95 protein-coding genes and 4 tRNA genes (1 of these 99 running past the window's edge) are annotated in these 114,400 nt (G+C 63.4%); 34 read left to right on the top strand and 65 right to left on the bottom strand.

Features of this window, described 5'->3' with window-relative positions; translation table 11 throughout:
• Window positions 1-1,002, bottom strand: partial view of a hypothetical protein gene (locus MSG32_RS12395; protein ID WP_248379946.1) — the 5' portion only. The gene continues 6 nt to the left of window position 1, outside the view; the window shows 1,002 of its 1,008 coding nt (coding positions 1-1,002); it begins with the start codon at window positions 1,000-1,002; its stop codon lies beyond the left edge, outside the window.
• 441 nt (window positions 1,003-1,443) lie between these two features.
• On the opposite strand from MSG32_RS12395, the gene MSG32_RS12390 reads away from it, so the two are divergent.
• From MSG32_RS12390 to MSG32_RS12380, 3 genes are all read left to right on the top strand, one after another.
• A complete protein-coding gene (locus tag MSG32_RS12390; protein ID WP_248379944.1) occupies window positions 1,444-2,334 on the top strand; it encodes a pseudouridine synthase in 891 nt (296 codons plus the stop codon).
• A 142-nt stretch (window positions 2,335-2,476) separates the two neighbouring features.
• Entirely contained in the window at window positions 2,477-3,670 is a 1,194-nt protein-coding gene (locus tag MSG32_RS12385; RefSeq protein WP_248379942.1) for a DUF3500 domain-containing protein, read from the top strand.
• Entirely contained in the window at window positions 3,667-4,299 is a 633-nt protein-coding gene (locus MSG32_RS12380) for a hypothetical protein (RefSeq protein ID WP_248379940.1), read from the top strand. The genes MSG32_RS12385 and MSG32_RS12380 overlap by 4 nt, the downstream gene beginning before the upstream one ends.
• Window positions 4,300-4,496: 197 nt before the next feature.
• Here MSG32_RS12380 and MSG32_RS12375 read toward each other — a convergent pair whose 3' ends face one another.
• Together MSG32_RS12375 and MSG32_RS12370 are read right to left on the bottom strand one after the other, a co-directional pair.
• A complete protein-coding gene (locus MSG32_RS12375) occupies window positions 4,497-5,405 on the bottom strand; it encodes a haloalkane dehalogenase (protein ID WP_248379938.1) in 909 nt (302 codons plus the stop codon).
• Window positions 5,406-5,443: 38 nt separating this feature from the next.
• Window positions 5,444-6,349, bottom strand: a complete 906-nt coding sequence (locus tag MSG32_RS12370; RefSeq protein ID WP_248379936.1) for an SDR family oxidoreductase — start codon at window positions 6,347-6,349, stop codon at window positions 5,444-5,446.
• A gap of 424 nt (window positions 6,350-6,773) precedes the next feature.
• Here MSG32_RS12370 and MSG32_RS12365 point away from each other — a divergent pair, with 424 nt between their 5' ends.
• Window positions 6,774-7,379, top strand: coding sequence for a TetR/AcrR family transcriptional regulator (locus MSG32_RS12365; RefSeq protein WP_248379934.1), 606 nt, complete (start codon window positions 6,774-6,776; stop codon window positions 7,377-7,379).
• 217 nt (window positions 7,380-7,596) lie between these two features.
• On the opposite strand, the gene guaA is transcribed toward MSG32_RS12365, so the two are convergent.
• Both guaA and guaB read right to left on the bottom strand, forming a co-directional pair.
• Window positions 7,597-9,171 carry a glutamine-hydrolyzing GMP synthase gene (gene guaA, locus MSG32_RS12360; protein ID WP_248379932.1) on the bottom strand — a complete coding sequence of 525 codons (1,575 nt, stop codon included), beginning with the start codon at window positions 9,169-9,171 and terminating at the stop codon, window positions 7,597-7,599.
• A 165-nt stretch (window positions 9,172-9,336) separates the two neighbouring features.
• Complete coding sequence (guaB, locus tag MSG32_RS12355; RefSeq protein WP_131431234.1) at window positions 9,337-10,806, bottom strand: IMP dehydrogenase; 1,470 nt, start codon at window positions 10,804-10,806, stop codon at window positions 9,337-9,339.
• A 408-nt stretch (window positions 10,807-11,214) separates the two neighbouring features.
• On the opposite strand from guaB, the gene xseA reads away from it, so the two are divergent.
• Complete coding sequence (gene xseA, locus MSG32_RS12350) at window positions 11,215-12,585, top strand: exodeoxyribonuclease VII large subunit (protein ID WP_248379931.1); 1,371 nt, start codon at window positions 11,215-11,217, stop codon at window positions 12,583-12,585.
• 257 nt (window positions 12,586-12,842) lie between these two features.
• Here xseA and glrR read toward each other — a convergent pair whose 3' ends face one another.
• The 6 genes from glrR to MSG32_RS12320 all read right to left on the bottom strand — a co-directional run bounded on the left by glrR (window position 12,843) and on the right by MSG32_RS12320 (window position 21,044).
• Window positions 12,843-14,210: a two-component system response regulator GlrR gene (gene glrR, locus MSG32_RS12345; RefSeq protein WP_054555312.1), complete on the bottom strand. Its 1,368-nt coding sequence runs from the start codon at window positions 14,208-14,210 to the stop codon at window positions 12,843-12,845.
• A 120-nt stretch (window positions 14,211-14,330) separates the two neighbouring features.
• On the bottom strand, window positions 14,331-14,897 hold the full coding sequence (locus MSG32_RS12340; RefSeq protein WP_248379930.1) for a hypothetical protein: 567 nt from the start codon (window positions 14,895-14,897) through the stop codon (window positions 14,331-14,333).
• Between the two features lie 4 nt (window positions 14,898-14,901).
• Window positions 14,902-16,458 carry a HAMP domain-containing sensor histidine kinase gene (locus MSG32_RS12335; RefSeq protein WP_248379929.1) on the bottom strand — a complete coding sequence of 519 codons (1,557 nt, stop codon included), beginning with the start codon at window positions 16,456-16,458 and terminating at the stop codon, window positions 14,902-14,904.
• Between the two features lie 1,088 nt (window positions 16,459-17,546).
• Complete coding sequence (gene argA, locus MSG32_RS12330) at window positions 17,547-18,857, bottom strand: amino-acid N-acetyltransferase (protein WP_043333715.1); 1,311 nt, start codon at window positions 18,855-18,857, stop codon at window positions 17,547-17,549.
• Window positions 18,858-19,039: 182 nt separating this feature from the next.
• Window positions 19,040-20,323, bottom strand: a complete 1,284-nt coding sequence (locus tag MSG32_RS12325; RefSeq protein ID WP_043333714.1) for an inorganic phosphate transporter — start codon at window positions 20,321-20,323, stop codon at window positions 19,040-19,042.
• Between the two features lie 40 nt (window positions 20,324-20,363).
• The gene (locus MSG32_RS12320; RefSeq protein WP_043333713.1) at window positions 20,364-21,044 is read right to left on the bottom strand and encodes a TIGR00153 family protein; all 681 of its coding nucleotides are present in this window, start codon (window positions 21,042-21,044) and stop codon (window positions 20,364-20,366) included.
• A gap of 475 nt (window positions 21,045-21,519) precedes the next feature.
• Between MSG32_RS12320 and MSG32_RS12315 the strand changes: the two genes are divergently transcribed.
• Both MSG32_RS12315 and MSG32_RS12310 read left to right on the top strand, forming a co-directional pair.
• The gene (locus tag MSG32_RS12315; protein ID WP_192838613.1) at window positions 21,520-22,530 is read left to right on the top strand and encodes a CYTH domain-containing protein; all 1,011 of its coding nucleotides are present in this window, start codon (window positions 21,520-21,522) and stop codon (window positions 22,528-22,530) included.
• Between the two features lie 151 nt (window positions 22,531-22,681).
• Window positions 22,682-23,728 (top strand): ion transporter, encoded by a 1,047-nt coding sequence (locus tag MSG32_RS12310; RefSeq protein ID WP_248379927.1) that lies wholly within the window; start codon window positions 22,682-22,684, stop codon window positions 23,726-23,728.
• A 143-nt stretch (window positions 23,729-23,871) separates the two neighbouring features.
• Here MSG32_RS12310 and MSG32_RS12305 read toward each other — a convergent pair whose 3' ends face one another.
• Both MSG32_RS12305 and MSG32_RS12300 read right to left on the bottom strand, forming a co-directional pair.
• A complete protein-coding gene (locus MSG32_RS12305; RefSeq protein WP_054555307.1) occupies window positions 23,872-24,495 on the bottom strand; it encodes an L-threonylcarbamoyladenylate synthase in 624 nt (207 codons plus the stop codon).
• Window positions 24,496-24,560: 65 nt separating this feature from the next.
• Window positions 24,561-25,421, bottom strand: a complete 861-nt coding sequence (locus MSG32_RS12300) for a PHP domain-containing protein (protein ID WP_131432877.1) — start codon at window positions 25,419-25,421, stop codon at window positions 24,561-24,563.
• A gap of 368 nt (window positions 25,422-25,789) precedes the next feature.
• On the opposite strand from MSG32_RS12300, the gene MSG32_RS12295 reads away from it, so the two are divergent.
• The 3 genes from MSG32_RS12295 (at window position 25,790) to mnmC (ending at window position 29,178) form a co-directional block, all read left to right on the top strand.
• Window positions 25,790-26,371 (top strand): septation protein A, encoded by a 582-nt coding sequence (locus tag MSG32_RS12295; RefSeq protein WP_043333711.1) that lies wholly within the window; start codon window positions 25,790-25,792, stop codon window positions 26,369-26,371.
• The gene (locus tag MSG32_RS12290; protein ID WP_043333710.1) at window positions 26,371-26,670 is read left to right on the top strand and encodes a YciI family protein; all 300 of its coding nucleotides are present in this window, start codon (window positions 26,371-26,373) and stop codon (window positions 26,668-26,670) included. Before MSG32_RS12295 ends, MSG32_RS12290 begins: the two co-directional genes overlap by 1 nt.
• A 324-nt stretch (window positions 26,671-26,994) precedes the next feature.
• Window positions 26,995-29,178 (top strand): bifunctional tRNA (5-methylaminomethyl-2-thiouridine)(34)-methyltransferase MnmD/FAD-dependent 5-carboxymethylaminomethyl-2-thiouridine(34) oxidoreductase MnmC, encoded by a 2,184-nt coding sequence (mnmC, locus tag MSG32_RS12285; protein WP_348983983.1) that lies wholly within the window; start codon window positions 26,995-26,997, stop codon window positions 29,176-29,178.
• A 14-nt stretch (window positions 29,179-29,192) separates the two neighbouring features.
• On the opposite strand, the gene MSG32_RS12280 is transcribed toward mnmC, so the two are convergent.
• The gene (locus MSG32_RS12280) at window positions 29,193-29,930 is read right to left on the bottom strand and encodes a response regulator (protein ID WP_175089931.1); all 738 of its coding nucleotides are present in this window, start codon (window positions 29,928-29,930) and stop codon (window positions 29,193-29,195) included.
• 65 nt (window positions 29,931-29,995) lie between these two features.
• Window positions 29,996-31,813 carry a sensor histidine kinase gene (locus tag MSG32_RS12275; RefSeq protein ID WP_248380162.1) on the bottom strand — a complete coding sequence of 606 codons (1,818 nt, stop codon included), beginning with the start codon at window positions 31,811-31,813 and terminating at the stop codon, window positions 29,996-29,998.
• 192 nt (window positions 31,814-32,005) lie between these two features.
• Between MSG32_RS12275 and MSG32_RS12270 the strand changes: the two genes are divergently transcribed.
• On the top strand, window positions 32,006-33,316 hold the full coding sequence (locus MSG32_RS12270; RefSeq protein WP_054555304.1) for a 2-hydroxycarboxylate transporter family protein: 1,311 nt from the start codon (window positions 32,006-32,008) through the stop codon (window positions 33,314-33,316).
• Window positions 33,317-33,478: 162 nt separating this feature from the next.
• Here the strand turns inward: MSG32_RS12270 and MSG32_RS12265 are convergent, their stop codons facing one another.
• From MSG32_RS12265 to ccmA, 13 genes are all read right to left on the bottom strand, one after another.
• Window positions 33,479-33,781 carry a YheU family protein gene (locus MSG32_RS12265; RefSeq protein ID WP_248379925.1) on the bottom strand — a complete coding sequence of 101 codons (303 nt, stop codon included), beginning with the start codon at window positions 33,779-33,781 and terminating at the stop codon, window positions 33,479-33,481.
• A 68-nt stretch (window positions 33,782-33,849) separates the two neighbouring features.
• Entirely contained in the window at window positions 33,850-35,964 is a 2,115-nt protein-coding gene (gene ligA, locus MSG32_RS12260) for an NAD-dependent DNA ligase LigA (RefSeq protein ID WP_248380160.1), read from the bottom strand.
• Window positions 35,965-36,396: 432 nt separating this feature from the next.
• The gene (locus MSG32_RS12255; RefSeq protein WP_248379923.1) at window positions 36,397-37,509 is read right to left on the bottom strand and encodes a cell division protein ZipA C-terminal FtsZ-binding domain-containing protein; all 1,113 of its coding nucleotides are present in this window, start codon (window positions 37,507-37,509) and stop codon (window positions 36,397-36,399) included.
• A gap of 413 nt (window positions 37,510-37,922) precedes the next feature.
• The gene (gene smc, locus MSG32_RS12250) at window positions 37,923-41,444 is read right to left on the bottom strand and encodes a chromosome segregation protein SMC (protein WP_248379920.1); all 3,522 of its coding nucleotides are present in this window, start codon (window positions 41,442-41,444) and stop codon (window positions 37,923-37,925) included.
• Window positions 41,445-41,724: 280 nt separating this feature from the next.
• A complete protein-coding gene (ccmI, locus tag MSG32_RS12245; protein ID WP_248379917.1) occupies window positions 41,725-43,086 on the bottom strand; it encodes a c-type cytochrome biogenesis protein CcmI in 1,362 nt (453 codons plus the stop codon).
• Entirely contained in the window at window positions 43,083-43,574 is a 492-nt protein-coding gene (locus MSG32_RS12240) for a cytochrome c-type biogenesis protein (protein ID WP_248380158.1), read from the bottom strand. The genes ccmI and MSG32_RS12240 overlap by 4 nt, the downstream gene beginning before the upstream one ends.
• Window positions 43,575-43,627: 53 nt before the next feature.
• Window positions 43,628-44,206: a DsbE family thiol:disulfide interchange protein gene (locus MSG32_RS12235; protein WP_248379915.1), complete on the bottom strand. Its 579-nt coding sequence runs from the start codon at window positions 44,204-44,206 to the stop codon at window positions 43,628-43,630.
• Window positions 44,203-46,203: a heme lyase CcmF/NrfE family subunit gene (locus tag MSG32_RS12230; RefSeq protein ID WP_054555298.1), complete on the bottom strand. Its 2,001-nt coding sequence runs from the start codon at window positions 46,201-46,203 to the stop codon at window positions 44,203-44,205. Before MSG32_RS12230 ends, MSG32_RS12235 begins: the two co-directional genes overlap by 4 nt.
• The gene (ccmE, locus tag MSG32_RS12225; RefSeq protein ID WP_248379913.1) at window positions 46,203-46,709 is read right to left on the bottom strand and encodes a cytochrome c maturation protein CcmE; all 507 of its coding nucleotides are present in this window, start codon (window positions 46,707-46,709) and stop codon (window positions 46,203-46,205) included. Before ccmE ends, MSG32_RS12230 begins: the two co-directional genes overlap by 1 nt.
• Before the next feature lie 81 nt (window positions 46,710-46,790).
• Window positions 46,791-47,057, bottom strand: coding sequence for a heme exporter protein CcmD (gene ccmD, locus MSG32_RS12220; protein ID WP_248379911.1), 267 nt, complete (start codon window positions 47,055-47,057; stop codon window positions 46,791-46,793).
• Window positions 47,054-47,815 carry a heme ABC transporter permease gene (locus MSG32_RS12215; protein ID WP_248380156.1) on the bottom strand — a complete coding sequence of 254 codons (762 nt, stop codon included), beginning with the start codon at window positions 47,813-47,815 and terminating at the stop codon, window positions 47,054-47,056. Before MSG32_RS12215 ends, ccmD begins: the two co-directional genes overlap by 4 nt.
• Before the next feature lie 165 nt (window positions 47,816-47,980).
• The gene (gene ccmB / locus MSG32_RS12210) at window positions 47,981-48,703 is read right to left on the bottom strand and encodes a heme exporter protein CcmB (protein WP_043333704.1); all 723 of its coding nucleotides are present in this window, start codon (window positions 48,701-48,703) and stop codon (window positions 47,981-47,983) included.
• Window positions 48,700-49,491 (bottom strand): cytochrome c biogenesis heme-transporting ATPase CcmA, encoded by a 792-nt coding sequence (gene ccmA / locus MSG32_RS12205; protein ID WP_248379909.1) that lies wholly within the window; start codon window positions 49,489-49,491, stop codon window positions 48,700-48,702. Before ccmA ends, ccmB begins: the two co-directional genes overlap by 4 nt.
• 472 nt (window positions 49,492-49,963) lie before the next feature.
• Between ccmA and MSG32_RS12200 the strand changes: the two genes are divergently transcribed.
• Together MSG32_RS12200 and MSG32_RS12195 are read left to right on the top strand one after the other, a co-directional pair.
• Window positions 49,964-50,440, top strand: coding sequence for a LexA family transcriptional regulator (locus MSG32_RS12200; RefSeq protein ID WP_043333703.1), 477 nt, complete (start codon window positions 49,964-49,966; stop codon window positions 50,438-50,440).
• Between the two features lie 26 nt (window positions 50,441-50,466).
• Entirely contained in the window at window positions 50,467-51,093 is a 627-nt protein-coding gene (locus MSG32_RS12195; RefSeq protein ID WP_248379907.1) for a YigZ family protein, read from the top strand.
• Window positions 51,094-51,203: 110 nt separating this feature from the next.
• Here MSG32_RS12195 and MSG32_RS12190 read toward each other — a convergent pair whose 3' ends face one another.
• Window positions 51,204-51,833, bottom strand: a complete 630-nt coding sequence (locus MSG32_RS12190; protein WP_248379905.1) for an NAD(P)H-dependent oxidoreductase — start codon at window positions 51,831-51,833, stop codon at window positions 51,204-51,206.
• A gap of 154 nt (window positions 51,834-51,987) precedes the next feature.
• Window positions 51,988-52,968 carry an MliC family protein gene (locus MSG32_RS12185; protein ID WP_248379903.1) on the bottom strand — a complete coding sequence of 327 codons (981 nt, stop codon included), beginning with the start codon at window positions 52,966-52,968 and terminating at the stop codon, window positions 51,988-51,990.
• Window positions 52,969-53,568: 600 nt separating this feature from the next.
• Between MSG32_RS12185 and MSG32_RS12180 the strand changes: the two genes are divergently transcribed.
• Window positions 53,569-54,480 carry a LysR family transcriptional regulator gene (locus MSG32_RS12180; protein ID WP_192838628.1) on the top strand — a complete coding sequence of 304 codons (912 nt, stop codon included), beginning with the start codon at window positions 53,569-53,571 and terminating at the stop codon, window positions 54,478-54,480.
• A 237-nt stretch (window positions 54,481-54,717) separates the two neighbouring features.
• Here MSG32_RS12180 and MSG32_RS12175 read toward each other — a convergent pair whose 3' ends face one another.
• From MSG32_RS12175 to MSG32_RS12160, 4 genes are all read right to left on the bottom strand, one after another.
• Complete coding sequence (locus tag MSG32_RS12175; protein ID WP_043333698.1) at window positions 54,718-54,924, bottom strand: cold-shock protein; 207 nt, start codon at window positions 54,922-54,924, stop codon at window positions 54,718-54,720.
• Between the two features lie 214 nt (window positions 54,925-55,138).
• Window positions 55,139-55,588, bottom strand: coding sequence for a lipocalin-like domain-containing protein (locus tag MSG32_RS12170; RefSeq protein WP_216060139.1), 450 nt, complete (start codon window positions 55,586-55,588; stop codon window positions 55,139-55,141).
• A gap of 24 nt (window positions 55,589-55,612) precedes the next feature.
• A complete protein-coding gene (locus tag MSG32_RS12165; RefSeq protein ID WP_175089956.1) occupies window positions 55,613-57,274 on the bottom strand; it encodes an ATP-binding protein in 1,662 nt (553 codons plus the stop codon).
• 3 nt (window positions 57,275-57,277) lie between these two features.
• Entirely contained in the window at window positions 57,278-57,988 is a 711-nt protein-coding gene (locus MSG32_RS12160; protein WP_043334706.1) for a response regulator, read from the bottom strand.
• A gap of 599 nt (window positions 57,989-58,587) precedes the next feature.
• Here MSG32_RS12160 and MSG32_RS12155 point away from each other — a divergent pair.
• From MSG32_RS12155 to gnd, 3 genes are all read left to right on the top strand, one after another.
• Entirely contained in the window at window positions 58,588-61,488 is a 2,901-nt protein-coding gene (locus MSG32_RS12155) for a ribonucleoside-diphosphate reductase subunit alpha (RefSeq protein WP_054555290.1), read from the top strand.
• Window positions 61,489-61,765: 277 nt separating this feature from the next.
• Window positions 61,766-63,019 (top strand): ribonucleotide-diphosphate reductase subunit beta, encoded by a 1,254-nt coding sequence (locus MSG32_RS12150; protein WP_043334709.1) that lies wholly within the window; start codon window positions 61,766-61,768, stop codon window positions 63,017-63,019.
• Between the two features lie 168 nt (window positions 63,020-63,187).
• On the top strand, window positions 63,188-64,171 hold the full coding sequence (gene gnd, locus MSG32_RS12145; RefSeq protein ID WP_043334711.1) for a phosphogluconate dehydrogenase (NAD(+)-dependent, decarboxylating): 984 nt from the start codon (window positions 63,188-63,190) through the stop codon (window positions 64,169-64,171).
• A gap of 157 nt (window positions 64,172-64,328) precedes the next feature.
• On the opposite strand, the gene MSG32_RS12140 is transcribed toward gnd, so the two are convergent.
• The 6 genes from MSG32_RS12140 to MSG32_RS12115 all read right to left on the bottom strand — a co-directional run bounded on the left by MSG32_RS12140 (window position 64,329) and on the right by MSG32_RS12115 (window position 69,120).
• Window positions 64,329-64,871 carry a retropepsin-like aspartic protease gene (locus MSG32_RS12140; RefSeq protein ID WP_248379894.1) on the bottom strand — a complete coding sequence of 181 codons (543 nt, stop codon included), beginning with the start codon at window positions 64,869-64,871 and terminating at the stop codon, window positions 64,329-64,331.
• Window positions 64,868-65,365, bottom strand: a complete 498-nt coding sequence (locus tag MSG32_RS12135; protein WP_248379892.1) for a hypothetical protein — start codon at window positions 65,363-65,365, stop codon at window positions 64,868-64,870. Before MSG32_RS12135 ends, MSG32_RS12140 begins: the two co-directional genes overlap by 4 nt.
• A gap of 26 nt (window positions 65,366-65,391) precedes the next feature.
• Window positions 65,392-66,057, bottom strand: a complete 666-nt coding sequence (locus MSG32_RS12130; protein ID WP_052384714.1) for an ankyrin repeat domain-containing protein — start codon at window positions 66,055-66,057, stop codon at window positions 65,392-65,394.
• Window positions 66,058-66,399: 342 nt separating this feature from the next.
• Window positions 66,400-67,764, bottom strand: coding sequence for a HAMP domain-containing sensor histidine kinase (locus MSG32_RS12125; protein ID WP_131431216.1), 1,365 nt, complete (start codon window positions 67,762-67,764; stop codon window positions 66,400-66,402).
• Window positions 67,761-68,459 carry a response regulator transcription factor gene (locus MSG32_RS12120; protein WP_043334723.1) on the bottom strand — a complete coding sequence of 233 codons (699 nt, stop codon included), beginning with the start codon at window positions 68,457-68,459 and terminating at the stop codon, window positions 67,761-67,763. Before MSG32_RS12120 ends, MSG32_RS12125 begins: the two co-directional genes overlap by 4 nt.
• Before the next feature lie 151 nt (window positions 68,460-68,610).
• A complete protein-coding gene (locus MSG32_RS12115) occupies window positions 68,611-69,120 on the bottom strand; it encodes a hypothetical protein (protein WP_248379890.1) in 510 nt (169 codons plus the stop codon).
• Window positions 69,121-69,378: 258 nt separating this feature from the next.
• Between MSG32_RS12115 and MSG32_RS12110 the strand changes: the two genes are divergently transcribed.
• A complete protein-coding gene (locus tag MSG32_RS12110) occupies window positions 69,379-70,215 on the top strand; it encodes a hypothetical protein (RefSeq protein ID WP_248379888.1) in 837 nt (278 codons plus the stop codon).
• A 336-nt stretch (window positions 70,216-70,551) separates the two neighbouring features.
• The gene (locus MSG32_RS12105; protein WP_052384715.1) at window positions 70,552-70,905 is read left to right on the top strand and encodes a hypothetical protein; all 354 of its coding nucleotides are present in this window, start codon (window positions 70,552-70,554) and stop codon (window positions 70,903-70,905) included.
• Between the two features lie 180 nt (window positions 70,906-71,085).
• Here MSG32_RS12105 and coq7 read toward each other — a convergent pair whose 3' ends face one another.
• Both coq7 and MSG32_RS12095 read right to left on the bottom strand, forming a co-directional pair.
• Window positions 71,086-71,733: a 2-polyprenyl-3-methyl-6-methoxy-1,4-benzoquinone monooxygenase gene (gene coq7 / locus MSG32_RS12100; protein ID WP_043334772.1), complete on the bottom strand. Its 648-nt coding sequence runs from the start codon at window positions 71,731-71,733 to the stop codon at window positions 71,086-71,088.
• 260 nt (window positions 71,734-71,993) lie between these two features.
• Complete coding sequence (locus MSG32_RS12095) at window positions 71,994-72,335, bottom strand: histidine triad nucleotide-binding protein (protein ID WP_043334727.1); 342 nt, start codon at window positions 72,333-72,335, stop codon at window positions 71,994-71,996.
• A 221-nt stretch (window positions 72,336-72,556) separates the two neighbouring features.
• On the opposite strand from MSG32_RS12095, the gene MSG32_RS12090 reads away from it, so the two are divergent.
• Entirely contained in the window at window positions 72,557-73,387 is an 831-nt protein-coding gene (locus MSG32_RS12090; protein WP_248379886.1) for an RIO1 family regulatory kinase/ATPase, read from the top strand.
• 34 nt (window positions 73,388-73,421) lie between these two features.
• On the opposite strand, the gene MSG32_RS12085 is transcribed toward MSG32_RS12090, so the two are convergent.
• From MSG32_RS12085 to phaR, 4 genes are all read right to left on the bottom strand, one after another.
• Entirely contained in the window at window positions 73,422-74,294 is an 873-nt protein-coding gene (locus tag MSG32_RS12085; RefSeq protein WP_054555283.1) for a phosphoribulokinase, read from the bottom strand.
• A complete protein-coding gene (locus MSG32_RS12080) occupies window positions 74,294-74,749 on the bottom strand; it encodes an acyl-CoA thioesterase (RefSeq protein ID WP_248379884.1) in 456 nt (151 codons plus the stop codon). The genes MSG32_RS12085 and MSG32_RS12080 overlap by 1 nt, the downstream gene beginning before the upstream one ends.
• A gap of 259 nt (window positions 74,750-75,008) precedes the next feature.
• On the bottom strand, window positions 75,009-76,301 hold the full coding sequence (gene purD, locus MSG32_RS12075; protein ID WP_248379882.1) for a phosphoribosylamine--glycine ligase: 1,293 nt from the start codon (window positions 76,299-76,301) through the stop codon (window positions 75,009-75,011).
• Between the two features lie 165 nt (window positions 76,302-76,466).
• The gene (gene phaR / locus MSG32_RS12070) at window positions 76,467-76,985 is read right to left on the bottom strand and encodes a polyhydroxyalkanoate synthesis repressor PhaR (protein ID WP_248379881.1); all 519 of its coding nucleotides are present in this window, start codon (window positions 76,983-76,985) and stop codon (window positions 76,467-76,469) included.
• Window positions 76,986-77,182: 197 nt separating this feature from the next.
• Here phaR and MSG32_RS12065 point away from each other — a divergent pair, with 197 nt between their 5' ends.
• Window positions 77,183-77,908: a 16S rRNA (uracil(1498)-N(3))-methyltransferase gene (locus tag MSG32_RS12065; RefSeq protein ID WP_248379880.1), complete on the top strand. Its 726-nt coding sequence runs from the start codon at window positions 77,183-77,185 to the stop codon at window positions 77,906-77,908.
• Between the two features lie 126 nt (window positions 77,909-78,034).
• Here the strand turns inward: MSG32_RS12065 and MSG32_RS12060 are convergent, their stop codons facing one another.
• Complete coding sequence (locus MSG32_RS12060) at window positions 78,035-79,711, bottom strand: deoxyribodipyrimidine photo-lyase (RefSeq protein WP_248379879.1); 1,677 nt, start codon at window positions 79,709-79,711, stop codon at window positions 78,035-78,037.
• A 715-nt stretch (window positions 79,712-80,426) separates the two neighbouring features.
• Here MSG32_RS12060 and MSG32_RS12055 point away from each other — a divergent pair.
• Genes MSG32_RS12055 through MSG32_RS12030 form a run of 6 tightly spaced genes read left to right on the top strand, consistent with a single transcriptional unit; the run spans window position 80,427 to window position 86,296 of the window.
• A complete protein-coding gene (locus MSG32_RS12055) occupies window positions 80,427-83,219 on the top strand; it encodes a monovalent cation/H+ antiporter subunit A (RefSeq protein WP_054555277.1) in 2,793 nt (930 codons plus the stop codon).
• On the top strand, window positions 83,219-83,575 hold the full coding sequence (locus MSG32_RS12050) for a Na+/H+ antiporter subunit C (protein ID WP_043334740.1): 357 nt from the start codon (window positions 83,219-83,221) through the stop codon (window positions 83,573-83,575). The genes MSG32_RS12055 and MSG32_RS12050 overlap by 1 nt, the downstream gene beginning before the upstream one ends.
• A complete protein-coding gene (locus MSG32_RS12045; protein ID WP_248379878.1) occupies window positions 83,575-85,116 on the top strand; it encodes a monovalent cation/H+ antiporter subunit D in 1,542 nt (513 codons plus the stop codon). Before MSG32_RS12050 ends, MSG32_RS12045 begins: the two co-directional genes overlap by 1 nt.
• Entirely contained in the window at window positions 85,113-85,613 is a 501-nt protein-coding gene (locus MSG32_RS12040; RefSeq protein WP_043334742.1) for a Na+/H+ antiporter subunit E, read from the top strand. Before MSG32_RS12045 ends, MSG32_RS12040 begins: the two co-directional genes overlap by 4 nt.
• Window positions 85,607-85,876 carry a K+/H+ antiporter subunit F gene (locus tag MSG32_RS12035; protein ID WP_043334744.1) on the top strand — a complete coding sequence of 90 codons (270 nt, stop codon included), beginning with the start codon at window positions 85,607-85,609 and terminating at the stop codon, window positions 85,874-85,876. Before MSG32_RS12040 ends, MSG32_RS12035 begins: the two co-directional genes overlap by 7 nt.
• Before the next feature lie 18 nt (window positions 85,877-85,894).
• Window positions 85,895-86,296 (top strand): Na+/H+ antiporter subunit G, encoded by a 402-nt coding sequence (locus MSG32_RS12030; RefSeq protein WP_054555276.1) that lies wholly within the window; start codon window positions 85,895-85,897, stop codon window positions 86,294-86,296.
• Window positions 86,297-86,483: 187 nt separating this feature from the next.
• On the opposite strand, the gene hemH is transcribed toward MSG32_RS12030, so the two are convergent.
• On the bottom strand, window positions 86,484-87,473 hold the full coding sequence (gene hemH, locus MSG32_RS12025; protein ID WP_248379877.1) for a ferrochelatase: 990 nt from the start codon (window positions 87,471-87,473) through the stop codon (window positions 86,484-86,486).
• A gap of 195 nt (window positions 87,474-87,668) precedes the next feature.
• On the opposite strand from hemH, the gene MSG32_RS12020 reads away from it, so the two are divergent.
• A complete protein-coding gene (locus MSG32_RS12020; protein ID WP_248379870.1) occupies window positions 87,669-89,351 on the top strand; it encodes a cryptochrome/photolyase family protein in 1,683 nt (560 codons plus the stop codon).
• Window positions 89,348-89,734 carry a DUF393 domain-containing protein gene (locus tag MSG32_RS12015; RefSeq protein WP_248379868.1) on the top strand — a complete coding sequence of 129 codons (387 nt, stop codon included), beginning with the start codon at window positions 89,348-89,350 and terminating at the stop codon, window positions 89,732-89,734. Before MSG32_RS12020 ends, MSG32_RS12015 begins: the two co-directional genes overlap by 4 nt.
• 16 nt (window positions 89,735-89,750) lie before the next feature.
• On the opposite strand, the gene MSG32_RS12010 is transcribed toward MSG32_RS12015, so the two are convergent.
• The 10 genes from MSG32_RS12010 to rnr all read right to left on the bottom strand — a co-directional run bounded on the left by MSG32_RS12010 (window position 89,751) and on the right by rnr (window position 100,514).
• Window positions 89,751-90,107 carry a DUF6482 family protein gene (locus MSG32_RS12010; RefSeq protein ID WP_225347494.1) on the bottom strand — a complete coding sequence of 119 codons (357 nt, stop codon included), beginning with the start codon at window positions 90,105-90,107 and terminating at the stop codon, window positions 89,751-89,753.
• A 214-nt stretch (window positions 90,108-90,321) separates the two neighbouring features.
• Entirely contained in the window at window positions 90,322-92,202 is a 1,881-nt protein-coding gene (locus tag MSG32_RS12005) for a bifunctional diguanylate cyclase/phosphodiesterase (RefSeq protein ID WP_248379866.1), read from the bottom strand.
• Window positions 92,203-92,398: 196 nt separating this feature from the next.
• Window positions 92,399-92,686: a hypothetical protein gene (locus MSG32_RS12000; RefSeq protein ID WP_043334752.1), complete on the bottom strand. Its 288-nt coding sequence runs from the start codon at window positions 92,684-92,686 to the stop codon at window positions 92,399-92,401.
• 86 nt (window positions 92,687-92,772) lie between these two features.
• Window positions 92,773-94,161, bottom strand: a complete 1,389-nt coding sequence (gene dnaB, locus MSG32_RS11995) for a replicative DNA helicase (protein WP_165873876.1) — start codon at window positions 94,159-94,161, stop codon at window positions 92,773-92,775.
• Window positions 94,162-94,447: 286 nt separating this feature from the next.
• The gene (rplI, locus tag MSG32_RS11990; RefSeq protein WP_043334754.1) at window positions 94,448-94,894 is read right to left on the bottom strand and encodes a 50S ribosomal protein L9; all 447 of its coding nucleotides are present in this window, start codon (window positions 94,892-94,894) and stop codon (window positions 94,448-94,450) included.
• Window positions 94,895-94,906: 12 nt separating this feature from the next.
• Window positions 94,907-95,761, bottom strand: a complete 855-nt coding sequence (locus MSG32_RS11985; RefSeq protein ID WP_043334783.1) for a hypothetical protein — start codon at window positions 95,759-95,761, stop codon at window positions 94,907-94,909.
• 12 nt (window positions 95,762-95,773) lie between these two features.
• Window positions 95,774-96,001 carry a 30S ribosomal protein S18 gene (gene rpsR, locus MSG32_RS11980; protein ID WP_024952281.1) on the bottom strand — a complete coding sequence of 76 codons (228 nt, stop codon included), beginning with the start codon at window positions 95,999-96,001 and terminating at the stop codon, window positions 95,774-95,776.
• A gap of 26 nt (window positions 96,002-96,027) precedes the next feature.
• Window positions 96,028-96,408: a 30S ribosomal protein S6 gene (rpsF, locus tag MSG32_RS11975; RefSeq protein WP_043334756.1), complete on the bottom strand. Its 381-nt coding sequence runs from the start codon at window positions 96,406-96,408 to the stop codon at window positions 96,028-96,030.
• Between the two features lie 315 nt (window positions 96,409-96,723).
• A complete protein-coding gene (rlmB, locus tag MSG32_RS11970) occupies window positions 96,724-97,464 on the bottom strand; it encodes a 23S rRNA (guanosine(2251)-2'-O)-methyltransferase RlmB (protein ID WP_248380154.1) in 741 nt (246 codons plus the stop codon).
• Between the two features lie 335 nt (window positions 97,465-97,799).
• Window positions 97,800-100,514, bottom strand: a complete 2,715-nt coding sequence (gene rnr, locus MSG32_RS11965) for a ribonuclease R (protein WP_248379863.1) — start codon at window positions 100,512-100,514, stop codon at window positions 97,800-97,802.
• A gap of 351 nt (window positions 100,515-100,865) precedes the next feature.
• Between rnr and MSG32_RS11960 the strand changes: the two genes are divergently transcribed.
• From MSG32_RS11960 to MSG32_RS11945, 4 genes are all read left to right on the top strand, one after another.
• Window positions 100,866-100,952 (top strand) — tRNA-Leu (locus MSG32_RS11960).
• Between the two features lie 123 nt (window positions 100,953-101,075).
• A tRNA-Leu gene (locus tag MSG32_RS11955) sits at window positions 101,076-101,162 on the top strand.
• Between the two features lie 42 nt (window positions 101,163-101,204).
• Window positions 101,205-101,291, top strand: a tRNA-Leu gene (locus tag MSG32_RS11950).
• Between the two features lie 100 nt (window positions 101,292-101,391).
• Window positions 101,392-101,478 (top strand) — tRNA-Leu (locus tag MSG32_RS11945).
• 287 nt (window positions 101,479-101,765) lie between these two features.
• Here MSG32_RS11945 and MSG32_RS11940 read toward each other — a convergent pair.
• Window positions 101,766-102,632 (bottom strand): DNA/RNA non-specific endonuclease, encoded by an 867-nt coding sequence (locus MSG32_RS11940; RefSeq protein WP_248379861.1) that lies wholly within the window; start codon window positions 102,630-102,632, stop codon window positions 101,766-101,768.
• Window positions 102,633-103,080: 448 nt separating this feature from the next.
• Between MSG32_RS11940 and MSG32_RS11935 the strand changes: the two genes are divergently transcribed.
• Entirely contained in the window at window positions 103,081-103,398 is a 318-nt protein-coding gene (locus MSG32_RS11935) for a high-potential iron-sulfur protein (protein WP_248379859.1), read from the top strand.
• 189 nt (window positions 103,399-103,587) lie between these two features.
• Here the strand turns inward: MSG32_RS11935 and MSG32_RS11930 are convergent, their stop codons facing one another.
• The 6 genes from MSG32_RS11930 to MSG32_RS11905 form a co-directional block, all read right to left on the bottom strand.
• Window positions 103,588-105,153: a SpoVR family protein gene (locus MSG32_RS11930; protein WP_248380152.1), complete on the bottom strand. Its 1,566-nt coding sequence runs from the start codon at window positions 105,151-105,153 to the stop codon at window positions 103,588-103,590.
• An 83-nt stretch (window positions 105,154-105,236) separates the two neighbouring features.
• Window positions 105,237-106,520, bottom strand: coding sequence for a YeaH/YhbH family protein (locus MSG32_RS11925; RefSeq protein WP_043334759.1), 1,284 nt, complete (start codon window positions 106,518-106,520; stop codon window positions 105,237-105,239).
• Window positions 106,521-106,617: 97 nt separating this feature from the next.
• Window positions 106,618-108,540, bottom strand: a complete 1,923-nt coding sequence (locus tag MSG32_RS11920) for a PrkA family serine protein kinase (RefSeq protein WP_043334761.1) — start codon at window positions 108,538-108,540, stop codon at window positions 106,618-106,620.
• A gap of 703 nt (window positions 108,541-109,243) precedes the next feature.
• The gene (locus MSG32_RS11915; protein ID WP_248379857.1) at window positions 109,244-110,329 is read right to left on the bottom strand and encodes a low specificity L-threonine aldolase; all 1,086 of its coding nucleotides are present in this window, start codon (window positions 110,327-110,329) and stop codon (window positions 109,244-109,246) included.
• Between the two features lie 199 nt (window positions 110,330-110,528).
• Window positions 110,529-111,602: a pyridoxal-phosphate dependent enzyme gene (locus MSG32_RS11910; protein WP_248379855.1), complete on the bottom strand. Its 1,074-nt coding sequence runs from the start codon at window positions 111,600-111,602 to the stop codon at window positions 110,529-110,531.
• 203 nt (window positions 111,603-111,805) lie between these two features.
• On the bottom strand, window positions 111,806-113,833 hold the full coding sequence (locus MSG32_RS11905) for an NADPH-dependent 2,4-dienoyl-CoA reductase (RefSeq protein ID WP_248379853.1): 2,028 nt from the start codon (window positions 113,831-113,833) through the stop codon (window positions 111,806-111,808).
• Between the last annotated feature and the right edge of the window lie 567 nt (window positions 113,834-114,400).

Here is a 114,400-nt window from a genome sequence, read left to right as displayed (position 1 = left end):
AACTGATATAAAATACTTTATTAAATCATAAGCAGCACTAGACGCTACTGCCATACTAACCCCACCAAGCAAACCAACTACCGACCAAAATATAGATCGTGTATTCCTGTTTTTAAATGACTTAATTATCTTTGCATCTCCTTTATTTATTTTCAAATAAGATAATGAAAGATAGCTATCAATCGAAACTTCCAACTTTTTAAAACATAGGTCGGCCAACGAACTAACAACATAAAAAACAGACCCATACAACACAATGAATTTGAGAACTTCATTTCCTGAAACTGTCTCAACCTCGATTGCATTAGATACAAAAAAACCAAGAAGCGCTATAACTAGCAGATGACTAAACCTAGATATAAGATGAGAAATACGTTTAAGATGAACTATAAACTTAACCTCTGGAGATTCATCGCAACCTTTCACCCACTCATCAAACATTGCGACGAAATGCCTTGCTTTCACATAGTCACTATACTCAACATTAATTTTAGCAGTTCTAGTAACTATATTAGATAAAATTGCAGAAGATATAAATGGTGGCGCTTCCTTCTCGAACTGAGTAAGATCGGCTATTCTAGATCTAATGCTTATAGTGACCTTATATGCCTCTAAATCACCTGACACTGAGTCAGAGCTCGAGAACTTATAAGTAATCCTCACTTCAGTGGTTGGACTAGGACTGGTTAAGTTATGACACTTAAAATCTTCGAAAGATTTAAATCTTTCAGCCTCCCCTTCATGATGACTAACTACCAACTCCATAATAATAGAGTCTCTGTAAGGTCTAGCCGAGCGTATGCATTGTACTGCTTTATTATGCACTTCCTCTACATCTTCGATTTCAACCAGTATATTATTTTTATATGTCTTTGATATCTCCTGACTTCTTTCATTAACCTTCTTGTGCATTCTAAAGTATAAATCAAGTTCTGCGTCATTCAATACAGGCATATCACCATCTTCGTCATAACCACCTTGTACTTCTATGACATCGCTCATAACCCCGTCCTTGAGTAATTAACTTGGTCCATTATAATTTATCCCGCCTCCAACATGGTTAGAAAGCAAAGGCAGCAAGAGTCAAACAAACTTCTATATCGTCGACGAACATCTATAGCTAAAACCAACAAAAAAATCAATCAAACTTATACCCTTCTAGATCAATAAGTTTAGTCAAAAGCGCAAAGATGCTGTGCTTTTCGTGGACAAGAACAGTGTAGACTAAAAACTATCTCTACATTTGTTATCATCTATAGTAATTTTCGGTAAAAATGTATATTTGAATCTTACATTAGACTTAAACATTCCAGCAATCGCAACCACGGCGGAGTGTGCCATGTACCTACTTTGCCGCTTCCATGTCGAATAGAGCCAAAGGCTACTCTTCGCTCATCCTATACAATGCCCTCATCGACCCCTCCCCCCAACGTCAGGCCTTCCATGTCCATTTCCGCGCGTCCTTCCAAGCTGAGCTTGCCTCAAGTCAATCCCGGTGTGACGACGGTGCTGGAGTATCTGCTGCTCAAGTTTCCGGCGATTGCCGAGTCACGCTGGCGCGAGCGCATGGCCGAGGGCAAGGTGCATCGCGATGATGGCTCTCTGATTACGCCAGAGTCGCCCTACCAGCCACATCTGCGCGTGTTCTATTACCGCGAGGTGGCAAGCGAGCCGAGCATTCCCTTCGCGGAGCGGATTCTTTATCAGGATGAGCACATTCTGGTGGCCTACAAGCCGCACTTTCTGCCGGTGACACCCGGCGGCCTGTACGTGAATGAGTGCCTGCAGCAGCGACTGCGCAAGCGCACCGGGATAGAGGCGCTGCAGGCGGTGCATCGCCTGGATAGGGTCACGGCGGGGCTGGTGCTGTGCTCCGTCAATCCCGACACGCGCCCCCTCTACCATCAACTGTTCAAATCACGGAATATCCACAAGACCTATCAGGCCATCGCGGAGACCCACAGCGATGAGTCCCTGGTGGGCCAGCAATGGGAGGTGAAGAATCGTCTCGAGCAGAGCGAGCAACGCTTCCGCATTCATGTCACTGAAGGCGCAGCCAACAGCCACTCGGTGATTCGCTGCGTGCAGCAGACAGAGAGCCAGGCATTGTTCGAGCTGCACCCTGTCACCGGCAGAACCCACCAGCTACGCGTGCATATGCAGACGCTCGGTTGGCCAATTCTGAATGACCGCTACTACCCCGTGCTGCAACCGCTCTCGCCGGATGACTACGCGCGCCCCTTGCAGTTGCTCTCCAAGGGGCTCGAGTTCATTGATCCTGTCACCGGCGAGGAAAGACGCTTCGAATACGACGGTGACCTGACACTGGCGTGAGCCGTGACATGCCCCGCGGCTGTCGTCGCCAACCGACGCACAGCCCACCGCATGTGCACAAAGAAATCATCGGGTGAAGGCTTCATGCTCGACGTCAGGCGGGCTAAGGTTTTCCTCCTGTCCCCGGAAAATAGGCCCATCGATGTCCCGACGTCTCGCAGTGACCGGAGGAGCCGCGCTGGCCGCGCTCCTGTCCTTCCCCGTCCTCGCACAACAAGGGCACGACGGGCCGCCGCCTGATCACGATGGCCCGCCGCCGATGTCAGCGGAAGACCAGGCCCTGAGCGAGGCGCTGCGCGCGCGCATGGGCGATACCAGCACCCAGATGCAGAGCGTGCCCATCCCCGAGAGCGCCGCCGAGTGCGGCGACACACCCGGTTATGAGCGCATGCTGTGCCTGATTGATCTGCTCAAGGCGGATATCTCCGACGATGACATCCTGCAGAACCTCCAGCATGACTACTCCCTCGCTGAGGCCGAGAACTGGAGCAATCTGCCCGCTGGCGCCTTCCCGAAACGCCCCGGCGTGCTGCTGGGCGAGCTGAACATCAAGCAGCGCGGCCTCGTCAAAGCCATCATGCTGGAAGCCACCGGCCACGCGCCCGATGAAGGCTTCGACGAGATGCTCCAGACGCTCAACGCCGATGACTACATCAACACCGTCAGCACCGACTACAAGGCCGGTTACTCCTCCTACAACACCAAGTTCGCCTTCCTCGGCACGCCCGGCGAGACCGGCACCTGGGAGCTGTACTACGGTGGCCACCACATGGCCTTCGCCAACACCTACACCGACGGCAAGCTGGCCGGTGCCACGCCCTCCTTCCGTGGCGTGGAACCCTTCCCCTATTTCGAGATGAACGGCCGCGTGAACGAGCCGCTGACCCAGGAGCGCGATGCCTTCGCCACCCTGTTGAGCTCGCTCTCCGATGATCAGCAGGCCAAGGCCACGCTGGAAGGTACATACCGCGATATCCTCGCTGGCCCCCAGGCCGACGATGCCATCCCCGAAAGCTATGAAGGCCTGCCGGTCTCCGAGTTGGATGCTGACCAGCAAGCGCTGCTGCTGACGGCCATCGAGACCTACGTGGACGACATCTCCGCCCCCGAAGCTGCGGCCTACATGGAGAAGTACACCTCCGAGCTTCCCGAGACCTATCTCGGCTTCTCCGGCACGCCGCAGGTCAGCGCCGAAAACGATTATGTGCGCATACACGGCCCGTCGCTGTGGATCGAATTCTCGTTGCAGTCCAACAAGTCCACCGACAAGGTCGGCAACCATCCGCACTCGGTATGGCGTGACCGCACCGACGACTACGGCGGTCAGAGCGAATGATCCGCTGCTCGCCGTGGCGCGCGGCGCTGCTCACGCTCGCGGTGATGATCGGCGGGGCCACGCTTGGCGCCAATGGCATGAGAATCAGCGGCATGGGCATCATCCAGACGGCTCACGCCCATGCCCTGCCCGGTAGCACGCTCATCTTCCAGCAGCAGCCGCAGCATACGCTCAAGCTCACCCTCCAATTCCCGCGTGAAGATCTGCTGATCGCCGCGCCGGAACTGGCAGCGCTGGGTGACGCCAAGCCCGATGCCCCCTTGGCGCAGGCGCTGACAGATCAACTCGGCGACTATCTCAATCAGCATCTGGCACTCTCCAATGACGGCGACGCGCTACCGCTGACGCTCACCGAGGCGCATCTCACCTCCACCTATCAGCCACAACTCGGCGACTACCTGCTGGTCGTCACTCAATGGAACGTGAAGACCGAGCAAGCCGAACCGGACTCACTGCTGCTGAAATACGACGCCGTGATGCACGAAGTCCGCAATCACCGCGCCGAAGTCGAATGGCAAACTCCCGAAGGCGACACCCGCCTGATGGCCGACTTCGGCTTCTTCCACTCCGCCCACGGCATACGGCTCGACCTGCGCCAGACCAGGCAGGCGCCAGCCAAGCAGGAATGAGCCGAGCTGGAGTAAACAAGGCGGTTTGCGTTTCCTGAATCGCGCCCACAAAAAAGCCCTTCCGGCCAATGGCCGGAAGGGCTTTGTCGTGTCTCGTCGCGATAAGGCTTCCCGGATTGCGAGGCAACCCTGCACCTGAGCGTTCCTCTGACCATCAGGTCATTCGGTCAGCGTGAATTTCCTGCTTTAAAGCGCCATCAACGATCCAGGCCGAAACTGATCAGCGCCTGCTGGGCAACCTCAGCACCGTACTCTTGCACGAAATGGCCGGCATCAGCGAGTTTCATCGGCATCGGGCATCCTTGGATGACGTCTCTCAAGGCCATCATTGCCGGCTCTCCCAGCACCACATCTTTCATCCCGATCGCCATGAAGCTATCGCCCTTCCAGACATTCGACCAGTACTCGACTGCACGACGTCCGTACGCGACGGCAGGATCAGAGTCATCCGTGGGGATCATCTTCGGAAACTTCCTCACCCCGGCCTTGTAGCTGTTGTCAGGGAACGGAGCATCGTAAGCGACGACATCGAGGGGGCCGATGGCCGCGCCTGCATCCCAGGCCACCAACCCGCCAACGGGGATTTCAGGCACCCCGCCACTGAAGTTGACCCATTGCTCGGCGGCTTCCGTCAGCGGCTCTCCTGTCGGCAGCCCGGTATTCATCACGATGAGCTTGCTGAAACGCTCCTGCATGTCCAAGGGAAGAGTCAGCCCCAGGAAGCCTCCCCAATCCTGACATACCAGGACGATATTCTTAAGATCAAGGCGCTCGACAAGGCGCAACAAGCTGTTGCGATGAAACTCGAAGCTATACGTGGACTCATCCACGGGCTTGTCTGAACGACCGAATCCAAACAGGTCAGGCGCCACCACACGATGACCCGCACCCGTGAAGACAGGAATCATCTTGCGGTACAGGTAGCTCCATGTGGGCTCACCGTGCAGACACAGGAAAGTGTACTCGGCGTCCTTCTCACCCTCATCGATATACGCCATGCGTAGCCCGTCATATCCCTGAACATCCTCGAGATAAGCGGGTTGATAGGGGAATGCTGGCAGTACGGAAAAGCGTTCTTCGGGGGTGCGTAATACAGAGGTCATCATGTCGTTCTCCGGGGTAGCTGATGTTGAAAGTGCAGGAATCAATGGCTGATCTTCGTTTCCAGCATGAAATCAAGCTGGAAGTCGCTGATGACCTTGTCCTGGACAGGCTGGAATGACTTGTTGAGTTCATCCACACCATTGTCCAGCCCGATGGCTGTGCGTGTCGGTCTCTTTCCGTGGGGCATATCGACAAGTTCGAGATAGGCATCGACAACTTTCTGCGGATGCGTCTCCGGGTTTTGCAATACCTGATCAAAAGAGCCGACCATCGATTCCAGAACAGTCTTCAAGTGCTGATTTTCGGCTACCACCGCCGTATGGTGCTCTGGCTCGAAGGAGCCGGAGAGATTGGTACCGGATGGGCCTGGTTCGACCAGAATGACTTCTACACCGCTTGGTGCCAGTTCGTACTTCAGACTCTGGGAGTAGGCCTCCAGGGCCGCCTTGCTTGCACTGTACGTGCCCGTGAATGGCCACGACACCCGACCAATGACGGAACTGGTATTGATGATCAGGCCTTGCCCCATCTGTCGCATATGAGGCGCGACGGCCTGGATCACTCTGATCGCACCGAAATAGTTTGTCTCCATCAACTGCTTGGCCTGTTCGACGCTGAAGGCTTCCGTGACGCCCATATGCATGATGCCAGCGTTGTTGATCAGAACGTCGATGTGTCTTTCTCGCTGAAGGACGGACGCGATCGAGGCATTGACTGACGCTTCACTGCACACGTCCATCTCGATGACCACGATATTGCTTGAGTAGTCTTCCAGTTCCTGCTTGATGCCAACATTCCTGCCATGGGGGTTACGCATCGCCGCATAGACCCGGTGGCCCTTGTCGGAAAATGCCTTTGCCGCCATCTTTCCAAAGCCACTGCTACTGCCTGTAATCACGATGGACTTCGTGTTGCCATCTTGCTGCTTGGCCGTCTCGACAGTCATCTTCTTCCTCTGCTGATTCGTCCGGCTTCACGCGCGGTATCGTGGGCTATCCTGAATTCTATATCGATCAATACAGATTTGATGAGCCGATTCTGTATCGATCGATATAGAATGTCAACCAGCAGTTTCGAGGACGCGCCTGCCTGTGGCAGAGGCACGGGAATACTCGAGAGGTGCGAGACGACCATAAAACAGGCCGCTGGTGCGCAAGATGGCCGTCATGCCACGCGCTACAGAGGCACAAAGAGGATGCAATCCATGAAATCGAATCCTTGTTATAGCGCTTGCCAGGCGCCTTCTCACCCTTCTTCACCGGGTATTCAAGGTGTCGCGTCCTCGGTAAAAGACCGCTGAATTGAAAACCTATATCAATTGCCACAGAATCCCCCTGATGACAATGCATGAGTCCTGAGGTAACGCCTTTATGGCAGGAAGAAAACGAGCTTTTGATCGAGATGCCGTGCTGGATGACGCAATGCGTCTCTTCTGGCGCAATGGCTATACCGCGACCTCCCTGGCGACCTTGACCTCGGGGCTGGGCATCAATGCACCTAGCCTGTATGCAGCGTTTGGTAACAAGGAGCAGCTATTCAAGGAAGCCTTGATGCATTATTGGGGGGCTTATGCCAGGCCTCATTACCAGCATCTGACCAGTGATCGTGAAATGAATTTCAGGCAGAGGCTGGAAGCGTTCCTGCTGGGGTGGATCACGCTATTCACTGATGGCGATACCCCATTGGGTTGCCTGATGATCAAGAGCCTCAACGAGTCTGAAGGGATGGGATTCCCTGAAACAGTCACTGATTACATACGCGAGGCGGGTAGTGAGGCAAAGCGGGTATTGATCGATGTCTTCAATCGTGAGATTTCTTCGGACGACCTCCCGGAAGGCACCACAATCGAGATATTGGTTGATTACCTGCTCACGGTGCTTTACGGCTTGGCCATCCAAGCTCGGGCTGGCCAACCGGAAGACGCCCTGAAAGCCACAATGCAGCATGTCTTGAATTCAATACCTGATGGCAGGTAAGTCCTGCCCCTGACTGAATCATTCCCCTGGCCTCCATTGCCGGGCACGATTCCTCTTCACGAGCCCCGATGCCGTATCGGGTCCGTAGACACAAAAAAAGCCCTTCCGGCCAATGGCCAGAAGGGCTTTTTGCTTGCTGCGTTCTCGTCTCGATCAATTCAAGAGACCGTCTCGACAGAACGCTGCGTCAGCTCAGCGAGGGGTGATCGTCAGGCGATCATTCCCACTCGATGGTGGCCGGCGGCTTGCTGCTGACGTCATAGGTGACACGCGAGACGTGCTCCAGCTCGTTGATGATGCGGTTGGAGACCTTCTCCAGCAGCTCATACGGCAGGTGCGCCCAGCGGGCAGTCATGAAGTCGACGGTCTCGACGGCACGAATGGCGATGACCCACTCGTAACGACGGCCATCGCCGACGACGCCGACGGACTTGACCGGCAGGAAGACGGCGAACGCCTGGCTGGTCTTGTGGTACCAGTCGAAGTTGTGCAGTTCTTCGATGAAGATGGCGTCGGCTTCACGCAGGATATCCGCGTATTCCTTCTTCACTTCACCGAGGATACGCACGCCCAGACCCGGCCCCGGGAAGGGGTGACGGTAGACCATGTCGTAGGGCAGGCCGAGTTCGAGGCCAACCTTGCGGACTTCGTCCTTGAACAGTTCGCGCAGCGGCTCGACCAGTTCCATCTTCATGTCGTCCGGCAGGCCGCCGACATTGTGGTGGGACTTGATGACGTGGGACTTGCCGGTCTTGCTGGCAGCGGATTCGATCACGTCCGGGTAGATGGTGCCCTGGGCGAGGAAGTCGACATCCTTGAGCTTGGCGGCTTCGGCATCGAACACTTCGATGAAGGTGTTGCCGATGGCCTTGCGCTTGGCTTCCGGATCGCTGACGCCAGCCAGCTTGCCGAGGAAGAGGTCTTCAGCGTCAACACGGATGACCTTCACGCCCATGTGGCGAGAGAAGGTTTCCATGACCTGGTCGCCTTCATTCTTGCGCAGCAGGCCATTGTCGACGAAGACGCAGGTCAGCTGGTCGCCGATGGCCTTGTGCAGCAGCGCCGCGACCACGGAGGAGTCGACACCGCCGGACAGGCCGAGCAGCACCTTGCGGTCACCGACCTGAGCGCGAACGCGATCCGTGAGGTCTTCGATGATCTTGGCCGGGGTCCACAGACGCTCGGACTGGCAGATCTCGATCACGAAGTGCTCGAGGATGCGCTGGCCCTGCAGGGTGTGGGTGACTTCCGGGTGGAACTGCACGCCGTAGAACTGCTTCTCTTCCCACGCCATGGCGGCGATCGGGCAGCTCGGGGTGGAGGCGGTGACGGTAAAGGTCTCCGGGACTTTCGCGACCTTGTCACCGTGGCTCATCCAGACGTCGAGCAGCGGGCGGCCTTCGTCGTCCAGGTGGTCCTTGATGTCCTTGAACAGCGCGGACTCACCGTCGACACGAATCTGGGCATAGCCGAATTCGCGCACGTTGGAGCCTTCGACCTTGCCGCCGAGCTGCTCGGCCATGGTCTGCATGCCGTAACAGATGCCGAACACCGGCAGACCCATCTCGAACACGCACTCAGGCGCACGCGGCGAGTCCAGCTCGGTGACGGATTCCGGGCCACCGGCCAGGATGATGCCGTTGGGGTTGTACTCGCGGATCTCTTCTTCGGTGATGTCGAAGGCACGCACCTCGGAGAACACGCCCAGCTCACGCACGCGACGCGCGATCAGCTGTGTGTACTGGGAACCGAAATCGAGGATCAGGATCTTGTGGGAATGGATGTCTTGCATCTTCAGTCTCTCATTGGGGAGTCGTGAGACCCGCTTCGGAGCTGCGAGGGAGCGCAGGGCCGAAACAATCTGGCGTCGAGGGTAGCCGATACCGAAAGTTCGTTCGACCCAAGCAAAGCGGGAACCCGTGTTGGGCTCCCGCTTTGCGTCGCGCTTCGCTATGTATCAGTCGCGCCGATAGTTGGGCGCTTCCTTGGTGATCTGCACGTCGTGGACGTGGGATTCGGCGAAGCCGGCACCGGTGATCTGCACGAATTGCGGCACGGTGCGCATCTCTTCGATGGTCTGGCTACCGGTGTAGCCCATGGAGGCACGCAGGCCGCCCATCAGCTGGTGCACGATGGCGCTCATCATGCCCTTGTAGGGCACGCGGCCTTCGATGCCTTCCGGTACCAGCTTCTCGACGCCGGCATTCTTGTCCTGGAAGTAACGGTCGCTGGAACCCTGGGTCTGGGACATGGCGCCCATGGAACCCATGCCGCGATACGCCTTGTAGGTACGACCCTGGAACAGCTCGACTTCGCCCGGCGCTTCTTCCGTCCCGGCGAGCAGTCCGCCGATCATGACGATGCTGGCGCCTGCGGCGATGGCCTTGGCGATGTCACCGGAGAAGCGGATACCGCCATCGGCGATGACCGGCACGTCGTACTTGGCCATGGCGGCCGCGACGTTGGCGACGGCGCTCATCTGCGGCACACCGACACCGGCGACGATACGCGTGGTGCAGATGGAACCCGGGCCGATGCCGACCTTGACGCCGTCTGCGCCGGCTTCTGCCAGGGCGATGGCGGCTTCAGCGGTCGCGATGTTGCCACCGATGACCTGAATCTTCGGGTGATGCTCCTTGACCCAGGCGACGCGGTCGATCACGCCCTTGGAGTGACCGTGAGCGGTGTCGACGACGATGACGTCAACGCCGGCTTCAGCCAGCGCAGCGACGCGGTCCGGAGTTTCCGGGCCGGTGCCGACGGCGGCGCCGACCAGCAGGCTGCCGTTGCTGTCCTTCGCCGCGTTCGGGTAGGTCTTGACCTTCTCGATGTCGCGAACGGTGACGAGGCCGCGCAGGCGGAATTCGTCATCGACGATCGGCATCTTCTCGATGCGGCTTTCCTGCAGCTTGGCCTTGATCTGGTCCAGCGGCGTGCCTTCCAGCACGGTGACCAGCTTCTCGCGGCCGGTCATGATGCCGGCGACGGTATCGCTGAAGTCAGGCTGGAAGCGCATGTCGCGACCGGTCACGATGCCGACCAGGTATTCACCCTCGACCACCGGGAAGCCGGAGTAGCCATGCTCCTCGGACATTGCCAGCAGATCCTGGATCTTGGCCTTCGGGCTGACAGTGACCGGGTCACGCACGATGACGCTTTCGTGCTTCTTGACCTTGCGGACTTCCGCGGCCTGCTGGGCGATGCTCATGCTCTTGTGGATGATGCCGACACCACCTTCCTGCGCCATGGCGATGGCCAGGCGAGCTTCGGTGACGGTATCCATCGCAGAGGAGATAAGCGGGATATTGACGCTGATGTCGCGTGTGAGACGTGATCTCAGGCTGACGTCCTTGGGGAGGACCTCGGAGTAGCCGGGGACGAGAAGAACGTCATCAAACGTCAGAGCTTCTTGCGCTATACGTAGCATGTCGAACGCCCAGTAGCAGTTTATGAGGGATGCGCGAAAGCCGCAGTGCAGGGCCCGATGGACAGGCGCCATGACTACGGTTCTAGCGGTTGCTGCGAGGTAATCACCCATGATAACCCATTCGCCCCGCCCGAGACAAACGTCGCAGGCTATCAAACTCGCAACTTCACGTCCCGGCGACACTAACCATCTGGTCAACTAAAGCCACGGATGGCGCGGCCTGCGGGCTGGCGGGCGGTGAATCACCTTGCCAGAGCCGAGCCTTGCTGGGTGCCGGCCAGCGCATCCCGAGGATCGCTTTGGATCGTCTCTCGCTTCTCGCCTGTGGCATCATTGTCTTGTTCTCTTCACAACTTCAATAGTCGCCCTCACTCAAGCTTCCGTCAGCTCCAGCACAAGGAATGTCGCGTGTTCGAAACCTCGTCTGCCGCCAACGCCATCAGCGTGACCCAGCTCAACCGCGAGGCCAAGGGCCTGCTGGAGCGAGGCCTGGGGGAGCTCTGGATCGAGGGGGAGATCTCGGGCTTTTCGCAGCCGCGCTCCGGCCACTGCTACTTCACGCTTAAGGATGACAACGCCCAGGTACGCTGTGCGTTGTTCAAGAGCCGCGCCCAGTTTCTGCGCGAGAAGCCCAAGGATGGTGATCGGGTGCGGGTACGCGCCAAGGTGTCGCTGTTCGAGGCGCGTGGCGACTATCAGCTGATCGTCGAGGCGTTGCAGCAGGCGGGACTGGGGGAGTGGCTGGCGCGACTGGCACGCCTGAGAGAACAACTGGCGGCCGAGGGCGTGTTCGCCAATCAGCGCGCCCTGCCCCATCCGCCGCGCCATCTGGGCGTGATCACCTCCGCGACCGGCGCTGCGCTGCAGGATGTGATCGCGGTGACGCGCAAGCGTTGGCCGCAGGCGCATCTGAGCGTGTTGCCAGTCGCCGTGCAGGGGCCGCAGGCGGTGCCGCAGCTGATTCGCGCGGTGGCGATGGCCAATCGCGACAGCGACTGTGATGCGCTGCTGATCACACGTGGCGGCGGCAGCCTGGAAGACCTGTGGGCCTTCAATGATCAGCATCTGGCGCGTGCCATCTTCCACTCACGCCTGCCGGTGGTCGCCGCCATCGGCCACGAGACCGACACCACCCTGGCGGAGCTGGCCGCCGACCTGCGCGCGCCGACGCCCTCCGCCGCAGCCGAGGCGCTGTACCCGGACCAACGCGCCCAGGTGCAGCAACTGACCGCCCTCAAGCAGCGCCTGTGGCGCGCGCAGCGTGCCCGCCTCGACCAGGCGGCGCAGCGTCTGGATCATGCCCGCTCGCGCCTGCGTCATCCGGCCCGTGAGCTGGAAACCCAGCACCAGCGTGCCCGCGAGCTGGAACGCCGCCTGCACACCGCAGTGCGCATGCGCATGACCAGTGAGCAGCAGAAGGCCGACCAGCTGACCCGCCGCCTGCAGCAGGCCAGCCCCGCGCGCGACATCCAGCGCCATCGTCAGCAACTGGCGATGTTGACCCCGCGCCTCAACAACGCCCTGCCACGTCGCCTGGCCGCTGATCGTGAACGCCTGGAAGGCGCGATGCGCGCGCTGAATGCAGTCAGCCCGCTCAATGTGCTCAACCGTGGCTACGCCATCGTCGAGCGTGTCGGCAGCAGCCAGACGCAAGCCCCCGGCGACAGCAAGGTGATTCGCGCCGCCCACCAGACCCAGCCCGGCGAGATGCTCTCGATCCGCCTCGGTGAAGGCCGCCTGGCCGTCGAGGTCAAACGTCGCTACAAGCCGCGCCCCTGAGCCCTGTCTTGCCTCGGACTGACGAGGACAAGATGCAAAAAGCCCCGCTACCTGAACAGGTAACGGGGCTTTTTCTTGGGCGCTTCACGTCCGATACACCCAGCCGCTTGTGATCTCACGCTTTACGCGCATGAGCTTGCAAGAAGTGGTGCGCTGGATCGCTTTTGACCCTGGCCTCTCGCGCGTGTGCTTGCAAAAAGTGGCGTGTTGGATCGCTTCTGACCTTACGCCCTTCGCGCAGCTCCGGGCGCGCTAGATCAAAAGTCAGGCGGTCCCTGCTCGGCGCCCGGCTTGAACACGCCCGGCTCCAGATCATGACGTCCCAGCAGCTTGTAGAAGTCGGTGCGGTTACGCCCGGCGATACGCGCCGCCTGGGTCACGTTGCCTTCGGTGATCTTCAGCACCTTGATCAGGTAGCTGCGCTCGAAACCGGCACGCGCCTCGGAGAAGGACGGCAAGGCGTTCTCTTCCGCGGCCAGCGCCTGGGAGACCAGCGCTTCCGGAATCATCGAGGAGCTGGTCAGGGCGACACACTGCTCGACCACGTTGACCAGCTGACGCACGTTGCCCGGCCAGGCACTGGAGGCCAGCAGGTTGAGTGCTTCCGGCGAGAAGCCCTTCACGAACGGCTTGTGGCGCGCGGCGGCCTGGCTGATCAGGTACTTGGCCAGCAGCGGCACATCCTCGGCACGCTCGCGCAGGGCGGGCAGCTTCAGATTGACCACGTTGAGGCGGTAGTAGAGATCTTCGCGGAAGTCGCCGTCATGCATCGCCTTGTCGAGATTGCGGTGCGTGGCGGAGATGATGCGCACGTCAATGGGCACCGAGGTGGTGGAGCCCAGCGGGCGAATCTGACGTTCCTGCAGGGCACGCAGCAGCTTGACCTGCAGCGCCAGCGGCATGTCGCCGATCTCGTCGAGGAACAGGGTGCCGCCGTCCGCCGCCTGGAACAGGCCCTGGTGGGCACTGACCGCGCCAGTGAACGAGCCCTTGGCGTGACCGAACAGCTCGCTTTCCAGCAGCTGCTCCGGCAGCGCGCCACAGTTGATGGCGACGAAGGGACGCGAGGCGCGCGGGCTGGCGTTGTGGATGGCCTTGGCCATCAGCTCCTTGCCCGAACCGGACGGGCCGGTGACCAGCACGCTGACATCGGATGCCGCCACCATGCGCGCCTGCTCGAGAATCTGCTCCATCTGCGGGGAGCGAGTGATGATGCCAGCGCGCCAGGCATCGTCACCCTCCTTTACGGGCGGCGCCTGGGCCAGCGCCTCATCGATGGCGGCGAACAGCTCGTCCTTGTCGACCGGCTTGGTCAGGAAGCTGAACACGCCCTGACGGGTGGCACTGACGGCATCAGGGATGGAGCCGTGTGCGGTCAGCAGGATGACCGGCATGCCCGGCTGACGCTTCTGCAGCTCACCGAACAGGGCCATGCCATCCATTTCATCCATGCGCAGGTCGGACAGGACCAGGTCTGGACGTGCGGCTTCGAGACGGCTGAGCGCCTCGCGGCCACTGCTGGCCGTCGTGACCTTGAAGCCACGGCTTTCGAGACGCATGCCGAGCAGCTTGAGCAGGCTCGCATCATCATCGACGAGCAGAATATGCGCTTGTGCGTATTTCACACTAACTCTCCTTGCGACACCCGAGGGCCTGGGACATCGACGTCGGGGCCGCACAGTCTTGCGTCATGCAATCGCGGGGATTGAGTGACAGGGTCGTGGCCAGAGTCTGCCGCTGAGGGTTCAGGGCGTGCTCTGGCGGCGCGAATTGATTGATTCTTCGATGGCCGTCAAGGCTTCCAGCTTCTTGGTCAGCTGGGCGTTCTCGGCGCTGAGCTTGCGACGGGCACCGTCATTCTTGTCACGCTCGGCGATCAGACCGCGACGCTCCTCGAGGCCATTGAGCCACTGACGAAGCAGCGGCTGCAGGCGGCTCGGGGCGGTGGGCAGGTCCGCCTTGTAGAGGTCGGAGGCCAGCTCCCAGTCCGATTCATCGCCCCAGCTGAGCACGATGGCACGCGCGAGGCGACGGTCGTGGCGGTTGCCTTCCAGCTGCAACAGGGTGCTTTCACGCCAGCCGCTGTTGCCACGCTGGGCCTGCAACGCGAAGGCGACCCATTCATCCAGCAGGCAGTCCTCGCCGGTGAAGTCCGGCAGGTCGCCGGCGCCGTAGCAGCCCTCCCGCACACTCGGGCTGACCACTTCCGGCTCGCTGCCCGGCATGGTGATATTGGTCAGGGCGCCACAGGCGCTAAGCGTACTGAGCAACACGCCTGCAGCCAGGCGCATCAGTAGTCGTTGACCCTTCATCACTTCAGTTCCTTGCGTGCTTGATGGCATTCAATGACGCCATTTCATGTGGTGTGGACTGCTGATCCGCTCCGGCGGCATCCCTGTCTGCCTGCAGTTCATGCTCACTGCCTTCCCCTGACGTCAGCGAGCGACTCGGTGTCGGCAATGTCAGCCGGAAGCAGACATCCGCCTTGGGGTCATCCACCAGCGCCAATTGACCAAATTGGGCGCGGGCGCTGTCAGCGGCGACCGAGAGACCGATGCCCGAGCCCTTGAGCGGGCCCTTGCGCTTCACCGCGCCCTGATAGAAGGGCTTGAACAGGTGGTCACGGTCCTGGGCGGCGATGGGTTCACCGCTGTTGGCGACTTCGATGATCAGCTTGCGACGCTCCTTGCGGGCTCTCAACCACAGGTCACCGCTGTCTTCGCCGTAGGCGATGGCATTGGAGATCAGGTTGTCGAGAATACGCCCGGTACGCGGCCTGTCCGCCTCCCAACTGAGGCTGGCAGGCGGAAGATGCACGCGCATGCCCTTCTTTTCCAGTGCCAGGCGATGTTTTGCCAGCACTTCCTTGAACACTTCATGCACATCGAAGCGGCTCTGTTCGAGGCCCTGATTGTGCTGCAGCAGATTGTAGTCGAGGAGTTGCTCGATCAGCTTCTGCAATTCCTTGCTGGAGTCATCCAGCAGGCCAAGAATCTCGGTCTGGTGCGGACTCAGCGGCCCGGCGACCTCGTCGATCAGCAGGCCGGTGCCTTCGCGGATGCTGGCCAGCGGGGTCTTGAGCTCATGCGACATGTGACGCAGGAACTGCTGCTTCTGCTCCTCGAGCTCATCCAGACGGGTCGACAGCCAGTTGAGACGCTCGCCCAACTGCACCAGCTCCGCCGGCCCCTTGATGACGATGGGTCGCTCGCTGTCGGTACCGCTGCCCAGGCCATTGATGCGGCGCTCCAGCTGCCGGATGGGACGGATGATCAGCCAGGTGAAGAACAGCATCAACAGCAGACTGATGGAGACCAGCGCGGCGGTCTGCCACCACAGCTGATTCTTGACCTGGGAGGCGCGGGCGCGGATGCCTTCGATACGCGCATCGACGAGTTCACGTGTGGAGTTGAGCAGGCCGCTGGCCTGGATCGAGAAGGGCCCGAAGTCTTCCAGATGGCGACTGACCTGGTCGACGCTCATCTCGGGCATGCGCTCGAGCTGTGACAGCGTCGCCTTCAACTCGCTGACGCGGGGGTCCCCCTCGCCCAACAGGCGCGCCTGCTCATCCAGCAAGGTGCGGAAGCTGTTGGCCTTGTCGGCGTAGATCTTCATCAGATCGGGATTTTCCAGCACGGCGTACTGGCGGGCGCTACGCTCCATCTCGACGGCGAGATTGGTCAGCGTGCGGGCGCGGCGGGTCTGGTCGACGGCCTGGCGGGCACTGACATCCGCCAGTTCCGACAACTCCGACAGCGCCTGCCCTGCTTGAAACATGAGCACGGCAATCGGCAGCATCACCACCAGAAATGCCATCAGAACCAGCTGCGGCAGCGAGCGGGGACGCCAGCGTCGTGACACTGTGGAGGCCATGGAAAGAACTCTATGCAAGAAAGGGGTGGTCATCATCGAATCACGTCTTCCTAGAATACCAGAGTTCACCAGCGTCCATCGCGGTTGCCAGTTCGTTAATAAATATGACTCTTATTCAAATCATTACGCTGCCACGAGACAAACCGCCCCATTGGCAACGTTTCGCATGAAATTGTTGGCCATTCAGCGCTAGACGCACAAAAAAAGAGGGCCGGCATAGCCGGCCCCAAGTACGCAGGGAACTGAAGGGTCAGTCATCACGTGGTGCCTCTGGTACCTGGAGACCAGAGGCACTACGTGATTGGCGGGTCTGACAGGTGGTCTGCCTGTCAGTCCCGGGAGAAAAGAACGTCACCTGGTGGTCGTTCCAGGTCAGTTGACGTTCACGCCGGACAGCGTCCGCGCTCCCTATCGGATGTGAAGCAGGGGGCAACACATCGCAATGTGGATGATCGAGTCGGATGGCTTGCCGACTTGCCCGCCTCGATCGTCAATTCGGGGATGACGGCAGCCAATCTCTCCGGCTACCGCATCGGTTTCGGGCATCCTTGCCCGGGCGTCCTTGCCCTCAAGATACTGTCCATGCCCACCAGGGGCCGTACCTGTCTCATCGCAACCTGAAGTCACACATCGCGTGGAGCAGACGCTTGGCCTGTCAGCGATCACGGAGCGCACAGGGTAGTGAGTACCGTCATCGCTGGAAGGCCAGAGAAAGGGCCGGTGATGCACCGCATATCTCTTGCTCACGGTACCTATTGCCAAAGGCGTGCCATAAACGCGAAAACATATTACAAAACAATGCCTTGAAATAGCGATCACGACGACAGGCATGCCAATGTTGCCCAGGGCGGCACACAGAGTCGTGTTTTACTGGCCGATTCGTCGCGATTTGCCAACACATATACGGGGCATGCTATTTTTCCCTTTTGAATCAACATCTTGAAACGTCTCCTTTGCAAGACAATCCCGCAAGGGGTGGGGGAAAACTGCGACACCTACGCAAGAACACCCGCTGATCAGCCCTCATCGAGGGGGTCATCAGCGGGTGTTCTCTGGGCGATTCACACTGACAGGCAAGAGAGGTGTGACTAGAGCGACTTGAGCAATACCTTGGAGTTACGCGCCGAGTTGTAGGCCTCGCGACGCATGGGCGGCAGGTCTTGCAGGCCGGCCGACACGAAACCGTGCTCGATGAACCAGTGGACGGTATGGGTCGTCAGCGCATACAGACGCTCGACGCCGGCGCGACGCGCGCGCAGCTCGATCTCGGCCAGCAGCTGCTCTCCGCGCTGTCCGCGGCGATAGTCATCATGCACGGCCACGCAGGCCAGTTCGCCCATGGCGGCGTCACGGCTGAGGTGCAGCGCCGCACACCCGATGACCATGCCATCGCGCTCCAACACCACATAGTCGTCGATCTCATGTTCGAGACGCTCCCGCGAGCGGGCCACCAGGATGCCACGCTGCTCCAGCGGCCCCAGCAGCGCCAGCAGACCACCGACATCCTCGAGGCGCGCCTTGCGCAGCTGCTCGTAGCCCTGACGCGTGATCATGGTGCCGATGCCGTCACGGGTGAACAGCTCGCCCAGCAGGGCATCACGGTCGCGCCAGCTCAACAGGTGAGTGCGCCCGACGCCGCGCCGTGCGGCGCCACAGGCAGCGGCCAGATGGCGCGACAGCTCGCTGTCGTCATCGCGGGGCGGCGCCATCAGCGCGGCTTCCTCCGGATTGAGCTGACGCAGCAGCTCACCATCTTCGCCGAACAGGCCCTCCCCTTCGCCAAGCAGGATCAGCTTGTCAGCGGCCAGCGCCACGGCGGCGTGTTCGGCGACCTCAGCGGCGTCCAGATCGAACACCTCGCCGGTGCTGGAATAGCCCAGCGGCGGCAGCACGACGATGGCCTGCTGCGAGAGCAGCCCCTGGATCGCCTCACTGCGCACGCGGCGCACCTCGCCACCATGCAGGAAGTCGACGCCGTGACGCACACCCAGCGGCTTGGCCATCACCAGATTGCCGGAGACGGCGGAGAGCTCCACGCCATGCAGCGGCGTATTGGGCAGCCCCTGGGACAGACTGGCCTCAAGGCGCAGACGCAACGTGGCGACCTGCTGCTCCAGATGGCCGAGAATCTCGCGCGTCACCACCCAGCGGCCCTGATGACGGTCCGCCTCGATACCGGCAGCCTGCAACGCCTCGGCCACCTGCGGGCGCACCCCGAACACCACCACCAGCTTCACGCCGAGGGTATGCAGCAACGCCAGATCCTGTATCAACTGCGTTCGTCGTGACGAGGACAGGGCATCGCCCTCGATCAGAATGACGAAGGTGCGGCCGCGATGGGCATTGATATAGGGAGAGGAGTTGCGAAACCAGTCCGCGAAGGGGAAACGCGTGTTCAAGAGCCAGCTCCGGGCAGGAGAGAGGGAAAATGGCATGTCAGGCATGCCCATGAATCATCATATCAGCGCCGCAGCCTGCACGGCGAGCGGTGCCCCCTGACATCCATGTGTCAGACACGAGAAAGGCGACCCGAAGGTCGCCTTTCTCGTTTTTCCAATTCAGCTCTGGATCATGCGTCGGCTTAGCCGAACATGCCCTTGAACATGAAGAAGAACAGGATCGACAGGATCGCGCCGGCCGGCAGAGTGATCAGCCAGGACATCACGATGGTGCCGATCACGCGCAGGTTGAGCGCTGCCATGCCGCGTGCCAGACCCACCCCCAGCACCGCACCGACCAGGGTGTGGGTGGTGGAGATCGGCAGGCCGGTGCCGGAGGCCAGCACGACGGTCGAGGCGGCGGCCAGCGTGGCCGCGAAGCCGCGTGACGGCGTCAGCTCGGTAATGCCGGTGCCGACAGTGGCAATGACGCGACGACCATAGGTGACCAGGCCGACGACGATACCGCCGCCACCCAGCACGAGGACCCACCACGGCATGCTCGCCTTGGCGCCGATCTGACCGGCAGAGTCGACGACGCTGATGATGGCCGCCAGCGGACCGACCGCATTGGCCACGTCGTTGGAGCCGTGGGCGAAGGCCATCGCACAGGCGGTGAACATCATCAGCAGGCCGAATACCTTCTCGACGCCGCTGAAGTCGAAGTCGTCACCGGTGGCGCGATTCTTCTCCTTGAGGCGTGAACGCGCGACCTTGCGCTCCATCAGCACGCCGATACCCATCACGATGGCGCCGATGACGACGGCCAGCAGCAGGCTGGATTCGAAGCTCAGGTGCAGGCCGACATGCTTGAGGCCCTTGACCATGGTCACCATCGAGATGATGAAGCCGACCAGGAACATGTACATCGGCACGTAGCGCTTGGCGGCCGCGAACGGGTCTTCGTTGTCGAAGATCAGCGTCTGCACGGACTTGAACAGCACGAAGGCGATGGAGCCCGCCAGCAGCGGCGAGACCAGCCAGGAGGCCGCGATCTGACCGACCTTGGTCCATTCGACGGCATCCACGCCCAGACCCGCAGCGGAGAAGCCGACGATGGCGCCGACGATGGAGTGGGTGGTCGAGACCGGCCAGCCCTTCATGGAAGCGATCAGCAGCCAGATACCGGCGGCCAGCAGCGAGGCCAGCATGCCGTAGACCAGGAACTGTGGATTCTCGATCAGCAGTGACGGGTCGATGATGCCCTTGCGGATGGTGTCAGTCACCTCACCACCGGCAAGCCAGGCACCGAGGAATTCGAAGATCACGGCGATGATGATCGCCTGCTTGATGGTGATCGCCTTGGAACCTACCGAGGTTCCCATGGCATTGGCGACGTCATTCGCACCCACACCCCATGCCATGAAGAAACCGAACAGACAGGCAAGAATGACGAGCACATCGCCGTATTGAGCAATGATGGACATAGAAGACTCTTGGACAGATGGCAGGACGTCCTGATGGCGCTCAGCGCGCCATCAGGATCTGCAGTCGGGTACCGACCTTTTCCGCTTGGTCAGCCACATCGCCGACCCAATCGATGATCTTGTAGAGGAAGATCACATCGACGGGCGGGAGACTGGCTTCTAGCGAGAACAGGGTCTGGCGGATGGCGATCTGCTGTTCGTCGGACTGCTTCTCGAGCTCATGCAGCTCGTTGATCAGCTTGTCGACCAGCTCGCTCATGTTGCGCCCGAAACCGGACTCGACGAGGTCTTCCAGTTCACCCAACGCACGACGCGCCTGGCAGACCGATTCGACCGCAGTCTTGAGATACTCACGCATGGCGGGCACCAGTGCGGTGGGTATCTGCATATGACGACCCAGCATGATCCCGGCGATGTCCTTGGTGACATTCGCGATGGAATCCTGGACATGGATCAGCTCGAGAAGGTCGGAGCGCGAGACCGGCAGGAACAGCGAGTTGGGCAGGTTGAGACGCAGCTGCGTCTTCAACTCGTCCGCTTCACGCTCCAGACCACTGATGGTCTTGCGAATGCTGGCTGCCTGCTCCCAATCACCCTGCTCGCAGGCGTCGAAGAAGGTCAGCAAGTGCTGGGCGCACTCGTCGGTCTTGATGATGTGGGTGTGCAGCGCCTTGAAAGGCGAGCGCCCGAACATCGAAGAGAAAGGGTTGGTCGTTACCATAGTGGCCGTCGGCGTTAAGGATTGACGCGCGGAGTGTAGCAAAGCCTTTGTGACGATCACATAACTTTCATCGTAACGTCATGATACCGCCATGCTGTTGTCATTCACGCAACAACAGCGGCAGTTCGGGGGAACACGAAGGATTCCAGAAGAGAGATTGTCATGCAGCGGCAGGACCCGTGGTCGCTGGCTTTATCCACTGTTCGTAATATAACCAAGGACGTGACGACAGGCAATTGCTGTCACTTCAATGTCATCATGCTGTCATATAAGTGTGATTCTGCCGACAGGCCGATATCCCGCATGCCCTTCCGCCCTCCCCGTGCTTGCCTTGCCGCGGGCCAGGCGCGAGCATGAGACACACGAGCCTTCACCACCATGCACCACGCTTGCCGAAGGCTCTGCGGTCCTGGCGCCGCTGTCACCCTCATCCGTCAGCATCTGTCTTCTTTCATCCGTACAGGGAGTGCCCATCATGGCGCAGGAAATCGAACTCAAACTGGCACTGTCTCAACCCGTCATTGATCGCGATGCCATTCTGGAGACACTGGCGAGCATTGCAGAACTGGCAACGGTCGCCCCCAGGCGGCGCTGGCTGGCCAACACCTACTTCGACACCCCCGAGCATGCGCTGGAGCGCGCGCGCATGGCGCTGCGTCTGCGCCAGAGCGGTGAGGATGCCGACAGCACGGGCGCCCTGCGCCAGACGCTCAAGACCAGCGGCGAGAGCCATGGCGGACTGCATTCTCGCGGCGAATGGGAGTGGGAGCTGCCCGAGGGCCAGACCGGCCTCGACCTCGACGGCCTGCGTGGCCTGCCGCCCTTGCAGGCGCTGGAAGACGGCGCCCGCGAGCAGCTGCTGAGTGCACTCGCGCCCAGTTTCAGCACCGATTTCGAGCGTCATGCCTGGCAGATCGACGTCAAGGCGACACGCAGCGACGAGAATGTGAGCGACGAGCAGGTCACCGTCGGCGTCGAGATGGCGCTGGACCTGGGCGCGGTGAAGGCCAGTGGTCGCGAAGTGGCCATCCAGGAGATCGAGCTCGAGCTGACCGGCGGCGAAGAACTCGCCCCCGAGGTGAGAGAAGGCGTGCTCTGGCAGCTGGCGGATTCACTGGCCAGCCGCCTGGCACTGCGCCCGGCAGATGCCAGCAAGGCCAAGCGCGGTGCGGCGCTGCGGGATGGCGAATGGCATGAGAAGACGCTGGATACCGCTGACCCCGGCGCGCTGCTGTCCGCCGCCATCGATGCCCTCGATGCCCACGCCGACCGCCAGGCGAAAGACGACCTCAAGTGGCACGCGCATGCGCTGGCCGCCCTGTCGGCCCTCGCATCACGACTGGCCGCCAGCCAGCATCCCGGCCATATCCACGCGGTGGCGCTGGTCGAGGCGCTGGAAAGCAGCGACGGCGACGCCTCACAGGACTGGGCGACTCGCGACTTCGGCCAGCACAGCCTGTCACTGCTCGCGACGCTGCGCGGCTGAACCTCAAAACGACACTGACTGCCCAGCCGCCAGGCGCTAGACCACTGGCTGATGGACAACAGCCGGGCAGTCACTGAAGGTCACACACTGAGACATCCCCGATACGCCCTGACATTCATCCGGCGTCGTCACGCCCGTCAAGGAAGCCTGCATGCCTGAACGCCAGGGCCCTGCCAATGAATATGGCAGCACGCCGCAAAGCCCCCCAGCGACACCCTCGCACCCCAGCGACTACGAGCCCGCCACGGGCCGCCTGCGCGCGCGGCTGTTTCACTGGATCTTCGAATCCGATACCAAGGCGGCCAAGGCCTTCGATATCGGCCTGATCCTGATGATCTTCGCCAGTGTCGCCGTGGTGATGCTCGACAGCGTGCCCTCGCTCAATGCGCAATACGGCGAGCTGTTCCGCATCATGGAGTGGGGCTTCACGATCATCTTCACGCTGGAATACGCCGTCCGCCTCTACTGCCTGAAGCATCCCGGCACCTGGGCCAAGGGCTTCTACGGCGTGCTCGACCTGCTGTCGATTGCCCCCACCTGGCTGTCGCTGCTGATACCGGGCGCCCAGGCCCTGCTGGTGGTGCGCGTACTGCGTGTGCTGCGTCTGTTCCGCGTGTTGCGCCTGATGGCCTTCGTCGGCGAGGGCCGCATGCTGGTCGAGGCCATGACGCGCAGCCGGCGCAAGATCCTGCTGTTCTTCATCACCGTGCTCAGCATCGTCACGGTATTCGGCGCTCTGATCTATCTGATCGAGCCGCCCGAGGCCGGCTTCACCTCCATTCCCAAGGCGCTCTACTGGGGCGTGGTGACGCTGACGACGGTGGGCTATGGCGACATCGCGCCCATCACGCCGCTGGGGCAGTTCATCTCGGCGCTGATGATGATTCTCGGCTACTCGATTCTCGCCGTACCCACCGGGGTGTTCTCGGCCGAGGTTCTCAACGGCCTGCGCATGCAGCAGACCAGCGACGAAGCCTGCCCGGGCTGTGGTCGTGAAGGCCATGATCGCAACGCCAAGTACTGCAAGTTCTGCGGCACCTGGCTGGACGAGGATACCCGCGACCCGCGCGAGCCTGAACCTGAGACAGAGCCGGATCCCGAATCTGCGCCTGACGCAGAGACGCCATCGGACGATCAGCCAGAACCTCCCGATAGCGGGCCTCCCGAGAGCGGGCCTCCCGACCGCGACCGCAGCTGACGAAGCCGAGAATCACTCAGCACACGACAACGCCCGGAAATGACAATGCCTCAGAAATGACAACGCCCCCGCGACCGCAAGGTCCGGGGGCGTCTTCGTATGCCAAGGCGATGTCAGCGCCGTGAAGCGCTACGCTGTCGCGATCACTCCGTGAAGCTCGAGATATCGCCGCGCCCTTCGCGCACGATCACCGGCGGCAGCTCGCGCAGGTCCACCACACTGGTGGTCTCGAAGCTGCAGGCGCCGCCGTCGATGACCAGATCCAGCGCGTGTCCGAAGCGCTCGCGAATCTCTTCGGCGTCCGTCATCGGCAGTTCCTCGCCCGGCGGAATCAGCGTCACGCTCATCAGCGGTTCGCGATGGGTTTCCAGCAGGGCGTGGGTGATGGCGTGGTCCGGCACGCGCACGCCGATGGAGCGACGCTTGGGGTGCAGCAGCAGGCGCGGCACTTCGGAAGTCGCCTGCAGGATGAAGGTATAGGCGCCCGGCGTGTGACTCTTGAGCAGGCGGAAGATGGCGTTGTCGACCTTGGCGTAGGTGCCGATTTCCGACAGGTCAGAACACACCAGGGTGAAGTTGTGCTTGTCGTCCAGCTGACGCAGGCGCTTGATGCGCTCGATGGCCTTCTTCTCGCCCAGATGGCAACCCAGCGCGTAGCCGGAGTCGGTCGGATAGGCAATCACGCCACCCTGCTGGATGATGGCGACGGCCTGATCGATGAGGCGTTTCTGGGGATTTTCGGGATGAATCTGGAAGAACTGTCCCATGCGGTGCTCCTTGCGTCTGGGCGCCAGCCCGGCAGGCGGACTGGCGTCACGGTGATCTCTTGATATCACATGGAGGCAGCGTCGGCCGCAAAAAAGGGCGCGATGCGCGGATGACACCACACGGGCGGTACCTTGGTGCGGGGCGGCGGACTCATACTGCCGGGTGCCAGCGGGCCGCCGGGGAAGTGGAAATCACTGCCGACGGAGGCGTAGAGCCCCAGCTCATCGAGCTGACGCGCCAGGTCACGCGCGCGATCGATATTCTGGAAGCCGCTGACCAGTTCCGCGCCTTCGCCACCGGCGGCAATGAAGTCACGCAGCAGCTCGCCACGCTTGGTGCGGGTCAGCTTGTAGCGCATCGGGTGCGCCATCACGGCGATACCGCCATCGGCACGCACCCAGCCCACCGCCTCTTCCATCTCCGGCCAGTGCGCCTTGACGTCGCCTTTCTGGCCCGCGCCAAGGTGCCGTTTGAAGGCGTCCTGCAGGTTGCGTGCAATCCCGGCCTCGACCAGCGCGCGGGCGAAATCCGGGCGTGACAGCGGGCGGTCGCCTGAGCCACTCAGCGTGGCCTGTTCCCGGGCGCGCTCGAAGGCATTCTCGAGCCCGAGCTTTTCCATGCGCGTGGCGATCTCGTGGCTGCGTCGCTCACGCGCCTCGTGCTGCTGCTTGAGGCCGGCACTCAGTGCATCGCCGGCGCCCTCGGGCATCAACGCCACGATGTGGATGGTCTGGTTGCGCCAGCGGACCGACAGCTCACAGCCGGGCAGCAACGAGATTCCCTCGGCGCGGGCGGCCTGCTGGGCCTCGAAGATGCCTTCCATGCTGTCGTGATCAGTCAGTGACATGCGTGACAGACCGCGCCGCGCGGCCAGTGCCACCAGCTCTGTCGGTGCCATGCCGCCGTCGGAGGCGGTGGAATGCATGTGCAGGTCGATGTCCGGCACCTCGATATCGGAATCGAAGCGCTCCGGCAGCGGGCGAAACTCGATCGGCTTGCGGGATGCGGAAATCGGCGAAGAGTCGGACAGAACGTCGGACACGGGGAACCTCTCGGGATGAACGTCTGTGCCACGCGATGCCTGAGATGCAGGCGATCCAGCGGGCCAGACGTCGGGCAGTATTGGCTGCGATGCGCGCCCGGACACACAGGGGCTTTGTCAGCAGGCAGCAATGGCGGCAGAATGAGCACATGCAGGCAGGGGTGCGCCGCTGGTGTCAGACAGGATACCACTCGCACAGGCCCTTGCCTTCCCGACGGCTGCGTCGTCGTGTTCAGGAGTGCGCATTACCCATGAAGATGTTGCTCGACTTTCTGCCGATCGTGATCTTCTTCGCCGTCTACAAGATGACTGGCGACATGATCATGGCTACCGCCGTGTTGATTCCCGCGACCCTCGCGCAGGTGCTGTACATCTACTGGCGCCACAAGCGCGTCGAGAAGATGCAGCTGGTCACCCTGGCGCTGGTCGTCGTGCTGGGTGGCGCGACCGTGCTGTTCGGCAACAGCTCCTTCATCCAGTGGAAGCCCACCGTGGTCAACTGGCTGTTCGCCGTCGCCTTCCTGCTGTCGCCGCTGTTCGGTGGCAAGCCGCTGGTGGAGCGCATGATGGAAAAGGCGATTCAGCTGCCGCGCCCCATCTGGCACCGCCTCAATCTAGCCTGGGTGGTATTCTTCCTCGCCATGGGCGGCCTCAACATCTACGTCTTCAGTCACTATTCGGAAGACATCTGGGTCGACTTCAAGCTGTTCGGCATGCTCGGTCTGACACTGCTGTTCGTCATCGTTCAGGGCGTCTACCTGTCCCGTCACATGGTGCAGGCCCCTCAGGAAGAGAACGCTTCCTCGACCAATTCTCAAAAGGATGATTCGTGATGCTCTACTCCATTGTCTGTCAGGACGTCGAAGGTAGCCTCGAAGCACGCATGGCGGCGCGTCCGCCGCATCTGGCACGTCTGGAGGCGCTGCACGCCGCCGGTCGTCTGGTCATCGCCGGCCCCAACCCGGCCATCGACAGCGAAGCTCCGGGCGAAGCCGGCTTCAGCGGCAGCGTCATCATCGCCGAGTTCGATTCCCTCGAAGACGCCCAGAAGTGGGCCGATGCCGATCCCTTCGTCATCGCCGGTGTCTATGAAAGCGCCGAAGTGAAGCCCTTCAAGCAGACCCTGCCCTAGCCCGGCGCCCGGCCGGTCATCTGACCGGCGGTTTCTCACAGACGACGGACAGCCTGGCTGTCCGTCGTCTGCGTTGCAGGCCTTGCTCTGCCGCTGCCTCGCTGTGCTGCTCTCCCGCTCGACCTCCTGCCAGGAATGCCCGTGAACGATCACCCTTCCTCTCCTCGCCAGCCCGCCCCCGGCCAGTCAGCTCCTGATCAGTCAAATTCGAATCAGACCGCCTCGTCAGCCCGAAAGACTTCGCCGCAGGCAGCCTCGGGCACCGCGGCCCGCAAACCTGCCACGACGCCACCGAGCGCGATCGAGCCGGTCACGGCGCCCGGCGTGGTGCCTAACGTACCACTGGCGCCACTGGCGGCACTGGAGGAGGCGCAGCTCGAGTGGGACGACACCGCGCCACAGGCCACCGATTACGGCGATGTGTACTTCTCGATCCACGATGGCCGCGCCGAGACCGTGCACGTCTTCCTCGACAGCAATCGTCTGAGCGAGCGCTTCCGTGACTGGCGGGAAGCGCGCCCCTTCGTGATCGGCGAGACCGGCTTCGGCACCGGCCTCAACATCCTGTGCGCCGCGCAGCGCTTTCTGGCAACGGCGCCCGCCGAGGCGCGGCTGCATGTCGTCTCGGTGGAAAAGCACCCGATGCGCGCCGCGGACCTCGAGCGGGCGCTGTCCGCCTGGCCGGATCTCGCCTCACTGGCGAAGCCGTTGGTCGCTCAATGGCCCGCCGCCGTCCTCGGCGTGCACCGCCTGTGGCTGGATGAGCGCATCACCCTGGACCTGCACTTCGGCGATGCGGTGGAGCGCCTGTCGCGCCTGGAAGGTGGCGTGGATGCCTGGTTCCTCGATGGCTTCTCGCCGTCGAAGAATCCGCAGATGTGGTCACCTGAGCTGTTCGCGGCCATGGCGGGTGTCTCGCGCCCCACGGCGACCTTCGCCACCTTCACCGCCGCGGGCTTCGTGCGGCGTGGCCTGCGCGCGGCAGGCTTCGTGTGGCGCAAGGTGCCCGGCCACGGCATGAAGCGCGAGATGATCTGCGGCGAGCTGGACGAGCCGACCGCCGCCGCGCGCGCCGAACTGATGGGACTTGATGTCTCTCCCCCATCCGGTCATGCCCCCATGCAGGAGCACGCGGTGCGTGGCGCCCTTCATCCGCTGCGTCGTGAGCAGCCCTGGACCCAGCCCCCGCAGCCCGCGCCGATCGCTCGCGAGACGCATGTCGCGGTACTCGGCGCCGGTATCGCCGGCACCAGCTGCGCCGAGGCGCTGGCGCGGCGCGGCGTGCAGGTCACGCTGATCGATGCCGAAGCCCCCGGCGCACGTGCCTCCGGCAATCGCCAGGGTGCGCTCTACGTCAAGCTGGCCGCCGAGACCAATCCCGCCAGTCGCTTCCAGCTGGCCGCGCTGCAGTACAGCCGGCGCTGGCTGGCAAGCCTCGACCCTAAGCAGACCCTGTGGTCCGCCAGCGGCGTGCTGCAGCTGGCCACCAGCGAGCGTGAGCGCAAGCGCCAGCAACGCTTCCTCGACAACCACCCGCTGCCCGAGGCGCTGCTCACGCCGGTCAGCGCCAATGAGGCCAGCCGGATCGCCGGCAGCGAGATCGCCTTCGATGGCCTCTTCTATCCGGTCGCCGGCTGGGTGCGCCCCAGCGCGCTCTGCCAGCACCTCGCCGCCACCCCGGGCATCCGCTTTCTGCAGGCGCGCATCGAGGCCATTCAGTCGCTGGGGGCCGAGGAAGGCAGAGAGGAAGGCAGAGAGGAAGGCGGAAAGACAGGCAACGGCGCGCCACGCTGGCAGCTGCAGACCAGCGACGGCACCAGCATTGAAGTGGATCAGCTGATTGTCGCGCTGGGGGAGCAGACTAATCTGCCCGAGCCGCTCGCACACCTGCCGCTGCAGCCGATTCGCGGCCAGGTCAGCGAGATCACGGTAGCGCCGGAACACGCCGCGCACCTGCCCGCGCTCGACAGCGTGGTGTGCGCCGGTGGCTATGTCTCGCCCTATCAGCGCCACGCCGATGGCAGCGTGACACTCAGCTTCGGCGCGACCTTCGCCCCTCGCGATGAGGATGAGGCGGTCCGCGAGGCGGACCACGCCGCCAATGTCGCGGAGCTGCGCAGTGCCCTGCCCGCCTTCGTCGCCGCCTGGGAGCAGGCGCGTGGTGTCAGGCTGGAAGACGATGACTGGCAGGGACGCGTCGCCTGGCGCGCCGCCAGCCCGGACAAGAGCCCGCTGGCCGGCCCGGCACCGGACGCCGCGCAATGGCGTGAGGACTACGCCGCCATGGCCTTCGATGCGAAAAAGCGCGTGCCACAGTCGAGCGGCGCCCACCTGCCCGGCCTGTGGCTCTCCACCGCACACGGCTCACGCGGCTTCACCACCGCCCCGCTGTGCGCTGAATTGATCGCCTCGCAACTGTGTGGCGAGCCGCTGCCACTGGAACGCGAACTGGCCGAGCACCTGCATCCGGGGCGCCGCCTGATCCGCGATATCGTCCAGCGGCGCTGAGAGGTCGGTATCACTCAGGCCTGACGGCACTGTCTGGACAGGGCCTGACGGTCGATGACTTGGTAGGTAAAGGATGGCCGGCCGATCTGACCGTAGTGGAAGGCCTCGCTGAGCATGCCGCAGGCCGCGAGATGGCGCAGGTACTTGCGGATGGTCACTCGCGACATGCCGGTGGCAGGCAGCAACGCCTCACTGGTGAAGCTGCCTTCCTCACGCGGCAGCGCCTGGATGGCACTGGCCACCAAGGCTAGTGACGCCGCCGTCACGCCCTTGGGCAGGCGCCCCTCGGGTACCGCGCCCGCAGCGCCGCTGACCAGCCCTTGCACGCCGAAGAGCTGGTCCAGTTGTTGCTGGCTGACTTCACCCTCTAGGCTCTCCAGCTGCTGGCGGCCGCGACGCGCCAGTGCCAACGCCTGCTGAAAACGGGCGAAGCTGAAGGGTTTGACCAGGTAATCGCACACCCCGAGCGCATGTGCACTGCGCACCGTGTCCGCCTCACTGGCGGCGGTGATCAGGATCACCTGGATATCGGGGGCGGCGTGGCGCCTCAGCCATCGCAACACTTCCAGCCCGCTGCGGCTGCGCAGGTAGACATCCAGCAGCACCAGGTCCACCGCTTCCTGCGCCAGCACGTCGAGTGCCGTCGCGACATCCTCGCACTGGGCCACCAGGCGCATGCCGTCGATGCGACTGAGGTATTCGACATTGAGACGCATGACCATGGGGTCGTCTTCGACTATCAGCACACGCATGCGCTCTGGCTCCTTCGTTGTGCAAGTTCCGGCCGCAACGCCATCCCGTGATGCGCGGCCCCCTATCAGGGCGCCGCGCCAGTCAGCAGTCGGCAAGGCAGGGTCAGCTCGACCAGGGTACCGCCGCCCGAGGGCGCATAGAGGTGCCATTCGCCCTCGCGCGCGGTCACGATCTCCTGCACCAGCGACAGGCCCAGCCCGCGGCCTTCCCCATGACTGCTCACCCCCGCCATGCGTGCCGTCTGCCTCAGCTCCGTCGGCATGCCGGGGCCGTTGTCCGCCACGCTGATCGACAACTGCGCCTCTGCCGACGGGTCCAGTGATTCCAGCATCAACCCCAGGGTCACAGACGGGGCGTGAGCGTCAGCGCCCACCTCCTCCAGCGCTTCGAAGGCATTGTCGAGCAGATTGCCGATCACGCTGACCAGATCATGACTCAAGCTACGCTCCAGCACCGGAAACTCGGCCTGAGCGCCATCGTCCTGTGACATTCCCCACTCAGCGCAGCGGCCATGATGGCATTCGATCTCCAACTCGACCGTCAGCGTGATGCCACGCTCGCGAGCCTCGCTGTGCTTGCCGATCAGAAGGCCTGCCAGCAGAGGGTCCGCGATGCGCTCGGCGGCCGCGGCATCCGCCGGCAACTCCCGCTCCACCAGCAACGCAAGATAATCGCGCAGACCGGCGAGGTCCTGCATCTGTGTCAGGCCCGACAACACATGCAGCCGATTGCGGAACTCATGACGCGCGGCACGCAGTGACTCCGCCTGACGGCGCACGCCGGTCAGCTCCTCGGCGAGGCGCTGCATGCGGTCGTGCTCGCGCAGTACCAGCACGCCGCCCATCAGCAGCTCGCCATCATGCACTCGCTGGCAACGCACCAGCAATCGCCGCCCGCCGTGAGTCACCTGGCGCAAGCGGGTCTCCTCCTGCTCGCTCACTCGCTGGCGCGCAACAAGGCACTCACGCATGCCGGTGTCGGGCAACCAGTCATCAAGGCGCTCGCCCAGCGTCGGCAAGGCCCCCAACAACTCGCGCGCCGCGGCATTCACCAGCGTGATTCGCCCCTCGGGGTCGACCGCGATGATGCCCTCTTCCAGGCTGGCCAGCACCGCCTGATGCTCTTCCACCAGGCGCGCGATGGCCGCCGGCTCCAGTCCCTTGAGCTGTCTGCGCAGATAGCGCGCAAGTCCCAGTGCGCCCAGCGTGCCGAACAGCATCAACACACCCAGTCCGAGCAGCAGCTGGCGCTTCTCATCGGCCAGACGCCGCCCCAGGGAATCCAGCGTGATACCGATGGCCACCGCACCGACGACGGCGCGCTCACCGCCCCTGGACGCATTCGCCATGACCGGAACGAAGCTGCGCAGGCTTTCGCCGAGCGTGCCGCGGGATTCGGAGAGGTAGGAGGCACCGGCAAGCGCACGCTGTTCGTCGCCACCCTGGAAGGGCTGCCCGATGCGTGCGGGGTCCGGGTGACTGAGCCGCAGGCCATCCGGGCGCATCACCACGATGAAGTCGACGGCATTCTCCTGACGCAGTCGCTCGATGCGTGCCGCCAGGCGGCTGTCCGCGACAGGAGGCGCAGCCTGCGGTGAGCTGGCCTCGCTCAGGGCAGAACGCACCTCGGGCAGACGCGCGATACGCTGGGCAAGAGCGGCAATACGCTGGCCCTGAATCTCGCGCTGGGTCCGCTCCAGCTGGGCACTGAAGAGCCAGGCCGCGACCAGCAGGCTGACGATCACCATGCCGGCGGCGAGCAATGAGGTCAGCGCGCTCAGTCCGGGTTGAGAATGCCGCAACACGCCGGACAAGCCATGTGCCCCCTTGGTGGCATGGCCATTCGGCCCGGCGCATGGGCGAGCGGCAGCCGGCGCTTTCATAAGTTTCAAAAGGCTTTCTTTAATTCGCAAAACTTGGCCCTCGGGAGCCACACCGTAAGCTCCCTGTGACGCGCATCCAGTGCGCGAACATGATGTCCCTTCCCCGTCCCAAACGATCCCGCGATGCCACGCCAACGCGTCCGGGCATGACAACAGGTCCTGCAACGACAGAGTGCAGGACAAGGAGCATGCATGACACATTCCTCGCAGACCGCCACGGCCACGCCTGCCGCAGAGTCCCCCTGGCAGAAGACGCGCATCTTCGGCATGTCACTGCCGATCTTCGCCCTGTCCTTCCTGGTCCTGATTGCCGCCATCGCCACCGACACCCTGCCTGCCGGCATGATCGGCGCGCTGCTGGTCATGATGATTCTCGGGGAGCTGCTGGGCTTTCTGGGCGACCGCCTGCCGATCATCAACAGCTATCTGGGTGGCGGCGCCATTCTCGCCATCTTCGGTGCCGCAGCGCTGGTCTACAGCGGCTGGCTGCCGCAGGAGGTCACGGCGAATGTCAGTGAGTTCATGAAGGCCGGTGGCTTTCTGAACTTCTACATCGCGGCGCTGATCACCGGCAGCATTCTCGGCATGGACTCCCGCGTGCTGGTCAAGGTCGGGGCCCGCTTCGCGCTGCCGCTGCTGTGCTCGGTGCTGTTCGCGGCGCTCTTCGCGATGCTGGTCGGCTGGGTCATGGGCTTCTCGCCCAAGGATGCCGTCATGGTCATCGCCCTGCCCATCATGGGCGGCGGCATGGGCGCCGGCGCCGTGCCGATGAGCCAGATCTACGAGCAGCTGCTGGGGCAACCGGCCAGCTACTATATCTCGATCCTGGTGCCGGCACTGGCCCTGGGCAATGTCTTCGCCATCATCATTGCCGGGTTGCTCAACGGGCTTGGCAAGCGCTTCCCGTCACTGACCGGTGGCGGCCAGATGATGCCGGGCGTCAATGTCCGCGAAGAGAAGAGCACGCCTGACCTGTCCCAGCTGGGCATCGGCATGGTGATTGCCCTGAGCTTCTTCGTCGCCAGCCAGATTCTCGGCAAGGTCATTCCGCTGCACCCCTACGCGCTGATGATCATCGCGGTCGCCGTGCTCAAGTGCGCCAACCTGGTACCGGAGAACATCAATCAGGCCGCCGCCCAATGGTTCCGGTTCGTGGCAGGCAACTGGACCTTCGCGCTGCTGTTCGGCATCGGCGTGGCCTATACCGATCTGGGACAGGTGATCGATGCCATCACCATCACCTACGTGGTGATCGTGTTCGGTGTCGTCGCGGGCGCCGCCTTCGGTGCGGGTCTGGTGGGCAAGCTGGTCGGCTTCTATCCCATCGAGTCCGCCATCACCGCTGGCCTGTGCATGGCCAACATGGGCGGCACGGGTGACGTCGCCGTACTCTCGGCGGCCAATCGCATGCAGCTGATGCCCTTCGCGCAGATTTCCTCGCGCCTGGGCGGGGCCTTGATTCTGCTGATCTCGAGCCTGGTCGTGCCGATGTGGTTCGCATGATCCGGCGCATCGCCAGACGCCAATAGGCGCACCAAAGAGTGCAACAACAGGCGCTTCATGAACGACAACGCCCCTGGCCTGTGCCAGGGGCGTTGTCGTTTCCAACCCCGGGGTCAGGGCAGGGTCAGGGCATGCTCAACACAGCATGACCACTGGCCGGGCTCAGTCGCCCTCTTCCTCATCGTCCGCCAGCTGGCGACCGAAGGACTGCCACTGTTCCAGTGTCATCACCTCGGTGGATTCGGTGCCGATGTCATGGACGATCAACAGCTTGCCGCGTGACAGCTGGCCTTCCAGCTCCGCGACCCAACCGGCCATGCCTTCACCGACATCGGTGGTGTCGTAGCCCTGACGGGTGACGAAGGCTTCCAACAGGGCGCGCCGTGTATCGGCGGGCAGCATGGTCTGCGGTACCTCGATGAAGCGGTCCCGCGGGTCCATCTGATCAAGTGGCATCTGGCTCATGGGTAGCTCCTGTCCATCATCAGGGTGGCGTGACGCCGCCTGCGGTGCTTCGTTCAGCATATCCGTACTCATGCATCCTCTCCCGCGCTGTCCTGCGCACTGTCCTGCACATTGTCTTGCGCACTGTCTTGCGGATTGTCCTGCTGTGCATCAGCACCGGATTCCCATTCGGCCAGGCGCTTCACGAAGGTCTCTTCGTCCAGCACCGTGAGGCCCAGCTGCATGGCTTTCTCGAGCTTGCTGCCCGCTGCCTCGCCGGCGACCACACCGGCGGTCTTCTTCGAGACACTGCCCGCCACCTTGGCACCCAGCGCCTGCAGACGTGCCTTGCCTTCATCACGCGTCATGCTGTCGAGGCTGCCGGTCAGCACCCAGGTCTGGCCTGCCAGCGGCTGGGGGCGCTCACCGATCTCGACCTCTTCCCAGCTCAGACCACAGGCGAGCAACGCATCCAGCGTCTCGTTGTTGGTCGGCTGCTGGAAGAAGGTATGGATATGCGCGGCGACGATGGGGCCGACATCTTCCACTGCCTCCAGCGCGGCCTGATCCGCTGCACGCAGCGCTTCCAGGGTGCCGAAGTGCGTGGCCAGATTCGCGGCGGTGGCTTCACCGACTTCCCGAATGCCGAGGGCGTAGATGAAACGCGCCAGGGTGGTGTTGCGGCTCTTGTCCAGCGAGGCGACCAGATTGGCGGCGGACTTCTCGCCCATGCGCGGCAGCTCGGCCAGGGTGGCAGCTTCCAGGTGGAACAGGTCCGCCGGCGTCTTGACCAGCTCACGCTCGATCAGCTGCTCGATCAGCTTCTCGCCGAGGCCATCGACATCCAGCGCCTTGCGGCTGGAGAAGTGCTTGAGGGCTTCCTTGCGCTGCGCGGCGCAGATCAGTCCGCCCGCGCAGCGTGCCACCACCTCGCCTTCGAGGCGCTCGATCTCGGAGCCGCATACCGGGCAGCCGTCCGGCAGCACGATGGCTTCACGGCTGGCACCTTCACTGGCGACCCGCACCACCTGCGGGATGACGTCGCCGGCGCGCCGAATGATGACACTGTCACCGATCTGCACGCCGAGACGTTCCACCTCATCCATGTTGTGCAACGTGGCGTTGGAGACCACCACACCGGCGACCTGCACCGGCGCCAGCCGGGCGACCGGTGTCAGCGCGCCAGTGCGTCCGACCTGAAAATCGACGCCTTCCAGGGTGGTTTCCTGTTCCTGCGCCGGGTACTTGTAGGCGATGGCCCAGCGCGGCGCGCGCGCCACGAAGCCCAGTTCACGCTGCAGGCGCAGTGCATCGAGCTTGATGACCGCGCCATCGATGTCGTGATCGAGGCCATCACGCTGCTCGCCGAGGCGGCGGGTGTAGTCGATGATGCCCTGAGCACCGCGCACCACCTCAAGCTGCGGGCTGGTACGGAAGCCATAGTCGTTGAGCAGCGCCATCAGACCGGAATGATTCTGGCCGGCCTCGCTGGCGAGCAGCGCATCATCCACCCGCGCGACCTGATAGGCGCAGAATTCCAGCGGACGCGAGGCGGCGATGTTGGAATCCAGCTGGCGCAGGCTACCGGCGGCGGCATTGCGCGGATTGGCGAACACCTTGCCGTCCTCGTCGCGGCCGCGCGCGTTCAGCGCCTCGAAGCCAGCGTGGCTCATGTAGACCTCACCGCGCACTTCAAGCAGCTCCGGCAGATCATCACCCCGCAGCTTGAGCGGGATCGAGCGGATGGTGCGCAGATTGGTGGTGATGCCTTCGCCGGTGCGGCCATCGCCGCGCGTCACGCCTTGCACCAGCACGCCATTCTCGTAGATGAGCGACACGGCCAGGCCATCGAGCTTGGGCTCGCAGCAGAAGCTCAGCTCGTCACCCGCGTCCTGGGCGTCTCCCAGCTCCAGCGTTTTCGCCGCACGTTGCACGAAGGCACGCAGCTCATCGTCATCGAAGGCGTTGTTGAGCGACAGCATCGGTACCGCATGCTGCACTTCCTCGAAGCCGCTGGCCGGCGCGGCTCCGACGCGCTGGGTGGGCGATTCCGAGCTGATCAGCTGGGGATATTCGGCTTCCAGCGCCTCGAGACGGCGCAGGCGCGTGTCGTAGTCGGCATCGGTCAGCGTCGGGTCATCCAGCACGTAATAGCGGTGGCTGGCCTCAAGCAGCTCGCGATGCAGCTGCGCGACCTCCTCCATCACCTTGGCAGGCACGCCTTCCACCGCGGCCGGTGCAGCGGAGCGGGAAGCGCTCGAGGCGTTGGAATCATCGGCAGGCGCCGAAAACAGATCATCCTGGGCTGACATGACACTCACTCGAAACAGTGGCTCGCCAGCACTGCCAGAAGGCAGCGCTGAGCGACCTGAAAACGGGTGGCGACCCCTCCGACCTGACACACTAGCAAGAGCTTGCACAGGCTTGCAGGCAGAGGGGTCGCCTTGATGCTGCCATTGTACTCAATGTGAACGACGGGCCACACATTCAAGCACTCAGGGCGACAGTCGGGGGCTGGCAGGGGCCGTCAGAGGCTGCAAAAGGCCGGCAGGACACGCAAACGCCAACGGCGACCCGAAGGTCGCCGTTGGCGTTCTGGCATGACTGGTCGACTCAGAGAATGGCTGGGGAGTCGATCAGTTGGCCTGGTAGCGATGCAGACGATTGCGACGCTCGAACTCGTGCACCTGCTGGCGCTTGAACTCGATGGTCTGGGCCGTCATCACGCTGTGATTCTCATCTTTCAGCTCACCACCCAGACGACGCACCAGCAGCATGGCGATCTCGACCATGGTCTCGAAGGCGGCGGAGGTGTCATCCGCGCCCGGCAGCGGCATCAGGAAGGTGACGCCATCCAGCTGGCTGTCCACCATCTCGGCCGGCTTGAAGATGCCCGGCTTGACCACGTTGGCCATCGCGAACTGCAGCGGGCTGTCGTCGTCATCTTCCTCGTGGCGCAGGAACAGCCCCATCTCGGAATGACGCAGACCACAGGCCAGCGAGATACCCAGCACGTCTTCGCCGCTGAAGCCTTCATCGCCGCGCGCCATCACCGAGATGATGATGACTTCACTGGCATCGGCCAGGGTGTCACGTGCGAGCTGGTCATCGACCTGATTGCGTTCGGCACGCAGCACCAGCGGATGACGATCATCCTCGGGCGCTGTGGCATCGGCAGCAGGCGCGGCGGCCGCTTCCAGTGAAGGTTCCTGGCGCTGGGAAGCACTGCCGGCGACATCGGCCGGCTTGCCAGCGGAGGACGCCTCAGTCCTGGTATCCTGACCTTCCTCGATCTCGGCCATCGGCTCGAGATCATCGGCCTGGGTGGAGGAGACGCTGATGCTGTCGTCCTCGGCGGTGATCACCGGCTTCTCATGGAAGTCGTCTTCGCGCGCCGTCTCGGCCTGCTCACTGGAGGCGCTGCCGAGCACGGGCTCACGATGCGCATCGTCGTGCTCATGCTCGTCATCACGCCGTGCACCCAGACTGGCCGTCACGTCGCGCATTGACTGGCTGGCACGCGCACCGAAGGCAGCCGCACGCTCGCCGAAGCCCTTGCGCTCCGGCGCTTCACGACGCTCCATGGGCTGCGCCGGACGACTCGGTTGAGTCACCCGCGAGGCCTTGATGCCGTGCGCATTGTCGAGCACGACATCTTCCTCGTCCTCGGCATGCGTCTCGGAATCGCCAACCACCCGGTAGCCGCCGTTCGGCAGCTCCCAGTTGTCACGTTCTTCCTCTTCTTCCACCGCGGGATTGCCCGCATCGTCGGTGGAATCCTCTGTACCCGCTCGATCCAGTCGGGGTACTCGACGTTGACGTTGGAGCCTGCGCACACCGTCAACGACGATGATTGCGACCAGCACCAACCCCAACAAGATGAGCCACTCTCTCAATTCCATGGGTCATTAGCCTGTTTGCTTGGGCACCATGCACGTGAACAGCATAGCGCGATTGCAGAAAAAGGGGACATTTTTTCGAATGTCAATCCTGTGGTGGTGACCTGCGCAATCGCCCTTCAATTATCCCTGACTGACACTATGACGCAAACTCGTAGTGCTTTCGATCTCTAGATGCAACACGATCTTGCCAACTAGGCCGCCAAGGCGGCCACTGGCTACCGCGCCGGAGGATGACCTTGCCCTCCTGAACGGCTTTTCCCTCACGCTTCGGCAAGCACGGCAGCTTCTTCTATCCCTACAGAGACAAGGCGCGAGACGCCGGGTTCCTGCATGGTGACACCCATCAGCCGATCTGCCGCTTCCATGGCGATCTTGTTATGGGTGATATAGATGAACTGTACGCTTTCCGACATCTCCTTCACCAGCCTCGCATAGCGTCCGACGTTGGCATCATCCAGCGGTGCATCCACCTCATCGAGCATGCAGAACGGGGCCGGATTGAGCTGGAAGATGGCGAAGACCAGCGCCAGTGCCGTCAGTGCCTTCTCACCGCCTGACAACAGGTGAATGGTAGAGTTTTTCTTGCCCGGTGGCCGCGCCATGATCGCGACTCCCGTCTCCAGCAAATCATCACCAGTCAGCGTCAACCATGCGGTTCCGCCCCCGAAGATCTTGGGGAAAAGCGCCTGGATTCCGGCGTTGACCTTGTCGAAGGTGTCCTTGAAGCGCACCCGTGTTTCCTGGTCAATCTTGCGGATGGCGCGCTCGAGGGTCTCCAGCGCTTCGCTCAGCTCGGCATGCTGGGCTTCCAGATAGTTGCGACGCTCGGCCTGCTGGTCGTATTCCTCGATGGCCGCCAGGTTGATGGCCCCCAGCCGCTTGATGCGCTCGCCGACCTGCTCAAGGTTGTGACTCCAGGCCGATTCGGTGGCATTGGGGTCCAGCTCGTCCTCGAGCTGCGTGATCGCCGCCTCGTCATAGCCCAGTTCCGCCAGCTGCTCGTCCTGCGCATCGCCCTTGAGGGTCAGCGCCTGCACCTGCATGCGGCCTTCCTCGAGGCGCTGGCGAATCCCCTCGAGATTGCGCTCATGAGTCTGACGCGCCTGTTCCGCCTGACGCATCTGTTCGACCAATTCATGAGTCTTGTCACGACAGGCGTTGAGCTTGGTTTCCTGATACAGACGCGTCTCGAGCAGCATCTCGAGCTTTTCGCGTTCTTCTTCCTGCGGCAGTGAGGCCTCTTCGCGGCTGGCCTCGAGCATCTCGATACGCTCGGCGAGCTTCTCGCACTGCTCGACGGCTCGCATGCGCTGGCCCTGCATGCCGTCACGCTCGGTGGTCAGGCGCTGACGCTCCATGTCGAGACGGTTGACCTGCTCTCGTGCGGGCGCCAGCTGGGCACGCAGCCCGGCCAGCGCCTCCTGATGTTCGCGCCGTGAACGCTCCAGCGACTCGCGCGACTGGGCGTTGTTCTCGACCGCCTCCAATGCCTGCTGCCAGCGCTCACGCGCCTCCTCCAGCGTCAGGGCCTGAGTCTCACGCGTTTCCGCCAGCTGCTCGAGCTCCTCATCCAGCTCACGAGCGCGGCCATCGACATGCTCCAGGCGGCTGGCGATGCCGGCCTCCTTGAGACTGAGTTCACGCTGGCGCTCGCCAAGCTCGCGCTCTTCGACGCGCAGATGCTCAAGTTGCTGCTCGGCGCCGGCAATCTGTTCGGCGGCTGCGGCCAGACGCGTCTCGATCTCCTCGAGACGCTCATCCAGTGACTCGAGCTCCAGCACGACCTGCTCGAGGCGCGCCCGCTGGGCGATGACGCTATCGGCACGCTCGCCGGCCACCTGACGGCGGCTCCAGCCCTGCCCCAGCCACAGGCCATCCGGGGTCAGCACGCTCTCGTGCGCGGCCAGCGAATCACGCCTGGCCCAGGCGGCTGCCTGCGACTCGACACAGTGGATGCTGGCCAGCCAGCCGGCCAAGGCATCCGCGCCGCTCACCTGCGCCGCAAGTGTGCCGGCGGGGCGGGCTGCCGCGCTGGACGCCGGCGTGCCATCGACCAGCAACAGCTCGCCGCCGGGCAGCTCATCCATCAGCGTGGCCAGACGCGACGGCTCGCTCGCCGCCAGACGCGCCTTGAGGAAGGGGCCCAGCACCCAGGCACTGGCCGACTCCCAGCCCTCGGCGACCTCGAGCCCCTCGGCCAGAGCCGGGGTCTCGGCGAGCCCGTGCCGCTCCAGGTGGCTCGCCAGGCTGTCATCGTCGTCACGCAGCGCCGCGTCGATCAGTGCCTCAAGCGAGGCCTTCTCGCCCTGCAGGACGTTGCGACGCTGGCGCAGCTGATCGCGCTCTCCATCCAGCGCCAGACGATCGGCCTGGGCCTGCTCACGGGCTTCGCTGGCCTGCTCGCGGCGCGACTCCAGCGATTCACCGCTGAGCGACAATTCATCGAGCTGCTCGCGCAGCTCCTCGCGGGCTTCACGCAACTCGGCGACATCCGGCAGCTCCGCCAGCTGCTGACGACGGCGTTCGCGCTGGCGCTCGGCGTCGGCGATGGCATTCTCGAGCTGCTGGATCTCGCTCTGGGCCCGCTCGGCGCCACGCTGGGATTCGTTGTCGGCCTGACTGAAGCGCTCCCACTCGCTCTGGCTGTCCTGGCGGCGCTCCTCGGCCTCCTCCAATGACAGCTCGAGCCCTTCGAGGGTCTCGCGGGCCAGCTCGAGTTCCGGGGCGATGTCTTCCAGACGCGCATCGATCATCTCGAGGCGCTCGCCGTCCTCACCCTCGACGCGCTGGATGTCGCTCAGCTCACGGCGGGCCATCTCGAGATCCGCCGCCAGCTGCTGCTCACGGGTGCGGGCGTGCTCGAGGCTCTGCTCGAGGCGCGCGATCTGGGCGCCGGTCTCATAGAAGGCGGCCTGATGGGTTTCCAGCTCACCGGCCAGCTCGTCGTGCTGATAGCGCTGCTCTTCCAGTTGGCTCTCGCACTGACGCTGACCGAGAATCTCGCGCTCGACGCCGGTTTCCAGCTCCGCGACGCGTGACTGCTGCTCGCGCTGCTGCGCACGCAGGCCCCGCCGACGCAGCACGGCCAGCTCGCCCTTGAGGCGATATTCGTCCTGCTTGAGGGTCTGATAGCGCTTGGCGGCCTCGGCCTGACGCTTGAGGCGCTCGAGCTGCTTGTCGAGTTCCTCACGCAGGTCATCCAGGCGCTCCATGTTCTCCTGGGTGCGCTTCATGCGGTTCTCGGTCTCGCGGCGGCGCTCCTTGTACTTTGAGATGCCCGCGGCTTCCTCGAGGGTGCTGCGCAGGTCATCCGGGCGCGCCTCGATCAGCTGCGAGATCATGCCCTGACCGATGATGGAGTAGGAGCGCGGCCCGAGGCCGGTGCCGAGGAAGACGTCGGCGATATCACGCCGGCGACACTTCTGGCCATTGAGGAAGTAGCCGGACTGGCCATCGCGCGTCACCAGACGCTTGACGGCTATCTCGGCGTACTCGGACCAGGCGCCCCCGAGGCTACCGTCGGCATTGTCGAAGGTCAGCTCGATGGAGGCCTGCCCCACCGGCTTGCGCCCGGTGGAGCCATTGAAGATGACGTCCGTCATCGACTCGCCGCGCAGATTCTTGGCGCTGGACTCGCCCATCACCCAGCGCACAGCATCGATGACGTTCGATTTCCCGCAGCCGTTGGGGCCGAGAATCGCCGTCATGTTGCTGTCGAAGGGCACGGTGACCGGATCGACGAAGGATTTGAAGCCGACCAGCTTGATCGATTTGAGCCGCATTGCGCCTGGCGCGTCCTTGAGTCTGGAGAAAGAAGGTCTGAAGAAATAACTTCTGGAGAAAGAAGCTCTGACGCAGGAAAACCTGAAATACCGCGGCGTCGCAGGCCTTTCGATAAGAGCCCGCACCGCCGCAAGGTAAACATGTCCTTACGACGAGACAGCCGGTCATCGAGGGTATTTTCGAAAAACCAGCGCGCAGTCTACCCAAAAGCGGCGATGGCCCCAACCGGCGCAATGACAAACGAAGCCGTCATCGCGCGGGCTAGGGACCAATCGCAGCTTACTGAGTGACGCGGTGATCGATGCGCAGTGCCAGCGGCGCCTGTGTCGCATCAGTGCCCTTCTCGTCATCGGCACTGCGGGTGACGATGACATTCTCGAGCTTGCCTTCGAGATCCCCCGGCTGGGCCGTCGGCTGCCCGGAAGCGGAGATGCGCGCCACGAGCGTGACGCGCTCGGCCATCGAGAGTCGCGCCATCGGGGCCATGGCGTTGTCGTCCGACAGAGTGAGCGTCAGCGGCAGCTTGTCCGCTGTGGTGCGCACCACTGCCAGCGGCGGCAGCTTGCCTTCACCATCGCGCGCCACGATGAACAGGGTCGCCGCTTCGGCACTGACCGGCAGCGCCGCCAGCTGCGCCTCGAGCGCCGGGTCCAGTGACACCTTGAGCGTCAGACGTGCAGCGCCCTCCTTGCTGTCCTGATCAGCCGCAGTGCTCTGAGCCGCCGCGCCTTGATCTGGCGCGACCGAGTTGGCCAGGGCGACCGAGGCATCGACATCACCGGCACTGGCCATGCGCTGGCGTGCGGCCTTGATGCCTTCGCGCAGCGCCTTGGCGGCATCGGGATTCTCGAAGCCGGCAATCGCCTTGCGCCAGTAATCGATGGCCTCGGGATAGCGGGCATGATCGAAGGCCTCGATCCCGAGCAGGCCGAGTACCGTCGGCTGACGCGGATCGGCCGCCAGCACTTCATCGACCAGCGTCTGGACCTCATCGGTCAGGGTGCGCTGGGCGGCGAAGAACTTGAGCTGCGCCAGCTGCGCGATCAACGCAGGCACGCGGCCTTCGAGCGCGATCAACGCCTCGAGCGACTGCATGGCCTCATCGAGACGTCCGGCATCGCGGTAGAGCGGGAACAGCGCCATCCACACCTTGGCGTTGTCGGGCTGGGCCTCGGCCTCGGCGCGCAGTCGGGCGATGCGCGCCTCGAAGCTGGCAGCATCGTGGATCGGCGTGGCGGCAATCGCCTGCGCCAGCGCCAGGTCCCCGCTCGCGCCTTCGCGCTGATACCAGTAGAGCGAGCCCGCCACCATCGCCACCAGCAACACGGGCACCAGCACACGGCCACTGCTGGCCGCCTTGAGCGGGGAGCGCTTGAGGGATTCGGCGTCTTCCAGCAGGCTGCGTTCCAGCTCGACCCGCCCTTCCGCCAGCGCCGTGTCATCCAGCTCACCGCGCGCATGGCCGCGCTCCAGCGAGGCCAGTCGACGCCGATAGACACGCACGCTCTCGGCGCCGAGGCTGTCGTTGTCCTCGAACGCCTGCTGATCGGCATGCACACGACGCGCACGCCGCAACGGCAGCAACAGCAGCCAGCCGGCGGGAATCAACAGCACGGCAATTGCCAGCCATAACAGGATCATGAGCGCTCCTTGGCAGTGGGTTGCCCAGCGCCGGGCTGCTCATCGCCGGTCTGGCGGTGCGTGGCAAGCAGTGCCGACAGGCGCGCCTGCTCATCATCATCCAGCGCACGCACACGCGCACGCCGTCGGGCGCGCACGATCAGCGTCACGACCAGCAGGCCGAGCAGGATCAGGACAGCGGGACCGCCCCACAGCAGCCAGGTGCGCCCATCGAGGCGCGGGTTGTAGAGCACGTACTCGCCGAAGCGCGCGACCATGAAATTCTGGATCTCGCTGTCACTGCGGCCGTCCTTGAGCAGGTCCGCCACGTTCTGACGCATGTCACCGGCGATGGGGGAGTCCGAGTCGCCGATCGCCTGGTTCTGACACTTGGGGCAGCGCAGCGCGGCGGTCAGGCTGTCGTAGCGCTTCTGCAGCACCGGATTGTCGAACTGATGCATCTCGATGGCGGCATGCGCCTTGCCGGCTGACAGCCAGGCGAGAAACATCAGCACCACCAGCGCCTGCACCAGCGGGATGGCGAAACTCCTGAGCACGGATTTCATGAGCTGGCCTCCTCATCGGGCATGCTGGCAGCATCAGTCGCGGGCTCCGCGATGCGCTCCAGCGTCGGCAGGATGACGTCGCGGACATCTTCGGGCCGGATGTAGCCGGTGTGGTGATAGCGGATCACGCCCTCGGCATCGACCAGGAAGGTTTCCGGTGCCCCATAGACGCCGAGATCAAAGCCCAGCGTGCCCTCGGGGTCGAACAGATTGACGCTGAACGGGTTGCCGAATTCCTCCAGGAACTGGCGGCCCTTGGCGCGGGTGTCCTTGTAGTCGACGCCGACCATGTGCACGCCCCGCTCGGCGAGATCCAGCAGCTGCGGCATCTCGTGCTTGCAGGTCGGGCACCACTCGCCCCAGACATTGACGAGGCTGACCTGCCCCTTGAGCAGCGAGGCATCACGGCGCGCCTGCGGATCACTCAAGGTGCTGAGCGAGAATTCGGGGAAGGGCCGCGACAGCAGCGCGGAGTCCCGTGCATAGGGGTCATCATCGAGGCGCTGGTAGAGGAAGGCACCCAGCCCCACCACGACCACCAGCGGCACGAACAGCACCAGACGACGAACATTCATGGGCGAGCCTCCTGCGTGGCGAGGGAGCGGGTGTCAGACGCCGTGCTGGCCTCGACACGGCGGCGATAACGGCGATCCAGCACGGCGATCACGCCGCCCGCCCCCATCAGCAGGGCGCCCAGCCACAGCCAGCGCACGAAGGGTTTGACCTGGATGCGTACCGCCCAGCTGTCGTCATCCAGCTTCTCACCCATGGCGACGTAGAGGTCACGCGTGAAGCCGGCATCGAGCGCGGTCTCGGTCATCGGCATGCCGCTGGCCAGGAACAGACGCTTCTCGGGATGCAGTGTCGTCACGGGGTCACCATCTCGGCTGACTTCCACCGTGGCGCGGTCCGACAGGTAGTTGGGGCCGCGATATTCACCAAGCTCGGTCATGCGGAACTGATAGCCGCCCACGCTGACTTCCTTGCCCTGCACCATGCGCACGTTCTCGGCGACCTCGGTATTGGAGACCAGCGTCACGCCGACGATGGTCACCGCCAGCCCCAGATGCGCCAGCTGCATGCCCCAGTAGCTGGGCGTGAGGCGCTTGAGCCCCGCCCAGCGACCCGCCTTCGAGGCACTCTTGTCCCACAGGTCGCGCAGCAGCGGCAGCACCACCCACAGCGCGATGACCAATCCGAGCGCCACCGAGAAGCTCCACTCGATATCCAGCGTCAGCGGCAGCAGGCCGCCGATGACGAGTGCCGCGCTGCCGGCCAGCGCCAGACGACGCGTAAGCTCGCGGCCCGGCATCTGCTTCCAGCGCGAGGCCGGCCCGAGGCCCATGAAGGCACACAGCAGCGTGGTCAGCGGCACGAACAGCGCATTGAAGTACGGCGGGCCCACCGAGATCTTGCCCAGCCCCAGCGAATCCAGCACCAGCGGATAGAGGGTACCCAGCAGCACGGTGACCATCATCACCAACAGCACGAGATTGTTGACCAGCAGGAAGGCATCCCGCGACAGCCAGTGAAAGCCCAGCGTCGAACGCACGCGCGGTGCGCGCAGCGCGAACAGCAGCAGCGAGCCACCGACGGTGATGCCGAGCAGTACCAGAATGAACAGCCCGCGATCGGGGTCGCTGGCGAAGGCGTGCACCGAGGTCAGCACGCCGGAGCGCACCAGGAAGGTGCCCAGCAGTGACAGCGAGAAGGCGAAGATCGACAGCAGCACCGTCCAGCTCTTGAAGGCGCCGCGCTTCTCGGTGACCGCCAGCGAGTGGATCAGGGCGGTACCGGCCAGCCACGGCATCAGGGAGGCGTTCTCCACCGGGTCCCAGAACCACCAGCCGCCCCAGCCGAGCTCGTAGTAGGCCCACCAGCTGCCCAGCGCGATGCCGACGGTGAGGAAGGCCCAGGCGATATTGGTCCAGGGGCGCGCCCAGCGTGCCCAGGCGGCATCGAGACGCCCGCCCATCAGTGCCGCCATCGCGAACGCGAACGCCACCGAGAAGCCCACGTAGCCCATGTAGAGCATCGGCGGATGGATGATCAGCCCGATGTCCTGCAGCAGCGGATTGAGGTCCGCGCCGTCAGCCGGCATGTCCGGCAGCAGGCGCGCGAAGGGATTGGAGGTCAGCAGCACGAAGGCCATGAAGCCGGTGGAGATCAGCCCCATGATGCCCAGCACCCGTGCCAGCATGTCGCGCGGCAGATGGCGCGCGCCCAGCGAGACGGCAAAGCCCCAGCCAGCCAGTATCAGACTCCACAGCAGCACCGAGCCTTCATGGCTGCCCCACACGGCGCTGAACTTGAAGTACCACGGCAGCTGGCTGTTGGAGTTGTTGGCGATGTAGGCGACGCTGAAATCATCCAGCAGGAAGCTCGCGGTCAGGCAGGCATAGGCGATCAGCACGAACAGGAACTGCCCCCAGGCCATCGGCTGGGCGAAGCTCATCCACAGCGGACGGCGCGTACTGGCCCCCGCCAGCGGTACGACCGCCTGCACACAGGCCAGACAGGCACCCAGAATCAGCGCGAAGTGGCCGATTTCCGGCAACAGTTGCGTCACCATCACGGGGTCTCCTGCGGATCGAGCGCGGCCTTGGCTGCGCTGCTGTCGCTGGTCAGGTTGCCCGTCCTGTTACCAGACACATCTCGTCCGGAGGCCTTGAGTGCATCGGTCACCTCCGGCGGCATGTACTTCTCGTCATGCTTGGCCAGCACCTCGCTGGCCTCGAGATGCTCACCATCGAAGGTGCCCATCACCACCACGCCCTGCCCTTCACGGAACAGGTCCGGCAGGATGCCCTGATAATGCACCGTCACGTCGTGATCGAAATCCGTGACGATGAAGATGGCATCCAGCGTCTCGTTGTCGCGCCTGACACTGCCATCACGCACCATGCCGCCCGCACGGATCTGCCGCCCCTGGGGCGCTTCGCCACTGGCGATCTGCGTCGGGGTATAGAAGGCGTTGATGTTGGCGCGCAGGGCATAGAGGGTCAGGCCCACCGCGAGGGCGGCCAGCAGCACGATGGCCGTGACGATATACAGGCGCTGCTTGCGTTTGGGAGTCATGGTCAGGGCTCGGTCAGGGCAAGGGACGGTCAAGCCTCTCGCGGCCAGCGGGACAACCGCCGCGGGAGGGAGAAAACAGGTTCAATCACGAGAGGTATGGCGCGAAGCCTGATGTGACGAACGATGCGAAGCGCGGTGTGAAGCAGGGTGCGAAGAATGACGGGAAGCGTCACGGCGCAGGCGGCGACGGATATCCGTCTCCAGCGCGCGACGCGACAGCCGCGTGGCGATCACCAGCCCCACCAGGCACGCCGCCGTCAGCCCCCAGGCCGACCACACATACAGTGCATGGCCGCCCATGGCGAAGAACTCGCTGACACTCGTGAAGGCGATGCCCGGCAGGTTCATGGTTTATCTCCTTCTACCGCGACTACCGCAGCGTCGGGGCGCGAAGGCGGAGTCAGCAGATCACGCACCCACTGCTTGCGACTCTCGCGTCTCAGCACCTCGACCCGCGTGCGCATCAGCACCAGCGCGCCGAACAGGGCGTAGAAGCCGATCACCATCATCAGCAAGGGAATCCACATGCTGGCCGGCATCGGCGGCGCTTCGCTGAGCGTGAAGGTGGCCGGTTGATGCAGTGTGCTCCACCAGTCCACCGAATACTTGATGATCGGGATGTTGACCATGCCGACCAGCGCCAGGATCGAGGCCGCGCGCGAACCGCTGTCACGGCTGGCGAAGGAGCCACGCAGCACGATCACGCCTAGATACAGGAACAGCTGGATCAGCATCGAGGTCAGCCGGGCATCCCAGATCCACCAGGTGCCCCAGGTGGGAATGCCCCACACCGAGCCGGAAAACAGCGCCAGCGCCGTCATCAGGGCACCGACAGGCGCGGCGGCCGTGGCGACCATGTCCGCCAGCTTGATCTTCCACACCAGGAAGAGAAGCGCGCACACCGCCAGCAGCATGAAGCACGACTGGGCGAGAATCGCCGCCGGCACATGCACATAGATGATGCGGAAGCTGTTGCCCTGCTGGTAGTCGGCGGGCGCGAAGGCCAGCCCCCAGACACTGCCGGCCACCAGCGCGATGATGGCCAGGGCCCAGAGCCACGGCAGCCAGCGCTGGCTGGCCGCGAAGAAGGTCGCCGGTGCGCCCATGCGATGCAGCCACGGCCATAGCCCGCCCTTGCGGGGGCGAACCTTGCGGGCAGGCGCTTGAGGAGAGTCGGAGTCGGCGGTCACACGGGCCTCTTGTCAGGGGCAATGAAGAGCCTTGCGAATGCCCGAGAATGCCCGGGCAGCGTCATGCAGTTCTTGATCGGGCTAGCCATTGATGCTCAGCCTGAGTCCGGCGGCGATGGCGAGCGGTGCCAGCAGCAGGGCCAGCGCCAGCATCGCGCCCAGAATGGCCAGATGGGCCAGGCTGGGCATGCCATTGACGGCGCTCTGTACGGCGCCGGCACCGAAGATCAGCACCGGAATGTACAGCGGCAGAATGATCAGCGAGAGCAGCACCCCGCCGCGACGCAGCCCCACCGTGAGTGCCGCACCGATCGCACCGATCAATGACAGGCTCATGCTGCCCAGCGCCAGCGAGGCGATCAACACGCCAAAGGCGCCGCTCGGCAGCCCCAGCATCACGCCCAGCAAGGGTGCCATCAGCGCCAGCGGCAGGCCGGTCAGCAGCCAGTGGCCCGCCACCTTGGCCAGCACCAGCAACGGCAATGGCTGCGGCGTCAGCAACAGTTGCTCGAGGCTGCCGTCCTCCAGATCCTGCCGGAACAGACCGTCCAGTGACAGCAGCGTCGCCAGCAATGCCGCCACCCACAGCAGGCCCGGCGCCAGCGTCGCCAGCAGCGCCTTGTCCGGGGAGATGCCCAACGGAAACAGCGTGATCACCAGGGCGAAGAACACCAGCGGATTGATCAGCTCACTGCGTCGGCGCAGCGCCTGACGCAGGTCGCGCGCGAGGGTCGCCTTGAAGGCACCGGCCAGCGAGCTGGTGGGCGGGGCCTCGGGCAGTGCCGTCAGCAGCTCATGGTTCATGCCGAGGCGCCTTGTGTCGAGGCTGTGTCTTTCCCGCCCACGCCCTGCCCTGAACCCTGTTCTAGCCCCTGTTCCAGCCCCTGCTCTGATCCCTGTTCGGCCTTCTCCCCTTCCTTCGCGCCCAGGCACAGGCGGCGCAAGCGCGAGGCCTGTGAGAAGCGATGATGAGTCGTCATCACCACGCTGCCCCCACGCTGGGCGTGAGCCAGCAGCAGTGCCTCCAGCGCCTGAACGCCGTCACGATCGATGGCGGTAAAGGGCTCATCGAGCACCCACAGCCGGCGTGGCGTCAGATGCAGCCGCGCCAGCGCGATACGTCGCTGCTGACCGGCGGACAGCTGCTGGGCAGGCACATCCTCGAAACCGGCCAGCCCCACGGCGTCCAGCGCCGCCCAGGCGAGCTCGCGGCGGGCCTCTGACTTCGCCTGCGGTTGACCGCCCAGCGCCTGATACCAGGCAAGGTTTTCCAATGCGGTCAGGGTGCCCTTGATGCCGGGCTGGTGACCCAGATAGAGCAGTGAGCCCAGAAAGTCGTCACGCACCCGCGAGGTGGCCTGGCCGCGCCACAGCACCTCGCCCTCGTAGTCATGGAACTGACCGGACAGAATCTTGAGCAGGGTGGTCTTGCCACTGCCATTGGGGCCCTCGACCTGCAGGATCTCTCCCGCATGCAGCGAAAGATCCAGCCCCTCGAACAGCCAGCGCTCATCACGCTCACAGCCGAGCGCCACGACCGCCAACAGAGGCGGCGCGCTACAGACTTCATCGCTGGCAGGCTGGCTGGGCATCCGGATTCTCGCGGCTGAGCCGTCGCGAAGTGCGACATCAAAGGCAGACCCAAGGGTCACTGCGAGCCATTCTACGAGCTGAGGTCGACACTGACCACCGAGCAGCCGATCACCTGGCCTCGCAGCCCCGCCATGACGGGCAGTCAAGCACTCGAGAAATATATCAGCGACATGTGGTGCACATTCATACGACGCACTTTCGCTGGATTGGCGTTGGTCGATCCGCTCACCTCTTGCCACTTCGCGAGAGCTTGCTATGATGCAGGCACTGTATACAAAAACAGTATCCATACAGTACCTTCATCACACGCCTGCCGAGTGCAGGCACAGACTGATCGGGTCGGCTCAACGCGTTGTCAGCATGTTCGCGGAGCCTAGCAGGCGACAGATGAACTCAGCCTGACGACCCTCCACGCTGCACCGCAGGCCGACGCACCATCCGCGCCGACCGCACGGCATCAGGGGATAGCTCATGTCACGTCTTCACGCTCCGCACTACCTTCAGCGTCTTCACAACCTGCCGCTCAATGACCAGGCCTGGCAGGAAATCACCGCCAGCGACATGATGGATATCCCGCTGCTCGGCAACATCACCGCCGGCATGCCCATCGAAGCCATCGCCGACTGCGGTACGGTTGCCGTGCCGACGCGCATGGTGCGCCGCAATACCTACGCCCTGCGCGTGCGCGGCCATTCGATGATCAACTGCAATATCCATGATGGCGACATCATCATCATCGAACGCAGCGAAAGCGCCGAGAATGGCGAGACTGCCGTGGTGATGATCAATCAGCAGGAAGTGACGCTGAAGAAGCTGTATATCGAGAAGACCGGCGTGCGCCTGCAACCGGCCAACGACAGCATGGCCCCCATCTATCTCAAGAATGCCGATATCGAAGTGCTGGGCATGGTGATGGGCGTGGTGCGCGGCAATGCTGTCACTCACTGAGGGCGACGCTTTGGTAAGATGGTGCCATGACCTATCTGATACCGGCACTGGCGCCCGAGGCGCATCATGAACACAGCATCGAGATCGAGAAGAGCCGCTTCATCGCCTGGCTGGCCCATGCCCCGACGCCAGAAGGCATGACGCGGCTGCTGGCTCAGGCGCATCTCGCCCACCCCAACGCACGCCATCACTGCACGGCGTTCATCGCCGGGGCGCCCAATGAGCAGAACGCCATCGGCTTCTCCGATGATGGCGAGCCGGGCGGCACTGCTGGCAGGCCGATGTATCAGGTGCTCGAAGGCAGTGGCGTCGGCCAGGTGGCCTGCGTGGTGATCCGCTACTTCGGCGGTATCAAGCTGGGCACCGGTGGCCTGGCGCGCGCATACAGCCGCGCGGTGCTCGAGGCGCTCGAGAACCTGCCCACCACGACCTTCACGCCGCGCACGCCCAGGCGTCTGAAGGTCGGCTTCGCCCATGAAGCCGATGTTCGCCACTGGTTGAGCGGCTACGATGTGCCGGTGGATGCCAGCGACTATGGTGCCGATGGCGTGGTGTTGACGGCGGGCTGGCCGCAAGGTGGCGCCCAGCCGCCGCTGGAAGAACTGCATGCGCGCCTCAAGGGAGCGCTGGAAGTGCTCGACTCCCGCGACTGATCTGCACCAGCGACTGACCGGCGCCAGCGATTCCCTTTGGCTCTGCACAAACACGAACGCCATCGCCGCCCAGACAGGGGGCGGCGATGGCGTTCGTGTTTTCACTTCTCTCAGCGGAACTGCAGGGCTTCCACCTGATTGGCGATGGCTGCCTTGGCCTCGGCCAGCGAGGCAGCCCTGGGCTCATCGCCCATGTTGAGTCCTTCGGCATACACGAAGTGCTGATCCGTGATCCCCATCAGCCCGAGCATGGATTTCAGGTGCGGTGTCTGGGAATCCATTTCAGTGCCCGCGTACATGCCGCCACGCGCCGCCAGTACCAGCGCCTGCTTGCCTTCCAGCAGGCCCACCGGCCCTTTCTCGGTATAGCGGAAGGTCTCTCCGGCACGCAGCACCCGGTCGAACCACGCCTTCATCTGCGTCGGCAGGCCCAGATTGTAGAGCGGTGCCGCGACGACCAGCAGGTCTGCCGCTCTCAGCTCGGCCAGAAAACCATCGGACAGTGCGGCGAGCTTGCGTTGCTCGGCGCTACGCTCATCCGCCGGCGTCATCCAGGCCTGCATTTCCGCGCCATCGAGATGCGGCAGGTCACGCTCGACCAGATCATGATGCGTCAGCTGAAATGGCTGCCCGGAGGCCTCGAGCGCACTGACGAAGGATGAGGCCAGCGCACGTGAATTGCCCTTGTCGGCGAACAGGGAAGCAGACACCAGCAGGACATTGAGCGAAGCTTTTGACATGTGGAGGGTCTCCATGAAAGTGAGGCGCGATCCTGTCGACGGTGTTCGACCCGATCCGCATGCACAGCATGATAAATGAACCATTCCACACGAAAAGCGACTTAAATCGCCCATATCATTCGAAAAAAGCGAATATTAAATCCAGTCAGCCCTCTTATTCGACCGCCGACTGATAATGGAACGCCTCGCCACAGCCCTTCAATTCCTGCCCCGCAATCGTCAAGGTCGCCGTCAGCGGATAGGGCGCGCCCTGCATGGAATCGAAGCAGGCGCCCGGCGCGACCACCAGCTGCAATGGCTCGCCCTGCTTGCCGTCAGCCGGGAGCTGCGCCTTGAGCACACGACTATCATTTTCCTCGCGGGCGACCCGATAAGGCAGCTTGACCACCTGGACACCTGACGAGCGAGCGCCAGCCTCCGCCTCTGCAGTGCGCTCGGATGCCTGCGCCTCGTGCGGCGACTCGAGCAAGCCCTGCATGGCCGTCAGCGTCAGCAGGTTGTGCTGGCTGTCGAGACTGACCTGCCAGCCGGGCTCATTGCCCTGCGCCACCAACAGCGGCTTCTGCGTCGTCGGATGAATCACGCGCCGATCATCCTGCACACATTCCAGATTGCCACGGGCATTCTGCAGCATCGCCTCGGGCCCCTTGAACCACACCTCCAGTCCCTCTTCACCGGGCAACGCCTTCACATCACCAGACGCCTGCTCGGCCGACGATGCACCGGCATTGGCCTGATAGCGCTCGCCCGAGGCACTGACGACCCGCTCCAGGGTATAGGCATGCCGACGCGACCACAGCCGCAACCAGTCATGCGACGCCTCGGCGTCGCCTTCACTGAAGGCCATCAGCAGATCCTGCGCCGGAGTGCAGCGCCACACCTGATACTCACTCGCCCGGGGCGGTGGCAGAAAGCTGGAGGGCAAGGTCACGGCAGCGGCCTTGCCTAGCGATTCCGCACTGGGCGGCGCAGGCTTCTTCGCCACCTCATGCACCACGGGGCCCGGGTCCTGCGCGGGGGCCGGCACCTTCAGCGGCGGCTGGCCAGCATCCGCCTCTGAAATGGCATCCTGACTCCACGGCAGGGAGGTACATCCGGCCAGCAGCAGGGGCACCGCCAGAGGCGACAGGCGCAAGCCCGCTCGACCGGCAGCGATCATCCCTGGCGTGAGGCTCGCGGCCCACCTATGGGGCAACGCACGGGAAATGGCAAAAAGACGACAGCAATGACGTGACATGATGAACCCTCCCTGGGCATGTCGGACGACAAGATGCAGCGCAGGACTCTCGCGACGAGACACTGCGGCATGGCTGGACTTCAAGGCGGAGACGGCGGCCTTCCTGGCGCACCCTGCCAAAGTCTATCAAGCGCAGTGAGGCTTGTGGGGATGGGAATGCACTGAGGGTACAAGGCGCGTGCCCTGCCGGCCTTGCATGACACCCTCTGCACAGCTGACTCCGGCGCCCTTCGTGCTCCACTATCTCAGTGATACGCGAATCGCCATGAATATGAGACAGTGTCATGAGCGCCCTCGGGCAGCCGCGCGTTACGATGCTGGCCTGGCAGGGGGGAGATCCCGCTGCCACTCCGCCACTGATCCAGTCTCGCGGGAGTGATTGACTCGCTCGCGGCTTGCGCCAGGACTTTCAACTTATCGTTCTCAACTGGCCTGTCTCCACTTGCCGTTCACAACGCACCTTTCTCACTCAACCTCTCAACATGAGCACCATTCATCATGCTTGAATTGCGCCATCTGCGTACCCTGCTGGCCCTGCGTGATGCTGGCTCGCTGGTCGAAGCCGCGGAGCGTGTCCACCTTACCCAGTCCGCCCTGTCCCATCAGCTGAAGGACCTCGAGGAGCGCCTGGGCGCGCCGCTGTTCATCCGCAAGACGCGCCCCGTGGAGTTCACCCGCGCCGGACAGCGCCTGTTGTCGCTGGCAGAGCAGGTACTGCCTCAGTTCCGCATGGCTGAGCGCGACATTGCTCGCATGGCGGGTAGCGAGCAGGGCCGGCTGCACATGGCCATCGAGTGCCATAGCTGTTTTCAGTGGCTGATGCCGACGGTGGATCGCTTCCGCGATCACTGGCCGGAGATCGAAGTCGATATCCCCTCGGGCCACAGCTTCGCTCCCCTGCAGGCATTGGGCCGCGAGCAGCTGGACCTGGTCATCACCGCCAACCCGGTGGAGATGGCCGGTATCCAGTACATTCCGCTGTTCCGCTATGAGGTCATGCTGGCCGTGGCACGCCAGCATGCACTGGCCATCAAGGGCCATGTGGAGCCGCAGGACCTGTGCGACGAGACCTTGATCATCTATCCGGTCGAGCATGATCGCCTGGACGTCTTCACCCAGTTCCTCGAACCGGCCAACGTGAGCCCGCGCGAGATCCGCAGCGCCGAGATGACGGTGATGATGATGCAGCTGGTCGCCAGCGGCCGCGGCGTCACGGCGCTTCCTAACTGGGCGCTGGCCGAGTACCTGACGCGCGATTACGTGCGCGGCCTGTCGCTGGGCGACGGTGTCTGGGCGACACTCTACGCCGCCGTCAGAGAAGATCTGCTCGGCACGCCGTGGATGGACGACTTCCTGCGTACCGCCCGTGAGACATCATTCGAGGTGCTGAGTGGCGTGAAGCCTGCCTGATACCCGGGCCTCAGCGCTTACGAGGAATGGATACACGAAAGCCCCACCACTCGACAGGCCGCAAGGCATCGATTGGTGGGGCTTTCGCGTATCTGCTGATCACTGCTTGTTCGCGCCATATCACTACGGCTACGCAAAAGACTTTTCTTCAGCACAAACAGAACCGCCCCAGCATGAGCTGGGGCGGTTCTTGACATCTATCATCTCAAGCGGAAAGCATTCCGCAATGAGTGATGATCAGTCGATAGCCTTGACGTTGGCTGCCTGCAGGCCTTTCTGGCCCTGGGTCACGTCGAAGGAGACCTGCTGGCCGTCCTGCAGGGTCTTGAAGCCATCAGCCTGGACTTCGGAGAAGTGAACGAACAGATCGTCACCACCGTCAGCCGGAGCGATGAAACCAAAACCTTTAGCGTCGTTGAACCACTTAACTGTACCTGTAGCCATGAGAAATTCCTCTCTGATTAGCATGTTTGAAATAACGGGCATTACCCGAAGAGCGTGGGCAAAGCAAAACCATGCATCAAATCAGCGAGGCTTCTCGGGGCGCTCAAGGCGATTTACCGAGCAGCACAGGCGACTGAGTGGTGCGTCTTGCTATCCAACAGGGGCTACATTGCACGCTAACCCATGATCACGTCAAGCCTTTTCGACAATCACTTCACACAGTCGCCAAGCGATGCCACTCCAGCCAGGTCAGAAATCCCCCTTCCGGCAGTTGCAGATTCGGCGCATCGGTCCCCAGCAGCAGGCGGTCTCCCTCGAGCGTGACGCGCCGCACAAGCGTCACCTCATCCCAATCGGCGATCGTGGCCAGCGACAGATGATGGCAGACCTCCTCCCGCTCACTGTCCCACTGCCAGCGCCCACAGTAGGCAAAGCCCTCACGAAAGGCGGCGACCAGCTGATCATCCGTCGGCGCCATCCCCAGAGGCTGACGCTCACAGGACACCAGCTGCACGCTCATATAGCCATTGGCCATGTAATGCAGCTGGCCCTTGCACTCGCCCAGCGGCTCCAGCTCGCGTCCATCCGGCCAGGCATACCAGAAGCGCTCGAGCCGCCACGCGCCGATCAAGTCAGGATGCAGTGACAAGGGGGATTGCCGCATGGCCGATTCCTCAAACGGTCGTGATCAGGTGGCGTGCTCGTCCTGGAGTGACGGCGGCTTGACCGGCGGCAAGGGCACAGGCGCCTTGCGTTCCAGCTGGCTGGAGGTCAGTGGCAGCAACAGGCTGAAACGCGCGCCCTTGAGCGACCTGCCCTTGTCCACCACCACGCTGCCGCCGTGGGAATGCAGGATCTTCTGCACGATGGAGAGCCCCAGCCCGTAGCCGCCGGACGCACGCGTACGCGAATCGTCCAGGCGCGCGAAGGGCTTGAAGACCTTCTTGCGATCTTCCTCGTTGATGCCGGGGCCATCGTCCTCGACATCGAGCCTGACCACCTGCGGGTCACTGGTAATGCGCACCAGTACACGGGAGTCCGCGTGCCGGCAGGCATTGGAGACCAGATTCTGCAGCGCCCGCTGCAGATAGCGTGCCTCGGCCTCGACTTCCAGCGCCTCGCCTTCGATGCTCAGCAGCAACTCAGGATGCAGCGGCGCCAGCGTCTCGCAGACCTGCTCCGCGATCTCGCGGCAATCCACCATGCCGAGGTCCAGCTGGATACCGGCGGCATTGTTGAGGCGTGCGTAGGTCAGGATCTCGTCGATCAGCTTGTCGAGTTCCTCGATGTCGCCGTCTGCGCCCTTTATCTGACGCTGGACGAAATCATCATCGACCATGTCCTCGATCATCTGCAGCGCGAAGCGGATACGCGCCACCGGCGTGCGCAATTCATGCGAGACCGCCCGAATCATGTCCTGCTGCGCGCCCAGCAACCCCTGCACCCGCTCGGCCATGCCATTGAAGGCCATGCCGAGACGCCCGAGAAAGTCATTGGACTCGATGCGCACCCGCGTATCGAGATAGCCGCCCGCGATGCGTGTCGCGGCCTTTTCCAGACGCGTCAGGCGCGCCTCCAGTGAACGCACCACCAGATAGATGACGCCGCCCAGCAGACTGATGACCGCCAGTATCATGGCGATGATCAAGGCCGGCGGTGTCGTCTCGAAGCCGCGGATGGGCCCGACCTTGAGCATGGCGCGGTCCCCCAGACGAGTATAGAGCGCCATCGCCTGACCGTGACTGGCCACGTTGAGCACCACTCGACCGGCCTCCAGGCGACTGGCCTGCTGCGCATCGAGATTCTGCGGAATGTCCGGCAGCAGCGCGAAGGACAGACCGGAGGCCTGCTGCAGCTGGGCCAGCAAGTCGCTGCGTTGCTCGGCATTCATGGGCTGCAGGGTGTCATGCAGCGACACCATCAACCCGCGCAACTGCCGCTCCGCGAGATGCAGCAGCCGGAATTCCAGCACTCTCTCTTCGCCGGGCACCGCCATCAGCAGCTGCCAGCCGGCGTCATCATGCGGCCGCACCAGCGGCCGCCCGGCCTCAAGGCGGCGCTGCTCCCACCAGCTGAGGTCAAAGACCGCCGCCGGTGCCAGCAACAACCGCCCATCCAGCAGCCGGGCGGTCCGATTGAGGAAGGCCCCGCGCTCAGCCTCCGGCGTGGCCGCGATCTGGCTCACCAGCAGGCGCATCGGCGCCGCGCCCAGACGCGTCTGGTAGGCCTCCAGCCGGACCATGTTGGTCAGTTGAAAACCGCCCAGCGCGATGCCCAGCGTGAGCACCAATGCCACCAGCAAGGCGACATAGACACGCAGGAAGATGCTGTCGGAGAGAGCCCGGCGCATCGTCTAGAGGTCCTTGACGAACAGGTATCCCTTGCTGCGCACCGTCTTGATCCGCTCGGGATGATTGGGGTCATCGCCAATCTTGGGGCGGATGCGCGAGACACGCACGTCGATGGAGCGGTCCTGGCCGTCGTACTTGATGCCGCGCAGCGCAGAGAAGATCTCCTCGCGCGTCAGCACGCGTCCCGCATTCGAGGACAGCAGCCACAGCAGGTCGAACTCGGCACTGGTCAGCTCGATGCGCTCGCGCGCCAACCATGCCTCACGGGTGGCGTTGTCGATCTCGAGATCATTGAACACCAGGCGCGTCTCACCGGCAGCCACTTCGGGGCCATCGGCGCGACGCAGCAAGGCCCGCATGCGTGCCAGCAGGACACGCGGCTGCACCGGCTTGGGCACGTAATCGTCGGCGCCCATCTCCAGGCCCAGCACCTGATCCATGTCATCGGTACGCGCCGTCAGCATCAGGATCGGCCCGGCGAACTGAGGCCGCACGCGACGACAGATGGACAGGCCATCCTCGCCCGGCAGCATCAGGTCCAGAATCACGATGTCGGGGCGCAGACTGATGATCAGGTCCACCGCCCGCGCGCCGTCATTCTCGACGCTCACGCGGAAGTTGTTGGCTTCGAGGTATTCGCGCGTCAGTGTCGCCAGACGCTCGTCATCCTCAACAATCAATACATGTTCTTGCGCATTGGTATCCAAGGGCATTCCATCCGCATCGTTGGGTCAACGTGGCCAGCAGCTCACAAGCAGTTACTTTCCTGTGCCACGTCGTAACCTTTTCAGGGTGATTTGTCACGAATGATACGCCAATTTGGGCGTTTACGCGCCAGCAGCGCAGGCACCATCTGCATTGACGGAGCGCAGAAAATTTAACACCTGAACTCTTGACATCCCCCAGCGGCAAGGCCGGATTTTCAACCACACCTTACCCACAAGTTATCCACTTGCACGCCCCACCAAACAACACTATCTTGTGTCCAAAATCAGCTCACACCCCATATGTAGGGTTTTGGCGACGTCGACACCCATAGATCATGGCGACGATTGTCAAGCCCCGAAAGCATGAATCAGCGTATGGGAAGGCAGTCACGCAAGGCTGCTGGAACCGTGTCTCATGAACGCTATCAGGCTCAGCCCGGGCGCCGATTGCCCCGCCTGAGCCTGATCGAGTTTCTCGACGACAAGGCTGACGACGACAGAATATCCCCGGGCGCAGGCAGGAATTTCCAGCCTGCGCCCCGATACGAATTGCCCTCGAGCCCTAACGGGCAACGATTCACCTTCAGACGATTCAGGAAGGCGTCATGGATTCCACTTTCAGCACCGATCAGGCGACAGTCGACGTGACTGCCCCCCAGCGCCTGCGCGTCATCAAGCGCAATGGCGATGTTGCGGCCTTCGACGCCAGCAAGATCTCCGTCGCTCTCTCCAAGGCGTTCATCGCCGTGGAAGGCGATCAGGTCGAGTCCAGCTCGCGCATCCGCGACCTGGTTCAGCAGCTGACCAGCCAGATCACCGACGCCTTCCAGCGTCGCATGCCTGACGGTGGCACCCTGCACATCGAAGACATCCAGGATCAGGTCGAGCTGGCGCTGATGCGTTCCGGCGAGCACAAGGTCGCCCGTGCCTATGTGCTGTACCGCGATGAGCACGCTCGTGCCCGCAGCGCCCAGAGTGAAGGGATCGCCAAGCCGCACCCGACCATCAACGTCACGCACCTCGACGGCAGCGTGCGCCCGCTGGATCTGGGCCGTATCGAGACCCTCGTCTTCGATGCCTGCGCCGAGCTTTCCAACGTCGATGCCCAGAAGATCGTCGATGACTCCCTGAAGAATCTGTACGACGGCGTGCCGGTCGATGGCGTGTCCACCGCGCTGATGATGACCGCGCGTACGCTGGTCGAGAAGGACCCGAACTACACCTACGTCACCGCCCGCCTGTTGCAGGACAACCTGCGCCGCGAAGCCCTGAGCTTCCTCAAGGTCGCTGACGAGGCCACCTTCGGCGAGATGAAGGACCACTACCCGGTCGCCTTCAAGGCCTACATCGAGAGCGGTATCGCCTTCGAGCAGCTGGACGAGCAACTGGCCACCTTCGATCTGGAGCGTCTCGGCGCGGCCATCGATCACACGCGTGACAACCAGTTCACCTATCTCGGCCTGCAGACCCTGTACGACCGCTACTTCCTGCACCAGAACGACGTGCGCTATGAGCTGCCGCAGGTCATGTTCATGCGTGTCGCCATGGGCCTGTCCCTGAACGAGGAAGACCGCGAAGGTCGTGCCATCGAGTTCTACGAGCTGCTGTCCAGCTTCGACTACATGGCTTCCACGCCGACGCTGTTCAACGCCGGTACTCGTCGCAGCCAGCTGTCCAGCTGCTACCTGACTACCGTGCCGGACGCCCTCGACGGCATCTACGGCGCCATCCGCGACAACGCCATGCTCTCCAAGTGGGCGGGTGGTCTCGGCAATGACTGGACGCCGGTACGTGCGCTGGGCTCCTACATCAAGGGCACCAACGGCAAGTCCCAGGGCGTCGTGCCCTTCCTGAAGGTCGTCAACGACACCGCCGTTGCCGTCAATCAGGGTGGCAAGCGCAAGGGCGCCGTCTGTGCCTACCTGGAAACCTGGCACATGGATGTCGAGGAATTCCTCGACCTGCGCAAGAACACCGGTGATGACCGTCGTCGTACCCACGACATGAACACCGCCAACTGGGTGCCGGACCTGTTCATGAAGCGTGTCTTCGATGACACCGAGTGGACCCTGTTCTCGCCGTCCGACTGCCCGGACCTCCACGACCTGTACGGCGCGGCCTTCCAGGCGCGTTACGAGCAGTACGAGGAGATGACCCGTCAGGGCCAGCTGAAGCTGTTCAAGCGCGTCAAGGCGCGTGACCTGTGGCGCAAGATGCTCTCCATGCTGTTCGAGACCGGCCACCCGTGGATCACCTTCAAGGACCCGTGCAACCTGCGCAGCCCGCAGCAGCACGCCGGTGTCGTGCACTCGTCCAACCTGTGCACCGAGATCACCCTCAACACCTCCGAGGACGAGATCGCGGTCTGCAACCTGGGCTCGATCAACCTGGCGCAGCACGTCATCGACGGCAAGCTGGATGGCGACAAGCTCAAGAAGTCAGTGCGTACCGCCGTGCGCATGCTCGACAACGTCATCGACATCAACTACTACGCCGTACCGCAGGCGCGTCGCTCCAACATGCGTCACCGCCCGGTCGGCCTCGGTATCATGGGCTTCCAGGATGCGCTCTACGCGCAGTCCATCGCCTATGCCTCCGAAGAAGCCGTGACCTTCGCCGACGAATCCATGGAACTCGTCAGCTATCACGCCATCGAAGCTTCCAGTGATCTGGCCGCCGAGCGTGGTCGTTACGAAAGCTTCGACGGCTCTCTGTGGAGTCAGGGCATTCTGCCGATCGATTCCATCGAGAAGCTCAAGACCGAGCGTGGCGCCGACTACATCGAGATGGACGAAAGCCAGACTCAGGACTGGGACTACATCCGCGAGAAGGTCCGCACCCAGGGCATGCGCAACTCCAACGTGATGGCGATCGCGCCGACCGCGACGATCTCCAACATCTGTGGTGTCTCGCAGTCCATCGAACCGACCTACCAGAACCTGTTCGTCAAATCGAACCTGTCTGGCGAGTTCACCGTGGTCAACGCCTACATGGTCAACGACCTCAAGGCGCGCGGCCTGTGGGACGAGGTCATGATCAACGACCTCAAGTACTACGACGGCAGCGTGCAGCCGATCGAGCGCATTCCGGAAGACCTCAAGGCGCTGTACGCCAACGCCTTCGAAGTCGAGCCGAAGTGGATCGTCGAAGCCGCCTCGCGTCGTCAGAAGTGGATCGATCAGGCCCAGTCCCTGAACCTGTACATCCAGGGCGTGTCCGGCAAGAAGCTGGACGTGACCTACCGCATGGCATGGTTCCGTGGCCTCAAGACCACCTATTACCTCCGTGCTCTGGGTGCGACCGCCGTGGAGAAATCCACCGTCGATCGCAGCAAGCACAACGCCGTCGGCAATGCACCGACTCCGGCACCGGCTCCCGCGCCGACCCCGGCACCGGAAGCCAAGCCGGAACCGCGCGGCATCGAAGACTTCCTGCAGGGCAAGAGCGGCCAGCGCGCCCCCTCCGCCAGCAACATCGATGAGTTGGGCTGTGAGGCCTGTCAGTAAGCGATTGCGCCAGACCCGAGTCCGCTGACGCTGACTCACCTCCTGCCAGGACATGCTCCGCAGGCGGACTGCGGCAAATCCACAAGACCGAGCCCCGCTCGGTCTTGTGCCGCCACCAACAATCACTGCCTCCTGACATTCCCTCGAAACAAGCCCGGGCCTGACTCCCTGTGGGAGCCACGCCACTCGATGGCGCTCGCGTCGTAGAACGCACCGCCCCTGCCTTTTCGTCACGCTGACTGCCCGCGTGACCATCACCGAACACGAGGAACGCAACATGTTGAACTGGGACGATTTCCACGAAGACGAAGCCCCCGCTGCCGAGAAGCCGGCGACGGCCAAACCGGCGCCGCAGGCCGAAGCTCCCGCCGCTGCCCCGGCGGCTGACGCTGTCGTCGCGAGCGAGAACAGCGAAGGCTACGCGATCAGCGATGCCGAGCGCATCGCCCGCGCCCAGCAGGCGCTGGATGATCTCGACGTGGCCAAGGGTCTGGAAGAACTGGAAATGGGTGCCCAGCGCATTCAGGTCGACGAGAAGCGCATGATCAATGCGCGCGCCGACGTCAACCAGCTGGTGCCCTTCAAGTACGACTGGGCATGGCAGAAGTACCTCGACGGCTCCGCGAACCACTGGATGCCGCAGGAAGTGAACATGAACGCGGACATCGCGTTGTGGAAGAGCCAGGACGGCCTGACCGAGGACGAGCGCCTGATCGTGATGCGCTCGCTGGGTTACTTCTCCACTGCCGACTCGCTGGTCGCCAACAACCTGGTGCTGGCCGTCTACAAGAACATCACCAATCCGGAGTGCCGCCAGTACCTGCTGCGTCAGGCCTTCGAAGAGGCGATCCACACCCACGCCTACCAGTACTGCATCGAGTCACTGGGCATGGACGAAGGCGAAGTCTTCAACATGTACCGTGAAGTGGACTCCGTGGCGCGCAAGTCCGCCTGGAGCCTCAAGCACACCCAGGCGCTGGCGCGTGCCGACTTCCACACCGGTACACCGGAAGCGGACCAGGAATTCCTGCGCAACCTGATCGGCTTCTACGCCGTCACCGAAGGCATCTTCTTCTACTGCGGCTTCTCCCAGATCCTGTCCATGGGCCGTCGCAACAAGATGACCGGCGTCGCCGAGCAGTTCCAGTACATCCTGCGTGACGAGTCCATGCACCTGAACTTCGGCATCGACGTGATCAACCAGATCAAGGTCGAGAACCCGCATCTGTGGACCGCCGAATTCCAGGACGAAGTCACCCAGATGATTCTGGAAGGCACCCAGCTCGAGATCGAATACGCGCGTGACACCATGCCGCGCGGCGTGCTGGGCATGAACGCGGCCATCATGGAGGAATACCTCCACTTCATCTGCAACCGTCGCCTCGCGCAGCTGGGCCTCAAGGAGCAGTTCCCGGGCGCCAAGAACCCGTTCCCGTGGATGTCCGAGATCATCGACCTGCGCAAGGAGAAGAACTTCTTCGAGACGCGCGTCACCGAATATCAGGTCGGCGGTGCCCTGAGCTGGGATTGATCGCTGATCACTCCCTCTCCCAGAGACAGGCACGCGACTGACGCCTGCCTCTGCTGAGCACCCCAACGGGCCATGTCATTGATATGGCCCGTTTTTGCGTCCAGCGCCCGCACAGGGTAGGCTTCGCGCCGTCCCGACTCTCCCCGGCTTCACGTGAAAGGAACGAACATGCAACTCGGTATCATCGGACTCGGCCGCATGGGCGGCAATATCGCTCGTCGCTTGATGCGCAATGGCCACGAAGTGGTCGCCCATGATCGTGACGCGGCAATCGCCCAGTCACTGGTCGCCGACGGTGCGACGCACGTCGATAGCCTCGTGGAACTGGTTCAGCAGCTCGAGGCGCCGCGCGCCGTCTGGGTCATGCTGCCGGCTGGCGAGATCACCGAGCAGACCATCGCCACGCTTGCCGAGCTGATGGAAGCCGGCGACACCATCATCGATGGCGGCAACACCTTCTACAAGGACGACATCCGCCGTGCCACGGCCCTCAAGCTGAAGGGCCTGAACTACGTCGATGTGGGCACTTCCGGCGGCGTGTGGGGCCTGGAGCGCGGCTACTGCATGATGATCGGCGCCGAGAAGGCCGTGTTCGAGCATCTCGAGCCGCTGTTCGATACCCTCGCCCCGGGCTATGGCGATCTCGAGCGCACCAAGGGCCGCAACGCCCCGGATGAGCGCGCCGAGCGCGGCTACATCCACGCCGGTCCGGTCGGTGCCGGTCACTATGTGAAGATGGTCCACAACGGCATCGAGTACGGCCTGATGCAGGCCTACGCCGAGGGCTTCGAGCTGATGCAGAGCAAGGGCTCCGACGCCCTGCCGGAAGATCAGCGCTTCGACCTCAATCTGGCCGATATCGCCGAAGTGTGGCGTCGTGGCAGCGTGGTGTCTTCCTGGCTGCTCGACCTGACCGCCCAGGCACTGGCCGGTGATGAGCGTCTGGACCACTACAGCGGTGCCGTCTCCGACAGTGGCGAAGGCCGCTGGACCGTCGATGCCGCCGTCGAGCAGGGTGTCGCCGTGCCGGTGCTGGCCAATGCGCTGTTCTCGCGCTTCAGCTCGCGCAAGGAAAACACCTACGCCAACCGCCTGCTGTCGGCGATGCGCTTCGGCTTCGGTGGCCATGTCGAGCCGCCCAGAAAAGACTGAGCGCCTGCTCTGACACGCCAGACGTGAAACGCCCCGCTCATGGAGATCATGAGCGGGGCGTTGTCGTTTTCGGGCCTGCTGGCAGAGCGGTGGAGTGTCAGCCGCCCTTCTTGCCAGCCCTGTCAGCCCTGTCAGCCCTTGGTGTCAGCCACTGGCGTTATCGGCCGCCGCCAGCGCCATCCACCGGCGTCAGCGTCATCTGTTGACCGCGCATGTTGATATCGAACTCCCCCAGGAAACTCATTCCCAGCAGCACCACCTCATCGTGCATGCCCGGCACGATGGCCCCGCGCACCCCGCGCTGGCTGAGTCCCGCCAGACTGACGGTATCCAGTGTGGTCAGGGCGCCGTGACTGACGCCATTGGCGGTGGTGAAGCGCGCATCCCGCCCGCGTGGCAGCTGCAGGCGCTCGGCCAGCGCTTCGGACACCGAGACATAGGTGGCGCCGGTATCGAGCAGGAAGGCGACCGGCTGATCATTGATCGTACCGGGGGCCACGAAGTGACCTGAGCGATTGCGCGACAGCGTCAGTGGCTCGCCAGATGACAGCGACTGGCCAGCCAGCGAGGCATTGGGCCGGGTGCGCTCATCAAGCTGACCCTGAAACCACCACACCAGCATGGCGAGAATCAGCGCCCAGCACAGCACCAGCATGCCGACACCATAACGGCGGGTCGCGCCGCCCCCTGAATCACTCATCCACCACCACCCCGCAACAGCAGGCGCAGACCGACGGCGCACAGTGCGAAGCCGAGAATCAACGGCACCCCGATCAGCCAGCCGCGCGTTCCCGGCAGGCTGGCCTCATGCGGGGCGTCGAGGCGATATACCAGCGCCACGCTCTCCCCCACGGCGGGTGTCGGCGAGGGCACCGCCAGCGGCGAGATGATCTCGTGCCAGCCATCACGCTGATCCTGATAGCGCACCACGGGCGCATACTGGATCGACTCGATATTGAAGCGCCCGCCCGGCGGCAGGCCCGCCATCGCCAGGGCCTCATCCTCGCTGAGTTTTCCGCCCTTGGGCAGATGGATCGGGCCACGCCCTTCGACGTGCAGCGTGCGGTCGTGGTTGATGACCTCGCCCATTACCTGCGCGCTGTTGCGGGCGAAGGACTGCGCCTGCTGCCAGCGATAGCCGCCGAGCAGCAGCAAGGCGATGCCGATGATGATCAGTCCCCAGGTCAACGCCATGCGATGCCTCCTTGTGGTCGGCGCCATCATGCACGACGCGGTGTCGAGGTGCGGGCCTGGACGTCGTCGCTCACGTCATGGGCCACGCCCTGCTCGTGTCCGCCGGCCGCTTCCAGCCTCTCGCTCAGCGCCTCGAACTGGCGCCAGCGCGCATGCGCCAGCGGCGTGACACCTTCGGCGTCCGCCAGATTGACGTCGGCACCGTGGGCCAGCAGCTGCTCGACGACCCGTTGATAGTCAACGCCGCCATCCCCCAGCAACACGGCCTCGATCAGTGCCGTCCAGCCGAGCGTATTCTGGTGATTGACGTCGACATCGGTCTCCTCGAGCAGCTGACGGCAGATATCGGCATGACCACGCTCACTGGCCGACATCAGCGCAGTGGAAGAGAAGCGATTGAGCACCGTCGCCGAGGCGCCATGCGCCAGCAGCCGGCTCAGGCAGCGGCCATAGCCGAGCGCGGCCGCGGCCAGCAGGGGCGTGTCGTGCAGGGCATCGGTCTGCTCGCAGTCGGCGCCGGCGGCCAGCAGAGCCTCCACCGCCTCCGGCTGATTGGCCTGCACCGCGACCAGCAATGGCGAGCGCCCGCGATAATCCACGTCATTGACTCGCTCGTGCGCATCGGGAGCGGCCAATGCCTGTGCCAGGCCCTCCAGATCGCCATGCTGAGCACACATTGTCATGTCCTTCATCACCACCTCCTGACGCCCGGCAACGGATGCTTACTCTTTGACAGCCTATGCGATCCTGAGCGTGACCGTTAGCCCCGCCAGCGTTCAATCGGCGCCTTGAGCATTGCCGATCAGGCATGGCGTGGTGAATGACAGGCAAAAAAAAAGCGCTCCCGAAGGAGCGCCAGTTCGTCATCACCGCAGGGCGCGGCAGACGAGACTCAGAAACGAAGCCCGTCCGGCTGCCAGCCGGACACCGTCAGAATACGGTGTCGTCCTGGCCGCGCCCAATCATCTCTCGGGATGGCCGTGATAGCGCTGAACTATCAAGACAAGACCGCCAATAAACGAGGCGGCGCCCTGTCACTCCGTGGGCTGTGCCCCGACCAGCGGGGAGCTCGGCAGCCAGACGCGTGCCGCCAGGCCGCCCAGGCTGGAGCGCTCCAGTGCCAGCTCGCCCCCGTAGAGCGCCATCAGATCATCGACGATCGCCAGCCCCAGACCGGAACCGGAGCGCCCTTCATCAAGACGCGCCCCACGCCCCAGCGCGGCAGCGCCCTCTTCTTCATTCATGCCGGGGCCATCGTCCTCGATGATCAACAGCACGCCGCCATCGCGGGTCTCGCTGCTGACGCGCACCTGCTGGCGAGCCCACTGCAAGGCGTTCTCGAGCAGGTTACCGACCATTTCCTGCAGGTCCTGCGGGTCGACCCGCACGCTGGCGTCGTCCTCCAGCGCCAGACTGAGCGTGATGCCACGCCGACTCGCCAAGCGCCCGAGCCCCTCGAAGACCGGCCCCGCCGCCTCACGCAGGCTGATGCGCCCGCTGAGATGCGCGCCACCGGCGGCACTGGCACGCGCCAGGTGGTGGCGCACGGCTTCATCGATACGTTTGAGCTCGGCGTCGATCCGCGCACGGTCCTCGCCGTCGAAGCGCTCGGACTGCGCCTTGAGCACGCTGACCGGCGTCTTGAGCGCATGCGCCAGATTGCCGGCCGCCGCACGCCCACGCTCGATCAAGCGCTGATCACGCTCGAGCACGGCATTGATGGCGCGGGTCAGCTCGGTCAGTTCCGGCGGCAGGCGGGTCTCTTCCAGCCGTTCCGCCTCGCCGTCGGCGACCTTCTTGAGGCGAGCCCGCAGGCGCCGCAGAGGCGCCAGCCCCCAGCTGATCTGCGCGGCAGAGCCGCACACCAAAAGCGATGCCAGCGCGACCAGCGCACCCGCCAGCAGCCACTCGAAGCGCGCGACCTCGGCGTCGACCTCGCTACGACTGGCCGCCACCATCACGTGCAGTGGCTGGTTGCGGCCGGGCAGGCGGATATCGCGCTCGAGGGAGCGAAGCACCTGATGGCGCGGACCCTTGAGGTCACGGCTGATGATGACGCCCTTGTCCATGTCTTCCAGCGGCGGCAGGCGTTGGTCCCACAGCGAGCGCGACGTCAGCACATTGCCGTTGCGATCGGAAATCTGCCAGTACCAGCCCGAATAGGCCTGATCGAAGCGTGGGTCGCCCAGCGAGCGTGTCAAGCCGGGGCGGCCCTTCTCGCGGTCGAACTGGATGGCGGCGATCAGCACCTTCGACAGCGACAGCAGGCGCTGGTCGAAGGCAGTAGTCACGGCGTCACGGAAGCTCCAGGCCAGACCGAGTCCGGTCAGCGGCATGACGATCAAGGCAATGACCAGCGAGCCGCCCAGCAAACGGCGGCCGACGGACAGTGGCTTCATGCGTCGCTGCCATCCGCCGGCGTCTGTGTCTCGGCGTCCGGATCACGCAGGCGATAGCCACGCCCGCGCAGCGTCTCGATGCGCTCGGCCCCCAACTTGCGGCGCAGACGGCTGATCTGCACGTCGATGACGTTGGAATCGGGTTCGTGGTCGCGGTCATAGACATGCTCGACCAGTTCAGAACGGCTGACCACACCAGGCACGGCGTGCATCAGGTGCATCAGCAGGCGCGTTTCCTGGGCGGTCAGCGACACGGGGCGCCCCGCCAGACTGACGGTGCCGCCGTGGGTGTCGCAGGCCAGATCACCCAGCTTGAGCACGGGGTGGGCATGGCCGCGAGAGCGACGCACCAGGGCGCGCAGACGGAAGATGACCTCGGCGGTCTCGAAGGGCTTGGTGACGTAATCATCGGCGCCGGCGGAGAAGCCGGCGGCCTTGTCAGACCAGCGCTCGCGCGCGGTCAGCACCAGCACCGGCACCTCGATGCCGGCTTCCCGCCACTGGGCCAGCCAGCGCGTGCCATCACCGTCCGGCAGGCCGAGATCCAGCACTACGGCATCGTAGCTCTCGGTCTGGATCAAAAAGTCGGCGTCTCCCCCGGTGGTGGCATGCTCGACCAGTACATCGGCTTCCCCCAGGCGCGCCATCAGCGCTTCGGCCAACGGCATGTCATCTTCAACCAGCAATATCTTCATCGATTCTCGGGCTCCTGACGCAAGCGGCGTTCTACCGGTGGCGCAATGGACAATGGCACTAGCATACCGTTCCTCAGGGCCGCCAGGCACCCTCGCGCCCTAGTCACAGCCTGCGCTGGCACTGCCTGGCCTGGCGACTGCCTGCCTCGTCCTACTGACTCTCGACCTCGGCATTGGCGCCGTCAGTCACGAGCGGCGCGTCGTCCGTCTCGGGCAGGGGCCTGGTCAGGGGCCTGGTCAGGGGCTCGGACAAGGAACCGCTGCCAGCGCGACGCATGGCATCCAGATTGACGCCGCGCACCTCTCGCAGACTGCCATCCGAGGCACGCACGGTGAATCTGGCCATCTGGCCCTGCGGCCCGAGCATCTCGACCTCATAGATCAGCTCGCCATGCGTCTCTTCGAGTTCCACCTCGACCACCTGACCCAGCCAGTCGCGCTCGAGGCTATCGAGCAGCTCGGACAACGAGATGACACGTCCGGCGGCGACTTCATCGTGCAGGCTGCGCCAGCGCTCGCTGTCACACAGCGCATGCGGCGGCAGTGCCAGCGCACCGACCAGCAGGCTCCCGAGCCCGAGGCACAGCCAGACATAGCGTTGCCGCCATTGACTGCCACGCGCTGCACGGGCGTCTGGCTGAGCCTTGTGGGGAGTCTGCATGAAGAGGAACCTCGTGAATGACGGCGGGGCTGGTGTGCGCCCAAGGCGGGCGCATGCGCGTGGCGCTCAATCTAGCAACGGAATGTGCAATCAAACCTGCGTTGGAACAACGCGGATCAACGCGAGAGCAACCACTGACCCTGTGATGCAGAGACTGACAGGAGGCAATGAACCTCAGATGAATTCACGTCTCAGCGTCGCGCAAGGTCGCCTGGCCCACAGTGAGTGCCATGCCCAGCCATCCTTGAGGAGGGTGTCATGTCCCCATCAGCCGCGTCCCGTATTGCTCCCGCTCGTGAATCAGACTCCGCATCCCGGCAGCCGCCGTCCTCGGCCGCAGGCGCCGCCCCGTCGCGCTTCTGGCTCGCCAGCCGCGCAGTCCAGCACTGGCGACATGGCCTGGGCGTCAGCGCACTCGGCCTGATGCTGGGTTCGGCTCCCGCCTATGCCAATGGCATCGAGGACCTGCCGGTGCGCCATCAGCTGTCGGCGGCAGAACTCTCGACCGCCGGACTCTCTGCAAATGGGCCCTCGACCAGCGAGCACTCAGATGACGGCAAGGCGCACGCCATGCTCGGCGATGATGCCGAGGATAGCGCGCTGGACACGGCCGCCACCCGCACAGCCGGTAAGCCTGCGACAGATAACTCTGAGGCCTCGACTACTCAAGGGCTCGCGCCAGAGCTGCTCACGCAGATGATGATCCACGCCAGTCGCAAGGGCATGATGGAATTCAGTACGATGGATATCCGCGACGATCATGTTCAGTTCACGGGCTGGGGGCATAATGGGTGGCAGATGGAACTGGCCATCAATCTCGCCGATAGAGAATTCATCAGCGAAGCGCTGCGCCAGAGTGATTCCGCGCCCGGCGACAAGGCCATCGATGGCGACAGCATGCGCCAGACCTTGAATTTTGCCGCTGTCGACGGCATCAATAGTGTACAGAGCGTCGAAGTCGCTGCGCACGCCATCCAGATTCACGGACGCGATGCGCAAGGCAGGCCGCAACGGATGACATTGAACATGCCGCTGCCGGGCAACGCTTTCAACCTCGCCGCCAGCGTGTCCATGAATCCGGATTATCGGCCGTGAACTGATCGACCCGCTTGTCCAGCCGCCGTGCCTTGAAGTGGTTCGAGGGCTGAACCCGACATCCAGCGCTGGATCAACGCCGAAGCCGCTTGACGGCAACGATGCCAACTTCGATGCTGAACGAGTCAACCGGCCACCCGATGCCATCAAGCGCCTCATGCAAAAGTGCGTCGCATCGAGCCCCATTTACCCATCCCCCGGCCCAGAGCACGAATGCCCATTGCGCCGGGAGGACAATACCCCTGTTTCCTGACCCGATATCCCCGACCACCCACTTTCACCTATCGGGTCATCCTCGCCCGGCCTGACGGCCCGGCTCTATCGTGGAGAAGACACATGCAAGGCCAACAGCACAACACTCTGTGGAATCAGGCTCGCCAATGGCAGGCCAATGCAGGCAACCAACGCCCCTCCAATGGCCTGTCCGGCCTCAAGCTGGTCGCCGCCTGGCTGATCGGTGGCGTGGTCATGATCTTCAGCCTGTTCGCGGCGCTGGTGATGATGGTACTCGGCATCATCATGCTGCCCTTCATCCGCCGTCGCATGAAAAAGCGCATGAGCGAGATGCAGCAGCGCATGCAGGAGGCCCAAGACAAGGCCAGTGGCCGCCAGAACTATTCGCGTGATGCCACGCGTGAAGACGGCAGCAGCACCGAGACGCTGGACGGTGAGTATCAGGTCAAGGAATAAGCCCTGACGCCAGAGACCGCTGAGCGTCTCACATTGGCCGACTCGCACTGGCCGATTCGCAATGATCGTCTCGTATTGATCATCACGACGTTCGCCCAAAACACAAAGGCCGCCCCATGGGGCGGCCTTTGTGCGTTGCAGAGTCCTGAAGCTGCCAAGGCAGGCTCAGGCACCTGACCATCACACCCGATAGACGCTGGCCGTCATCACCTTGGACATCAGGCGCATGGCGCTCTTCAGCGGCCCCGGGAAGCGATGACCACCGGCTTCCAGCGCCCACTGCTCATGATGGGCTTCGTCGATTTCCATCTGGCGCAACACGGCACGTGAGCGCTGATCGCCCTCGGGCAGCGTCTGCTGGTGCTTCGACAGGTGCTCGCCGACCAGCTCTTCAGTCGCGGCCACGAACCCGAGACTGACCTTGTCGTTGATGGCACCGGCCGCTGCCCCGAGCGCGAAGCTCGTCATGTAGAACAGCGGATTGAGCAGGCTGGTATTGGCATCCAGCTCGACGAGTCGTGCATCGCACCAGGCCAGGTGGTCGATCTCTTCCTGGGCGGCCAGCTCCATCTGCGTGCGCGTTTCGGGCAGACGCGCCGTGAAACCCTGGCCCTGATAGAGCGCCTGGGCACACACCTCGCCGGTGTGATTGATGCGCATCAGGCCAGCGGCGTGCTGACGCTCTTCGTCGCTGATCGCTTCATCATGGATGTCGCCCGCCGGAGAGGGACGCGACGGCTGGGCGGCATGTGGTACCAGGGTACGCAGTACGGTGTCGAACTGATGGATCAACTGATCGGCGCGGCTGTGATGACGTTGCGCCGAAATGGCATCGGAATGCGGCATGGGAAGACTCCTGCACGGCGTGAGCAATGGGGCCATCTTACGCAAGCCAGCCCGCGACGGTAAGGGGCAGAGTGTCGCCGGGCGAGGCCTGACCGGCTCCCTTGCGCCGTGGCATCCCCAATGCAAAACCGGCAATGCCGTTTTCACGACATTGCCGGTATGCGCCTGTGTGCCGCGCGCTTGTTATCGCTAGCCGCTACCTGCCCGCGAACCGCCGGTACAGGCGCCTGCTCTATGCCGGCTCAGCCAGCCGGCCATGTGAAGCGGCGACCACCCATCAGGTGCATATGAATATGATAGACCGTCTGGCCGCCATCTTCATTGCAGTTCATCACCACGCGATAACCGCCCTCGGCAAAACCGTAGTCCTTCGCCAGTCTGGCGGCGGTGTACTGCAGGCGCCCTACCGTGGCCAGCTGATGCTCCTCGATATCGTTGAGCGTGGCGATATGCTGCTTGGGGATGATCAACACATGGGTCGGCGCCTGCGGATTGATGTCATTGAAGGCCAGCACCTCATCATCCTCATAGACGATATCGGCGGGAATCTCGCGGTTGATGATCTTGCAGAACAGACAGTCCATGACACCTTCTCCCTTGAAGTGGGGCTGCCCACGGCAGCGTGGCCTGCCAGCGTAGCGCCAGCCGGGCAACAGGCCAAGAGCAGACGCAGGAAAACGCGGGCCAGTTGGCGGACAGGGCAATGTCGCCTTTAGGGAAACAGACTGATTCACCGCTGCCAGTGGGCGAATGAGGAAAACAGTAGGATAATCATTGTTATCCCGCTAACGAGAAGCCGCCCGTCATGCCCGTGTTCACTCGCCAAGATTCCTCCCTGCGCAAGGCCAACCACGAACTGGAGGCCGGCCTTGGTTCTCACGGCGAGACACGAACGGCCACTGTCGGCGCCCCCGCCGTTGATCGCGCCGAGCCTACGCGCGCCGAGAAGGCACGGGCGGCACTGCGTGCCGCGCCCAGGGTCGCGCGTGTTGACGGCGAGCAGGCCCCGGGCGAGTTCCTGCAGCGTGCCAAGGGCTTTCTGAAGGCCGAGGTCTATATCACGCATCTCAATGGCCAGCCGGTGGTCTGCAAGGATTACCGCCGCTATGCCGGCACGCCGGCGGCATTGGTGGCACGCTGGCTGGTACGCCATGAGCTGAAGATGCTCGAGCGTCTGGGCGACTGGACACACGCCCCCCGCGCCGTGGCGCGCCTGTCACCGCTGTCGCTGGCGATGGAGTACATCCCCGGGCCGTTGCTGAGTGATGCCGCCCTGGATGACGTGACGGATGCCCGCCTCAGTCAGCAGCTGATTCTCATCGTGCAGCAACTCCATCAGCGCCAGATGGCCCACAACGACATCCGTGGCTCCAACGTCGTGCTGCGCGATGGCGTGCCGGTCCTGATCGACTTCACCTCTGCCATCCGCCTGCCGCGCCTGCCGGGCACAGCCTCCCTCGCGCGCATGATGCGCCGCTTCGATCTGCGTCACTCGCTGAAGCTCAAGCAACGCACTCTCGGCCTGCCGCTGAGCACCCGCGAGGCACGCCTGCTGATCCGCAGTGGCCGCCTGAATCGCACCCTGCGCGTCTGGAAGAAAGGCATCCTGCCACGCCTCAAGGGCCGCAAGCACTGAGCCAGTCCGAGCCCAACCCCCTTCGTGTCTGCGGCTAGCGAAACCGCCGCTGCGCCAGCAGGCTCTTGACCAGCGGCGTGATGATCAGCTCGATGGCCAGTGCCATCAGCGCGCCGGGTACCACCAGCGTATGCGGGCGCGACATGAACGAGCCCTGGATCATCGCGAGCAGGAACGGGAAGTCGACACTGCCGGGATCGCGGAAATGGATGACGACCATCGACTCGGCATCCGTCGGGATATCCTGCGGCTCGAAGGGGTTGGAGGTATCCACCGTCGGCACGCGCTGGAAGTTGATGTGCGTGCGTGAGAACTGCGGCTGGATATAGCGCACGTAGTCATCCATGCGGCTCAGGATGGTGTCCACCACCGCTTCCTGGGAGTGCCCGCGCAGCTTGGTGTCGCGATCGATCTTCTGGATCCACTCCAGATTCATGGTCGGTGCCACCCCGATCAGCAGATCGACATGACGCGCGATGTCATGCTCCGGCGTCACCAGCCCGCCATGCAGCCCCTCGTAGAACAGCAGGTCCGTACAGTCCGGCAGCGACTGCCATTCGGTGAAGGTGCCGACCTTGTAGCCGGCCTCGATCATGCGCTTGTCTTCGGCATGGATGTAATGACGATGCGTGCCGGAGCCCTGCTCGCCATATTCGACGAACAGCGCTTCCAGACGATCCAGCTGGTTGGCCTCGACCGCGAAGTGAGACAGCTCGCGCTTGCGCTCCGGCACCTCCTGAAACATGCGCACCAGCTCGTCACGGGTATAACGGTGAAAGGCATCCCCATCCACGTAGGCGGCATGAATCGCCTCACGCGAGAACATGCGCTCGAAGGTGCGCATGACGGTGGTGGTGCCCGCGCCGGAAGACCCCGTCACGGCGATGATCGGATATTCCCGCGACATCAGTTGGCTACCCGGGAAGACATGGCTGAGACGGCCTGCTCGATGGCGGCACTGGCGCGCGCGCTCGGTTCCGCCAGCCCCTGCTCGCCAGCGAACACCAGCCCGACGCGCAGCGTCGCCAGTACCGTGTCATCGCTGATACGCAGCAGGCGGTGATGGACGCCAAGCCCCTTGCCGGACACGCTGTCGATGGCCGTCTCCACCACGAGCGCGTCACCCAGCCGGCCCTCGCCCTGATACTGCACGGCGAGATCCGCGACGATGCTCATCAGCCCATCGATGTTCCATTCGGGGAAGCCCAGCGCCTGCCAGGCCTGACCCCGCGCCTCGTGCGCCAGGCTGACTACGCTGTCGTGACCCAGGTGCTGGCCATAGTTGATGTCGCTGACCCGAATCGTCATCGGGTGGCGATGTACCAGGCGGGAAACCGGAAATTCAAGCCGGATACGGTCCATGCAGACTCCTTGTCGGCGAGACAGGAAAAGGGTTCAGGGCGGACGGCGACGCCATCTTTCGACGCCGGTCAGCCTCAAGAAGGAATATAGGATGACTAGGGTTATCGCATGCCCGATACCGACATGACCAGACCCCGACACGATGGTCGTAGGCGCTCAGGGCGTCGAGAGATGCCCCAACGACAAGACCCGGCCTGAGGCCGGGTCTTGTCGTGAAGCTGGCATGTCGCGGGGCGGTGGCCCGTGCGACTCAGCGCTTTCAGCTATCGCCGCGCTCGCGAGCGATGGCACGCCAGGCGATGTCGCGACGCACCAGCATGTCCTGCCAGCTGATGGCATCGACGCCTTCATAGGCACGCTCGGTGGCCGCCGCGACGCTGTCGCCCAGTGCGGTGACGCACAGCACGCGACCACCGCTGGTGACGACCTGGCCGTCCTGTTCGGCGGTGCCGGCATGGAAGACCTTGCAGCCGGTCGCTTCGGCAGCGTCGAAGCCGCTGATGACATCGCCCTTGCGGTAGCTGGCCGGGTAGCCGCCAGCTGCCAGCACCACGCCGACCGCCGCGCGGGAATCCCATTCGCAGGTCTGGGTGTCGAGATGCCCGTCTTCGGCGGCCAGACACAGCGCGACCAGATCGGACTTCAGCCGCACCATGATCGGCTGGGTTTCCGGATCACCGAAGCGGCAGTTGTATTCGATGATCTTCGGCGCGCCCTGGGCATCGATCATCAGACCGGCATACAGGAAACCGGTATAGGGATGGCCTTCAGCCGCCATGCCGCGCACGGTGGGCAGGATGATCTCGTCCATCACGCGCTGGTGAACGTCAGCCGTCACCACCGGCGCCGGAGAGTAGGCCCCCATGCCGCCGGTGTTGGGGCCGGTATCGCCTTCGCCGACGCGCTTGTGATCCTGACTGGTGGCCATCGGCAGCACGTTCTCGCCATCGACCATCACGATGAAGCTGGCTTCCTCGCCGTCGAGGAATTCCTCGATCACCACGCGTGCGCCGGCATCGCCGAAGGCGTTGTCCTCGAGCATGTCACGCACCGCGGCGCGGGCTTCCTCGTCGCTCATCGCGACCACGACACCCTTGCCCGCCGCCAGGCCATCGGCCTTGATGACGATGGGCGCCGGATGGGCCGCCAGGTACTCAAGCGCCGCATCGACCTCCGCGAAGGTCGCGTAGTCGCCGGTCGGGATGGCATGACGCGCCAGGAAGTCCTTGGTGAAGGCCTTGGAGCCTTCCAGCTGGGCGGCACCGGCCGTCGGGCCGAAGCACTTGAGCCCCGCTTCGCGGAAGCGATCGACCACGCCGATCACCAGCGGCGCTTCCGGGCCGACGATGGTCAGCTCGATGGCGTTGTCACGCGCGAAGGCGACCAGCGCATCGAGATCGTCAGCGGCAATCGCCAGATTGGTCAGCTTGGACTCGCGCGCCGTACCCGCATTGCCGGGCGCCACGAAGACCTCCTCGACACGGGATGACTGGGCGGCCTTCCAGGCCAGCGCATGTTCGCGGCCACCGCCGCCGATGATCAGGACCTTCATCTTTTCAACCTTCATGAGCCAGTGTGGATCAGGGCTACCCGCATGGCGCGAGCTACCGAGGAAATATCAGGCTGCGCATTATGGCAGAAAGGCGCCCTGCTCGGGGCGCCCCTTTTCACATCACGATGAATTTATGTGAAAGCTGGATCTGACACGGTGTCACACTCAGCGTCGCTCATCGTCCGACGGCGTGTCCGACTCATCAGGCGCCGCATCCGCATCACTCGGCTGTGAGCGTGAGGCGTTCTTGCCAGCGCCCATGCCAGCGCCCATGGCCTGCTGCCAGAAGCGCAGGTTCTCTTCGGCGACCTCGCGCATCATCTCCATCGGCGAGTGACGCATGGCCTGGGACCACTGCTCCTGCATGCGCTGCTGCTGCTCCATCATCAGGCGCGTGCCCTGCTCCAGATAACCGGCCAGCGGCAGCGGCTTGGCCATCGCGTAGATGCGGATGAACTGCTCCAGCAGCTCGTTGGAGAAGACCTCGGCCTCGCCCTCGCCCTGCTCCTGCTCGATGATGATGGTCAGCAGGATGGTGCGCGTGAGGTCCTCACCGCTCTTGGCGTCCTCGACCTTGAAGACCTCTTCCGCCAGCACCAGGCTGCGCAGGTCTTCCAGGGTCACGTAGCGGCTCTGCTCGGTGTCGTATAGGCGCCGATTGGCATATTTGCGGATCACTCGCACGTGTCAGGCTCCTGTCGATTTTTCTTCATTGTGCACTCAAGGGGGGGGACTGCAAGAAAAGGCGTCACCACGCGTCAGCCATTGACGCCATGCCAACGCTGTCCCCGTCGGGTCAGCATGCACGACATGCTAGAATAACGCCCGCTTGCCGTTGTCTGTAAGCGATGCATCCCGCCCTCCACTGCCCCGGTATTGCCATGAATCTGATTTTGCTCGGCGCTGACGACCTGACCGCTCAGGACCATGCACGTGTCACGGACCCACGCCGCCTGCGCCATCTGCGTGAGGTGCATCGTGCCAGCGTCGGCGACGAGATGACGCTGGGGGTGGAGGGTGGCCTGATCGGCCGTGGCCGCCTGGAGCGACTGGAGGCGGACAGCGCCGAATTCAGCCTGACGCTGGACCGTCAGCCGCCGGCGCCACTCGACGTGCATCTGCTGCTGGCGCTGCCGCGCCCGCGCATGCTGGCACGCTCGCTGGAACACGTCACGGCATTGGGCGTGAAGCACATCACCCTGCTGCATACGCGACGGGTCGAGAAGAGCTATTGGCAGTCGCCGGAACTGAAGGAAGACAAGATTCGCCAGCATCTGGTGCTGGGACTGGAGCAGGCGCGTGACACCATCATGCCGACGGTGACCCACGAGAAACTGTTCAAACCCTTCGTGGAAGACTGCCTGCCGGCACTGATGACACCAGCATCAGGCACGCCTCTGCGCGGCATCATCGCCCATCCTGGCATGCCGGATGAATGCCCACGCGCCGTCCGCGAGCCGGTGATGCTGGCCATCGGTCCGGAAGGCGGCTTCGTGGACTATGAGGTCGAGAAATTCATGGCGACAGGCTTTGAAGGGGTGCATCTGGGCGAGCGCATCCTGCGCGTCGAGACGGCCGTCACGGCGCTATTGGCACGCCTGGGCTGAAGAGCGCCAGGTCATACAAGCAGCAGATCATAGTAGCAGCAAGTCGTAGAAGCAGCAGGTCATGGATGAGGTGCCACCAGGGCCTGGATCTTCCTAGACGACTGGCGTGATATCGACACCGTCTGATCACACATCGAAGCCCGCCAGATGCCGCCATTCGCCCCAGTGGATGGCGGCGTCGTAATCGAGCAGGCAACGCTCGAACCAGCGCGCGCCCAACCGCCAGTCGCCGCCGCCCTCCAGCCAGGCACCGGCCAGATACTTGCGCTCGGACCACGGCAACCAGCCTTCACGTACCAGCATCTGCATGGCCTTGTCGGCCCGGGCATCGCCGGTTCGCCCTTCGCTCCAGCGCGCAAAGGCGGCGTCATTTGCGGCGTCTTCCCGCAACGCGGCGCCATACCAGGCCGCGCGAGCCTCCTCATCCTTGTCACGCAGCATGCGCTGCCAGCACTCGCGCTGCAGCACGATGGCCAGCAGCTGCTGATTGATCGCCTCATCACCCGCCTCGCGGCGGCGGGCATCCAGTACCTGCAGAATGCGGCGCGGACTGATGCAACCCAGCGCCAGCCATGCTGCCAGTGGCCATGCATCCGCCGGGCGCGCCATCGATTGCATATCGTCAAGCGTCTTCCCCGCCTCCCGCTGGGGTGCCAGTCCCGTCGGCACACCAGCGCCTTCGGCATCGACAGAGTGCGATCGCTGATAGGACGCCCCTTCGATCGAGTCGTCATCGCCCTTGCCGGCATCTCCCTTCGCCCAGGCCTTGCCCCACAGCAAGGTCGACAGGTATGCGCGGGCTGGCTCCTCGCCGCCCTGCAGCTCCGCAAGCCGGGCAGTCGCCGGCTGCCAGGCTTGCGCCGAGCCACAGATGGCATCCAGCGGCGGAAAGCCACGCGAGGCAGAATCGGGCCACGGCGGCAGGGAATAGGGCAGCCCCTGCAAGGGCGACTGCGCCTCGCACAGCGCGCGCCACTGCTCATCGTTCAGCCCTGTCGGCAAAGCCTCGTGTTGAGACAGAGCCTCGCGCTGAGGGCGGGCCTGCATGGCGCCGGGCGTCGGCGTCAACACAGCACAAGGCGGCAGCATCAGGTCGGCCACGCCAGCGTCATCGCCACCACTGGCGTGCAGCACCTGCGAGGCAAGCGCGGCGCAGGTCGCCAGGGCGTCATGATCGTCTGATGCGCCTGTGTCAGCAGAGGCCGTGTCACGCAGAGTGAGATCACTGGAGGGAGCCGCCCGCTCATCTACAACGCAGGACGCCTCATGCGCCACGCGCAGGCGCGCCGTCTCTTCGCGGGGGAATCTGCCCGGCAGCAGGCGATCAAGCAACGGGCCATCCAGCAGCTGGCTGTCGAAGGCGATCTGGTCAGGAGGGTGACAGTGGAGCCGGGTCGAGGCCGGCAGGCGCCGTGAGAGCTGCTGCAGGGCGCGGCTGTCTTCCGGCGCGGCGGCGAGGCTGACTTCCAGGCACTGGACATCGTGCTGGGCGACCTGCGTCAGCACTTCCTCGACGGGGTCCCCGACGCGCACCAGCAGGTCACTGCCGCGACGCAGCAGCATGCCACGCAGGTTCATCAGGCTCTGCCACAGCAGGCGCAGACGCGCGGGCCCCAGGCGTGGCAAGCCGTCGCTCGGCGTCAGCCAGCGACGGTCGAAGACATACATCACCAGCATCTGATGCGGGCGACGTGACAGGGGCAGCGCGAACAGCGGGTTGTCTTCCAGCCGCAGGTCGTGACGCAACCACACCAGAGAGGTTTCCGGTGCGTTGCCCGAATTCATGCTGGCGACCTCGTGCATGATGACTCCGTGGAACGTATGGCGTGCAACATTTGTACAAGAAAATCGACATCTTGTACAACACTTCACACGGTACATGTCGCGTTCCGGCGGGTCGGGCATGCGCTGGCGAGGGGTGCAAGTGCGTGATACATTCGAGAGGTTAGGTCACGTTCCATCAATGTTTTCAACAAGATCGCGCAAGTGTCTCCACTCGAACACACACTTGTCATCCAGGGGCTTCAGGAGGAATACGGCCATGCTCGCAAGACATGACATGACCGCACCAACCCGGCATATTCGCCGTCTGCCCGTTGCGGGCAGCCGGGGACGCGCTGCGGACCTCATCCCATCCTGGATGCTGGCACCCCGTGCCGTGCGACTCCCCTTCCTGACGGATCCGCCCCTTGCGACGGTAACGTCATGCCCGGAGCGATTGACGCGCTGAACCCGCGTCAGTTCCTCCGTGCAGCCTGAGCCAGCCACTGCCAACCCTTGCTGCCGCGTGACGCATGTCGTGTCTCGCATGGCCCCATGAGAACGTCTTCCTGACAGAGTCTCGTGTGTCCGGCACTTCATCGCAGCAACCTGCAGTGCGCTCGCCTATTCTGTCGGCACCCAGTGGCCGAAACTCCGCCTCCCGATCTCGAAGCTGGCAGTCCGGCCCTGAGCCTGTGTCTGCGCTGCCCACGAATGACGGACTACGTACTACAACAACGACTGGAGCGAGTCTTCCATGACCCTGCTGTTGATCGTGCTATTGCCGTTACTCGGTGCCCTGGTGCCCTTGATGGCCAGAAATCTGCCCCGTGCACGCCTTGCCTGGCTGACCGCGGTGGCGCCTGCCATAGCACTCGGTATCGCCGTCTTCCACCTTGGAGACGTCTTCTCGGGCATGGTGCCCCAGTTCCATCTGCCCTGGATCGCGGAGCTGGGACTCAACCTGTCGCTGCGCTTCGATGGTCTGTCGGGGCTGTTCGTGCTGCTGATTCTCGGCATTGGCCTGCTGATCATCCTCTATTCCCGCTATTACCTGTCGGGCGAGGATTCGCTGGCACGCCTCTACAGCTTCCTGATGCTGTTCATGACCGCGATGCTCGGCATCGTGATGGCAGACAACCTGCTGCTGATGTGGGTATTCTGGGAGCTGACCAGTCTGAGCTCCTTCCTGCTGATCGGTTACTGGTACCAGCTGAGCGAGGCGCGCAAGGGCGCCCGCATGGCCCTGACCGTCACCGGTGCCGGGGGCCTGGCACTGCTGGCCGGTATCCTGGTCATCGGGCATATCGTCGGCAGCTACCAGTTCGATGACGTACTGGCCGCGGCGGACCAGATCCGCTCCCACGAGCTCTATCCGGTCGCGCTGGTGCTGGTGCTGCTGGGCGCCTTCACCAAGTCGGCCCAGTTCCCGTTCCAGTTCTGGCTGCCCCATGCGATGTCGGCACCGACGCCGGTGTCCGCCTTCCTGCACTCCGCCACCATGGTCAAGGCCGGTGTCTTCCTGCTGGCGCGCATGCACCCGGTGCTCGCGGGAACAGACCTGTGGTTCTACATCGTCAGCCTGACCGGCCTGGCCACCCTGCTGTATGGCGCCTGGTTCGCGCTGATGAAGCAGGACCTCAAGGGCGTGCTGGCCTTCTCGACCATCAGTCACCTGGGCCTGATCACGCTGCTGTTCGGCTTCAACAGCCAGATGGCCGCCGTCGCGGGCCTGCTGCACATCATCAACCACGCCACCTTCAAGGCCTCGCTGTTCATGGCCGCCGGCATCGTCGATCACGAGTGCGGCACGCGTGACATCCGCAAGCTCAACGGCCTGTATCGCTACATGCCGCATACCACGGTGCTGGCGATGGTCGCCTCGGCCTCGATGGCCGGCGTGCCGCTGCTCAACGGCTTCCTGTCCAAGGAGATGTTCTTCGCCGAGAGCCTCGATGCCCAGCTGCTGGGCGGTCTGTCGTGGCTGATTCCGGCGCTGGCGACCCTCGGTGGCATCCTGTCGGTGGCTTACTCGCTGCGCTTCATCCACGACGTCTTCTTCAATGGCGAGCCGAAGGATCTGCCCAAGACCCCGCATGAGCCGCCGCGCTACATGAAGCTGCCCATCGAGGTGCTGGTGCTGATCTGTCTGCTGGTCGGTATCCTGCCGTCGCTGGTGATCAAGGATCTGCTGGTCAGTGCCTCCGCCAGCGTGCTGGCCGGACCGGTACCGGACTTCAGCCTCGCCATCTGGCACGGCTTCAATCTGCCGCTGCTGATGAGTGGTATCGCGCTGGCGGGCGGCGTCGCCGTCTATGCCCTGCGCCACCATCTCTATTCCTTCCAGCGTCAGTTCCGCGCACGCAACGCCCTGCTGGTGTTCGAGGCCAACGTGCAGCGCCTCGTCAAGCTTTCCGAGCGCAGCATGGACAGCTTCGAGAATGGCTCGCTGCAGCGCTACATGCTGTGGCTGCTGCTGACCGCGCTGCTGTTCGTCGGCATCGGCCTGCTGGCCGTGCCGCAACTGGGTGGAGAGCTTGAGCAACAGCCCTTCGATGGCATGCTGCTGACCGGCGCCGTGATCACCGGCCTGGCCGGCCTCGGCACCGCGATCACCCACCGCAAGCGTCTGATCTCGCTGCTGATGCTGTCCGTGGTCGGGCTGATGACCTCGCTGGCCTTCGCGCGCTTCGCCGCACCGGACCTGGCACTGACCCAGCTGGCGGTCGAGGTGGTGACGATGATCCTGCTGATGCTGGCGCTGTTCTTCCTGCCCCAGCGCACGCCCAAGGAATCCAGCGCACGCCGCATCATGCGCGACGTGCTGCTGGCCAGTGCCTTCGGCGTGGTGGTGGCGAGCCTCAACTTCGCCATCCTGACCCGCCCGGTGGAGTCGATCTCCGACTTCTTCATGGCCAATGCGGTCTCCGGTGGCGGTGGCCATAACGTGGTCAACGTGATTCTGGTCGACTTCCGTGGCTTCGATACGCTGGGTGAGATCACCGTACTGGGCATCGCGGGTCTGGCGATCTTCAAGCTACTCAACCGTCTGCGCCTGTTCATGCCGTCCAGTGACCTGGATGGACGTGGCTGGTCGCCGGATCGCCATCCGATGATCCTGGCCACCGTCTCCCAGACGCTGCTGCCGCTGGCTCTGCTGGTCTCGGTCTACATCTTCCTGCGTGGCCACAATGCGCCGGGCGGCGGCTTCATCGCCGGTCTGGTGACGGCAGTGGCCATCATCCTGCTCTACATCGCGCGTGGCGTGGACTGGACGCAGCGCTGGCTGCGCTTCCCCTATCAGCCCGTCGCGGCGGCCGGGGTGTTGATCGCCGGCCTGACCGGCGCCGGCAGCTGGGTGTTCGGCTATCCGTTCCTGACATCCTCCTTCGGCCACTTCACCCTGCCCGTCATCGGGGAAATCGAGCTGGCCACCGCGCTGCTGTTCGACCTCGGCGTCTACCTGACCGTGGTCGGCGCGACCCTGATGATTCTCGCCAATCTGGGCAAGCTGACGACTCCGCATCGCCCGACCAAGGAGAAGATGTGATGGAAGCCCTCTACGCCACTACCACCGGCCTGCTGGCCGCCTGCGGTGTCTACCTCACCCTGCGCGGCCGCACCTTCCCCGTCGTGGTCGGCCTGACGCTGCTGTCCTACGCCGTCAACCTGTTCCTGTTCTCCATGGGTGGCCTTGCGATGCACGGCAATCCAGCCGTGGTCGGTGCCGGCTCACCAGCGGCTGACCCGCTGCCCCAGGCGCTGGTGCTGACCGCCATCGTGATCGGCTTCGCCATGACGGCCTTCGTGGTCATCCTGGCGATGCGCGCGCGCGGCGACCTGGGCAGTGACCACGTCAACGGCAATCGCCTGGATGATTCGAAAGAGAAAGAGGACACCAAGTGATGCTGCAACACCTGATTGTCCTTCCGATTGTCCTGCCGCTGCTGGTGGGGGCGGGCCTGCTGCTGAGTCGTGCCACCTCACCGACCCTGCGCCGCACGGTCAGCCTGGTGGCCCAGGCATTGATGGTGGCCATCGCCATCGCGCTGGTGGTGCAGGCCGGTGATGGCACCATCCGCTACTACGCGCTGGGCGACTGGCAGCCGCCGTTCGGGATCGTGCTGGTGCTGGACCGCCTGTCGGCGACCATGGTGCTGCTCAGCTCGCTGCTGGGCCTGCTGGCCTGTCTGTACGCCACGGCGGGCATCGATGAGACCGGCTCCAACTTCCATGGTCTGTTCCTGCTGCAGCTGATGGGCATCAACGGCGCCTTCCTGACCGGCGACCTGTTCAACCTGTTCGTGTTCTTCGAGGTGCTGTTGATCGCCTCCTACGCCCTGCTGCTGCATGGCGGCAGCAAGGCACGCACGCTGTCGGCGCTGCATTATGTGGTGCTGAACCTGATGGGCTCGGCGTTCTTCCTGATCGCGCTGGGTATCCTGTACGGCGTGACCGGCACCCTGAACATGGCCGACATGGCGGTCATCGTCACCACGCTCGACCCGGGCCGTGCCGGCCTGATGGAAGCCGGTGGCCTGCTGTTGCTGGTGGTGTTCGGCCTCAAGGCGGCGATGCTGCCGCTGTACTTCTGGCTGCCACGCGCCTATGCCGCGGCCTCGGCACCGGTGGCGGCGCTGTTCGCGATCATGACCAAGGTCGGCATCTACTCCATCCTGCGCGTCTACTCGCTGATCTTCACCGACAACGCTGGCGCACTGGCGGACCTCGGTCGTGACTGGCTGTGGTGGGCAGGACTCGCCACCCTGGTGGTGGCGATGCTGGGCGTGCTCTCGGCGCGTGATCTGCGCACCCTGGTGGCCTATCTGGTGATGGTGTCGGTGGGCACGCTGCTGACGGCGCTGGGCATGAACACGATCGAGGCAGACAGCGCGCTGCTGTTCTACCTGATCCACTCGACGCTGGTCACTGGTGGCCTCTTCCTGCTGGTCGACGTGGTCGCCGGTCAGCGCGGCAAGGCCGGGGCACGCATCGTGCGCTCGCGCCCGCTGCTGCAGGCAGGCCTGCTGGGCGGCCTCTTCCTGATCGGCACCGCCGCCGCCGCCGGGCTGCCGCCCTTCTCGGGCGCCATCGGCAAGGCGCTGATTCTCGCCTCGGCGACGCCGGAGCAGCAGATCTGGCTGTGGCCGCTGCTGCTGCTGGCCGGTCTGTGCTCGCTGGTCGCCTGCTCGCGCGCCGGTTCCAGCGTGTTCTGGCGCACCAGCAAGGCCGAGCCCAGCGGCGAGCGGATCGGCGTAGCCCGTGGCATCGCCACTGGCGGGCTGATCTCGGCTGCGCTGATGCTGGTCATCTTCGCGGGGCCGCTGGCGAACTGGACCAAGGCCACCGCCGAGCAGCTGTCCAAACCGGCCCCCTATCTTGAATCCTTGCTCGGCAAGGACGCGGCACCCGAAACCGCGCCGCCACTGAAGGGAGATGCCTCATGATCAAGCCTCGTTCCCGTCTCTTGCCCACGCCGATGCTGTCGGTGCTGCTGTTGATCGTCTGGCTGATGCTGCAGAACAGCGTCGCGCCCGGTCAGATCCTGCTCGGGGCAGTGCTGGCCATCGCGATTCCCATCCTGACCTACCGCTTCTGGGAGCCGCAGCCCGACCTCCAGAAGCCCTGGCGGCTGATCAGCTACTTCCTGCGCGTGATCATGGACATCATCATCGCCAACCTGCAGGTGTCCTACCTGATCCTCAATCCGCGCGCCAAGTTCCGCCCGGCCTTCGTGCGCTACCCGCTGGAGCTTGAGGAGAAGTTCCCGATCACCCTGCTGTCGAGCACCATCACGCTGACGCCGGGCACGGTCTCGGCCTATCTGACGCTGGATGGCCGCCATCTGATCATCCACGCGCTGGATGTCGAGGATGAGCAGGAGTTGATCGACGAGATCCGCCAGCGCTACGAGCGTCCGCTCAAGGAGATCTTCGAATGCTAGACATCGCCCTGTGGATCAGCATCGCGCTGTTCGCCGCCTCGCTGGTGCTCAACGTCTTCCGGCTCGCCATCGGGCCGGACCTGCCGGACCGCATTCTGGCGGTGGACACCATGTACGTGAACTCCATCGCCCTGATCGTGCTGTTCGGCATCCAGCTCAACAGCAAGTCCTACTTCGAGGCGGCGCTGTTGATCGCCATGCTCGGTTTCGTCAGCACCGTGGCAGTCTGCAAATACCTGCTGCGCGGCGACATCATCGAATGACCTGAGCGGAGACTCCCCATGCCCACCTGGTTCTATCCTGTCCTCGAAGGCGTGATCGCCTTCTTCCTGGTTGCCGGCGGCCTGTTTGCCTTCATCGGCTCTCTGGGACTGACGCACCTCAAGGACTTCTACATGCGCCTGCACGGCCCCAGCAAGACCACCACGCTGGGGGTCGGCTGCGTGCTGATGGCGTCGATGATCTACTTCCGCGCCACCACCGGCCACTTCAGCTTTCAGGAAATGCTGGTGTCCATCTTCCTGTTCATCACCGCCCCCGTGACCGCTCACCTGCTGTCCAAGGCGGCGCTGCACCAGAAGCTGGTGGCGGACAGCCGTACACGCAACGTGCCGGAGCGACTCGAAGTCGCCGAGGAGCCGGACGAGGTCAACGCCGAGGCCAGCGAATCCCGCCTGCCGTGATCGTCACTCGGCTCTCGCCAGGCAGGCTCTCATCAAGCGGGGCCAAGCCACGAGAGCGGATTCACGAGCGCTGATTCGCAGGAGCGGATTCACGAACAGCAGGCCAGCAACATGAAAACGCCCCACCAGTGATGACTGGTGGGGCGTTTTCATTTCGCGGGCAATGGCAGTATGACGGGCCTGCTCGTTACCAGCCCTGAGTATGCTGGCGACACAGCGCCTCGAGCAGGTCGATATGGTCACTGCGATCATTGAGCGCCGGGATGTAGCGGAAGTCGCCACCACCGGATTCGGTGAAGTAGCCGCGATTCTCTTCCTCCAGCTCCTCCAGCGTCTCGAGACAGTCAGCCGCGAAGGCCGGCGAGATGACATCGACGCTTTCCAGCCCTTCACCGCCCCACGCCTTCAGCGTTTCATCGGTGTACGGCTTGAGCCACTCGGCCTTGCCGAAGCGTGACTGATAGGTCATCGCCCACTCATCGTTGCCAAGCCCCAACGCCTCGGCCAGCAACTGGCTGGTGCGCTCGCATTGCGTCGGGTAGGGGTCGCCTGCCGTCGCATAGCGCTTGGGAATGCCGTGATAGCTCATCAGCAGGCGCTTGCCACGCCGGCCTTCCTTCTCCCAGTGCTCACGCACGCTGGTGGCCAGCGCCGCGATGTAATCCGGGTGGTCGTGATAGTCGCGCACGAAACGCAGCTCCGGCAGATGCGGGCACGGCTTGAGCGCACGCGCCAGGCGATCGAAGACCGCGGCAGTGGTCGTGCGCGAGAATTGCGGATAGAGCGGCAGGATCAGCATGCGGTCGGCACCGCGGCTGGCGAGCTTGCGCCCCACCTCTTCCATGGTCGGCTTGCCGTAGGTCATCGCCAGTTCGACGGGAATGTCCTCGCCCAGTGACTCGGCCAGGCGTGCTTCCAGCGCGGCGCGCTGCCGCTTGCCGATCGCCATCAGCGGCGAGCCGTCTTCCGTCCATACCGAAGCGTAGGCCTCGGCCACCTTCTTGGGACGCGTCGTCAACACCAGGCCATGCAGAATCGGCAGCCAGAGCAGACGCGGCAGGTCGATCACGCGCACATCACCGAGAAACTCCGCGAGGTAACGGCGCACCGCCTTGGGGGTCGGGGCATCGGGGGTGCCGAGATTGACCAGCATGACGCCAAAACGCGGGGTACTCATGGATGATGGACTCCTGACTAGGGGCAAGAAGAGAGGTAAAGCGGCAGCGCAGCCACTTTCACCGCAGCGCAGCCAACTTCACCGACAGCGCAGCCATATTACCAGCTCGCCCTGTGCGTGAGGGATGAAGTTATACTATCATCACGATTTGTATAGCTTTAAGACAATTATTGTCACAACCCCTCCGGAGTCCTCGTGCCCGATCCCACCCCCGCTACTCTGCGCCTGGCGACGCGTCATGACTTCGCGCGGCCATTGGTGCTGATCCTCGGCGACCAGCTCAGCCATGACCTGGCAAGCCTCAAGCAGGCACCCGCTGACAGCGTGATCGCCTTCTGCGAGGTCGAGGAGGAAGGCCGCTACGTGCCGCACCACCCGCACAAGATCGCGATGATGCTGGCCGCGATGCGCCACCACGCCCAGGAACTCAGGGAGTGTGGCTGGCAGGTACATGAAAGCCGACTGGAGGATCCGGACAACCTCCAGCGTCTGGCCAGCGAGGCAGAGCGTCTGGCCGCCCTGTATCAATGTGATGGCGTGCTGGTGACCCGCCCCGGCGAGTGGCGGCTGCTGGACGACTTTCTGGCGCGGCGCGAGGCCGGCAGCGTGCGCTGGGAAGTCCTCGAGGACACACGCTTCTTCACCACGCCGGCAGCCTTCGCCGACTGGGCCGAGGGCCGCAAGCAACTGCGCATGGAGTACTTCTATCGTGAGCAACGCCGTGACACCGACCTGCTGATGGAAGGCAGCGAACCCGCCGGCGGCAAGTTCAACCACGACCACGACAACCGCGAACCGATTCCAGACGACTTCCACGCCCCACCGCCGCCGGTGCATGCCCATCGCGAGGATGCGACCACCCGCGAGGTGCTGACGCTGGTCGCGGCGCGCTTCGGGGAGCAGGCCAGTGACAAGGAACGCCACTTCGGCAGCCTCGAGAACTTCAACTGGGCCGTCACCCGTGCCCAGGCACGCTGTGACCTCACGCATTTTCTCGATCACTGCCTGGCGGACTTCGGCCGCTATCAGGATGCCATCGAGGACAGCGACCCCTTCCTGTTCCATTCACGCCTGTCTGCCGCGCTCAATATTGGCCTCTTGAGCCCGCAGGAAGTCTGCAACGCCGTGGACGCCGCCTGGCGGCGCGGCGAGGTGCCAATCAACTCGGCGGAGGGGTTCATTCGTCAGATACTCGGCTGGCGCGAATATGTGCGCGGCATCTACTGGACGCGCATGCCCGGCTACAAGCGCGAGAACCGGCTGGAAGCCAGCCGCAACCTGCCGGAATTCTTCTGGACGGGGGACAGCGGCATGCGCTGTCTGGATCAGGCCATCGCCAGCACCCGCGAGCATGCCTACGCCCACCATATTCGTCGCCTGATGGTCACGGGCAACTTCGCGCTGCTGTGCGGCGTGAAGCCCGAGGCGCTATGCGACTGGTATCTGGCGGTCTATGTGGATGCCTGTGAATGGGTCGAGCTGCCCAATACGCTGGGCATGGTGCTGCATGCCGATGGCGGCCTGATGGGCTCCAAGCCCTACTGTGCCTCGGGCAAGTACATCGACCGCATGTCCAATCACTGCGACAGGTGCCAGTACTCGCCGAAGAAGGTCACCGGCACGCATGCCTGCCCGTTCAACAGCCTCTATTGGCACTTCATCGAGCGCCATCGCGAGGCATTGTCACGCAATCCGCGCATGTCACTGGTCTATGGCAGCTGGCGACGCATGAAGGACGACAAGCGCGAAGCCCTGCTGCAACAGGCCGACGCCTTTCTGGCTCGCCTCGACAGCGCCGCGGACTATGGCAGTGATGCCCATCGCGCCGGTTACTACGCCGCACCCTCCAGCCTCACGACCGACAAGGAATCCTCATGAGTCGCATCTGGCAAGCCAGCGCACCGGTCACGCTCTACCACGATGGCAAGTGCCCCCTGTGCCAGCGCGAGGTCGCCTGGCTGGCCAGGCATCCCGGGCGGGAGCGAGTCAGAACGGTGGATATCCGTGCACCAGATTTCTCGCCTCAGGCGCTGGGCTTGAGCTTCGAGACCATGATGGGACGTCTGCATGTGCAGGACGCACGCGGGGAATGGTATGTCGGCATGGATGCCAGCCGAGCACTCTATGCGGTACTCGGCTATCGGCGCCTGGTGCGCCTGTCGCTGCTGCCGGGCCTGCGCCCGCTGCTGGACTTGAGTTACCGCTTCTTCGCCCGCCATCGCGAGCGCATTGGCCGCTGGGTGCCCCAAAAGCACACCTGAGCAAGAAGGCGCGGACTCAGAAGCTCAACGGGATACGCGAGCTCAAGGGTTGATGGTACTGCGGCGGGCGGCCGATCATCTCGTCATTGGCGACCTGCGAGACCAGCCACGCCCGTGACATCCCGCCCCGCTTGAGCTCGCTGTAGACATCCTCCAGCGAGCGGAACAGCATCGGCTTGCCGCGCTTCATCAGCAGCTCACTGCGCTCCTCCTCTTCCTCGCCGGCGGCTTCCAGCACCAGCTGGACCTGATAGAAACGGCTGGCGGCATGACTGATCACGCGTGCCTCCAGTGCAGGGTATTCGGCCATCAAGGATTGCAGATTGCTGGTAAAGATGGCGGACGGCGTGAAGATGCTGGCGGTTCTGGACATGTAAAGACTCCTGCGCATCCAGGGGACTGCGCATGGTAAGGCCGTAAGACGACGACGTGGTACAAGGATAGCCTGTGAAAACAGGGGCTGGGCGACTCAGGCTCCCAGCAGCCCGACACTTCAGGATGAACTTCAAGGCTTCACGCCAGACTGATGGCCAGCGATGACAGTCATGGGGCAGGCGGATGACGATTGAGTGACTCGCAGGCAGAGATCACTGCACTGGTGAGGCACACGCCTCGATGACACGCCCTGAGTCCCGCGCCTTGGCCTCGCTCTTGAGCTCGCTCCAGCGCGCGGCGATCCGGGTCGTCTCGCACCCGGCAAGGCCATGCAGCGCAACCAGTGACAGTCGCGTCAGCGGGAAGAAGCGCGTGGTGCCGAAGCGGTCGTGGCCCTGAAAGCCTCCCGCTGCCAGCACATCGGCCGGATACAGGCTGGCGACCGCATGCTGGAATGCCGACTGCAGGCCGGCCAGGCGTTGCTCGAGCGCTGTCAGGCGCAGTGCCCGGTGAGATTCGGTCATGCACAGCGTCATCACGAAATCATCGCCGCCGACATGGCCGAGAAAGTCACCCTCCTGCAGCGCATCGCGCAATACCGTCGCCAGCGCCAGCAGCATGCGGTCACCCTGCGCGTGGCCGAAGCGGTCATTGAAGGGCTTGAAGTTGTCGAGATCCAGATAGATCGCCGCCCACTCGGCACTGCGCGCGCTGCTGTTCTCTCGCAAGTCCTCACGCAAGTCCTCGCCCAAGCCCTTGCCCAAGCCCGCGCCAGCCACGCAGTCGAGCAACTGACGCTCGATCGGCCCGTTGCCCGGCAGGCGCGTCAGTGGGTTGGCCTCCTCGGCGCTCGCCACCTGCAGCTCCGTGATGATGCGCAGCAGATCCAGGGTGCGCCCCAGCCCCTGATAGCGCCCGCCCCGCGTGATGATGAAGTCCTCATCGCGATCACTGCCTTCGCGGCCGGTCACCTTGGCCGAGACGCGCTCCAGCGTCTCATCCGCCTCGACGCGCAGCGGGCTGCTCTGCATGACCTCGTGGATCATACGACGCGCATGCAGCTCCGGCCCGAAGCGCTGGCTCAGCAGCCCCAGCAGGCGATGGCGGATGATCAGGCCCACCGGTCGTTGCTGCTCGTCCACCACGGCCAGCGACATCACCTCCTGCTCGGCATGCAGACGCTGGGCGACCTCATTGACGGTGACATCCTGCTGCACCGGCGTCACGGCGCGCGCCAGACTGCCGATGCTGCGACCAGGCGGCGGGCGCTGCTGCAGCCTGCGACTCAGCTGGCGCAGATGCCGGTCGAGTGCAGCGCGCTGGCCAAGCGGGTCGGCCTCGGCTGGCGCGAACAACCAGCCCTGCAGGTAGTCGGCCCCCAGCTGGCGCACGCACTCCATTTCCGCCTCATGCTCGATGCCCTCGGCGATCACCTGACTGCCACTGCCGTGGGCGATATCGATGATCGAACGCACGAAGCGCCGCTTGAGCGGGTCGGCATGGATGCCACTAATGAAGTGACGGTCGATCTTGACGAAGTCCGGTTGCACCGACGACCACAGCTTGAGGCTGGCATAGCCCTCCCCGAGATCATCCAGCGCGATGGCGAAGCCCATCGATTGATAATGGCTGACGGCTTCCCGCATCAGCGCCGAATCCAGCCCCGGCGTCTGCTCGGTCAGCTCGATCACCACCTGATGCGGACGCAGGCCGAAGCGCCGCAGCAGGCGTCGCGTCAGGCCGGGCGAGTGGGCGCCATCCAGCAACACATCGGGAGACACGTTGATGAACAGTCGCTCCGTCAGACCCAGCGTCGACCACTGCTCGAGCGCACGCTCGCGGCACAGGCTGTCGAGCTCCACCAGACGGCCGTGTTCGCGCGCCGCCGAGAACATCGTCAACGGTGAGGCCAGTGGCCCTGCGGCACTCCCGCGCGCCAGCGCCTCATAGGCGAAGACCTCACGGCCGTTGGATGACACGATGGGCTGGAAATGCATGCTCACCTGGCGCAGACGCAGCAACGCCTCCAGTGCATGACGGGATTCGACGACAGGCTGGCCATGAGCGGCTTGCAGGGACGGGGATGGGAGCATGTCAGAATCTGAACATGCTGATATGACAGAGGGATGACAAAGGTGACGCGCGGCGCATGAGGCGCCTCATCCGGCAGAGGGGATGCCAGACGCCAGATCGACTAACTCGACGTACCGCCTATCTCGATCAAAACAGGATCACGCCATGCCGACCTGGCAGCCGGCATGGCGTGATCCTCATGCGCCAGAGTGGCGCTTACAGCGAGTTGGGGTCGATGGCCTTGCCGAGGGAGTTGCGGTCGATCCACTTGCCCGCCTTGGTCTCCTTGTAACGGAAGACGACCATATCACCGGCTACCACCGGCACTTCGCTGTCTTCGGTCTGGTAGCTGTAGCTCTCACCTTCCACGACCAGCGTGAAGCGGTAGAGGTCCGGCATGCCCAGCCATTCCTTGAAGGGCCCTTCACGCTCCAGGCTCTCCAGCGTGCCGCGGCCCTGCAGCTTGGGGGTACGTGCGCGTCCGCGCCCAAATCCACCTGCCATGCTATCTCCTCCCCGTCAGTGCGGGTCTTGCGAGGCAACGGCGATGCCGCCGCCCGGGTACATGATTGACGCGCGTACGCATCACGTTATTCAGCGAAGGCCTGGCCATAACTGTCGGGCGCCAGGTCCTCGAAACGGGTGTACTTGCCGATGAAGGCCATGTGAACGGTACCGATGGGGCCGTTACGCTGCTTGCCGATGATCAGCTCGGCCAGTCCCTTGTTGTCGGGATTGTCCTTGTTGTAGACCTCATCACGGTAGACGAAGGCGATGACATCGGCATCCTGCTCGATGGCGCCGGATTCACGCAGATCCGACATCACCGGGCGCTTGTTGGGGCGCTGCTCAAGCGAGCGGTTCAGCTGCGAGAGCGCCACGACCGGGCAGGCGAATTCCTTGGCCAGACCCTTCAGCGAGCGCGAGATCTCGGAGATCTCGGCGGTACGGTTCTCGGAAAGCCCCGGCACCTGCATCAGCTGAAGGTAATCGATCATGATCAGGCCGATGCCGCCGTGCTCACGCGCCATGCGTCGACAGCGCGAGCGCATCTCGTTGGGCGACAGCGCCGCGGTGTCATCGACGAACAGCTGCTTGTCCTTGAGCAGGTTGACCGCCGAAGTCAGACGCGGCCAATCCTCATCTTCCAGCTGGCCGGTACGCACCTTGGTCTGGTCGATGCGACCCAGCGAGGAGATCATGCGCAACATCAGCGATTCGGCGGGCATCTCCATCGAGAACACGGCGACCGGCTTGTCGCCGGAAACCACGGCATGCTCGACCAGGTTCATGGCAAAGGTGGTCTTGCCCATCGAGGGACGCCCGGCAATGATCACCAGATCCGACGGCTGCAGGCCGGAGGTCATGTCATCGAGATCGCGGAAACCGGTCGAGAGGCCCGTCATCTGGCCCTTGAGATTGAACAGCTCATCGATGCGGTCCACCGCGCCGGTCAGCAGCTGACTCATGCCCTTGGGTCCGCCGCTCTTGGGCCGCGACTCGCTGATCTGGAACACCAGGCGCTCGGCCTCGTTGACCAGCTCATCGGCATCACGGCCCTGCGGGCTGAAGGAGCTCTCTGCGATCTGGTTGGCCGCCTGGATGAGCTTGCGCAGCGTGGCGCGCTCGCGAACGATATCGGCATAGGCCTTGATGTTGCTGGCCGAGGGCGTATTGCGCGCCAGCTCAGCGAGGGTCGCCAACCCGCCGACCGACTCGAGCTGGTCACGACTTTCCAGCAGCTCGGACAGCGTCACCACATCCAGCGGGCGGCTGCCGCCGACCAGCTGAGACATGGCGTTGTAGATGAGACGATGCTCATAGCGATAGAAGTCGTCGGCCACCAGCCGCTCGGAGACCGTATCCCAGGCGCTGTTGTCCAGCATCAAGCCGCCAAGCACCGACTGCTCGGCCTCCAGCGAATTGGGCGGCACCTTGAGCGCTGCCGTCTCGCGATCCTGATCCTGAATCTCGCTCATGCCTGGCTGACTCCTGCTGATGACTGACATGCCCGCGGGGGCTTCTAGTTTCACGCATTGACGCAAGCCTGCCAACCGCCGCGCCCACGTCGAAGCCTCTTCCTGACGGGGGCAGGCATTCTACCGGATTTTGTGCGTCATCGCCTCGCCGGCGACCAGGCAAATGCCACGCCGATGACAAATCGCGCCCATGAAAAAACCGCCTTCGCATCGAGGATGCAAAGGCGGCTTGGGTACCGCAGCAGTCGCTACACCAGATCACCGGCCAGCCACTGCAAATCAGCGATTACTCGCCGACCACGACCACACGGACAGTGGCAGTCACTTCAGCGTGCAGCTGCAGCACGATGTCGTATTCGCCAGTGTTGCGCAGCGGGCCTTCCGGCATGCGGACTTCGCTCTTGGCGATGTCGATGCCAGACTGGGCGATAGCTTCGGCCAGATCACGCGGACCGATGGAACCGAACAGCTTGCCTTCTTCGCCAGCTTTGGCGACCAGGGACAGTTCGATTTCGTTCAGCTGAGCGGCACGCGCTTCAGCTTCGGTCTTGCGCTCTGCAACCTGTGCTTCCAGCTCAGCGCGCTGAGCTTCGAAAGCTGCCTGGTTTTCAGCAGTGGCCGGAACTGCCAGGCCGTACGGCAGCAGGTAGTTGCGACCGAAGCCAGCCTTGACGGAAACCTGGTCACCCAGGTTGCCCAGCTTGCCAATCTTGTCGAGCAGAATGACTTGCATCTCGTAAACCTCTTATCGATGACTGCCGGCGAGACGTGCGCGAAAATCCGCAAAGACGTCCACAAGCGCCAACAGCAGCAAAATCAGAATCGTGGGCCAGGTGGTCAGCATCATGAAATAGACGCCGACGAGCCATAACCCGCTCATCCCCTTTAACCCGATGTAACCATGTACCAGGGCAATGCCCGCCACCAGCAGCGGTATCCAGATCAGCAGGAGCACTGCAGGCACATTGAGCAGTACGCCAATGATCCCGCAGGCTGCCAGTATCAGGATTTCGGGCAAACTCAGCCGAAAGGCATGGAATTCGCTGCGAAACCCACCCGGATTGTAGAGCCCGGACTGCCAACTGCGCGCCAGGGCCAGACAGCCCGTGGCGGCCAGCAGGACCACCAACCCGGTAATACCACCGATGACCAGCCCTGCGAGCTGTTCAGTCGGCACACCTTGAGCGGCAAAGTCGTTCAAGCGTGCGTCAAGCTCAGGGGCATTCTTGCGAATGCTCTCAAGCAGTGGACCGGCTCCGCCTGGTGGCAGGAATATCCCGGACTGCACCATCAGTGCCGCCGTCAGGCTGGCGCCTATCAGCGCCTCACCCCATCGCACGCGAGCGCGCAACAGGGTTGCCATCAGGGTGACCAGCAATACGGTTGCCAGAGGCACCGGATCGCCTTGTACCCACCACCAACCGGCCGGAACGGCGGCGGCGATGACTACGGGTGCGGCAGGCGCAAGGCCACGCCGAAGCGTGACCAGCGCACTGATGGCGGCACTGAACCAGAAGAACCAGGGCACGATTCCCGTCAGCAATGCAATCGCGATGCATTGCAGGGGGCCGCGCATGGCCCAGCGTGCCAGTGCCAGCATCATGGTGTCGCCTTACTGGTGGCTGTCGCTGTACGGCAGCAGAGCCAGGTAGCGAGCACGCTTGATGGCAGTCGCCAGCTGACGCTGGTAGCGTGCCTTGGTGCCAGTGATACGGCTCGGGACGATCTTGCCGGTCTCGGTGATGTAAGACTTCAGGACTTCGATGTCCTTGTAGTCGATCTGCTTCACGCCTTCAGCGGTGAAGCGGCAGAACTTGCGACGACGGAAAAAACGTGCCATTGCAATGACCTCCTGGGGGTGCGGTATCAGTTAGCGTCTTGAGCTTCGGATTCGTCACGCTTGTCTTCGCGACGCGGACGCTTCTCTTCAGCCGGCTTCATCATCGGAGACGGCTCGATGGCCGCTTCCTTTGAACGCACAACCAGGTTACGGATGACGGCGTCGTTGAAACGGAAGATGGTTTCGAGTTCTTCGACCACCTCACCGGTAGTTTCGACGTTCATCAGCACGTAGTGGGCCTTGTGGATCTTGTTGATCGGGTAGGCCAGGTGACGGCGACCCCAATCTTCCAGACGATGCACAGTACCGCCGGCTTCGGTCACGATGGAGGTGTAACGCTCGATCATGGCCGGAACCTGTTCGCTCTGGTCCGGGTGGACCATGAACACGATCTCGTAGTGACGCATGGCTTGGCTCCTTTCGGTTTGACAGCCCCCACGGCGCGTCTCGGGCCGGGAAGCAAGGAGTGGAGTGATTACTACGGTTGTGCCATTCAGACCCGAAGGCCACGAAAGACGCGCGCGAGCGAGGACAGGTGCCCCCATGCCGCGCATTCACTGCAGACTGCACTTCACAGAACCGCAGTATTGTAGAGAGGAGTCAAGGGCTTGGCAAGCGGCCCGTGAAAGACAGCCAGCCCCGTTCCGCCGGCTGTGTCTCTCTTGCCACTCTCTTGCCTCTACCCTGCCTGCCTTCCTGACTATCCCCTGCCGACAATTGCCTCAGCCGCGGCGCTGACGCACGGCCTCGAACAGGCAGATACCCGCGGCAACCGAGACATTGAGGCTGGAGACGCTGCCCGCCATCGGCAGCTTGATCAGGCTGTCGCAATGCTCGCGGGTCAGGCGACGCATGCCCTTGCCCTCGGCACCCATCACGATGGCGACCGGGCCGGTGAAATCGGCTTCGAATGCCATGGATTCGGCTTCGCCCGCCGTGCCCAGCACCCAGACACCGGCTTCCTTCATGGCGTCCAGCGTGCGGACCAGGTTGGTGACCTGATAGACCGGCACCACTTCCGCTGCCCCACAGGCCACCTTGCGCACGGTCGCGTTCAGTGAGGCCGACTTGTCCTTGGGCACGATGACGCCATGGGCGCCCGCGGCATCGGCACTGCGCAGGCAGGCACCGAGGTTGTGCGGATCCGTGACGGAGTCCAGCACCAGAAACAGCGGAGCTTCTGCGTGGGACCAGCCATCGAGACGTAGCTTGAGTCCGGTCTCGTTCTCGGTGGCCAGCGGCGCGCACAGCGCGACCAGCCCCTGATGGGCGCCACCGCCGACGGCCAGTGCATCCAGCTCCTCGCGCCCCTTGAGGGTGACGCGCGAACCGGCGGCACGCGCCTGCTCGATGATCTCGCTCAGGCGCAGCTCGGCCTCGCCCGCCTGCACCCACAGCTCGCTGGGTGCGCGGTCACGTGCCAGCAAGGCTTCCACGGCGTGCACGCCATAGACGGCTTCCATGCCACCGGGAATCTTCGGCGCGGCGGCGCGTGCGCCACCCTTGCGTGCACCGCCACGCTCATGACGCTGAGCGCCGCTGCGCTCGCCTCGGGAATGCTCACTTCTGGCGTGGCTAGCACGCTCGCCGGCGGGCTTGCCGCGGCCGGGCTTGCGCCCCTTGTCCTGACTCATTGTGCCTTCCTGACTGATGACCCGACGGGCCCTGTCATATTGACGGAAACTGAGCTGCCGCCGACGCGACAGCCTTGAAATCGTGCAGCCTGACGACTGCCCAACGCATCAGCCCCGACCGGAGCCGGGGCTGATGCAGTGACGCGCGAGGAGCAGAGCCGAAATCAGCTACGGCCGTTACCGCGACGCCCGCGCGAGCGCGAACCCCGCTTGCGCGACGGGTCGTCCTTGCCTGCGGCACCCATCGGCGCGACCGGCGCGAACGGGCTGTCGGCGGCTTCCGGACCACTCGGCACGGCTGGACGCGCCGCAGCCGGCGCCTCTGCGGCGGGCTGCTGCTCATTGCCAGCGGCGGCCTTGCGCTCTCCACGGCCCGAGCGATCACTGCGCTCACCACGCTCCCCGCGCGGCTTGCGCGGCGGACGCTCACCTGCCGGCTTTTCGGCCGCAGCCGCGTTGCCATTGCCTTCCTGACTGACTTCCTCGGTCAGGGACTTGAGGCGTTCGCGCTCACGCTTGCCGGGACGCCCCTTGGCGGCGGCTTCCTTGCTGGCGGCGGCACCGCTCTTGCCGGCTGCCGGCTTGTCGCCCTCGCTGCTGCGCGCCTTGCGCGGCTTGCGCTTGGGACGCGGCGTCGGGTCGCTGAGCATGAAGTCGATCTTGCGCTCATCCATGTCGACACGGGCCACCTGAACGGTGACGCCATCGCCGAGACCATAGCTGACACCGGCACGTTCACCCTTGAGGCGATGCTTCTCTGCCTCGTAGTGATAGTAGTCGGACGGCAGCGAGGAGATGTGCAGCAGGCCTTCGACGTAGTAGGCATCCAGACGCACGAACAGGCCGAACTGGGTGACTGCCGCGACGGTGCCTTCCAGCACTTCCCCGACCTTGTCCTTCATGAACTCGCACTTGAGCCAGTCGTTGACGTCACGCGTCGCCTCATCGGCGCGGCGCTCGGTCATCGAGCAGTGCTCACCCAGCTCGAGCATCTGCTCGAAGGTGTACGGGCACCACTTGGTCGGGCGTTCGGTCACGGCATCTTCAGCACGCAGCACGGTGTCGGTCTTGCGCGGACCACGGATGACGGAGCGAATCGCACGGTGCACCAGCAGATCCGGATAACGACGGATCGGCGAGGTGAAGTGCGCGTAGGCATCGTAGGCCAGACCGAAGTGGCCTTCGTTCTGCGGCGAGTAGACCGCCTGGGTCATGCTGCGCAGCATCACGGTCTGGATGATGTCGAGGTCCGGGCGCTCGGCGATCGAGGCACGCAGTGCCTGGAAGTCCTTGGGTGCCGGCTCGTCGCCGCCTTCCAGCGTCAGACCCAGCTCACCCAGGAAGGCGCGCAGGTTGTTCAGACGCTCCGGTGCCGGCTGCTTGTGGACACGATAGAGGGCCGGGAGATCGTGCTCATCCAGGAAGCGTGCCGTCGCGACGTTGGCCGCCAGCATGCATTCCTCGATCAGCTTGTGCGCGTCGTTGCGGGTACGCGGCACGATCTGCTCGATCTTGCGCTCATCGTTGAACAGGATCTGCGTTTCGGTGGTCTCGAAGTCGATGGCACCGCGCTTGTCACGCGCCTTGCGCAGCACGCCGTACAGCGCGTGCAGGTTGTGCAGCGACGGCAGCAGCTCGTTGTACTGCTGGCACAGTGCCTGACCTTCCTCACTTTCCGGGTCGGTCAGCATGGTGCCGACCTTCTCGTAGGTCAGGCGAGCATGCGAGCGAATCACGGCCTCGAAGAAGCGATAGTCGAGCATCTCGCCACTGCTGGCAGAGATGGTCAGCTCACAGACCAGCGTCAGACGATCGACATGCGGGTTGAGCGAGCACAGACCGTTGGAGAGCAGCTCCGGCAGCATCGGCACGACCTGACCCGGGAAATACACCGAGTTGCCGCGCACATAGCCTTCCTGATCCAGCGGGCTGCCGCCACGCACGTAGTGGGAGACGTCGGCGATGGCGACCAGCAGCTTCCAGTTGCCATTGTCGTCCTGCCAGGCACAGACGGCGTCATCGAAGTCCTTCGCGTCTTCGCCATCGATGGTGACCAGCGGCGTCTCGCGCAGGTCGATACGGCCCTTCTTGTCTTCTTCCAGCACCTCGGCGGAGATGGTCGAGATCTGGTCTTCGACTTCCGGCGGGAATTCACTGGGGATATCGTGGGAACGGATCGCGATATCGATTTCCATGCCCGGGTCCATGCGCTCACCGAGCACCTCGACCACTTCACCCACCGGCTGCACGCGTGTGGCGGGCTGCTGAGTGATGCGCACGGACACCACCTGACCGTCCTTGGCACCATTGGCCACGCGGTTGGGGATGATGACTTCCTGCGCGATGCGCGAGTTCTCGGGAATCAGCACACCGAAGTCCGGCTCGGACTGACGATAGATGCCGACCAGGGTCTGGGTATTGCGTGCCAGCACCTCGACGATGGTGATCTCGTCGCGGCCACGACGATCACGGCCGCTGACGCGAGCCAGCACCTGATCGCCATGAAAGACGCGACGCATCTGGCGCGGCGGCACGGCGAGGTCCGGCTTGACGCCATCTTCGCGCGCCAGGAAGCCGAAGCCGTCGCGGTGACCGACGACGCGGCCACGGATCAGGTCCAGCTTGTCGATCAGGGCATAGGCACCGCGACGATTGCGCAGCACCTGACCATCACGCTCCATGGCATTGAGGCGACGGCGCACAGCTTCCTGTTGCTCCTCGTCCTCGAAACCGAGCATGCGGCTCATGTTCTCGTGGGTAATGGGCTTGCCATACTCTTCCAGCTTGTCGAGCAAGAACTCTCGGCTGGGGATGGGCTTGTCGTACTTATGGGCTTCGCGTTCCGCGTGCGGGTCGTCGCTGAGCGTCCATTGGGTCATTAATCAGGATTCCTTGACGATGAATTCGAGACGGGCAGCGATCGCGGCACGGAATGACAGGTTGTCTCTCATCCGCGCATTATAGCCTCTACCCTTGGGCCGACCCAACCATTCCCCGCCACTCATCACGGCGGAGGGGCCATTCAGTGCTCTCAATGGCGGCCCGAGGCCTGACTCTCAAGTCTGAAAGCTCGCCAATTGATGAGCTTCATCTGTCTGTCCTCTCTCTGTCCTCTGTCTGCCCCCTGTCTGTTCTAATGAAGCGAGAGAGGCTTTCTGCGGCTCGCTCAACAGGGCATGAAAGAAAAAGCTTGCATTCCCACAGTACATCCGTATTATTCGGCACCACTTGCCCAGATGGCGGAATTGGTAGACGCGCTAGCTTCAGGTGCTAGTGTCCGTATGGACGTGGAGGTTCAAGTCCTCTTCTGGGCACCAATTTCAGGTTTCATGTTGGCGTGACACACGTTAAGATGGATACCAGAAAACGGGTAAAGCATTTAAGTTTCAACAACTTGACTGCTGATCCGGGTCTGCGGACCGAAACGAGTTCTGATGTCTGCCCAGGTGGCGGAATTGGTAGACGCGCTAGCTTCAGGTGCTAGTATCCGTAAGGATGTGGAGGTTCAAGTCCTCTCCTGGGCACCACGGACGTCAGACTCACAACGAACGATCCCTGTATCGCGCTTCGCCCAGATGGCGGAATTGGTAGACGCGCTAGCTTCAGGTGCTAGTATCCGTAAGGATGTGGAGGTTCAAGTCCTCTTCTGGGCACCACGATGCGCACTCGAACAGGGAACATGGCATCCACTACCAAGGATTTCATGCTCGTTCAGCTGCAAGACTCAGCTCTTGAGACTTCAGCACACAACTTGATGCCCAGATGGCGGAATTGGTAGACGCGCTAGCTTCAGGTGCTAGTGTCCGTATGGACGTGGAGGTTCAAGTCCTCTTCTGGGCACCATCAAGTTGATATCCGAGGCATCCTCGCAGCGCCCGCTGCTCACATCGCGATACTCCCTCTCGCAATATCCTGACTGACTTACCCTCTTGGTTTGCCCAGACCCACAGCGCCCTGCGTTGTCTTTCGCGTGTCGCGAAGAAAATACCGCTCGCCTCATACGCAACTTGTCCACACCCATTACTACGCCTGGCATTGTGGATAACTCTTTTCAGCTGCACCCCTTCAGTCGGCACCTGTCCGCCGAACTCCTTCAGTACATTCCTGTCAGTCGGACCTTGGCTATACGCTCAATAACGTGATGGCGTACGACTGAAACTGTCGACCTGCCAGCCATCGCGCACGACTTGCGCCTCGAGGCGCTGCTCGACGTCATCGGGAAGCTCATGGAAGAAATCCAACCCTGTCAGTGACTCGATGCGATCGATGCTGACCAGAAAACGGTCCAGCGGTTCATCTCCCCTCACCTGCTGCGGGAAGAGAAAGGCCAACGCGCGCGGTGCCTGTCGACCCGAGCCGGGCGAGATGATGATTTTGTAGAAGGCATCGGGAATCTCGATCAGATTGGGCAGCCGCTCGATACTGCCGCTGAAGACCGGCCCTGCCGTGATCCATAGTGCGCCTTCGTGCGGCAGGATGCTGTCCATGATGGCAGCCTCCAGACGTTGCCAGAGCTTGCGATTGAGCGCCGGTGTCTGTGGCGAGATATTCGTCATGCGAAAGGTCTGATGCTGCGCCTTGACGCCGTAGATCTTGCCGATGGCGTAGTTGGGCGCCAGGTGCCCACGGTCGTAGCCACTGTTGCGATAGCTATCCGGCGTGACGGGCCATAGCGAGCGCCAGTCGCGCTCGAACTCGTCAGGACGCTCTCCCAGCCGCGACCCTTGAGTATTCTCGAGCCGCCATGTCACCCACAACGGGTTGGCGCGCAGATCAGACCAGCCCACCAGATAGGCATCGCTGCGCAAGCCGCGCGCCAGCGTCTTCCAGTCCAGTGCACGCGCCTGCGGCACGCCCTGCCAGACGTAGAACTGCTGGTAGTCGCGCTCCTGCCACCACCAGAGCCCACCCCCTACCAGTGCAAACACCACGCTGACCCCGAAGCCCCGCCACAGCTTGCGGCCGGCCGAGCGAATATCGTCCATCACATCCAGCATCCCGCCATTTCCTTCTTGTCGTTGCAGTTACCTCGGCAAGGCATGCATCCATCATTTCGCCATGGCTAGCGGGCCACAGCGACGTCATTCACGTTCCTGCGTCGATTCCATCATGCCAGAGTTCTGCCAGCGAGGCTGACGGTTGCCCCAACTCAAGCCACAATAAGCAGGTAGCGCCCGCTTGATGCACCATCGGCGAGCAGGGACCTCCTGACAAATCTGCCCGAACACCGATGGCGCAGAACCTGACCACATGTTCAGTACCTGGCATGCCACCTGCATCCATGAATGCCAGCAAGCGGTCAGCAATGCCACGCAGAGTGCCCACCAAGGTGCCGGTGGCACCCGCGACACTGCAACGACTGACATGCAAGCGCCTCCTGACAGGCGAGCCGTGACCGCAGCACATCCCGACGGTTGTGCTCCATTGATGAGAAGGAATCCGACCATGGCCAATCAGAGCCGCCGTAACTTCATGCGCAATAGTCTGCTGGGGCTCGCTGCCCTGCCGCTGGGCGCCGCCATACTCTCACCCCGCGCCCTTGCCGCCGACCTGCCGCGACTGGATACCTCCAATCCGCAAGCCAAGGCGCTCAACTACGTGGAAGTCGCCAGTGAAGCCAAGAACCACCCCGCCTTCAAGCCGGGTTCGGACTGCGCCAACTGCATGTTCTACAAGCCCGAGAACGAAGGCTGCCAGCTTTTCCCAAGCCATAGCGTCGAGCCGAAGGGCTGGTGTCAGTCCTGGACCAAGCGCCCGGCCTGAGACGCTCAACCGGAACCCTCTGGCCGAGAGCACGAGCATGAGCACGAGAGCCGATTGAGACAAGAAAACCGCCGCGAGGGTGTCCTCACGGCGGTTTTTTCATGCCTGCCTTATGCCGATTGCGCGCCGGTCAGGTCAGGCATCCCTCGACACCCCCTCGATCCGCCATGAGCGTCACCTGAAGCCCTGTCAGCCGGGATTGGCGTCCTCCGGCAGTGGCCACTGGTAGCGCCTTGCCACCTCATCGTTCTCCATCGACTCCAGATGGACAGGGAAGCCCCACAGCTGATGCAGATAGCGCATCACGGGGTAGACGCTGCGCGCCAGCGGGCGCCGATCATCCTGCACATGGCGCAGGGTCAGCGAGCGATCACCGCGAATGTTGGCGGCCCACACCTGGATATTCGGCTCACGGTGGCTCAGTGCGTACTGCACGCACAGCGCCTCACGAATGCGCTTGTAACCGCGACTGTCGTGAATGGCGTCGATGACGAGATGCTCATCGCTGTCGTCATCGACCAGCGAGAACAGCTTGAGATCCCGGATCACCTTGGGCGACAGGAATTGCTGGATGAAGGACTCATCCTTGAAGTTGCGCATCGCGAAGTGCACCGTTTCCAGCCAGTCGCTGCCGGCGATATCCGGGAACCACTCACGATCCTCATCGTCGGGGTGCTCACAGATACGCTTGATATCGGTGAACATCGCGAAGCCCAGCGCATAGGGATTGATGCCGTTGTAATGCGGGTGATCGAAGCCGGGCTGCTGCACCACCGAGGTATGCGACTGCAGGAACTCGAGAATCACGCCCTCGCCGATCAACCCCTCATCGTAGAGCTGATTCATGATGGTGTAGTGCCAGAAACACGCCCAGCCCTCGTTCATCACCTGCGTCTGGCGCTGTGGATAGAAGTACTGCGCCAGCTTGCGCACGATACGCACCAGCTCGCGCTGCCAGGGCTCCAGCAACGGGGCATTCTTCTCGATGAAATAGAGCAGGTTCTCCTGCGGTTCCGGCGGATAGCGGCCGCGACGATGCAGACCGAGGGGGTCATTGACCTCATCGACCACCTCGTCCTCCTCGCCCGCCTGGGGAATCGTGGTCCACAGCGCATTCACCTGGGCCTGCAGATAGGCCTCACGCTCCTGCTGACGCTGGACCTCCTCTTCCGGCGAGATGGCCGAAGGACGCTTGTAGCGATCCACGCCATAGTTCTGAAGCGCATGGCAGGCGTCGAGCAGCTGCTCGACGGCGTCCACGCCATGACGCTCCTCGCACTCGGACACGTATTTCCGCGCGAAGACGAGGTAGTCGATGATCGCCGAGGCATCCGTCCAGGTGCGGAACAGATAATTGCCCTTGAAGAAGCTGTTGTGGCCATAGCAGGCATGCGCCATGACCAGAATCTGCATCATCAGGGTGTTCTCTTCCATCAGATAGGCGATGCACGGATCGGAGTTAATCACCAGCTCATAGGCCAGCCCCATCTGCCCTCGCCGATACGCCTGCTCCACCGACAGGAACTGCTTGCCGAACGACCAGTGATGGTAGCCGACCGGCATGCCGATGCTGGCGTAGGCATCCATCATCTGCTCGGACGTGATCACCTCGATCTGGTTGGGGTAGATATCCAGCTTGTACTGCGCGGCGATGCGCGCGATCTCGCTTTCGAAATGCTCGAGCAATTCGAAGGTCCAATCCGACCCGCTGGCCGGCTGGGTGTCTTCCAACCGGCTATCGATGCGCTTGCTCATTCGGTCATCAAGACCGCCATCAAGACCATGACTCATGAGGCCTCCTGGCCCGGCGCGACTGCCGGGCACGTCGCATGATGTGATCAGGCGCTGATGCGGCGCTTGAACAGCTCGCGGAATACCGGATAGATATCGCCTGCCTCGACGATCTGCTGCATGGCAAAGCGTTCCGGAAATTCCGCCTCGACCCGCTCGTACTCCTCCCATAGCGCCTGATGGGCATGCGGCGTGATCTCCACATAGGCGTAGTACTGCAGGCGCGGCATCAGCTTCTTGATCATCAGTTCACGACAGTTGGTGGAATCGTCGTCCCAGTTGTCGCCATCCGAGGCCTGCGCCACGTAGAGATTCCACTCACCGGCCGGATAGCGCGATTCGATCACCTCATCGAGCAGCGTGAGGGCACTGGACACGATGGTGCCGCCGGTCTCGCGGGAGTAGAAGAACTCCTCCTCGTCGACTTCCTTGGCAGCGGTGTGGTGACGGATGAAGACCAGCTCGACCTTCTCGTAGTTGCGCTCCAGAAACAGATACAACAACAGGAAGAAACGCTTGCCGATGTCCTTGTGCGCCTGGGTCATCGACCCCGAGACATCCATCACGCAGAACATCACCGCCTTGTTGGACGGCATCGGCTGATTGATGAGGTGGTTGTAGCGCAGATCATAGGTATCGAGGAACGGCACCGCCTTGAGGCGCGCCTCGAGCCGCTCGATTTCCGCCTTGAGCTCACTGATGCGCACCTTGTTGCGCAGCACCGGGTCCTTGCGCTCCTCCTGCTCCAGCGCTTCGACAGCCTCCTTCAGCGCCCGCTTGATCGGGGAACGCATCGCGATGCGCCGCGCCTGTGCCGAGCGCATCGAGCGCACGATATTGATACGTGCCGGTGTGCCGTCACGCGCGATCCCCGCGCGCACCGGGCGCACCTCTTCCATGTCGGCGATCTGCTTGCGCTCCAGATGCGGCAGTTCCAGCCCGTCGAAGACGAACTCGAGAAATTCCTCACGCGACAGGGTGAAGGCAAAGTCATCTTCCCCCTCGCCCTGGTTGGAGGCCTGACCCTCGCCACTGCCGCCTCCCCCACCACCGCCGCTGGGACGGCGCATGCGGTCCCCTTCGACAAACTCCTTGTTGCCGGGATTGATCACACGCCGCTTGCCGCCCTGACCGTGCTGGAAGACCGGCTCGGAAATGTCACGCGTCGGGATGGAGACTTCCTCACCGCGCTCCATGTCGGTGATGGAGCGCCGATTGACGGCATCCTCCACCGCCCGCTTGATATGACTGCGATAGCGCCGAATGAAGCGCTGTCGATTCACTGCACTCTTGTTGCGTGCATTGCTGCGTCGATCAATGAAATAACTCATTCGCCCTCCTTGCCGGCCCCGCCCTCAGCGGATGGCCGGATGGCAAGTGCCGGCGGCAATCGAGCCCGCCGGCAGGCCTGTCGTCAGTCGGCAGGGCTTACTGCGACTTGCGTACGCGCAGGTACCATTCGGACAACAGGCGCACCTGCTTCTCGGTGTAGCCGCGATCCACCATGCGCGCCACGAAGTCCTCGTGCTTGCGCTGGTCGGATGCCGAGGCCTTGGCATTGAAGGAGATGACCGGCAGCAGCTCTTCGGTATTGGCGAACATCTTCTTCTCGATCACCGCACGCAGCTTCTCGTAGGACTGCCAGCTCGGGTTGGTACCGTTGTTCTGCGCCCGTGCGCGCAGCACGAAGTTGACCACCTCGTGACGGAAATCCTTCGGGTTGGAGATGCCCGCGGGCTTCTCGATCTTCTCCAGCTCCTCGTTGAGTGACTGACGGTCCAGCAGTTCGCCGGTCTCGGGATCGCGATACTCCTGCTCCTGGATCCAGAAGTCGGCATAGGTCACATAGCGATCGAAGATGTTCTGCCCATACTCGGAATAGGACTCGAGATAGGCGGTCTGGATCTCCTTGCCGATGAAATCGACGTAGCGGGGCGCCAGGTATTCCTTGATATAGCGCAGGTAGCGCTCGTGGGTTTCCTTGGGCAGCTGCTCCTGATCGAGGCGCTGCTCCAGCACGTAGAGCAGATGGACCGGATTGGCCGCGACCTCACTGGCATCGAAGTTGAAGACCTTGGAGAGAATCTTGAAGGCAAAGCGTGTCGAGAGCCCATCCATCCCCTCGTCGACACCGGCGCTGTCGCGGTATTCCTGGATCGACTTGGCGCGCGGATCGGTATCCTTGAGGTTCTCGCCATCATAGATGCGCATCTTCGAGTAGACGCTGGAATTCTCCGGCTCACGCAGACGCGACAGCACGATGAACTGCGACAGCATGCGCAGCGTATCCGGAGCACAGGGCGCCTGATTCAGCGACGAATGCTCCAGCAGCTTGGCGTAGATCTTGACCTCCTCGGAGGCGCGTAGGCAGTAAGGCACCTTGACGATATAGACGCGATCGAGGAAGGCCTCGTTGTTGCGATTGTTGCGGAATGCCTGCCACTCGCTCTCGTTGGAGTGCGCCAGCACCACGCCATCGAAGGGAATCGCGCCCATGCCTTCCGTCGGGTTGTAATTGCCCTCCTGGGTCGCGGTCAGCAGCGGATGCAGCACCTTGATCGGCGCCTTGAACATCTCGACGAATTCCATCAGCCCCTGGTTGGCCTTGCACAGCCCGCCGGAGAAGCTGTAGGCATCCGGGTCGTCCTGGGCATAGAGCTCCAGTTGACGGATATCGACCTTGCCGACCAGCGCGGAAATGTCCTGGTTATTGTCATCGCCCGGCTCGGTCTTGGAGATACCGATCTGATTGAGGCGCGAGGGATAGAGCTTGACCACGCGGAACTTGCTGATATCACCGCCATATTCCTTGAGACGCTTGGCGGCCCACGGTGACATGGCACTGCGCATGCAGCGCTGGGGAATGCCGTACTCCTTCTCGATCAGCTCGCCATCTTCCTCCGGCGAGAACAGCCCCAGCGGAGACTCGAAGACCGGCGAGCCCTTGATGGCATAGAAGGGAATCTGCTCCATCAGCAGCTTGAGACGCTCCGCCAGAGACGACTTGCCGCCGCCCACCGGGCCGAGCAGATACAGGATCTGCTTGCGCTCCTCCAGTCCCTGCGCCGCATGCCGGAAGTAGGAAACGATCTGCTCGATAGCCTCTTCCATGCCATAGAACTCGGCAAAGCTTGGATAACGGCGGATCAGCTTGTTGGAAAAGATACGGGAAAGACTGGGGTCCTTGGCGGTATCGATGACCTCCGGTTCACCGATGGCCGCCAGCATGCGCTCGGCAGCGCTGGCGTAGGCAGTAGTGTCCTGCCGGCACAACTCCAGGTACTCCTGGAGACTCATCTCTTCTTGCTGAATCCGCTCGTAGCGGCTCTGCACGTGATCGAAGATGCTCATGGAAGCCTCCTTGTCGCGACATCAGTCGCTGGGACCATCGCCGGGCCCACTCAGGTAAGACCGCAAAATTCGTTCGTCCGCTCAGCCTGGATAGCGTACGCAGGACGACTGCCTCGGCGTGTTTATCAGCATAGGTCGATATAGGGTGCTGGTGTCCAATACAGTGAATGAATGCATTCAACGAACTTTCCGCCGGCGGAGCCAGTTCTGCCAAGCACCGCAGGATCTACGGCAGCCAGTGGGTCAGCAGACACTACGATGGCGCCTGAACACCCCTGACAACGCGTTGAAGAAAGCTTCGAAAGACGCGAAAACTCGACCAATGCTTCTGCTGTCGCGGGTGATTCACTCATGGCATGTTGCACCGCAGCACACCTTGAGCATAGGAACAGACTGACGGTTGACGCCAGTCACTCTCACGCCCAGACGACACTGCATACCAGCCAGTCGAGCAAGAATGGCCGCGCCCACACCTCACACCCGACCGCCTCCGCCACGCTTCATACAGCCTCCTAGCTCACCACAAAGACCATGAAAACAACGACTGGCGACGAAGTGGCTACCAACCTGATCAGACTCTTGCCTCAGACACGCATGACGTTGACAAGAGCGGACAACCGGCCACAAAAAAATCCCCACCGCCGGGGCGATGGGGATCTCGAGGGAGGCGCTCACGCCTTGGGGACTGCCTGAATCAAGAGGCTCACAGCACGTCGCGAATATCCTTGAGCAAGGCGTCGAGCAACTCGGTGGTGGTATTCCAGGAGCAGACGAAGCGCGCGCCACCCGCACCGATGAAGGTATAGAAGGTCCAGCCACGCTCACGCAGTGCCGCCAGCACATGCTCGGGGAAGCTGGCGAACACGCTGTTGGCCTCGCTGGGGAACAGCAGCTCGATGCCCTCCAGCACCTCGAGTCGCTCGGCCAGATACTGTGCCATGCCGTTTGCATGGCGGGCGTTGTTCAGCCAGACATCATTTTCCAGTAGCCCCATCCAGGGCGCCGCGATGAAGCGCATCTTGGAGGCCAGCTGACCGGCCTGCTTGCAGCGGTAATCGAAATCGCGTGCCAGCTTGCGATCGAAGAAGATCACCGCCTCCCCCATGGCCAGACCATTCTTGGTACCGGAGAAGCACAGCACGTCCACGCCCGCCTTCCAGGTCAGCTCGGCCGGTGAGACATTCAGCGCGGCGCAGGCATTGGCGAAACGGGCGCCATCCATATGGATCTGCAGATCATGACGGTCCGCCACTTCACGAATCGCCTGCAGCTCTTCCAGGCTGTAGACGGTGCCGACCTCGGTGCACTGGGTCAGGGAGATCACGCGCGGACGCGGATAGTGGATATCGCTGCGCTTGGTGACCAGCTGCTCGATACCTTCCGGCGTCAGCTTGCCGTCGGGGCCCGGCGCGTTGAGCAACTTGGAACCGTTGGAGAAGAACTCCGGCCCACCGCATTCATCGGTCTCGATATGGGCCAGCTCGTGGCAGATGACGCTGTGGTAGGACTGGCACAGGTGAGCCAGCGACAGGGAGTTGGCGGCGGTGCCATTGAAGACGAAGAACACCTCACACTCGGTCTCGAACAGCTGACGGAAACTGTCGGTGACCTGCTGTGTCCAGCGGTCATTGCCGTAGGCGAGATCATCATCACGATTGGCCTGCATCATGTACGCCATCGCCTCGGGACAGATACCGGACGTGTTGTCACTGGCCAGAAAGCGTGAAGTACACGCTTCATCGGCAGCAGAGGTCGCAGCGGGGGTCGGGGCAATGGCGTCAGTCGTCATGGGAATTTCCAGAGCGGGACAGGGGATCACCCTGTCCGGTGAAACAGACACGGCTCCCGGATGGCAGGAGCCGCTGCAGAAACTCCATCATAACAGCGCTGCACGCCGCCGCCAGTGGCAGGTGAAGGCTGCACGCAAGCCACTGGATGGCGCCTCGCGGGAAGGCACGAGCCAGATGACACTCGCCTCGCCAGCACCCTCAGATGGCCTGCAACGCCGGATAACCTCGTCGCCCCTGCAAGCCCCCGCTGTGCAGCACGCGAATGCGCGTACCGCGCGCGATCAGACCATTGGCCAGATGATGCGCCAGCGCCGCAAACAGCTTGGCGGTGTAGACCGGCTCCACCGCAACGCCTGTCTCGGCCTCGAAGCGCTGAATGAACTGGATCAACCAGTCAGGCGCCTTGGCAAAGCCGCCGGCCTGCGCCCCCAGCCACAGGCCCCACTCCGGCGTCTTCTGCTGGCTGCCGCCACTCTCCGCCAGCAGGCGACGCACACGATGATAGAGCTGATCGCCATGGTTCATGGTCGGCACCCCGATGACCCGCAGCCCATCGCGCTCGCCCAGCGCACTCAGCACTCCGGCAAGCGTCGTGCCGCTGCCACAGGCCAGCAGCACCAGCTGCGGCGCAGATTCGCCTGGCACCGGCTCGGCCAGCGCCTGAGCCAACGGTGCCAGCCCGGCGACGCCTTCCACGCAACCGCCACCCTCGGGAATCCATACCCCCTCGCCATGGCGCCTGCCAAAATCAGGCTGGTCGCGCTGCCGGTACTCGGCTCGCGAGACGAAACTCAAGCGCATGCCATTGTCGCGCGCATCGGCGAGCGTGGGCGTCAGCGGCGCTTCGGGATGCCCGCGTACCAGGCCATGCGTCTCGATACCCAATCTGGCCCCCGCCGCCGCCAGCGCATGCAGATGGTTCGACCAACCACCCCCACAGCTGATGATGCCCCGCTTCTCGCTCAACGCCCTGGCCAGCGGCAGGCGCAACTTCCAGGCCTTGTTGCCAGAAATCTCGCTATCCAGCGTGTCGGCGCGCAGGCACTCGACGATCACACCGGCCTCATCGGCCAGTGGCCACGCCAGGCGCTCGACCGCTGGCGGCGCGAACAGATCCAGCAGGCTATCCAGTGTCTCGGCTACCGGCGGGGAGGCGGCCAGCGATGATGAAGTCCGAGCATCCTCCCTGTGAGGCGGCAAAGGACTGTCCTCGGTGTCCGGCATCAGAGCCTCAGCGGTGGCATGGCGTGAGGCGGCAGCGTGCGGTGACATGAGCAGATCCCATCGTGGCGGCAAGGCAGAGATCAGAGCGCATCGAGCCGCTGGCGCGGCGCCCGAGGCAAACTCTGAAGACGACAAAGCCACCACGGAGGCACATGCAGCAAAGGCACGGCGTCCGCGGTGGCTTCCATCAGTCTAGGCAGTGGTCAGGCTCAGCTCAACGCTGAATATCCCCATGCGTGATCGCGGTCAACTCAAAGGGCAGCGGCCGCCATGGTGCCCTGCGCGATCGCGCGCTTGGCATCCAGCTCAGCCGCCTTGTCGGCGCCCCCGATGATATGCAGCTCCACCCCCGCCGCCTCCAGAGGCGCCTTCAGCTCCAGCACCGAATCCTGCCCGGCGCACAGCACGATGCTGTCCAGCGCCAGATGCTGCTCTTCGCCATTGAGGCTGACGGTCAGGCCTTCATTGTCGATCGAGCGATACTCACAGCCGGCGACCATCTTGACGCCACGCTGCTTGAGGGTCGCGCGATGCACCCAGCCAGTGGTCTTGCCCAGCCCCTTGCCGGGCTTGGAGGTCTTGCGCTGCAGCAGCCACACCTCACGAGGCGCCTGCGGCACCACGGGTGCCTTGAGGCCGCCAGGCGTGCTGACCGAGAGATCCACCCCCCACTCCTCGCACCACAGCTCACCATCCAGCGAGGGCGACGGCTCGACGTGAGTCATCAGCTCCGCGACATCGAAGCCGATCCCGCCAGCCCCGATCAACGCCACGCGACGCCCGACCCGCTCCGGCGCACTGATCGCCTCGGCATAGCTGAGCACCTGACCCCGCTCGATACCGGCTTCGACACCCTCGATATCCGGCGTCCGCGCCTTCACCCCCGAGGCCAGAATCACGGCATCGAATTCCGCCAGCATCTCGGCGGTGGCGCGAGTATTGAGACGCACCTCGACCCCACAACGCACCAGCTTCTCATTGAAGTAACGCAGTGTCTCGTCGAACTCTTCCTTGCCGGGAATACGACGCGCGAAATTGAACTGGCCACCCACCTCGGACTGCGCCTCGAACAGCACCACGTCGTGACCACGCTCGGCCGCCGTCACGGCAGCAGATAACCCCGCCGGCCCAGCGCCCACCACTGCCACGCGGCGCTCATGTCGCGCGGGCTCGATCACCATCTCGGTTTCATGGCAGGCACGCGGATTGACCAGGCACGAGGTCAGCTTCATCTGGAAGGTGTGATCGAGACACGCCTGATTGCAGGCGATGCAAGTATTGATGATGGCAGCATCGTCCGCCCTGGCCTTGCTGACCCATTGCGGGTCAGCCAGGAACGGTCGCGCCATCGACACCATGTCGGCATGACCCTCGGCCAGCACCGACTCGGCAACCTCGGGCATGTTGATGCGATTGGTGGTGATCAGCGGCAGACTGAGCTCCTGCTTCATGCGCTGGGTCAGCCCCGTGAAGACAGCGCGCGGCACGCTGGTGACGATGGTCGGCACACGCGCCTCATGCCAGCCGATGCCGGTATTGATCAGGCTCGCCCCTGCCGCCTCGATGGCCTTGCCGAGCGCGACCACTTCCTCCCAGGTGCTGCCCTCATCGACCAGATCCAGCATCGAGAGGCGATAGATGATCAGGAAGTCCTCGCCCAGCGCGGCACGGATACCGGCGACGATCTCCACCGCCAGGCGGATGCGATTCTCGAAGCTGCCCCCGTACTCATCCTCGCGCTGATTGGTGCGCCGACAGATGAACTGATTGATGAAATAGCCTTCCGAGCCCATCACCTCGACGCCGTCATAGCCGGCCTCGCGTGCCAGGCTGGCGCAGCGCACGTAGTCGGCGATCTGCTCCTTGACCTCTGACGTGCTCAGCGCGCGTGGCGTGAAGGGGTTGATCGGCGCCTGAATCGCCGAGGGCGCGACCTGATCCGGCGAGTAGGCATAACGCCCCGCATGCAGAATCTGCAGACAGATGCGTCCATCCTCGGCGTGCACCGCATCGGTGACCTCACGATGGTGCTTCGCCTCCTCCGGGGTGGTCAGCTTCGCGGCCCCCTGCATGACAGCCCCTTCCGCATTCGGCGCGATACCGCCCGTGACGATCAGCGCCACCCCATGGCGCGCACGCTCACGATAGAACGCCGCCAGGCGCGCGAAGCCATTGGGAGTCTCCTCAAGCCCCGTGTGCATAGAGCCCATCAGCACACGGTTCTTGAGCGTGATGTGGCCCAACGTCAGCGGACGGAAGATATTCGGATAGGCAGTCATTGCGGTCTCTCCTTGGCTGTCTCGAGCACCTCGGACAATCATTGTTATATCGCGCCGCCACCACTCTCATCAGCAACACTCACTCAGTCATGGTCGTCAGTAACAGGTTGTCAGGACATCAACGACTGATGATAGATGGCAAACGGTCGTATGAAACGAGTGATCCCAGTGTAGAGCATCGCGCCATGGGCTCAATACTCCCAAAGGCCACATTGCGAATGACGCCAGTGATGGCACCAGTGAGGGGAAAACCGCGCAGGACACCCATCAACGGGCAAGAGCGAAATGTCGTGATGTGCTCAGGGAAGGCCGACAAGCCTGGAACATGGCCAGGTCGAGAAGAGAGAAGAGAGAAGAAAGAGGCAAGAACAGGAGGCAAGAGGCAAGGACAGGGAGGCAAGCGGGCCGGGCCAGTACTGAAGACTTTCCGACAGCCAGAAACGCAAAAACCCGAGCTCGAAAGCTCGGGTTTCACGAATTCTATGAGATCGAATGGCGGACCGGACGGGACTCGAACCCGCGACCTCCGGCGTGACAGGCCGGCATTCTAACCAACTGAACTACCGG

This window comes from Cobetia sp. 1CM21F (assembly GCF_023161745.1).
Classification (GTDB): Bacteria; Pseudomonadota; Gammaproteobacteria; order Pseudomonadales; family Halomonadaceae; genus Cobetia; species Cobetia amphilecti.
The sequence above is the reverse complement of the archived record's forward strand: the minus strand, read 5'-3'. Positions and strand labels throughout refer to the sequence as shown.

What these genes read in the sequence shown, in the direction of transcription:
- MSG32_RS12315 (WP_192838613.1), top strand. Translation starts at nt 21,520, where the DNA reads ATGGCGCAGGAAATCGAACTCAAACTGGCACTGTCTCAACCCGTCATT.
- MSG32_RS12035 (WP_043334744.1), top strand. Translation starts at nt 85,607, where the DNA reads ATGCTAGACATCGCCCTGTGGATCAGCATCGCGCTGTTCGCCGCCTCG.
- MSG32_RS12130 (WP_052384714.1), bottom strand. Translation starts at nt 66,057, where the DNA reads ATGAAGGACATGACAATGTGTGCTCAGCATGGCGATCTGGAGGGCCTG.
- hemH (WP_248379877.1), bottom strand. Translation starts at nt 87,473, where the DNA reads ATGAGTACCCCGCGTTTTGGCGTCATGCTGGTCAATCTCGGCACCCCC.
- MSG32_RS12050 (WP_043334740.1), top strand. Translation starts at nt 83,219, where the DNA reads ATGGAAGCCCTCTACGCCACTACCACCGGCCTGCTGGCCGCCTGCGGT.
- rpsR (WP_024952281.1), bottom strand. Translation starts at nt 96,001, where the DNA reads ATGGCACGTTTTTTCCGTCGTCGCAAGTTCTGCCGCTTCACCGCTGAA.
- MSG32_RS11940 (WP_248379861.1), bottom strand. Translation starts at nt 102,632, where the DNA reads ATGCTGGATGTGATGGACGATATTCGCTCGGCCGGCCGCAAGCTGTGG.
- MSG32_RS11910 (WP_248379855.1), bottom strand. Translation starts at nt 111,602, where the DNA reads ATGTCACCGCACGCTGCCGCCTCACGCCATGCCACCGCTGAGGCTCTG.
- MSG32_RS12165 (WP_175089956.1), bottom strand. Translation starts at nt 57,274, where the DNA reads ATGCGCCGGGCTCTCTCCGACAGCATCTTCCTGCGTGTCTATGTCGCC.
- MSG32_RS11925 (WP_043334759.1), bottom strand. Translation starts at nt 106,520, where the DNA reads ATGAGTTATTTCATTGATCGACGCAGCAATGCACGCAACAAGAGTGCA.
- MSG32_RS12105 (WP_052384715.1), top strand. Translation starts at nt 70,552, where the DNA reads ATGCAAGGCCAACAGCACAACACTCTGTGGAATCAGGCTCGCCAATGG.
- MSG32_RS12010 (WP_225347494.1), bottom strand. Translation starts at nt 90,107, where the DNA reads ATGTCCAGAACCGCCAGCATCTTCACGCCGTCCGCCATCTTTACCAGC.
- MSG32_RS12160 (WP_043334706.1), bottom strand. Translation starts at nt 57,988, where the DNA reads ATGCCCTTGGATACCAATGCGCAAGAACATGTATTGATTGTTGAGGAT.
- MSG32_RS12290 (WP_043333710.1), top strand. Translation starts at nt 26,371, where the DNA reads ATGCTCTACTCCATTGTCTGTCAGGACGTCGAAGGTAGCCTCGAAGCA.
- MSG32_RS12375 (WP_248379938.1), bottom strand. Translation starts at nt 5,405, where the DNA reads ATGATGACCTCTGTATTACGCACCCCCGAAGAACGCTTTTCCGTACTG.
- ligA (WP_248380160.1), bottom strand. Translation starts at nt 35,964, where the DNA reads ATGGAGGAGGTCGCGCAGCTGCATCGCGAGCTGCTTGAGGCCAGCCAC.
- MSG32_RS12150 (WP_043334709.1), top strand. Translation starts at nt 61,766, where the DNA reads ATGTTGAACTGGGACGATTTCCACGAAGACGAAGCCCCCGCTGCCGAG.
- MSG32_RS12320 (WP_043333713.1), bottom strand. Translation starts at nt 21,044, where the DNA reads ATGGTAACGACCAACCCTTTCTCTTCGATGTTCGGGCGCTCGCCTTTC.
- guaB (WP_131431234.1), bottom strand. Translation starts at nt 10,806, where the DNA reads ATGCTACGTATAGCGCAAGAAGCTCTGACGTTTGATGACGTTCTTCTC.
- MSG32_RS11920 (WP_043334761.1), bottom strand. Translation starts at nt 108,540, where the DNA reads ATGAGCATCTTCGATCACGTGCAGAGCCGCTACGAGCGGATTCAGCAA.
- ccmE (WP_248379913.1), bottom strand. Translation starts at nt 46,709, where the DNA reads ATGACTCCCAAACGCAAGCAGCGCCTGTATATCGTCACGGCCATCGTG.
- MSG32_RS12180 (WP_192838628.1), top strand. Translation starts at nt 53,569, where the DNA reads ATGCTTGAATTGCGCCATCTGCGTACCCTGCTGGCCCTGCGTGATGCT.
- dnaB (WP_165873876.1), bottom strand. Translation starts at nt 94,161, where the DNA reads ATGAGCGAGATTCAGGATCAGGATCGCGAGACGGCAGCGCTCAAGGTG.
- MSG32_RS12065 (WP_248379880.1), top strand. Translation starts at nt 77,183, where the DNA reads ATGAATCTGATTTTGCTCGGCGCTGACGACCTGACCGCTCAGGACCAT.
- ccmD (WP_248379911.1), bottom strand. Translation starts at nt 47,057, where the DNA reads ATGAACCTGCCGGGCATCGCCTTCACGAGTGTCAGCGAGTTCTTCGCC.
- MSG32_RS12060 (WP_248379879.1), bottom strand. Translation starts at nt 79,711, where the DNA reads ATGCACGAGGTCGCCAGCATGAATTCGGGCAACGCACCGGAAACCTCT.
- MSG32_RS12270 (WP_054555304.1), top strand. Translation starts at nt 32,006, where the DNA reads ATGACACATTCCTCGCAGACCGCCACGGCCACGCCTGCCGCAGAGTCC.
- MSG32_RS12325 (WP_043333714.1), bottom strand. Translation starts at nt 20,323, where the DNA reads ATGTCCATCATTGCTCAATACGGCGATGTGCTCGTCATTCTTGCCTGT.
- guaA (WP_248379932.1), bottom strand. Translation starts at nt 9,171, where the DNA reads ATGCAAGACATCCATTCCCACAAGATCCTGATCCTCGATTTCGGTTCC.
- MSG32_RS12390 (WP_248379944.1), top strand. Translation starts at nt 1,444, where the DNA reads ATGTCCATTTCCGCGCGTCCTTCCAAGCTGAGCTTGCCTCAAGTCAAT.
- MSG32_RS12015 (WP_248379868.1), top strand. Translation starts at nt 89,348, where the DNA reads ATGAGTCGCATCTGGCAAGCCAGCGCACCGGTCACGCTCTACCACGAT.
- MSG32_RS12045 (WP_248379878.1), top strand. Translation starts at nt 83,575, where the DNA reads ATGCTGCAACACCTGATTGTCCTTCCGATTGTCCTGCCGCTGCTGGTG.
- rnr (WP_248379863.1), bottom strand. Translation starts at nt 100,514, where the DNA reads ATGACCCAATGGACGCTCAGCGACGACCCGCACGCGGAACGCGAAGCC.
- MSG32_RS12120 (WP_043334723.1), bottom strand. Translation starts at nt 68,459, where the DNA reads ATGAAGATATTGCTGGTTGAAGATGACATGCCGTTGGCCGAAGCGCTG.
- MSG32_RS12085 (WP_054555283.1), bottom strand. Translation starts at nt 74,294, where the DNA reads ATGTCGCGGGAATATCCGATCATCGCCGTGACGGGGTCTTCCGGCGCG.
- MSG32_RS12110 (WP_248379888.1), top strand. Translation starts at nt 69,379, where the DNA reads ATGTCCCCATCAGCCGCGTCCCGTATTGCTCCCGCTCGTGAATCAGAC.
- MSG32_RS12030 (WP_054555276.1), top strand. Translation starts at nt 85,895, where the DNA reads ATGCCCACCTGGTTCTATCCTGTCCTCGAAGGCGTGATCGCCTTCTTC.
- MSG32_RS12340 (WP_248379930.1), bottom strand. Translation starts at nt 14,897, where the DNA reads ATGAAGGGTCAACGACTACTGATGCGCCTGGCTGCAGGCGTGTTGCTC.
- MSG32_RS12300 (WP_131432877.1), bottom strand. Translation starts at nt 25,421, where the DNA reads ATGCATTCCACCGCCTCCGACGGCGGCATGGCACCGACAGAGCTGGTG.
- MSG32_RS12200 (WP_043333703.1), top strand. Translation starts at nt 49,964, where the DNA reads ATGTCACGTCTTCACGCTCCGCACTACCTTCAGCGTCTTCACAACCTG.
- MSG32_RS12235 (WP_248379915.1), bottom strand. Translation starts at nt 44,206, where the DNA reads ATGAATGTTCGTCGTCTGGTGCTGTTCGTGCCGCTGGTGGTCGTGGTG.
- MSG32_RS12385 (WP_248379942.1), top strand. Translation starts at nt 2,477, where the DNA reads ATGTCCCGACGTCTCGCAGTGACCGGAGGAGCCGCGCTGGCCGCGCTC.
- MSG32_RS11935 (WP_248379859.1), top strand. Translation starts at nt 103,081, where the DNA reads ATGGCCAATCAGAGCCGCCGTAACTTCATGCGCAATAGTCTGCTGGGG.
- MSG32_RS12240 (WP_248380158.1), bottom strand. Translation starts at nt 43,574, where the DNA reads ATGTTTCTCGCCTGGCTGTCAGCCGGCAAGGCGCATGCCGCCATCGAG.
- purD (WP_248379882.1), bottom strand. Translation starts at nt 76,301, where the DNA reads ATGAAGGTCCTGATCATCGGCGGCGGTGGCCGCGAACATGCGCTGGCC.
- rpsF (WP_043334756.1), bottom strand. Translation starts at nt 96,408, where the DNA reads ATGCGTCACTACGAGATCGTGTTCATGGTCCACCCGGACCAGAGCGAA.
- MSG32_RS12170 (WP_216060139.1), bottom strand. Translation starts at nt 55,588, where the DNA reads ATGCGGCAATCCCCCTTGTCACTGCATCCTGACTTGATCGGCGCGTGG.
- MSG32_RS12090 (WP_248379886.1), top strand. Translation starts at nt 72,557, where the DNA reads ATGCCCGTGTTCACTCGCCAAGATTCCTCCCTGCGCAAGGCCAACCAC.
- rlmB (WP_248380154.1), bottom strand. Translation starts at nt 97,464, where the DNA reads ATGGAAGCCGTCTATGGCGTGCACGCCGTGGAAGCCTTGCTGGCACGT.
- MSG32_RS12040 (WP_043334742.1), top strand. Translation starts at nt 85,113, where the DNA reads ATGATCAAGCCTCGTTCCCGTCTCTTGCCCACGCCGATGCTGTCGGTG.
- MSG32_RS12140 (WP_248379894.1), bottom strand. Translation starts at nt 64,871, where the DNA reads ATGAGTGATTCAGGGGGCGGCGCGACCCGCCGTTATGGTGTCGGCATG.
- MSG32_RS12095 (WP_043334727.1), bottom strand. Translation starts at nt 72,335, where the DNA reads ATGGACTGTCTGTTCTGCAAGATCATCAACCGCGAGATTCCCGCCGAT.
- MSG32_RS12265 (WP_248379925.1), bottom strand. Translation starts at nt 33,781, where the DNA reads ATGAGCCAGATGCCACTTGATCAGATGGACCCGCGGGACCGCTTCATC.
- MSG32_RS12135 (WP_248379892.1), bottom strand. Translation starts at nt 65,365, where the DNA reads ATGGCGTTGACCTGGGGACTGATCATCATCGGCATCGCCTTGCTGCTG.
- MSG32_RS12280 (WP_175089931.1), bottom strand. Translation starts at nt 29,930, where the DNA reads ATGCGTGTGCTGATAGTCGAAGACGACCCCATGGTCATGCGTCTCAAT.
- MSG32_RS12175 (WP_043333698.1), bottom strand. Translation starts at nt 54,924, where the DNA reads ATGGCTACAGGTACAGTTAAGTGGTTCAACGACGCTAAAGGTTTTGGT.
- MSG32_RS11985 (WP_043334783.1), bottom strand. Translation starts at nt 95,761, where the DNA reads ATGCTGGCACTGGCACGCTGGGCCATGCGCGGCCCCCTGCAATGCATC.
- MSG32_RS12155 (WP_054555290.1), top strand. Translation starts at nt 58,588, where the DNA reads ATGGATTCCACTTTCAGCACCGATCAGGCGACAGTCGACGTGACTGCC.
- MSG32_RS12080 (WP_248379884.1), bottom strand. Translation starts at nt 74,749, where the DNA reads ATGGACCGTATCCGGCTTGAATTTCCGGTTTCCCGCCTGGTACATCGC.
- MSG32_RS12115 (WP_248379890.1), bottom strand. Translation starts at nt 69,120, where the DNA reads ATGCAGACTCCCCACAAGGCTCAGCCAGACGCCCGTGCAGCGCGTGGC.
- MSG32_RS12190 (WP_248379905.1), bottom strand. Translation starts at nt 51,833, where the DNA reads ATGTCAAAAGCTTCGCTCAATGTCCTGCTGGTGTCTGCTTCCCTGTTC.
- MSG32_RS12005 (WP_248379866.1), bottom strand. Translation starts at nt 92,202, where the DNA reads ATGCTCCCATCCCCGTCCCTGCAAGCCGCTCATGGCCAGCCTGTCGTC.
- MSG32_RS12310 (WP_248379927.1), top strand. Translation starts at nt 22,682, where the DNA reads ATGCCTGAACGCCAGGGCCCTGCCAATGAATATGGCAGCACGCCGCAA.
- MSG32_RS11930 (WP_248380152.1), bottom strand. Translation starts at nt 105,153, where the DNA reads ATGAGCAAGCGCATCGATAGCCGGTTGGAAGACACCCAGCCGGCCAGC.
- MSG32_RS12305 (WP_054555307.1), bottom strand. Translation starts at nt 24,495, where the DNA reads ATGGGACAGTTCTTCCAGATTCATCCCGAAAATCCCCAGAAACGCCTC.
- MSG32_RS12275 (WP_248380162.1), bottom strand. Translation starts at nt 31,813, where the DNA reads ATGAAAGCGCCGGCTGCCGCTCGCCCATGCGCCGGGCCGAATGGCCAT.
- MSG32_RS12370 (WP_248379936.1), bottom strand. Translation starts at nt 6,349, where the DNA reads ATGACTGTCGAGACGGCCAAGCAGCAAGATGGCAACACGAAGTCCATC.
- MSG32_RS12365 (WP_248379934.1), top strand. Translation starts at nt 6,774, where the DNA reads ATGGCAGGAAGAAAACGAGCTTTTGATCGAGATGCCGTGCTGGATGAC.
- MSG32_RS12380 (WP_248379940.1), top strand. Translation starts at nt 3,667, where the DNA reads ATGATCCGCTGCTCGCCGTGGCGCGCGGCGCTGCTCACGCTCGCGGTG.
- ccmB (WP_043333704.1), bottom strand. Translation starts at nt 48,703, where the DNA reads ATGAACCATGAGCTGCTGACGGCACTGCCCGAGGCCCCGCCCACCAGC.
- rplI (WP_043334754.1), bottom strand. Translation starts at nt 94,894, where the DNA reads ATGCAAGTCATTCTGCTCGACAAGATTGGCAAGCTGGGCAACCTGGGT.
- MSG32_RS12295 (WP_043333711.1), top strand. Translation starts at nt 25,790, where the DNA reads ATGAAGATGTTGCTCGACTTTCTGCCGATCGTGATCTTCTTCGCCGTC.
- MSG32_RS12195 (WP_248379907.1), top strand. Translation starts at nt 50,467, where the DNA reads ATGACCTATCTGATACCGGCACTGGCGCCCGAGGCGCATCATGAACAC.
- gnd (WP_043334711.1), top strand. Translation starts at nt 63,188, where the DNA reads ATGCAACTCGGTATCATCGGACTCGGCCGCATGGGCGGCAATATCGCT.
- ccmI (WP_248379917.1), bottom strand. Translation starts at nt 43,086, where the DNA reads ATGATCCTGTTATGGCTGGCAATTGCCGTGCTGTTGATTCCCGCCGGC.
- MSG32_RS12215 (WP_248380156.1), bottom strand. Translation starts at nt 47,815, where the DNA reads ATGGGCGCACCGGCGACCTTCTTCGCGGCCAGCCAGCGCTGGCTGCCG.
- MSG32_RS12335 (WP_248379929.1), bottom strand. Translation starts at nt 16,458, where the DNA reads ATGGCCTCCACAGTGTCACGACGCTGGCGTCCCCGCTCGCTGCCGCAG.
- ccmA (WP_248379909.1), bottom strand. Translation starts at nt 49,491, where the DNA reads ATGCCCAGCCAGCCTGCCAGCGATGAAGTCTGTAGCGCGCCGCCTCTG.
- MSG32_RS12125 (WP_131431216.1), bottom strand. Translation starts at nt 67,764, where the DNA reads ATGAAGCCACTGTCCGTCGGCCGCCGTTTGCTGGGCGGCTCGCTGGTC.
- MSG32_RS12055 (WP_054555277.1), top strand. Translation starts at nt 80,427, where the DNA reads ATGACCCTGCTGTTGATCGTGCTATTGCCGTTACTCGGTGCCCTGGTG.
- MSG32_RS12000 (WP_043334752.1), bottom strand. Translation starts at nt 92,686, where the DNA reads ATGGCAGGTGGATTTGGGCGCGGACGCGCACGTACCCCCAAGCTGCAG.
- MSG32_RS11905 (WP_248379853.1), bottom strand. Translation starts at nt 113,833, where the DNA reads ATGACTGCCTATCCGAATATCTTCCGTCCGCTGACGTTGGGCCACATC.
- MSG32_RS12230 (WP_054555298.1), bottom strand. Translation starts at nt 46,203, where the DNA reads ATGGTGACGCAACTGTTGCCGGAAATCGGCCACTTCGCGCTGATTCTG.
- MSG32_RS11915 (WP_248379857.1), bottom strand. Translation starts at nt 110,329, where the DNA reads ATGACGACTGACGCCATTGCCCCGACCCCCGCTGCGACCTCTGCTGCC.
- smc (WP_248379920.1), bottom strand. Translation starts at nt 41,444, where the DNA reads ATGCGGCTCAAATCGATCAAGCTGGTCGGCTTCAAATCCTTCGTCGAT.